Source organism: Methanomassiliicoccales archaeon, from assembly GCA_038740345.1.
Taxonomy (GTDB): domain Archaea; phylum Thermoplasmatota; class Thermoplasmata; order Methanomassiliicoccales; family UBA472; genus JAJRAN01.
The window spans coordinates 1-81,477 of the sequence record JAVYMA010000007.1; the positions used below are offsets into that span (position 1 = coordinate 1).

Sequence of the window (81,477 nt, forward strand, 5' to 3'; positions counted from 1 at the left end):
CTTATTTTCTCCTTGATTACGGCCGCCTATGTTATTTTCGGCGGCATGCGCGCGGTGATGTACGCCGATGCCTTCCAGGCCGCTCTCATGCTCATAGGCATGAGTGCAATATTGATGCTCACCTATCTCTTGCTCGGAGGCCCTGTGGAGGCCAATACAACCCTCACGCAGATGGCCACGGTGGAGGATCTGGTGCCCGCTGCCTGGAAGAGCATGGGAATGACCGGATGGACGAGCTTCCCGGAGCTTTATTCCGTGATAGGGCTGACGATGGTCACCACTATAATCATGGGCGTGGGGATAGGCGTCTTGGCGCAACCTCAGTTAGTGGTGCGGTTCATGTGCGCCAAGGACGAGAAGGCGTTGAACCGGGCTATCCCCATAGGGGGGATATTCATCCTGATGACTACCGGTGTGGCTTATACAGTAGGAGCTCTCAGCAACGTCTACTTCTACTATGAGAGCCCCCTGCATCAGATAGCCTATCAGGCGGCCGGGAACAATAGGGACGCCATAATGCCTTTGTACATCAATTCCGCCATGCCTGACATAGTGGTGGTGGTCTTCATGCTCACCCTATTGGCCGCGGCCATGTCCACTTTGTCCTCGCAGTTCCATGCACTCGGCTCCGCCGCAGGTTATGATCTTCTCGCTTGGTTCAGGAAGAGGAAAGGCATGTCGTTGGATGAAGATTCTAATCCTGAGAAGAAAGCCTCGCTGAAGTCCAATCGTATAGGCACTTTTGCGATGATATTGATTTCTGTCGTTCTTGCCTTGAGCATGCCTACAGGGATAATCGCCATTGCCACCGCCTTATTCATGGGCTTATGCGCCTCCGCCTTCCTGCCTGCGCTGACGCATGCGCTCTTCTCCAAACGCTTATCGTTGAACGCTGCCAAGCTTAGCCTAGTGTTAGGTACTATATCGTGGTTCCTGTGGGTGGTTTTCGTTCACGACAAGGAAGCGAAGATCCTAGGGATAGGTCAAGCTCTCTTCGGCAGAGCTACGTTGCTAGGGTTCCCCTGGAGCTTCATAGACCCATTGGTGATTGCCATCCCCATTTCCATCGCGGGCCTGGCGATTGGCTGGTCCATCGACTATAAGAGAGGAAAACTGAAGCCAAGACCAGAATGAGCATTGGAACGCGCTGCGGCACTTCAGCAAAATCTCTTTTTTTAATTTCTTTAGTCATCATTTTTATAATATAAATCAATAATAAACGCGTGATATGAGTCTTTCTCCGACTATTCTTTCGATGCGATCTGCAATCTCATTGATACCCTCCGGCGTCTCAATGGCATCCTTATTTTGGAATATCTTCTCCTTAACTTCCATGCCTACCAGATCATCATTTCCTGGCCGAACCTGGAATATCTGCGAGCCTTCGAACCGGAAGCTTTCGGTCGATATACGATCCTCATCTCCGTCGACGATGGCGATGGTGGGCACACCGAAGCGATAAAGTAGCGCTGCCGTGATTCTACTCGTATCATCTCCTACGCTAACCACCAGTTTTGCGTCTCTGCATTTGAAGGGCGCGTCCTCTGCGGCGTGGTCCACAAAATACACCTTTTCTTTCGACGAACCGATACTCCTTGGAACAGCTTTTGTCCTACGCGTGATTCCAGACCGGATGTGCGCTGATGAGATGTCCACCTTGCCCAGACGCTTGACTCCGCTTTCCTTAAGCTCCATGCCTTTGGCCATTAGCTCACCAGAAGGACTAAAGGCCAACTGCACCACATCAGAACAGGCCCTACCTATCACAACGCCATTCACCCAAACGCTTTCTCCCGGTACCACTCCTCTTACTGTCCTCCATCCTGGCTCTTCACCTATATTCTCAAGAATCGGCCTTGGAAGCAGTTCCAAACCAAGCTCCTTACCTATTCGAGTTGCTAAATCCTCCGCACCCTCCTTCCAAACTATCACCATGCCATTATCTACTTGGATTAAAGGACAAGATATTTTTGAACTGCATCTAGAAAATACTATTGAACCGAATCTCAAGCCAGATTCACGGCTCTTCGCATAATTTAATAGAATTAGACAATCAGCCCATCTGTCCAAAGATATCAATTCCACCGAAGGCTTTCTTTTTCGGGATATATCGATTTCCCTTTCCAGCCCGGCGTCTATCACCGCGGCTATACCGGTGATGCCGCTCATTACGGCTGAAGTTTCGCCTTCTTTTTTAAGTATGGCTAAGACCCTTTGTCCTAACCCGACATCTAGAACCTCTGGGCCGTGCAGAACGGCTGCATACTTCATGAGTTCGAAAAATGGCATGCAGCTATTTCATGAATACTTTTGAATTAATTAGCTGTGAGTAATTTTAGATTTTATTCACTCGCAGTGGTCTTATGCGAATGCCTTTATTTACGCCATATGGACAATTTATTAAGGGATTTCAACAAAGGTTTTCCTGAGCTGAATGGTAAGGAATATGAGCCTCCTAATGCACTAAGGGATATTGGTAGGGCGCTTTCGGCCTAAGTTAAATGAGCGCCCGATGCCTTTAAGGCTATTTCACCTGATTGACATTAGCAAGAAAGGAGGATGGTGGCTGATGAGTTGGAGCTGGTTTGGCAAAGTGTTGATAGTGGCTAGCGCTTTTCCATTGGGTATATTTCTGTATGCATTCTTATATATGGATGCCTTAGGATTGGACCCCTGGGACCTATTGATTGCCGGCAGTTTGGTCTTAGCCCTGATCATGATAGGTGTGGGATGGGCTTTAGCCAGGAAAGAGTTATCTTCGTGACGATATCAACACTAATTTTTTTACTCCCGTCCATCACTCTCACTTCTGGAGCATAATTTTCATGAGAGTGATGATGAAGGAGCCTACTAAACGTTCTCAGCTGGGCTCCACTCTTTATACTCACGATTTTCAATCAATCATTGAACCTTTGAGTGATTATTGACATCTCCGACCGCCAGCTAGTACTCATTTTCATGATTCTAGATAGCCCAAAGCAGTACTATGATAAAAGATTTGGATGAGACCACTCCTCAATGATTTAGTCCTCGCCAAATTTAGTCAAGCAATACGATTTTTTCGTTGCTCACTATGACCATATCATTATGCAACTTGTTCCCGTTGGAATGCTCTTCTCTGCATTTCTCCAAAATCCTCGGTAATTCGCTGGAGGAAAAGTTAGACACGCCCTTAGCGAAGTTGCCTATACGCACAACATCACCCTTCTTAAATCTGCCCTCGAAAGATGTTATTCCACAGGGTAGAAGGCTTTTGCCGTTTCGCAACGCCTTCTCCGCTCCTGCGTCCACATTGATCTTTCCTTTTGGTGCAGCGAATAGTATCCACCTCTCCTTATTCGAATATCTGGACTTAGCTGTGAATAATGTGCCTATCTCCTCCCCTTTAACCACCCTTAAAATAACATCTTTAGTCCTGCCATTGGCTATGACCATGTTGATGCCCGACTGCATGGCTATCTTGGCCGCCGCTATCTTGGTGCGCATGCCTCCTACCGAACGCTCGCTTATATTCCCTCCAGCGATGCGCTCTATATCCTTGGTAATCTCGTCTATCGTATGCAGAAGCTTGGCATCGGGATCCACCTCAGGATTGCGGTCATAAAGTCCATCCACATCAGTCAGCAATATAAGTAGGTCAGCATCGATCTTGCTCGCCACTAGCGCACTAAGCCTGTCATTATCTCCGAAAATCTCCTCGATCTCATCAGTGGCGATCACATCATTCTCGTTTACTATCGGCACGACCCCAAGGCGAAACATTGCCTCCATGGCCTTCTTCAAATTGTTGTAGCGCAAGCGATCTGAGAAGGCGCCATATGTGAGTAAGACCTGGCCAACGCATCTGCCATATTTGCGGAATGCATCTCGCCAGGCCATCATTAAGGTAGCTTGTCCCACCGCAGCACAAGCCTGTCTAACCGCTATCTCTTGAGGTCTTCGCTCCATTCCTAGTTCTGTGGTTCCGGCGCCGATGGCTCCCGAGGTCACAATAATCGACTCTATTCCTACTGCTGCCATCTCCATTATCTGCCGCGCCACCGATTCCAAATATTGTTGATCGATGGTGCCGTCCTCACGACAGATGGTATTGGTACCTATCTTTACCACTACCCTTCGCGGATTGAGCGCTCTCATAGCAGCTTCCTGTGCGTGAATCTCCTCGCACTTTCACCTGAATAATCAGCCACTATATGGCCGTCACCATAGAGCTTCCACTTGTATATAGTCAGACCATCCAATCCTACAGGACCTCGAGCGTGTGTCTTGTTGGTAGAAATGCCCACCTCCGCACCAAGACCATAACGATACCCATCAGCAAAGCGGGTGGAACAGTTCCACATCACGCTCGACGAATCCACCGCATTCATGAATGATTCCGCCGTTTCCCTATTCCTTGTGATTATCGCATCAGTATGATGCGAGCCATATCGGTTTATATGCTCCACTGCCTCTTCAATCGAACCTACCACTTTGATAGAGAGTATAAGGTCATTATACTCCATCGACCAATCCTCTTCCTTCGCTGGAACAGCTTCTATCAATGCTCTTGTAGCTTCATCACCTCTTATCTCCACCCCTGCTCTTCTTAACTCCTTCGCCATCATAGGAAGGAAGGATTGGGCTATGCTTCTATGAACCAGCAGAGTTTCCATGGCGTTACAGACGGCTGGGTATTGAACCTTAGCGTCATAGCAAACTCTCACTGCCATCTCCAGGTCTGCATCCTCATGGACATAGGTATGACATATTCCCGCTGCGTGGCCAAGCACCGGAATCCTGGTAGAGGCTTGAATGGCGCGCACAAGCTCATTGGAGCCACGAGGAATTATCAAATCGATGAAATCATCTTGGGCGAGCAATTCTCTAAATTCCTCTCTGGTCGAGAGGAGCTGAATTGCTCCATCGAATCGGTCGTCAAGTGATGACAGGGCATCCATTATTACTCGGAACAAAGCTTCATTGGTACGTTTAGCCTCTGCACCACCTTTGAGCAAAACCGCGTTTCCTGATTTCAAGCAAAGAGATGATATCTGTATGAGGGCGTCTGGCCTAGACTCAAAGACCACCCCTATTACACCAATGGGGCAGCTCACCTTTTCCAAAATCAGACCATTATCGAGCTCCATGCGCGAGAGTATCTTGCCCAACGGATCCTCTTGAGCAATCAAAGAGGACATCTGGTTTATGCTTTCCTTGATCTTGCCCTCATCATAGCGCAAGCGCTTCAGCAAAGGTGCGGGAAGCCCGCTATCCTTGGCTTCTTCCATATCTTTCTCGTTTTCGGAGATTATGATCGAGGACTTGTTTCTTAGCCCCTCTGATATTCGCAAAAGTGCCTCATTCCTCAACTCCAAGGATAGTTGGGCCAACTTGAATGAGGCGTTTTTAGCCCTCTGAGCAGATTTTCTAACTCCATCCATGATGCGCGATAGCATTCCTATTCAAACCATAAGTGTTTCGATATAACTGAGAGATGTCACAAGTTTTACGAGCTCCTTACCTACAGATTCTTATCACTTCCTACCAACGTTAAAACCTGAACATTTTAAAGACAGGTTAGTTTCTGAAACCATAAGAACGCTAACAAATTAATTCGATTAAAAATGGGTTAGTCAAGAACGAATCGATGAATAAGCCGATTATTGCAATTAGCGCCCCCCCCACGACAAAAATCCTCATCATATGTTATTTTAGGTTATCTATACAATCATATATTATATATTTCGCCTTTTGGAAAATGCTTGAAAGGTTTTTTTACCCGTCTAGGTAACCAATTCTCAACTCATCGAGCCAACATGTTCTTCAAGTCTTCTAAAGGCTCACCTATTGGCATCCATCCAAATTCTTCTTGAATGCGCTTCCAATTATTAGGAGATACGAAAGCTGGCAACGAAGGGCCTATGCGGACATTCCTAACACCCAGCGCCAATAATGTGTATACAATAGCTACGGCCTTTTGCTCGAACCAAGACAAAACGATGCTTAATGGCAACCTATTGAAATCTACCTTGAATGATTGGGATAGCGCCATGGCTATCTGAATCGCAGAGTAGCTGTCATTGCATTGGCCAACATCTAGCAATCTAGGTATTTCAGTACCCTCGATATATCCGAATTCTTTGTCATTGAAGCGATATTTACCGCATGCTAACGTCAAAATGACACAGTCTCTTGGAATGTTCTCTGCGAGTATGGTATAATAGTCTCGCCCAGGCGTGGCGCCATCGCATCCACCGATGAGAAAGAAATGTCTTATTCTGCCTTCTTTGACAGCCTCGATTATCTGAGGCGCCATAGAGAGGACTGCCTTGTGATGGAAGCCAGTATTAACGTAGCCACCGGGCCTCTCTTTCAATTCCCCTATTGACTTAGCATGCTGAATTATAGTTGAGAAGTCCTTTCTATCCGATATTTGCTTTACTCCTTCAATGGCTGGAACACCTATCGTATATAACCTTTCTTTATAACTCGGAAGAGGGATTAATACGCAATTCGTTGTGGCTAATATTGGACCGCCAAATTCCGCGAACTCAACCTTCTGCTTCTGCCACGCCGAGCCGTAGTTGCCAGCTAAGTGTTCATATTTCCTCAGCTCAGGATAGCCATGGGCAGGCAGCATCTCCCCATGTGTATAAATTTGTATTCCAGTTCCCTCAGTCTGCTTGAGCAATTCCTCCAGGTCTAAAAGATCGTGACCTGTTACCAATATACCAGGCGCCTTCCTGACCCCAGTATAAACCTTTGTAGGGGAAGGGTATCCAAAGCGCTCCGTATGAGCAGCGTCCAACATCTGCATCGCCCTGTAATTCATCTTTCCTGAACGAAGAACCATCTGCCAGTGATCTTCGTGTGAGAAGTTTACATTGGTCAGCGTTTTGAATAGGGCCTCATGCATGAATGAGTCCACTTCTTCATCCCTTTTATCCAAGGTGCGACAATGATAAGCGTATGCCGCTATGCCCTTCAATCCATAGATGACCATTTCCTGTAAGCTTTGCAAGTCCTCGTCCTTACCACATACGCCTTTGATAGTGCAGGCTATGCCTTTTGCCGTCTGTTGGCATTGATTGCAATACATTAATATCGCCGATGATTATTAGATTCATATACTATAATAGACTATTTCTTATTTATTATAAGATTATAAGGCCTTAATACTATAATATATTGAGGTAAACGTTATGAAACTAGATGATAAGGATCGCTCTATCATAACGTTTTATTCACAGGATCCAACAATATCTCAGGAAATAATCGCCAAGAGATTGGGGCTTTCCCAGCCTTCCGTCGCCATGAGAATAGCTAGATTAAAGCAAATGGGTGCCCTGGAGATACAATATGGCATAAATCCTCTTAAACTGGGACTTTACCTAGCCAAAGTGGATGTGAGCTCTACAGAACCTGAGCACATACTCGAGATGTTCAGGGAATGTCCCTATTTCGCTAACGGTTTCACAGTATCAGGAAAGAGCAATCTCTGCCTTCTCTTCTACAGCGAAAGCGTTGCAACGCTAGAGGCCATCGTAAACGGGCATTTACGCTCCAATCCCTCCGTGAGAGATGTTGATTTCAACATCATCATAACCTCAGAAAGGAAGCTCATTTTTCCAACTATGCTTATGACCGAAATTTCTGATACACCTCCCTGCGGTATAAAGATGGAGTGCAAAGAGTGCTCATCTTTCAAATCACAAAAGTGCATGGGGTGCCCCGCCACTGGAAATTATCAAGGAAAGTTCTATTATCCAAGGGCTAGTCAAGTCTCTTCCTTCACGGAACGCCGCAAAAAATGATATGGTTGTATCATGAATATCTAAGCTGAAATGATGAAAAGAATAGGATGGTTTACGACCGCTAGAGGTCCAGGATCTCTGAACCTTTTCAAAACTCTGTTGGAGAATATCGATGAAAAGAAGATCAGGGCTGAGCTTTCCTTCGTCTTCATTAACAGAGAAATAAAAGGAAATGAGTTTAGGAGGAAAGTTATGTTAATGGCTCAAGAAAGAGGGGTGCCTGTCATAATTTTCCCATCTGATACTTATTTGCCTCATCTAAAGGAGAGGGATATCCTTGAATGGAGACGAGAATATGGGAAAGAGCTTAGAAAAAGGATTTCAGACTATGATATGGACCTCGGCGTTCTGGCTGGGTACATGTTGATTGTTGACCCGGAGACTTGCAATAGGTTCCCCATCATCAACTTGCATCCAGCCCTTCCTAATACATATCAAGGCACATGGGAAGAGATAGTCAGAAAGGTGGTGGAAAACAAGGATCAATATTATGGCTCTACCGTGCATCTCTGCACTCCGGAGCTGGATAGGGGGGCTGCTATCGCCTTTGACAGTTTCCCAACAAATAAAGTCCTATCCTCCTCCATGGATATGGAGGAGGCGGTCAAGGCAATAAGGGCCGAAGAGCTAAAGAGAGAGGCTTATCTTCTTATGGAAGCTATAAAGTTAATAGTGGACGAGAAAGTCATCATAAAGGATGGGTGTGTGACTGATTCTTTTGGAACGCCTATTTCACCTTTATGCCTAAGCCAAGCTATAGACAAAATTTTGAGCCAAAAATCATGAATCTCAGAGTTTTAGCGTCTGTCTTGCTGCGTTATACCATAAATTGAAAAAATTGATTTTCCTCCAATCAGGATTCTCCTTCACATAGTCCACATACCATGAGCTCATACCGTCCCACTCGTCCACGAACCCTTCACGGGTCATTCTCCATCCTGCCTCATCGGGCGTCAAATCGGACCTCGCCAAGACGAAGGGGAATGTAGTAGTCAGCATGTTTGATTCGTTCGACTCTCCTCCTCTGGACTGTGGGATGATCAAAGCGGTACATGCGCCCGTGAGATAATAGGCTTGATGCATCTCACCCTCAGCCCAGAATTCATGAAATGGGAAGTCCATAGAAAACTTTTCAGAAAGAAGGCGTAAGACGGCTGGGAATATCACTGGTTCCCCGGTGAACCGATTTATGAAGCCATCTCTGGAGAAGACTTTCATCTTCAATGTCAGATCGCCTCTCCAAATGTTCATAGCCACAGCCTTCCTATCCTGTGGGGAGCAGTGACATTTTGGAATTTTAATAACGGCTCTTCGATTAAAGGGGCACTCTCTCTTCAAAACTTTCCTCGCTTCCTCCTCGCCATCTTCAGATAACGTCAGGCAAATATCCATTATAGCATCATGAATGGCTTTCATTTTCATACAACCAAACACTTGTACAATTGATGGTAAATCTGTTCTTCGATGAAATGGAATTTGCAGGATAGAAACATCGAGTCAAACATCGAGGCTCCGAGATTTTTAACTTATGATTCATCAGCTAATTACTTGGTGGGGGCTATATAGACACATCTATTATACCACGCGTCATTACTCGAACAGAAAGGTGAGGATTTCAACTCACTCATTCGCCCAGCAAGGCTAGGATTAATGATGGAAGGCGTAGTAAGGATAATAGATTCACGGAAAGCCAATTCAATTAAGCGAACTCTAGAGGATATTTGGTCTTATCGCGAGCTCCTTTATTATTTCGTCTGGAAAGAGCTGAAGATTCGCTATAAGCAGACGCTTATTGGAGCGGCATGGGCTGTCCTTCAGCCACTTATCGCGATGGCAATATTCTGGTTGGTCTTCGGCACGATTTTAGACGTGCAGACCGATGTTCCATATCCAATATTCGCGTATTCGGGTCTCGTCATTTGGTACTATTTTTCTGGATCCCTCACCCAATCCTCAGCTTCGGTACTCAATAATTCCCACATATTGACCAAGGTCTATTTTCCTAGAATATTACTTCCCCTCTCCTATTGCCTGATTGGGTTGGTGGACTATATCATAGCCACAGTCATGCTGATTGTATTGATGCTATTATTCGGTATCATGCCCTCAGCTTGGCTCCTGCTGCTTTTCATACCTTTCTCCATGAGTGTGCTATTGGCCTCTGGCCTTGGGTTCTGGCTATCAGCCGTTTCCGCCAAATACCGTGATGTAAAGTACATCACCCCTTTCTTCGTGCAACTGCTTTTGTTTATCACCCCTATAATATATCCTTCAACCACAATCCCTCCCAGCTTTCGTTGGATCATCAACATCAACCCCTTAGCTCCAATCATTGAAGCACAGAGGGCCTTTGTTTTAGGAACTGGACTAAGTGATTGGATTCCTTTGGGAATCTCCCTTTTGATGACTTTAGCCATTTTTTTCCTAGGAGTTTTCTATTTCGCCCACCGAGAAAGACAGATGGCGGATGTGATTTGAGATGAAGGGGCCAATGATAGATGTGAGGAACGTATCCAAGAGATACATCATTGGCAGAAAGGACGAGTTAATGCCTTACCGCAATCTCTCAGAAATTATCACTGAAGTATTCACACACCCCCTTCGTGCCATTAAGAATTGGCGTGTGGAGAAAGAGTTCTTTTGGGCCCTTAAGGATATTTCAATGACGGTCGAGGAAGGGGAGGTGGTGGGCTTGATCGGCCGCAATGGTGCAGGAAAGACTACGCTCTTGAAAATAATCTCTCAAATCACATACCCCACCACCGGCGAAATACGCCTCAGAGGACGAGTGGGCAGTCTTTTAGAAGTTGGAACAGGTTTCCATCCAGAACTGACAGGACGAGAAAATATCTATATGAATGGAGCAATCCTGGGAATGAAAAGGGTAGAGATAGAACGAAGTTTTGAAGAGATCGTAAGGTTCTCAGAACTGGAGAAGTTCCTGGATACACCGGTGAAAAGATATTCGAGCGGAATGTATGTCAGGCTTGGCTTTGCTGTGGCAGCACATCTGAATCCTGAAATATTATTGGTGGATGAAGTCTTAGCCGTAGGTGACGTGCAATTTCAGAAAAAATGCCTAGGTAAGATAAAGGATGTAAGCCAGGGTGGGAGAACGGTTCTCTTCGTTAGTCATAACATGCCTGTTCTGGAAGGGCTGTGCGACAAGGCTGCACTGATTCAAGATGGTCATTTGAAAATGATAGGAGACACTCACGACGTGATAGCTGAGTACCTTAGATATCTTAGCCTTCATACCGGCAATGATCTGGATTTGCCCATAGTAAAGAGGAGTGGGGATGGGAGAGCAAGATTTACTTTCATAGAACTTAGGGATGAGCACGGAGATACTATCGAGAGTGTGATGGAAGGGAAGCCTTTCAAGATAATATTGACACTGCGTGTCCTATCCGAGATCGAGCTCGACAAGATAGAAATCACTTTTTCGGACGCAATGAGTAGGAGTATTTTGACTACCAGGAGCACTGATTCGATAAGATTGTCTAAGCTCTCGATAGGAACCCATCGGTTCGAAGTGCATATAAGCCCAAATCCTCTGACCAGTGGTTCTTATACCCTTGGATTATCCTGCTCTGGCCCACATTTGCAAAAATATGATGTCATTGACCTTGCCTACAGCCTGAGTGTGGTGCCGAATCTTCAGGATGATGCGCTAGGTAAAAGGCCTGGCATTATTCGCTTGCCTTTTGAGTGGGCAAAGGAAAATACCCCTTAGCAACGAGCACTTAAACTAAACTTTATAGTAGGAAACAGTAACCAATCGTCAGACTGACTGATCTTGCCCAACTTAATCGGAAGGCAACCTCCTATCATAGGTCTTCGTCTGAGTCCAAATCATAAAATCATCACTTCTATTGCCTCAACAACAAAGTCGTAAGAAACGGCAACTTTAAAGGCAACTTAACTAGAATTATCCTCAAGGATGAAAAGGATAATGTTTTTTTTTTCGAAATTCTTTTAAAACCAAGGCTGAAATGCGCAACTACTCGGCCAAATATGTGGTCAGAGAAGTTGTAATGCAATGAGAGGCTCATTATATGGATTTAAAGTATGATTTGTTGGCCCTTAAGACGAATCGAACAATAGACTGAAAATCTATACAAGGCACTTATGAACCAGGATAAGAGGTGAACTGAGGTGAGGAGCGTATTCGATGAACTTGCCGAGGATTACGATTCTTGGTTCGAAAGGCATCCTGCCGTTTATCAATCAGAATTGGAAGCTTTAAGCAGAGCGTTGACGGGAGGATTGGGATTAGAGGTTGGGGTTGGCACGGGGCGATTTGCATCATTCTTTGGGGTAAAGATCGGATTGGACCCCTCGACCGCCATGCTCTCGCTCTCGAAAATAAGAGAGATCGAACCGGTGAGGGGGATAGCCGAGGCCTTGCCTTTCAAGGATGCCGTTTTTGACCAGGTGCTCTTCGTTACCTCCCTCTGCTTTACTAAACGACCAGAGAAGGCTTTAATGGAGGCGAATAGGGTTTTGCGGAAAAATGGTAGGGTCGTTATTGGTTTGATCGATCGAGGCAGCCCTTTAGGTCAAGAATATATCTCGAAAGTTAAGCACAGCCGTTTCTATGAAGGGGCGATTTTTCATTCAACAGAAGAGGTCCTCGAAATGATGAGGAAGTCCGGCTTCATACCCTATACCACCTTCCAGACGATTTTTCAAGAGCCTGAACGCATCACCACTCCCTCTCAAATCACCGCAGGGTATGGGAGAGGATTGTTCGTGGTCCTATCAGGGAAAAAATAATCGGTGATTCCTATTATTGTTAATTTCAAATTAAAAAAATCGTTAATGAAAAAAGTAATATTGTGGATGTTGATTAAGAGATTCGAAGAGTTCGCCCCTTAACTTTTGCCAGATTTAATAAATAAAAAGTTGATAAGTTGCACCTAAAATATAATCTTCTTTAAAAGCTGATGGAAGTGTTTGAACTTCCACATCTCATCAAAGATGATTAAAATCTTAAAAGATGAGAAGTTAGCACTGGAATGAGAAGGGTTCGGCATTGATTGCTCTTAAAAAAAGATGTGGAAGAGCGCAGATGCAATGGAGAGCCAGAGTTCAGATTATATAAAGAGCTTAATAGAAAGGATCGAAGGTGCTCCCGCCGGGATTTGAACCCGGGTCGCAGACTCGAAAGGCCTGCATGATTGGCCGCTACACTACGGGAGCGGGATGGCGACATTATGGCCATTTGCTACTTAAACCTTGGCCAATCTCGTGTACATTTTATTTACGATATTTAACGCATTCCAGTAAAAAGTTGTGGAGTCTTACCTAAAGCAATCTTATATATATTGAATCCTTATTAGGAAAATACCTTGCGGAGGTTGTAATTGAGCGAGTACGATAACCAAGAAGAAGAGGAGGTTAATCCTGAGGAAGAAATCCTTAGGACCCCCTATCCAAATAAGAAGGAAGGGGAGATGTTCGGGATAGCCGATCAACTTCTTGGAGCGTCCCGCATTAAAATCATGTGTGCAGATGGCAAGTCACGCATGGGACGAATCCCAGGCAAAATCCGCAAGAGGATGTGGATCAGAGAGGGTGATCTGGTCATCGTCAAACCGTGGGAGTTCCAAGACGATAAAGCAGATATCCTTTATCGATACACGAAGACTCAGGCTGCTTATTTAAGTAGGAAGAAAGTACTTCCTAAGAATCTGGATATTTTCTAATATTGGAGGCAGGATGCCCCGGCGAGATGAAATCTTTGCTGCTTTGGAGCGCAAGATACAGGAACTTAAGACTAGGGAGTATGGGGCGGTAGAAGATGAGGACCGCAAAACCCTGGCTGAAGTATTTGATAAACCTGCGTTGTTGACTATATATAAGCTCATGACGGATGGTCTCATCGAGACAGTCGATTTCCCTATTTCGACTGGAAAGGAGGCTAATGTGTTTCGGGTCACCTCGCCTGATGGGAACTATTACGCTCTTAAAATATATCGTACCTCTACCCTGACTTTCAAGCGCATTTCCCGCTATATAGAAGGCGATCCACGTTTCAAAGGCATCAAAGGTTCGCGAAGAAAAGTGGTATTCGCCTGGGCCACTAAAGAGTTTAGGAACTTGCAGCGACTGAAGGAAGCTAAAGTGCGAGTTCCCGCGCCTGTGAAGTTCAATCAGAATATGCTTGTCATGGAGTTCATCGGAACTGAAGGCCAACCAGCGCCCTTACTTAGAGAGGTCCAGTTGGATGATCCCAGGAAGACATATATGACGGTAGTGAAGTATATAAAAGCCGCATACAAGAAGGCGGAGTTGGTCCATGCAGACCTTTCAGAATATAACATACTCATGCATGAAGGGGAGCCTGTGATAATTGATGTTGGACAGGGGATGACTTTGGAACATCCCAATGCTAAGGAGTTTCTGCTAAGGGACATCGAGAATATTAATCGCTTCTTCCGCTCTCTTGACGTTAAGGTCATTGAAACAAACCAGCTGATGAAGGACATAACGGGGGTCAAGCAATGAAGATAGTGAGGATCCCGAAGGAGAGGATAGGCGCCGTCATCGGCACGAATGGAAAGACGAAAGCTTATCTGGAAGAGATGTTAGGAGTACAGCTCAATATCGATTCCGAAGGAGAGGTTACGATCATGGAAGAGAGCGCCAAGGATCCATTGGCGGTTCTGAAAGCTATTGATGTGGTAAAGGCTATTGGGCGCGGTTTCAGTCCACAGCATGCCTATCGCCTCTTCGACGACATGGAGTACCTGGAGATAATAGACATGAAGGATTACGTGGGTAGCAAGCCAGAGCAATTGACGCGACAAAGAGCCAGGGTCATCGGATCGCAAGGTAAGACGCGTAGGCTCATCGAGGATTTAACCGGCGTCTACATGTCTGTCTATGGAAGCACTGTGGGTCTTATAGGCCAGCCCGAGCAGGTCGAGGTGGCAAGGAAAGCGGTGGATATGCTCTTGCGTGGAAGCGAGCATTCCACAGTGTATCGATTTCTTGAGCGTAACAGGTCAAGACTGCGGATAATAGAAATGGGCTTCGAACCTTGATAAGGTAGCCCTTATAAACTGATCTGATCTGCAGGTTATTTATGGACCATTTAATCGATAGAGCGGAAAGAGCGCTCTCCCTTGACCTTTGCGACCACTGCCTAGGGAGGTTGTTCGCCAGAGTGGACACGGGGCTCTCCAATCGTGAGAGGGGAGAGTCGTTGCGTATGGCTGTGGCGTGGAGGAGAGCGTTGGAGGATAGAAAGCCTCTTCCACCCCACCAGAGATGCCAGATCTGTGATGAGCTATTCGAAATGGTCCCTCGCTTTGCCCAGGCTGTAGTGGAGAAGCTTAGGTCAGTGGAGTTCGATACTTTTCTCATCGGTACACGCATCGACCCATTGATACTAGAGAAAGAGGAAAGATTGTGGGAGATGGTAGGCCAGGATAGGGCTGAGCCGATAAAGGCGGAAATGAATCAGGAGATTGGCAAGGCTGTGCAAGGTATGATTCCACAAGAGGTAGATTTCTCCTCGCCTGACGTGGTGGCTCTGGTGGATACTCGTTTCTGCCACGTGGAGCTGGATGTTTCCCCTCTCTTCATTTACGGTCGATACCGCAAATACTCTAGAGCGATACCTCAGACCCGTTGGCCCTGCAACCGATGCCGGGGCAAGGGGTGCACGAAATGCAACAATACAGGTAAGATGTATCAGACCAGCGTGCAGGAGATAATCGGAGAACCGATCAGAAAGTGGGCTGAGGGTACGGATCACTTTTTTCACGGTATGGGACGCGAGGATATTGATGCAAGAATGCTAGGGAATGGGAGACCGTTCATTTTAGAAGTCAGAGAGCCGAAGAGAAGGAGATTAGACCTCGAAGCCCTTGAGAACGAGATAAATATGGCCGGGAAGGGGGTTATCGATGTGCGAGATCTTCGATTTTCCAGCCGTGATGAAGTCCGTCGCATTAAACTGGCGATCCCTGACAAGGAGTATCGGGTTAGGGTTCAATTTGAAAGCAAAGTTAATAAGGAGCAATTGGATGAGGTAGTCCAATCGCTAAAGCGCATACGCATCACCCAGCAGACGCCAGCACGGGTCGCGCATAGGCGTGCCGACCTTGCCAGGGAGCGAGAGATAAAGGGGCTAGTGCTGGAGGAGTTCGATGGTTCCTCGGCCACGTTTAGGCTTCGCACCGAAGCCGGAACGTATGTCAAGGAATTCATCCATGGCGACTCTGGCCGGACCATCCCTTCCCTGGCCGAAAGACTTGGCATACCATGTAGCGTGGAATGGCTGGACGTGATCGAGATCGCTGATCAGAATTGAGGGATCACTATGGTAAAAGCATCACATGGCCCAAGGAAGAAGTCGAGAAATTTGCTAAGGAAATCCCCGAGGTCTCGGGGTCTCTCCCCCATCACACATGAGTTCCAGGAATTCGAGGTGGGAGAGAAAGTGCACATTTATCTGGATCCCAGCATCCACCACGGTATGCCTGCGCTACGCTTCCATGGGAAGACTGGAACAGTAATCGGGATGCAGGGAAGGGCTTTCGTGCTCGCGGTAAAGGATGGAGATAAAGTAAAGACTGTCCTGTCCACCCCTGAACACCTGAGGAAGAGCGCCTAATGCTGGTGAGGGAAATGTCCGAGGAACGGCTGATCACCTTGGCCGAGGTCAAGGAGCTTTTGGAAGAGGAGGCAAAGAGTCGCCCGCAACTTTCTCATGAGCAGAAGATAGCTTTGGACCACGCTAGTAAGTTCGCTAAGCTCTCTGTCGCCGATGCCAAAGCTCTGCTAGAAGAGCTTAGGCAGATGGGGTTCATCTCTGATCCTATAGCCTACCGCATAGTTGACATCTGTCCGACCTATCCTGAAGAAGTGCGGGCTATTTTCGCCAAGGAAAGGCTTATCCTTGAGAAGAAGCAAATCGATCAGATAATCACTGCTGTGAAGAAGCGCATTTAAGCCGGTGGAGCCAATGGAAGACTACGCTCGCATACTCGACTATCTGCCACAGGGCCTTCCAGCGGAGCGTGGTTTCAAAAGAGAGCCGTTGGCCTATGCACTGGGAGAGACAGAGTTCAAACTGTTTGAGCTGGTGCCTAAAGCGAACGTACCTCTCACCATCGGCGAGAGAGTTTATATCGGCAAGGAAATAGAGAAGCGCGACAAAATCGCACATGTGAAAAGACGTGTTTCGTATAATGAGCTCACTGCCGCTGCGCAATCGGAGATGCCCTTCGTCATTGCTGAGATAGCCAAAGAGAATGAGGCGAGATACGTGCGCTTCTTCAACGAGGCCCAGGCCATTACCACCAGATTCCACATGCTAGAACTGCTTCCTGGGTTGGGGAAGAAGACCATGTGGGCCATCATAGAAGAGCGCAAGAAAGGGCCATTCAAGGATTTCGCGGATATCGTTAAGAGGGTCCCCTCCTTCAAGCACCCTGAGAAAGTAATCGCCAAGCGGATTGAGATGGAGTTAGCAGACCCTACACAAAAGTACCACATCTTCGTGGCCAGATAGATGACGCCTACTGAAGTCAAGGAGCTATTAGCGCGATACGGCGTCTGCCCTACGAAGGCCAAAGGACAAAACTTTCTCTTGGATGAGCGCGTGGCGGAACGTGAAGTACACCATCTGCACATAGAGCCAGAGGATGTAGTCCTAGAAATTGGTCCAGGACTAGGAATATTGACAGAAAAGATCCTTCCTTTGGCGGCAAAGACCATATGCATCGAGCTTGACCCTCAAATCTTCCATTATATCGAAGAAAAATTCAAGGGCAGAGTCGAACTCATCAAAGGAGATGCTTTGCAAGTGGATATGCCAGCTTTCGATAAACTCATTTCCAACATTCCCTATAGTATATCCTCTCCTCTCATTTTCCGCATTCTCGAGCATAACTTCCGAAAGGCGATAATCATGGTGCAAAAGGAGTTCGCGGAAAGAATGGTGGCTAAACCGGGAAGCGATGAATATTCGCGCCTCTCAGTCACCACTTATTATCGCGCTCGATGCCAGATTCTTGAGGTTGTGTCGCGCTCCAAGTTCTGGCCTCAACCCGAGGTGGACTCGGCCGTGGTATGTTTGGAACCAAGACCCCCTCCTTTCAGTGTCCATAATGAGCGATTCTTCTTGAGTCTGGTAAAAATACTCTTCCAGCATCGGCGTAAGAAAATCGGCACCATTCTTAGAATGACAGGACAGGCGGATAAGGATGTCATATCCGCCCTGCCATATGTGGAACAGAGGGTGGAAGAACTAAGCCCAGAGATGATCGGAGAGCTTTCTGATGCATTGATGGTTACCAAAATGAAGACATGCGTATAGTGCCATCGCTCGCTTCTCAGAAAAGCACTTTTGCATCTTCACGTATCAGATGCCTATTGAAATAAGCGGGGGGGGGAGGTGCAATCCTTCACCCACCTGCGCCATTGATAAGATTGAGATTGATGGGAGAAATTGACTCCAGTAACAGCACGGTTATGAGGCTAAAGTCATACCCAGTAGCTGAAGATGCAGCCGAGATAGTAAAAATGAGGATTATGCCAGGACTTAATCACTACAGCTTTTAAAGACCGCCAGATTTTCCCATAAACATGTTCTTTATCAGGACCAATCTTAAACTCCAGGGGGAAAACCTTGTCAAAGATCTATCATTCCCGCATACGTCGCACCTTTGCAGTCCTTCAGAAGGCCGGCGGCGCATTCCCCTATTGCCTCTACCACAGTTCCTCGACAACCCGCCTTCACCGCTATGCCCGCCTCCCGCAGTATTTTGAAGGCTTTAGGGCCTATGCTACCTGTTATAACCGTCCCCACCTTTAAGCTGGTCGCTAATCGCGCTGCATCCGGGCCTCTCTCATTTACTGGTCCTTCTATCTTGCACTCCACCACCTCATAGTCCGCAGGGCTACCTTTGAATATCACAAAATGAGTGCACTTAGCCATTGATATCACTTTCCCATGCAAGCTGCCATCGGAACTGCATACCGCTATGCGACATTCCTTCTCTGTCGTTATTTTTCCCATCGATCTGCCTCCTACTATAGGTTTGACATAATGTATGCATTAAGTTATGCTTTCTAATTTCGTTAAGTACGTTTAAAATGAAATATTGCCAAGCTTTTGAAGACAGAATGATTCATTTTTCGAACCCAAGTTGGTAAGAAGAGTGTGATTGATTATCAGTGGTAACTAGAATTCAAAGCCACTGGAGGCTAATAAGTCAGAGCAAACAATTCCGGAAAGGCGTGCGCATGGTGAATAAACATCGATCATAATTTAGTGGGGCATCTATTACTTTAGATGAGATTGCTAAAGTTAAAAGGGTAATGTGTGAAAAAGCACCCTGGAAAATCGCATTCTTTCACTTAATACCAGCTTTGCAAACCGCTTTACCAGAACATTAAACGAAGGACTCCTTGCAGTGAGAACAAAATCAGGGCAAGGCCTTAACAGCAGGGTCTGCTTTTGAAAAAAGAGGCAGAGGTGGACCTAGATAATTAAAATCTGTTTCCAACTTAAAATATTGTCCTTAGTAGTAATATGTGAGACAGCGAGCGACGCAAAATCACATCTCTTTAGCCTAGCAAACATTTTGTTCCCTCTATGCATTAGATGATGAGGAGACGAAAATGCTGATAGGCATAGTTGGAAAGCCCAATGTAGGCAAATCAACCTTCTTCTCCGCCGCAACCTTGGCGCCGGCAGAGATTGCTAGCTATCCTTTCACCACTATCAAGCCCAATAAGGGAGTGGCATACATCCGGGCTCGCTGCCCTCATCTAGACCTAGGAGAGAGCTGCAACCCTCGCAACTCCGCATGCGAAAATGGTGTTCGGTTGATCCCCGTGGAGCTTCTAGATGTTGCTGGTCTGGTACCAGATGCGTGGCAAGGGAAAGGATTGGGTAATCAATTCCTTGACGACTTGCGGCAGGCTGATGCCCTAATTCATGTGGTTGACGCCTCAGGCTCCACCGATGCTGAAGGCTCACCTGTCCCGGCACATTCTCACGATCCGCTGATGGACGTGCGCTTTCTGGAGAAGGAGATAGATCATTGGATCAAAGGGATTTTGGAGAAGGGCTGGGAAAAGGCTGCTCGACAGGCTCATCTTGAAGGGGGCAAAATAGAAGAAGTTATACACAATAGGCTTACAGGACTGGGAATATCTTTGGCACAGATACATGCATCCGTGCGCGAGGCAGCCCTTCCGGAGAGTGTAATATCTTGGAAGGGAGAGGAGCTCATGCGTCTTTCCTCGGCCCTGCGTAAGCACTCCAAACCCTTGATGCTTTCTCTCAATAAAGCTGACGTGGCCGAAGATGCGATGCTGGAGCGACTTCGTAGGATCGAGGGCTATATCTCCATACCCACCTGTGCTCAGTCAGAGCTAGCATTGAGAAAGGCAGCGAAAGCGGGAGTGATCCGCTATATGCCGGGGGATGAAGGATTCCAGATAATAGATGCAGGGAGGCTGACTCCGCCGCAAATGAAAGGGCTAGAGTACATACAAACGCATGTTATGAGCCGCTTTAAAGGCACTGGAGTCCAGCAATGTCTAGAGAATGCAGCCTTCAACATGCTAGGACTAATACCAGTGTACCCCGTGGAGGATGAGCACAAATGGACTGACAAGCAGGGAAATGTGCTTCCAGATGCCTATCTGGTACGAAAGGGGTCCACCGCGAGGGACCTGGCATATAAAATTCATACCGACCTGGGAGAGAATTTCATACGCGCCATAAATTGCCGCACCCAACGCGTGGTGGGACAGGATTACCTGCTGCAAGCGGGTGATGTGATAACCATAGTCACGAAGAAGTAATCACTATGTCAGAGAGCTACGACGTGAGACTCATCACCGCCACCTACAAAAGGCCTAGCGAAAGCGAGCTAGTCATCGAGATGTTCGGTAAGACGCGCGAGGGCCAATCCATAACCATCCGCTACTCTGGCTTCCTTCCCTATTTTCACATTTTCGGCGCCAGCGAAGAACTGGTGGAGGGGCTACGCCGAGATAAGGATGTGGTCAAGGTAGAATGGATCGATCTGTTCCATAAAGGGCAGGTGCGCAGGAGCGCTCAAGTTACGGTGCGCTATCCAGGTCTGGTTCCGGAGTTTAGAGAGAGAATAAAGGGACGCTTCGAGGTCCTGGCCGCGGACATCCCTTTCCATCGCCGCTTTATTTTCGATCACGATATGGGCGCGTGCATCCGGGTGCGGGGAACACGGGTGAAGAGCGAGAAGTACACTACAGATATTGTCCTGGATATGGGGAAGAAGGAAGGAGGTCCAGACTTCGAGAACATAGATGCGTTCAGCCCTTCATTGAAGATCTTAGCCTTCGACGTTGAGAACTCCATTACGGATGGTCAGCTGTATACTATTTGCTACGCCGTGAAAGAGGGGGAGGAGCTACGCTTGGGGGAAGCCATCTGGGGGGAAGAGAAAGAGATAATCGAGCGCTTCTGTCAGATCATACAAAAGGAGGACCCCGATGTCATAACTGGATATAACATCGATGGCTATGATATACCTCTCATCATAGAAAGGGCCAAGAAATTGGGCATAAAGTCCCTTCCATGGGGTAGAGATTTTTCTGAGCCAAGACAGGTTTACAGGAGCTTCTGGCGTCTCAATGGCCGACTGGTGGCGGACGCGTGGTGGGCGGTCAAGACCGACCTTAAGCCTAAGCAGGAGACCCTGAACGCTGTGGCCAAGATGCTGTTAGGTGAGAATAAGATAATAACGGATTTCGGTATGAGCGTTGGCTCAGACTATGACCCCCGTAAGATAGACAAACAATGGCAAGCTGATCGCGGGCATGTTATAGCTCATTGCACCAAGGACGCAGAGCTCTCCTTGCGCGTGCTTGAGAAGATAGGAACGATAAGGCGCACCATGGACATGGCTACAGTCACCAAGCTGCCCTTGGACGATGTTCTGAATATCGGATCGTCATTCCTTATAGACTCGGTCCTTATCCGCGCCGCGGATAGGGCGGTTCCGAGGGTGGGTGTGCCCATGACCGGCTCCTTCGACGAGGAGGAGGCCATAGAAGGTGGGTATGTGCATGAAATCAAGGCAGGGTTGTATCACTGGGTTTGCGTTTTAGACTTTAAATCCATGTACCCCTCCCTAATCATAGCCAAGAACATATGCTTCACCACAATGCATCCCGAAGGGGAGATAGTCTCGCCCACTGGAGTCAGATTCCTTTCCAAACGCCAGCGACCAGGGCTATTACCTGAGATTCTGCAAAATTTGATGAGGGAGAGGGACGAGACCAAGCGTAAAATGCATGAGGCCAAGACGCCTGAAGAATATCGATATTATGATGGTCTGCAGCAGGCCATCAAGGTCCTGATGAACGCTTTCTATGGCGTCTTCGCTTCCTCTTTCTATCGCTTCACGGATCGAGCCATAGGGTCTAGCATCACCGCTTTCGCCAGGGAGACAACTAAGGGTATAATCAAGGAGCTAGAGGCAGAGGGGCACGAAGTCATCTATTCAGACACAGACTCCATCTTCGTCAAGAGCCCTGAGCCTAATTTGGACGGAGCGGTTAGGTTCGGGAAATCGCTGGCGGAACGGTATTCGCGAGAGGGTGGCCAACTTGAGTTCGAGAAGGTGCTGGATCCCCTTTTCTCCCATGGGAAGAAAAAGCGATATGTAGCAAGGGTGGTCTGGCCTCGAAGACAAGAAGAGTTGTTGATTCGAGGCTATGAGACCAGGCGCACAGATTCCTTCGACCTCCAAACCGAGCTTCTAATGGAAGTCTTCGAGCAGATTCTTAATGAAAAGCCAGAGGAAGCAGTGAGGATTGCGAGGAAGCGCATTTCGGATACCTTAGAGGGAAAGGTCCCTATCGAAAAGCTGGTGATATCGAGAGGCGTCAAAGCGTTTCACGAGTATAAAGACCCTGACCGCCTGGCTCATGTCCAAGCTGCAAAGAAGCTTATAGCACTGGGATATGAGTTTGTTCCAGGGATGAAGGTCTCTTGGATCGTCACCAACTCCAAGCGCGTCCCGCAGGAGGTCCAGCCCTACATTTCCGGCATACCATTCCAGGGCACTCCGGATTATAGATATTATGCTGAGCGCCTGGCCCAGAGCGTGGCCCGCGCCACTGAGAACTTTGGATGGACAGAAAAGGATCTGCTCATGGGCTCGCAGCAGGTGGACCTCTTCAGTGGTGCCTTCTCCAGTGATGCGTCAGGTAAAGAAGATACGAGCACCAAATGCGAAGAAAAAAAGAGGGGAACAAAGGAGACGGGAAGGAAGGTCAGCCTCCAGGATTTCATGTGAGCTCCTTCCCCCTATGAGCTTTAGCTTCATTGCTGCGAAGCCAGTACTTATAGACTTCCATGACTGCTAGCAAAGACAGGGCCAAAAGGAGCATGGCGACGTATTCCCATAGAGACACTGGTTCTACCCTTAGTACCTCTTGCAGCACAGGCGTATACATGGCCAGGATATGCACGCCTTGTGCACCCAAGACGCCTAAAACAAGGAAGTAATTTCGGCTGAAAGGGACCTTGAACACTGATTTTCGTTCAGAGCGGCAATTGAACACATGAACATTCTCCAAGAATACCATGAATAGTAAGGTCATGTTGGTGGCTTGGAAAGGCGAATAGCCAGCGTACTCGCCAAGATAATAATATACCAAGAAGGCCAACGCTCCCATGAAGATCGCGCTGATGGCCACCTGCCTTTTCATCAAGGTATCGAATATCCCCTCCTTCGGATCCCTAGGAGGTCTCTGCATCGCTTCCGGCTCTCCCCCTTCCATCGCCAGGGTAACGTGCTGTATCCCATTCGTGACTACGTTCAACCACAACAATTGGACCGCAAGTAGCGGTAGTATCAGCGTTCCCGTAGCGTCATCCACCGCGCCAAAGAACAAGGCTAGGACGAATAGCGTTATTTCAGCCATGCCAGTGGAGACAAGGAGGTAGGTGACCTTGCGCACATTGTCATATGCGTACCTACCCTCCTCCACCCCCGCCACTATGGAAGCAAAGTTATCATCAGTTATGATTATAGAAGCGGCATCCTTGGCCACATCGGTCCCAGAACCCATGGCAACGCCGATATTCGCCTTTCGCAGGGCGGGAGCGTCGTTGACGCCATCACCTGTAACGGCTACAAAGTTACCTAGTCGGATCAGCGCATCCACTATCTCCACCTTCTGCATGGGAGTCACACGGGCGAAGACCTTAGAAACCTTAACTCTCTCCAGATAGGCGGAGGTATCAGAAGTACCGATTTCTGCCAGCTCTTTTCCTGTGACCACTTCCTCTTTGCTTGACGCTATCCCTAACTCCTTAGCGATGGCCAGGGCGGTAGAGGGGTGATCTCCTGTGATCATGATCACCTTGATGCCTGCCGATTTGCACTTTGCCACCGCCTCTCTCACCTCAGGCCGAGGAGGGTCTATCATCCCTATCACCCCTAGGAAGGTTAGGCCTTTGAGCTGTGCCTCTCCAAATTCTGTGGATGGGTCGATCTCTCCCTCGGCCACGGCTAGGACGCGATATCCATTCCCCGAAAGATAATCTGCCTCCATTCTGACTTTGGCCTCATCAAGAGGTTGTAACGCACCTCCGCAGAGCATGTTGCTACAGAAATGAGTCACAGCCTCCACTGCCCCCTTCACCGCCACCATTGTCCTACCATCATCAACATAAAATTTGGCTGCGAACCTTTTCTCTGACTCAAAAGGTATCTCGCCTTTTATCGACAGGGAACGGCCTAAGGAAGAGACATCCAGCCCCAGCTTATATCCCAAAGCCAAGAGGGCCACGTCTACCGAGTCGCCAGCGAAGACCCATCTGCCCTCCACCTTTTCCAACGAGCCTTCATTGCATATCACTGCTGACTTGGCTATTCGCAGCAGTCTTGCCTTTTCCTCCAATGAGATCTCACTGCCATCCTCATGAACGACATGCCCCTCCCCATCATATCCTTCTCCCGAGACAAAATAATGCTCGCCTGGCCCGATGCAAACCAACCTTGCAGTTTGCCTATTCACTGTCAGGGTGCCGGTCTTATCACTGGCGATGCAAGTGCATGAACCGAGGCTCTCCACCGCAGCCAGTCTTCGGGTCAGCACGTTCCGCTTGGCCATACGCGTGACCCTTACAGCCATGGCCACAGTAACAGCCACTGGTAAACCCTCTGGTATGGCGGATACTGCCAGGGCCACGGCAAGGAAGAACACGTCAAGGGGTTGGAACCCTCTGAGAAGGGCCACTATGCCTAACCCCAAGGCAGCGAAGAGAATGATGTAGCTGATTTGCTTGGAGAACTTCTCCAGCCTGATCAGTAAAGGTGGCTTCGCATCGTCCACCATGCTTACGGCCTTGGCGATGTTCCCAATTTCTGTTCTGCCGCCCGTCTGGACCACCACACCCATCCCCCTACCCCGTGAGACGGTGGTTCCAGCGAAGGCCATGTTTCTTCTGTCACTGAGTACTGTATCCTTAGGCAGGGCCCCGATTCCCTTCTCCACAGGGAGAGACTCTCCCGTGAGCAACGATTCGTCCACGCTGAGATTTTGGTGAGAGATTAGCCTCAGATCTGCGGGGACCCTCGAGCCCGACTCAAGCAGAACTATGTCTCCAGGAACGAGTTCCTCGGCTTTGACCAACATTTCTCTGCCTTCTCTCTTGACCCTAGCTGTGGTCTGCAAAAGCTTCTGAAGCTGTTCAGCGCTCCTCTCCGCCTTAATCTCCTGGAAGGTCCCGATGATAGCGTTTATGAGGAGAACGACGGAGATGAAAATCGCATCCTTAACGTCGCCTATCAGAACCGAGACCAAGCCCGCAGCCAAGAGAACATAAATCAAAGGACTGAGGAATTGGCGCAAGAATACCTCGAAAATTGTAGGAGGCTTCTTCGTGGGCAACAGATTTTTACCGAACTTGCGGCGCCTGTTTTCCACCTCTATTTGGGTGAGACCATCGAGTTGAGAGCCTATTCTCTCCAATACCTCCTCCGAAGTCAGGGCATGCCATTCTACCGCTCTGCCCTCCTCCTCCCCCAAGCTTTCTTTGCGCTTCTTATTGAATAATTTGGCCATGGAGAATTAGATCCCTCTTCGTGAACCAAATGCTACTTTAATTTCCTTGAGCATGAATCAACACCATAAGATCTTTCACTTTCACCTTCGAACCTAATACCTAGTGATCAACAAATATTCTTTTGCCGATCACGAGTACCTCGATTCGGTAGGAATTCCCGATTATCACTATATTTGATCCATTCAGTATTGAGTGGGGAATGAGAATAAGAATGACAAGAAAAAAGATTTTAAGCGTGATGTGGTCATGCAAATCACTAATACGCGATAATCTTTAGCCAACAATTCCAGGCCTAGCTGAGCACTGCATTTATATAGATTGTCCAACTTGCCCTATTTCGCGACCCATTTGGGTGGTCGCGTGGAGATGTGCCCTAGGGTGAATCCGAAGACCGTTTCGACGGCGAGGTGTATAAATGTCCGAGCAAAAGCAGCAAGCGAGCCCTGCAGATGACGAGGCCACACAAGGCCCATCTGGCAAGGGATTGTATCATTATATTGAGGATGCCTGGAAGAATCCCGATAAGACCTATGTGGGTGAGCTTCTGTGGGAAAGACTCATCCAATGGCGGAAAGAGGAGAACTTTTGCCGCGTAGAAAGGCCCACCCGTCTGGATCGGGCACGAAAACTCGGATATAAGGCTAAGCCAGGCATAATAATAGTTCGTGGCCATGTGCGCCGCGGTTCCCTGCAGAAGCGCAAGATACGCCGTGGACGACGCGCCAAGCGCAAAGGTATGAATAAGATAACCATGGAGAAGAGCTTACAGAGAATCTGCGAGGAAAGGGCCGCCAAGCGCTACCCCAACTTGGAAGTGCTCAACTCGTATTGGGTAGGCGATGACGGGAAGAATGTTTGGTACGAGGTCATAATGATTGACAAGCACCATCCCGCCATTAGGAATGATCCCGTGTACGCATGGATCGCCGAGCCTCAGCACAAGGGCAGGGTGTACCGCGGGCTCACGAGCGCGGGCAAGCGCGGCCGGGGTCTCATGAACAAAGGAAAAGGGGCTGAGCGTGTAAGGCCCTCTATCAGGGCGAACGAGCGCAAGGGCAAGTAATCAAGCCTTAATGCGCTCCAATCTTTTCTCTATCTCCTTTTCATCCATGCCTACCAAGGGGAAGAAGGCTGGCACTCTTGCATCCACGGATTTAATTTTTTCGAATTCGTTGAGAGTGTAGCCAAAGACAATCGCCATGGCCCTGTGGCGTTTAGCTGCTTCTTCTATGTCATCATTTGTCATTATCTTCATCCCTGAATCCCATTTCCTGAGGAGATTAATCCCTGGGTCGTTCTCCTCTCCCATTGCCACCACCTTACATCCCCGCTTCATCAACAGCCAGGCAGCTAAGGCATCACGCTCTCCTGCTATTACTGCCAGCACCTTTCCTTGGCTACCAAGGGGAAGCCCTCCAGGTCCAGGAATGTAAGACGTGAAGATGTAGGCCTTATTGTCTCGAGCCTCGACGAAGAACTCCACATCTGGGGAGTCGAGGTTAACGCCCACCTCCTTCCACTGATTGGCCAAATATATGGCTGAGCCTAACTCCCTGGCCATATCCATAGAGGTGAAGGGGTGGTCCCCTGTACGTCGAGCTCGAACAGCGAAGCTCTGACCCTGATGGAGAAAAGGCTGGGAGAATGAGGCGATAACGCTTTTCATCTCCTCCATATCGCTAGAGCAGCGCTCTGCCAATGAAATCGAAGCGATACCGAAAACTCGTGAAAGCGCTTTTGCCGCCCTTTCCAAATCAGCTGTCTCTACGAATATGCGACCATGCTCTCTCAGCACCAAGCCCTCCAGGCCCGCGGCTGCCAGTGCGTTTAAAATATTATCCACCAACAAAGATTCGAAGCGTCTGCGCACGCTTTGGCTCTTGAGCCCGATCTCCGCATAACGCACCAGTATCAGCTTCAGACCATCACCTTTTCAAGTCTAAGGTCGAGGCTTCTTCTCTTTATCTTTATTCTTGTGCTCGTTATTTCGTGTGTTATGGATTCTCTTGTTTTGCATATCGCCATTGGCCCCTTTTCAATTTCCTGAACCCCTATGCAGAAGCTCGCCTACCTCCGCCTCGTGCATGTCTTGTAAGAAATCCATAAGGAAGGTGTTTACCGCACGCTGGACTGCCACCACTTCATCGAATGTCATTCCCTCAGGGAAAGCCTCGTCCAAAAGCCTCCCAAAGCCTTCCATAACGGTCAGGAGCGCCTTCTCTTCCTCCGACATTTCCTCCAAGATATTTTGGAAGTTCGTTTGATCAGTGAACGCGGGATCAGCGGCTCGCTTTTCCTTTTTCATCGTAGTTAGTAGTGCTGCCCCTTGGATATAACTATGCTTCATCTTAGGGTGGGGATTGAGTCATACAAGGATATCGACGCACAGGAGGAACTCATTGAGGAATGATTATCTAACTGATACAGGATTCACACTCATGGAGCCGCTGACGGCTCTAGGGATCATCCTCTTCGCTTCCTTGGCGGGTTTAATAGGATCCCTCTTGGGTTTGGGAGGCGGCATAATAATCGTGCCAGTGTTAGCGCTGGTTTTCAGATATTCTATGCAGCAGGCCATAGGGACAAGTCTCATGGCTGTGATAGCCACATCGATAGGTTCATCCTCGAAGTATGTAGGGCAAGGACTCAGCAATGTTCGGCTGGGATTAGTCCTAAGCACAGTAACTTCCTTAGGAAGTTTGATAGGTGCACTCTTTGCGGTATACATGGATCAACGTTTGCTGGCAGCCGTTTTCGCGTGGGTCCTTCTTTACACCGCTTTCTCCATGACCCGAGAAAAGAGCGAAGAAGCGGTCTGCGCCTCCTATGATTGTGGGGTTTTGGATTTGTCCTGCGCCTACAAAGAAGGGGACCGTGATGTTGAATATGCAACACGAAATTTGGGCAAGGGAATGCTGGGATCGCTCACGGGAGGGGTACAATCCGGTATGTTGGGCGTAGGGGGAGGGGTTATTAATGTACCAGTCATGAGGCTGTGGATGGGAGTGCCCTTGAGGGCAGCTTGCGCCACCTCTAATTACATGATAGGCCTCACTGCCCTGGCAGGGGCCATCGTCTACTATCAGTTCGGGCTCATCCAGGCGCTTCTTGCCGCAGTGGTGGCCATCGGCGTTTTCCTAGGCGCAGTGGCGGGGTCTAGGCTCTCTTGCCGTGTCCAAGGGAGGACCCTAAAGCTGGTCTTCTCCGTCGTCCTTGTTTCTGTGGCGGCGCTCATGGCGCTAAAGGCCCTGGGGGTGATGCCATGATTGCCAGGGCCCAAGCAGATCATATGCTCAGGAATGCCCTAAGACTCACCCTGAGGGTTGGCATGTGCATGAGCATTGCGCTGCTAGTTTTGGGAATCGTTATGTACCTGTCATTCGACGGTGAGCCAGGGGCAACCCTAGGACTCTTTCAGGCTTTCGAGGCCGCTTTGGCCGGCAAGGCCATAGGATTTCTTTCCTTGGGCCTCCTGACATTGATAGCCACCCCCTTGGCCGGGGTGATCGTGGCCTTGGGGGTGTTCCTGCGAAATCATGACTGGAGATTCGCGGCTGTCGCCTTGGCTTGGCTAGGAGTGGTGGCACTAGCCATATTCGTGAAGGTGCTGACATGAGCGAAATCCTCGAAGAGGGGGTGATTTTCCGCGAAGTACAGCGGCTACGGCAGCCATGGGTGTTGGCCATTGTCTTCGGGATCACCTTAATGGCCTGGGCCATGGCCTTCAGCCAGCTCGTCCTGGGCGTCCCCCTGGGCAACAATCCTGCCACAGACTGGCAGATGGTCGTGATCCTAATGCTGGTGGGGGTGCTGTTCCCTGCCTTCATCCTATCGTTGGAACTTAGCGTAGAAGTGCGCAGGGACGGCCTCTTCCTTCGCTACCGACCCTTCCATCGCAAGTATATCGACCTGAAGCTTAACACCGTGGTCAGCGTCCAGGCCATGACCTATCGCCCCTTGAGGGACTTTGGAGGTTGGGGGATCAGATATGGGCGCGGGGGCACCGCCTACAGCATGAGCGGTAACGAGGGAGTACAGCTCACCTATCCCAAGAACAGGCACATAATGATCGGGTCGCTGAGGGCCCAGGAACTGGAGATGGCGATAAGAAGCGTGATGAGGAAATGAGCCTTGAGCGCTGCCATCGATTGAGATAATTTCATATCCTCGCTTAGAGGTGGGGGGCGAGGGATGGGAAAGGGTGCAATCGAAACAGGGAGGCGACCGCTGGTACTATACATTCCTGCCATACAATGTCGCAGGGGGCTCCACCTCGCCTATGATCCCTCTCTTCATCACCGAGGGGTTAGGAGGCACAGTGGCCCAAGTGGGTCTGGTGGGAGCTATCTCTTCCATGGCCTCTGTCCCGGCTAATGTGCTTTGGGGCAATTTATCGGACACCCTGAGGAAAAGGAAGATCTTTGTCCTCATCGGCTTTCTCGGTATGGCTATGGCCCTCATGCTCATGGGATTGAGCATGGATATGGGGACATATTATTTCGCCAATTTCGTGCTTGGCGCAATAGCCGCTGCCGCTGCCCCTGTTAGTACTGTAATCATATTGGAGTCTTTCAAAAAAGAAGAATGGGCAAGACGCATTGGTGATTTCAGCAAAGTAGGAGGCGTAGGCTGGGTACTTGGGTTAATTCTTGGGACCGTTTGGCTCCAATTGGCAGCTAATGATGGTACCACGGTCACTGCTATGCGCGGCCTCTTCATCACCGCGGCAGCGCTTGCATTGGCCTCGGCGTTTTTAGCGCTCAAATGGGTACCAGAGCCTACATCGAAGGTGGAAAGACACGAGACCTTGGAAACGGTTCCTCCTCATAATATCCTTCACTTCGAGAGAGGACGCTACACGCCAACCAAGGTCCTTCACATCCTAAGGATGAGCGCACATAATCTCTCACCTAAAAATTTTCCCTTAACTTTGAAAATCTATTACATCGTGATACTCCTGGCTTTCACTGGCTTCCTGACATTCTACACGGCCTTCCCCATATTCCTAAAGCGGGAGCTTGGTCTAAGCGTCTCCGAGGTCTTCTTGATTTATTTGGCCAGTAGCGTTACTTCCGCGCTTACGTACTCTCTCGCGGGAAAGTGGACGTCCAGATTCGGTGGTAAGAAAGTGCAGATCTTGGCCTTCTCAGGTCGAGTTTTTCTCTTTCCCTCAGTCTTCCTTGTTACGGTGATAGGATTTAGTTCTCTCCAGCTTTTGCTCATCTTATGCATCTTGCACTCGTTGATAGGCATGTGCTGGGCTACTCTGAGCGTGGCAGGATCGACCATCGTTTCAAATATCGCTTTGAAGGAGTTCAAGACTGAGTCGCTTGGTGCATACAACGCTATGATGGGGGTAGGAACTATTGCGGGATCGCTCATAGGCGGCCTATTGGCTGAGTTCTTTGGGTATTCCACCGCCTTCCTTTCAGCCTCTGGTTTCGTACTCGCCGGATTGATATTGCTATTTTTTACAAATGTGGAAAAGGAAAGGAAAGATGGTGGGATTCAATAATTAATTACTGTTACTGTAATAACTAACTCCGTAAAGCGCCTGCGATCCTGCGACCAAAATTCACTGCCTTTTCCTCAGCGCCTTCGGAGAGAGGTCCCTTCATGCCCTTTACCCCGAACCACTCAGGAGGTAATACTATGACTACACCAGCGCCCTCCATCATCTTGCGGAGTTTGTCCGCCGCACCCTTTCCCACCCTTTCGAATCTGGTGTCGAAAGCCGTGCCTTTCTTTCCCGCAGCTCCAAGAGCTATTCCAGACTTGAGCGCTCGCTTTACGCTACCCATGGCGGAGCCTACGTGAGTTGGCGAGCCAAAAATCCAAGCCTCTGCGGATTTTAAATCCTCAGCTGTCACAGATGCAGCTCTTTTAATCTCTACATCAGCTCCAACTTCCTTCATCCCTGAAGAGATGGCACGGGCGATCTTCTCGGTCATTCCCGTTTTGCTATCATAAACGATTAAGGCTTTCATGAACAATCCCTCTTTACATAACCGCTGTATGCATTTATGGCCCTTTTCCTAAATATGTTCTGCTTTACTTTCTCCTCTTCTTTCTTCCATAATTTTATAAAATAAATAAAATTAAGAGCGAAGCGTTCCATAATTTATTGCCAAGCCAACTAATTTATTCTTAGGAAAAATAGCAATACAATTTGTTTGCACTGGTCATCTCCCATTATTTTAGGAGAGGTCTCTGTCTTCATATATTTCTAGCCTCCATATATGCGCATTGTTTGACTTGCAGAGTCAGGTTTCCTCAATTTTCGGGATAAACAACTCTGGAGACGTGATGAGGAGACTAATTTACCAATGATGTCCTACCCAGTCAGCCAACGAAGAAAAGAGGAATGGTGCAGGGAGGAGGATTTGAACCCCCGAACGCCTACGCGATGAGACCCTGAATCTCACACCGTTGGCCAGGCTTGGTTATCCCTGCATTCGCTTGCGGAGGTGGAACATAATCTCTGCATACTAAAACCTTGCCCATCTTGGGATGGGTGATCTTGATCTTCAATTGTTATATCTCTGTCGTCGCTATCCGAGGCCCAATTTTCGATGTTATCAGATTTGGTAATCCAGTGCTTCCCTCTTATAATTCCCAAAGATATTTTCGAGGAGCAACAGTCCCACGTTTGCCTGAAGGAGCGAGCCATGAAGAAAGGAAAGGTGTGGGAAAGTGTTCGATTCAAAACAATAGGCATCGCGGTTTTAATAGTAATAGGCCTGATTCTGGCCGTTTATATACTATCGTCTAGTATAAATATGGCTAACTTCGAAAGATTGGAAAGAGATGAGCTTGAAAAAAACCTAGAACGTCTCTCCCGTTTAATAGAGAGAGACCTAGACTCGATAGGGGCCATGGCAGAAGACTGGTCCAATTGGGATGATGTATATTATTTCGTTGCCACCAGAGAACCCGATTTCATAGAGACCAATATGGGGCAATCGACTTTGGATTACATGGGTTTGGATCTAATAGCCTTCTATGATAAAGATGGATTCCTAGTTTATCAAGAGTTATTTGAGCAAGGAATTCTAGAGGATGAAGAGGTTAGAAATGCCTTTAATCGCAGCCTAGCCTCCCAGATGATTCCAGATGGTTACATAATAACCAAAGTGTTGGCAGGGGAGGAAACCACAGGAATGATGGTAGTTAACGACGAAATCCTTTTGATGTCTGCCAAACCCATCTTGACCAGTTTGGGAGAGGGGCCGATCAATGGCGTCCTTTTAATGGGTTTAATTATGGATGATGAGCGACAAGGGACATTAAGCGATCTCCTGGAAGCTTCGGTCTCTTTCTTTACCATAGATTCCCCCAAACTCTGGAGCGAGCTCGGTTCAGAGGCAATGGAAATACTCAATCAAACAGGATCTGCTAACCGCGTAAAAGGTAAAGATGCTATAGCAGGATATATGCGCCTTAACGATGTTTATGGCTCGAATATCGTTGTGATCAGGGCAGAGGTACCTAGAAGCATCTATCTTCAGGGACAGGCTAGTCAGAGTTTACTATTACTAGCGTTGAGCTGTAGTATCGCCCTGTTTGGCGCATTCACCATCGGGTTAATGGAGACATGGGTGATCTCCAGGATAAGCAAGCTAAGTAATGAAGTAAATGAGATAGCAGAGAGCGGCGACACTTCCCGGCGAATAGCAGAGAATGGAAAGGACGAGATAGGTGAGCTCAGTAGCAACATAAATGCGATGCTTACAGCATTGGAAGATGGACAGCGTCAAATGATGGAAATGGAACGCACCGGCAGGGAAAAGCTTGAAAACCTGGTGCGGGAAAGAACTGCTGAGCTGCTAGAATCCAATCGCGCCCTTTCCAGAGAGGTGGAGGAAAGACAACGCACAGAAGAAGAGTTACGTCAGAGTGAGAGTCGCTATAGAGCCGTAGTGGAGGATCAAACAGAACTTATTAAAAGAACTCTTCCAGACGGAACTATCACTTTTGTGAACCAGGCTTTCGCCAGATATTATTCTTCTACCCCTCAATCCTTGATAGGCACAAAATTCTCCCCGGAGATGCCAAAAGAGGATGCGGAGCTGGTGAGTTTTAGTTTACAAAGCATCACTTCCGATCGACCAGTCGTTTCTTATCAGCATCGAGTTCTGTTGCCAAAAGGGAATGAAGTTTGGCAACAGTGGACCTCCAGGGGCATTTTTGACGGTTCTGGAAAGTTACAGGAAATACAGAGCGTGGGACGAGACATAACCGAACGCATAAGATTCGAGCAGGAGATGCTCCGTACGCAAAAGCTAGAGTCCTTAGGTCGCCTTGCTGGGGGGATCGCGCATGAATTCAATAACATTCTTACCTCCATAGTAGGAAATATAACCCTAGCAAGAATGGAGAAAAGCACTTCTCATGAATTAGAAAGAAGACTCCAGGATGCAGAAAATTCCGCCTTGAAGGCTAAAAATCTAACTCAACAGTTGTTGACCTTCGCGCAAGGAGGTGACCCGATCAAGGAAATTTCTGATGTGACCGCTTTGGTTAAGGATTCCGCTGATCTGCTCACTAGAGGTTCAAATGTGACTCTTGTTCTAGATCTTCCCTCTGATCCATGGATGGTTGAGATCGACCCAGAACAAATGCGACAGGCGTTAAACAACATCATCATCAATGCCATAGAGTCCATGCCTGAGGGTGGAAAATTGCTCATATCCGCACGGAATCTTGTCATCGAAGGCTCAAATGAACTTAACCTTCCCCCTAATAACTACATCATGATCGAATTCTCCGATGAAGGGCACGGCATCCCAGAGAACGAATTGACAAGGATTTTCGATCCATTCTTCACCACCAAAAAAGAGGGGAGCGGGTTGGGTTTAACCGTTGCCCTTTCGATAATAAGGAAGCATGGTGGCCATATAACCGTTGATTCTCAAGTTGGCAGAGGTTCAACCTTCAGGTTGTATCTTCCCGCTGTAAAGAAAACTTCACAAGAAGCCCCTCTTTTAGAGTTAAAAGATAAAAATTGTGTTAGAATTCTGCTCATGGACGATGAGATAAGCATTCTCGAGATCGTATCGGAACTCTTAACCGCACTTGGATACGAGGTGGATTGTGCCCGGAATGGTGAGGAGGCTTTGGAGGCATATCAAAGGGCGCAAAAATCAGGGAAAGGTTTCGACCTGATTCTGATGGACCTAACCATTCGTGGAGGAATGGGTGGCAGGGAGGCTATAAGGAAGCTTCGTGAATTGCATCCCGAGGTCAGGGCCATAGTCTCCAGCGGCTATTCCAACGACCCAATCATGTCAGACTTCAGGAGTCATGGTTTTGTAGGGGTTTTACGAAAACCTTACACATTCGAAGAACTGAAGGATGCGATTTCCTCAGCACTTGAGGCGAAGATACCAGAATAGTGACATAGGAAATTTTGGATAATATTCCAGAGTATTTCTTCCAGCTTTTCTAGAAGATGCTAGTGATGAGTAGTAAAGAAACAGATGTGAAGGAAATTAGAAATACGAAATTTTACAAAAGCCATAAAGGAGATGAGTGCATGGGGGAAAGAAGCAAGAAAGGGAGTGGAGTGAGCAAGAATAAGCAGGTCGATCTGGACAGCGGTGAGTGCTATCTGAATCGCGAGCTCAGCTCCTTGCAGTTCAATTGGAGAGTGTTGGAAGAGGCCCAGGACTCTTATCACCCCTTGCTGGAAAGAGTGAAGTTCTTAGCCATCTGCGGCTCCAACCTTGATGAGTTCTTCATGAGCCGCGTCTCTGATCTCCGTCGACAGATGGCCCGAGGGATAGCCAAGTTTACCGCCGATGGTATGCCTCCAGCCATGGTTATCGACAAGGTTCGAGAGAGGCTCGGCCCTCTCATGGTAGCGCATGCGTCATGTTGGTTCGATGAACTTCGTCCTAAACTGCAAAAGGCGGGGGTGCATGTCCATAAATGGGAGGAGTTGAGCGAATGCCACAAAGATAAATTGCGTCATCTATTCGAGCAGGAGATATATCCAACCCTGACGCCACAAGCTTTCGACGCACATCATCCATTCCCCTTCATCTCCAATTTAGCTTTGAACCTAGCTATTGTCATCCAGTCCTCATCGGGCAAGGAAAGATTCGCAAGGCTGAAAGTGCCGACCTCTACCTTTCAGCGTTTCGTGCGAGTTCCCGGTGGGGAAAAGCAGGAAGAAAGAGCTTCCGGCACCCCCCGCATCGACTTGATCATGCTGGAGGATCTTATAGCTGCAAACCTTGACCTGCTTTTCCCAGGATTGAATGTTATCGCTTGTTATCCGTTCCGCGTGACGCGAGATGCAGAGATTGAGATCCAGCTGGAAGACGAAGAAGATATGTTGACCGCGGTGGAAGTAGGGATTGAGAGCCGCCGCTTGGGCCCTCCTGTCAGATTGGAAGTAGATGTTTCCATGCCAGAAAGTCTAGTGAGCATGCTCGCCAAACAGATGGACATACCTCGCTATCTTGTCTTTCGCAATCCAGCACCTCTAGGATTGGTGGACTTCTGGCAGATGCTGTCGTTAGAAAGGCCTGATCTCAAGGACCAACCTTTTACCCAGTTCGTACCTCGAGATCTTAGCGGGCCAGGGCCCATCTTCCCCTCTCTTAAGGCGCGCGACCATCTTCTTTTCCATCCCTATGACTCTTTTGCCCCCGTGGTCAGCATGCTTCAGCAGGCATCTCAGGATCCCGATGTCCTGGCGATTAAGATTACCCTCTACCGCATCGACAAAAAGTCTCCCGTGGTCGATGCTTTAATAGAGGCGCGTAAGCGCGGCAAGCAGGTCGCAGCCGTAGTTGAGCTAAAGGCCAAATTCGACGAGGAGAACAACATTTCCTACGCTAGAGCCATGGAGCAAGAGGGTGTCCATGTGGTGTATGGGCCGGTGGACCTTAAGGTCCACGCCAAGGTGTGCATGATAGTTCGCAGGGAGCGGGATGGGATCGTGCGCTACTGCCACCTTTCCTCGGGCAACTACAACAACGTCACGACAAAGGTCTACGGTGATTTGGGGTATATCACCACGGACCTTGACATCGGCGTCGATGTATCTAATCTCTTCAATGCGCTCACTGGTTACGCTGAAGCGCCCTCATACCGTAAGCTTCTGGTGGCACCTCTTAACCTGCGAAAGGGCATTTTGGAGAGAATCCACCGAGAGGTAGAAAAGCACCGAGAACAGGGGAATGGCTATATCGCATGGAAGCTCAATGGTTTATTGGATAAAGAGATCATCAAGTCCCTATACCAGGCATCACAGGAAGGGGTGAAGATCGATCTTAATGTCAGAGGCCTTTGCGCTCTCCGTCCTGGCGTCAAGGGAATGAGTGAAAACATTACCGTGACCTCAATCGTAGGTAGGTTCTTGGAGCATTCCCGCATATATTATTTCCGAAACGGAGGAGATGAAGAGGTCCTTTTGGGCAGCAGCGATATGATGCCTCGGAATCTGGATAGAAGGGTGGAGGTACTCTTCCCGGTGCGAGATAAAGGAATCAAGGAAGCTTTGATACATGATATCTTAGCTAAGCATTTAGAGGATAATGTGAAGGCTAGATTGTTGCGGCCGGATGGAACCTATGTCCGTGTGAGGCCCAAAAAGGGAGAAGCGCCCATGGATTCACAGAAATGGTTCATCGAGAACAGGGGAATCTGGCATGAGAGAAAGGCCTGATGCTTCATGGCAGCGGCTTTGCAGGGAGACCCTGATGCCTCTTTTAGAGGCTTTGGAAAAGGAGGCAAAGGGGGCTCGAGAAAGAGAGGATGTAGAGAACGTTCACCGCATGCGCGTGGCCTCCCGAAGGATACGCTCGGCCCTGGAGGTGTTCCGAGACTGCTTCCCCCCCAAAAGCTGGAAGAGCTGGCGCAAATCCATGAGGCGAGTGACAAAAGCCTTGGGAGAGGCTCGGGATACGGACGTGCAGATTGAGTTCCTGCAAGAAGTACGAAATCGATGCCCCGAGAGTGCCCTGCCGGGGGTTAGATTTGTTCTTGAATTGAAGCAGAGGCGCCGGGATGAGTTGCAAGCTCCCCTCGTCACTGCCATAAACGAATTAGAAGAGGGTGCGGTCCTAGAAGAGATGCGAAGGGCATTGCGCCAAATGCCGAAGAGTTCTTCTCAAGATGGGGAAAGCGTGGGGTGGAGTGCTTTCCCCTACCGTAAAGCCCACGAATTAGTGCGGGAGCGCCTGCACGATCTATTCTTCCGCGAAGAATGCGTATATCGCCCTGAGGCCATAGAAGATCATCATGCCCTGCGCATCTCAGCCAAGCGGCTCCGCTATACCCTAGAAATTTTTCGTCCTCTCTTCAAAGATGAGTTGAAGGATGCCATCGAGCTGATCAAGAAGATGCAGGACAAGTTGGGGGAGATGCACGATTGCGATGTTTGGATACAGAGCTTGGAAGAGATGATGAGCTCGTTGAAGAAGGGGCATCCCCACATTAGTTGGGAGAAGAATGAGGAAAATATCGAACCTGGCCTTAGATTCATCAAAGAGGATAGGACTTCCCTCCGACATGCGTCATACCAGGAGTTCGTCCAGCTATGGGATCATATGATAAGAGAAGGGACTCTGCTCAAGCTTCAGCGTAAGCTAGAGGAGGCAGCAGAAGCAGAGCACGACTTGACCTTGGAGGCACTAGAATCGTTTAGGAATAAACCGGGAATGACTGTGGCCATAGTAGGCGATGTGCACGGCAATCATCATGCTTTGGAAGCGGTTTTGCAGGACGCCAAGAAGAGAGGGGCTGAAGTCATAATAAGCACTGGCGACCTGCTCGGCCCTTTCGGAAACGCAGAGGAATGCATCAGTATGCTTCGGGCCCATCCATGCGTAGGCGTGATTGGCAATTATGACGTTAGGGTCTTAGAAATGTTAGATGGTAAGAAAAGAGGTAAAACGCAGAAGGACGAGACCACCTTGCTTCAACTTTCGCTTAGCGGGCTTTCGAATACCAGTAAAGCTTGGATAATGTCGCTCCCTAGATCATTGAGATTAAAATGGGGCGGTAGGAATCTACTCGTTGTGCATGGAAGCCCCGATTCCATGACCGAGAGATTGGAGCCTGAGACCGAGGAAGACAGACTCAGGGAATTGGCCTCCAAGGCCAAAGCTGAGATTGTCATAAGTGGGCATTCGCATCTCCCCTTCTACCGTCAAGTTGGAAATACCCGTTTTCTTAACCCTGGTGCCGTGGGCAGACAATCGGATGGCGACCCTCGTGCCTCATACGCCTTGATGCGGGTTCGCCCCTTGCAGGTGAATTTGCGGCGCGTGCAGTACGATGTCGAAGCTGCGGCCAAGGAAATCTTGAATGAGGGGCGTCCAAAGAGCCTAGCGGAGATTCTATTGAGCGGGAAGGCAGAACCGAATCACGATTCCAAAGCCGCGGTGGACATGGAGGACGATAGATTCGAAAAGATCAGGATGATCTACAAGAACTACCTTGGCGAGGACAGTCATACAGAGCAGGTAATCCGCCTCTCCACAGCACTCTTTGATTCCCTCTGTGATGAATTAAGCCTTAAAGATAAGGACCGATTCCTCCTACGCTGCGCAGCCGCGCTACATGACATCGGATGGAGAGAAGGGAGGGTGAAGCATCATAAGACATCGCAGCGGATGATAATGGAAGCTGAGGGGTTGCCATTGGATGAGGATGAAAGGAGGATGGTTGCAAGCGTGGCCCGTTATCACCGCAAGGCATTGCCCAAGAAAAATCACCCCCTCATCTGCAACATGAGTGGGAAGGAAAGGAGGAGGCTCGAAGCCCTAGCCGCCTTATTAAGACTCGCTGATGGATTGGATAGTTCCCACGGTACAAAGGTGAAGGAAATATCATGCGAAGTTACCTGTGATAAGATAATCATAAGATGCCTTGCTACCCCACCGATTGATATGGAGGATGAGGACGCTAAGGCCAAGAGCGACCTCCTTCAAAGAGTGACGGGACGAGATGTAGAAATCATTTGGGACGTGAACTAATGGCCTTCCAGGGCAAAGTAGTCACTTTCATCGACATAGGAACGAACTCCATTCGCGCCTTCGTGGTGAGATTGAATCCTAACTATTCTTACTCAGTCCTTTCTAAACAGAAGCAGGTGGTGCGCCTGGGTGAGGGTGAGTTCCATAATTTCATCATGTCCGAGGAAGCGATGGAGCGTGGCGTCACTGTCTGTAAGAGATTCGTGGAGATGGGAAGAGCTTTCGGGGCGCAGGAATTCATAGCGGTGGCAACATCCGCTACGAGAGAGGCGCAAAATCGAGCTGAGTTCTTAGACAGGCTAAGAGCCGAGGCAGGGCTTGATGTGAGAGTGATCTCAGGCAGGGAAGAGGCTAGGCTCATATTTTTAGGCGTCTCCTCAGGTCTCCACTTCGGAGACAAGCTGGCCATATTCATCGATATTGGTGGCGGCAGCACTGAGGTAATTGTGGGAAGAAATTCGGAGTACTTGTATTTGGACTCACTGAAGTTAGGAGCCATCAGAATAAGCAACTTGTTCCTCAGCCCTGATATGAGGGGGCCGATCTATCCCGAGAAATATGCGCAAATGAAAAGATCCGTTAAGGCTGAGAGCGTAAGAACGGTTCAGAAGGTGAAAGCCTTTGGGACTAAGATAGCAGTGGGCAGCTCAGGCACCATTGTCAACCTCCACGAAGTCGCTATGAGGAACTTCAACAGCTCCAATGGCAAAGAAAACGTATTGACTCTGAACAAGCTAAGGAAGACAATATCCCTCCTCTGTTCCCTTGATCTTCATGAGAGGAGAAAGGTGCACGGAATCAACCCCGAGCGCGCCGATATCATCATCGGTGGTGCGGCGATCCTGGAAACCTTGATGGAAGAGCTGGAACTAGAAGAGATAATGGTGTCGGAGAGGGGTCTGTTGGATGGGATGCTTGTTGATTATTTATCCAACATGGAAGGATTCTCTGAGCATCAAAAAATGTCAGTTAGGGAGCGCAGCGTTTTGCAGTTGGGGCGCTCCTGTAACCTAGATGAAACGCATGCTAATATTGTGGTCCGTCTTGCCCTAGAGCTATTCGACAGCGCAAAGGAGGAAGGGCTTCACAACTTCGGGACAAGAGAGAGGGAGCTTCTACGCTATGCCGCCTACTTACATGATATCGGTGATTTCATATCGTTCACGAACCACCATCTGCATTCATATTACATAGTTCGAAATGCAGAGCTGCTGGGCTTCGATCAGGGGGAGATCGAGATCATGGCCTGCCTAGTGAAATATCATAGGAAAAGGTCTTTGGGAAAGAAGAGCACGGAACTCGAGTCCCTCAGTCCACGCTTGCAAAGGATGGTCGTCATGCTTTCCACCTTCTTAAGAATCTCTGAGGCCTTGGATCGCAGCCATTGCAGTCTTATCGATCATGCCAGATTCGTTAGCGTCAATGAGAATGAAGCCGTCTTGGAGATTACTGCTAAAGGAGATTGCCAATTGGAGATATGGGGAGCTGAGTCGCATGCAAAAGGCTTCAAGAAGGCTTTTGATCGAGAACTGCGCATCCGCTTTCGCATATCCACTGCCATCGATATAGGGCCTTGATGATGAGTTTCGAGCCAGGTCATTTGAGATTTTGAAATATTTATGTAGCCCATGACGGCCTGAGAGATATGAAATGAGGCTAGATAAGTATAGGTCTAAAAGGGACTTTCAGCGTACCAACGAGCCCGAGGGAGATGAGGGCGATGAGAAGTTGAGGATCTTTGTTGTCCAGGAGCATAAGTCTTCACACCTGCATTACGACTTCCGGCTCTCGTTGGATGGCGTGCTGAAAAGTTGGGCTGTGCCTAAGGGAGTGCCTGAAAAGAAGGGCCTGAAGAGGCTGGCGGTACAGACAGAGGATCACCCTATAGAGTATGCCAACTTCGAAGGTGCGATACCAGAAGGAAACTATGGAGCTGGAGAGGTGCGAATATGGGATAAGGGAAACTATTCGCTGCAGGAGCGGTCTGATGATAAGTTAGTCTTCTCTTTGGAAGGTCAACGCCTCAAAGGTTCTTACGCTCTGATACGCTTCAAGGGTAAGGAAGGAAAAGAAGGAAACTGGCTCATGATGAAGATTTAGGGAGAAGGCAGATAAGTAGTAGCTGGCGGAGAAATCTGATAAGGGGGGATAAAAGGAAAAAGTGTTTCCTAACTCATTTTTTCATTATCTTCATCCAGCCGCCGCTCTCGAAGACCGCCAAGCCTCTCTTGTTAAGAGTCTTCTCGAATTCTTCCCAGTTGATGATCTCCAGACGAGCGTTGTTCCCTTTCGTGAACTGCACACCATCAGTGCCCTTTACACGGCCGGGCTTGAGACCTTTCTTCTTAGCGATCTCCTTGGCCTTATCAAGGCTAATTTTCTCCATCACCAAAGGATGTCCCTCCTGTCAGTTTATCCTGGCCATGTGCTGGCACATGACCCAGTATGTAATACTCAGGACCTATATATAAAATTTATTGTATAATGACCCTTACCCAGCAAAACTTTGCTTTAATACCTTTCGATGCTCTAGAATGATTACTGGCTAGTGCTGGATGTATAGCCAGATTTAAAGAGAATAGAGCAGAAAGATGATTTAGGGCCAGTATTATCGGTCTAAAAACATTTATCATAGGTACTAGCGCTTCACATTCGTTCAAATGTCATTGTTCGGATCTTCAGGCATCAGAGGCATCATCGGCCAGGATGTGACACCAGAGTTGGCGATTTCCATTGGTGCAGCGGTAGGCTCAATGTTCGATAAGATCCTTCTAGCGAAGGACACCAGGAGCAGTGGGGACATGGTCAGTTCTGCGCTTTCAGCGGGAATCATGTCCACGGGATGCGACGTAGCCTACGCTGGAACACTGCCTACACCGACATTAGCCAGGGCCGCGAAAGCATATGATGCTGGTCTTATGGTGACGGCATCACATAATCCTCCTGAATACAACGGCGTTAAGATGTGGAATCCAGATGGATCCGCCTTTGGGAATGAGCAGATGCGCAATGTGGAAGAGCTTATCAAAGCAAGGGAGCAGCGATTGGTCAGTTGGGAGCAGGTGGGGAGAATCGGAACGCATTCAGGGGCGATAGAGGACCATATTGAATCTATCCTAGATTCTGTGGGAGCTAGCGAGTCATCTTTAGTAGTCATAGACTGCGGTAATGGTGCCACTTGTTCAGTCTCACCCTTGCTCTTTCGGCGCATGGGCTGCTCTGTTGTGGGATTGAATTGCCAAGAAGATGGATTCTTCCCCGGTAGACCTTCTGAGCCATCCGAGGAAAATCTAGAGGATCTAAGGCACTTGGTGGTCAAGAAAGGCGCGAAGTTAGGGATCGCTCACGACGGGGACGGTGACCGCATGGTGGCCTTCGACGAACGAGGCAGATTCGTAGACGGCGACAGGTTGCTTGCTCTTTTCACCATCCTTACAGAAGCCAAAGAAGTAGTAGCACCAGTAGACGCTTCGATGGTACTTGATGATCTAGTAAAGAAAAGGGTCATTAGAACTAGGGTAGGAGATGTATACGTTTCCGAAGTGCTGAAAACGACGGGTGCAGAGTTTGGAGGAGAGCCTTCTGGCACCTTCATTTTCCCAAAGCAGACCTTTTGTCCTGATGGGATTTATGCTGCCGCCTTCCTTCTATCAAGACTCGAAAAGGCGCAACTCTCGCAGCTGATAGACTCCATACCTCTCTATCCAGTGATTAGAAAGTCTTTCGCCTTCCCACCCGCAAGACGAAGCGAGATCGAGATGAAAATCCGCCAAGCCATAGCGTCCCTGCCTTTCCAAGAGATGTTAGAGCTGGATGGCTATAGAGCTCAGTTCGAGGAAGGATGGGTTTTGGTAAGGATATCGGGGACCGAGCCGAAGGTGAGGATGACCGTGGAAGCCAAGAAGAAAGAGAATCTAAAGAAATTAGGCATGATGGCGGAAGAGACGATCCGGAGGTGCTTGGCTTGAAAGCTCTAGTGCTGGCAGCAGGGGAGGGGACGAGGTTAAGACCTTTGACCTCCAACATTCCTAAACCATTGCTGTTGGTCGCCGGCAAGCCTTTCCTGAGCCATATTCTAGAGGCACTGAGCTGCGCAGGAATCAAAGATGTAGCATTGCTGGTAGGATGGAAGTCAAACAGGATAAAGGAGTTCTATGGTGATGGCTCGGAAATGGGTATTAAGATAACCTATCTAGAGCAAAAAGAGCGCCGGGGCACCGCCGATGCCATAAGTCATGCTGAGGCGATAATGGATGAGCCTTTTTTCTGTGTGAATGGGGATGTGGTGATTTCAGAAAGGGATGTTCGTTCCATGATGGTTGCATTCCAAGATCATGGGCGCACGGTGATGGGGGCGGTCGAGGTGTCAGATCCCTCCTCCTTCGGGGTCATTGAGGAAAAGGAAGGAGTGCTCATCCGGATCCTAGAGAAACCAAAAAATCCACCTTCGAGTCTGATTAATGCAGGGCTTTTCATCTTTAAACCTGATGTCTTCGATAGTTTAAAGAGCACGCCACCCTCGCCACGAGGAGAATATGAAATAACCGACACCTTGACAATGATCGCCAAAAGAGAGGGGGTGGCTATTTATCGCCTGACGAGTGATTGGATAGATGTCGGCAGGCCTTGGGATCTGCTTAAAGCCAATGAAATCTTCATGTCTCGATTGGAGAGGAAGGTTGAAGGAGAAGTAGAACCAGGCTCAGTGGTCAAGGGTAACGTTGTGATAGAGCGCGGAGCTTTGGTTCGGTCTGGATCCTACATCCTAGGCCCCGTTTACATATCCAAAGGCTGTGAAGTAGGACCCAATTGCTTCATTCGCAGCGGCACGTGCCTTGGGCCTAATGTCAGAGTGGGGGCATCGGTGGAGATTAAAAACTCTATAATCATGGCCCAATCGCATATACCCCATCATAACTATGTTGGCGATAGCATCATAGGGGAGCGATGCAATTTTGGCGCTGGGACCAAAGTGGCCAATCTGCGCTTTGATGACAGAAATGTACGCGTATCCCTAAAAGGCAAATCACTTGATTCTGGGAGGAGAAAACTAGGAGTTGTTATGGGAGATGATGTCAAGACCGGTATCAACTCCATGATCGAACCGGGAACGATCATCTGGGAGAAATCTCTAATAGGACCAGGTGCCATAGCCAGGGGCAATATCGGTCCTGGAAGCAGGATATTCTGATACCAGCGGTCGGATGGATTGAATTTTTAGAGCGTTCGTCCTCGATTCAAAATCCGGCATTTTGCTCCTAGGCGCGCAAGGAAGACTCCTGCGTCGGTTTTAGTATCTTCACCATGGCTTTGATGAATCAAAACGCACACACATCTACGCAAGTTTTACTCAGCGATTCTTGGAATGCTAAAGTTAAAAACATCAATGGCTCCATTTCATCACAATTCTTGATTTAAATGAGCCACGCTACGCGCTTTGCTCTTTGCACATCAATTCAGGCAAATGTTTCAAGGAACGATCTGCAAAGGTATCCTTCTTCCATTCGAATTGTAGGCCTTCCAGCTTGTCTCATCGTAAGGTAAGCAAGTAATAACATGCACTCCGCCGAAGTAAGAAAAAAATTCAAGATCCGCCTCTGAAGGGAGGTTGCTATAGCCGGGATGAGAATGAACTGAACCAACGATGGAATAATCAGCTGGGAGCATATGGATGTACATTATGCTATGGTGATCTCCTTGAATCGTACCCGGTAGAACGATTATCTCGGAAATCACCCCCTTTTCGGCCTTCAGGGCTGCCAAGAACTCATTGGGATAGGTATGGATCGCAGCCTCATTGATCATGTGCAGAGTATCCCTTTTAATGGCATATACTGTCCTCATGCCCAGCACGGTCCGCCTGTAAGCTTCTCTCGCATCTTGGTATAGAAGGTTCTTCCCAGAGAAACAAAGCGGGCCTTTTTATCCGAAGTTGTGAAATGAAGTTCCTCGTTGCCTTCCATGGAAACTTCCTCTTGACCGTCCACCACTATAAGACAAGGCTTAGGCCTCTGTATCTCAATTGAGATGTCGCTATTGGCGGGCACGACCGTAGGACGCCCCGCGAACTTGAACGGAGCCATGGGCGCTATTACTAAGGCATCCACCCTCGGATCCAAAATCGGAGCCCCCACCGACATGGCGTAACATGTGGAACCTGTAGGAGTGGAGACGATTATGCCGTCCGCCTTAACATCAATGGCCAACTCTCCGTCCACGAACACTCTAAAATGACGCAGTTTAGCAATATGTGCAGTATGAACCACAACCTCATTAGTGGCATCCCGAAGACGCTTACCCGCCAACTCGCTGCGCAGTTTGCTCCTCTCCTCAATATGATATTGGCCGCGAATGACTCTTTCCAAACCCTCCTCAAGCATATCTTCTTGGATCTCGGTCAAGAAGCCCAGATCCCCAGCATTAATGCCAAAAATGGGGGCTTCATTGCGCATCAGCGCTCGAAGTATTGTACCATCTCCTCCAATGGTAATCATCACATCGACCTTCATGTCTTCGATTCGGACCCCTTTTCTGCCTAGCACAGTAGCTATCGCCTCCTCTAATATCAGCTCCTGTCCCTCGAGGTATTCACACACCATTCGGGCTAGCCTTGGCGCGTCTGGAACGTTGACATTGGCCGTCAGACCTAGTTTCACATCACCCACCTCCTCAGCTCTTCATCTCCATACGCTATGAAATTGCTTCTAGCCTTAAGGTCGAATTCCATGTCCAATGGTCGGTCATTCATATCCAGTATCTCTCCGCCAGCTTCCCTTAGGATAAGGGCGGAGGCGGCGATGTCTACCACTCTAATGGAGCGTTCATACACCTCGCAATCCATGAAAAAGGCATCAGCCCTTCCTTGAGCCAAGATGCACATTTCAAGAGAGGCGCAGCCCATGGCCCGGGCCCTCATCCCTCTTTTAGCGAAATTAAAATTGCTAGCACTCGAATATTTGCCAAGATATACCAGGAACACACTTCTTCTACTGTCGAATTTGCGTGTATGTATCGGCTCCCCGTTAAAAGTCGCGCCTCGTCCTTTCTTCGCGTAATAAATATCCCCTGTGACCAGGTTTTGCACAAGGCCCTCCTCAACTCCCAATAAGCTGCGATTCCCGATGGCCAAAGAAACGGAATAGAAGGGTATTCCCATTATCGCGTTGTAAGTACCATCTATGGGGTCAACTACCAAAGTTCGATCCTTCCCTCTGTCTACCCAACCTGCTTCCTCTGAGAGCACATTGTAAGGAAGATCATTACTCTCCACATAATCCAAGATGACGTCTTCAGCCACCTTATCTATAGCGCATGTAGGGCTTCCATCGGCCCCCCTGCCGATTTCCTCACCTCGGTCGAATCCCTGCGGTAGACTCCTCTCCCTCGACCTCACCAGCTTAGCGATATCATGTAAAATGCTGCTCATCATCCACCATTAAAGCTTCGATTCCTTATATCCTTCGTTTATTTCAATCAGTCAAGAGATTTATTGATCAAGATTCACATTTTAAGGTAATGGCCATTCCAAATTATGTTTAAGGATTTATTGTCTCCCCAATCCTTTAATGCTGGCGAACCGCATTCAGGCTTTGATGTGATTATCTACTTTTAAAGGGATGAGAGGGTCATGGACAGGAAGACACTAAAGCTGGGCGAGGTAAAGCCTGAAGAAAAGGACATAGTAGGCTCAAAGGCATTCAATCTATCAATTTTGGCATCTAATGGCTTTCCTGTTCCAGAAGGGTTTGTCATAACCACTAAGGTCTACGAAAAGTTCCTCCAGAAGATGGGATTAGGACCAATCATCCAAATGACGTTGACTAATCTCGACTTCGATGATGAGGGCGCTTTGGAGGCCGCCTCCCGAAAGATTAGAGATCTGATAACCCAAGCCGACGTTGAACCTTGGGTAAGGAGCGAATTCGAAGAGGAGGTTAGAGCCATGGGAGAAGATTCTTTATGGGCTGTGCGCTCCTCAGCCCTGGAAGAGGATTTAGTCAAGGCATCCTTCGCAGGCCAGCAGGACACATATCTGAACGTCACCGTAAAGGATGTCCCTCGATACGTGAAGCGCTGCTGGGCATCGTATTTCAACGAGAGGGCGCTAGCTTATAGGAAAAATACGTGCAAGGATGCGACAATCGGGGGTGTGGCCGTGATAGTGCAACGAATGGTGAACTCCCGCTCATCCGGAATTCTATTCACTAGGGATCCGCTGGATCCTGAAAACGGAATGATGATAATCGAATCCTCATGGGGACTAGGAGAGAGCATAGCCTCAGGAATGGTTGTTCCAGATCGGTTTCGCTGCGAAAGACGACACGGCCGAATCGTGAGCAAGGAGATTTCAAGAAAGGCCAAAGCAGTTTATTTGGACGAGCAGATGAGAGGCCCGGTAGAGGTTGAAGAAGCAAAGCAGGGCGAGCCCTCCTTACAAGATGCTGAAATTAAGGAGCTGGTTCGGCTTGGAGCCAAGCTAGAGGACTTCTTCCAATGCCCACAGGATGTGGAGTGGGCTATCGAAGGTGAAAAAATCTATCTACTGCAATCAAGACCTATAACCACACTGGATAAAGAAAGTGGGACTCTCTGGACTCGCGCCTATGGTGATGAGTATTGGGCAGATGTGACTTCGCCACTTTTCTTCTCTTGGCTGGGTTATTATTTGACAGAGATCGTCAACCATGAGGGCGCCCGAATCATGGGATACCGAGACCTGGCGGAAATCGAGCTTTTACGCCTCCACAAGGGTCATGTTTACTTCAACACCGAGGTTTTAGAAGGAGTTTTCAGCTATAACCCAAGATTCTCTCGCACGAAGGAGTTACTGAATTATTTCCCATTGAAGGACCAAGATCGTATCGCCAATGCTAGGGCACGTTTGGGAAAAAGATTGCTAGCGGAATTAAGGATAGCGGTCATGGATCCAGATGGCATGATCAATCGCACGGATAAGGCCTATAGAAAATGGGCGGAAAGTTTCATGGAATATTGCCAGATTTTTGATGGCTACGACCTTAAAAATTATCAGGACCAGGCCTTAGAGGAGGTATTCAGGGAGCTAGAGGGTGCGTTCATCAAGCACTATCGCCTCATACGCTATGGAATGGTCACACACTCCATAGGAACTAATCTAATGCTAAAAAGATGGCTACAGGATTGGCTCCAGGATCACAATGGGGAGCTGTATTCTAAACTCATATCTGGACTGCCGGATAACAAAACAATCAAAACCAATATCGCCTTGGCAGCATTGGCCTCCAAAGCCAAGAGCGAAGCTGTGATTAAAGAGTATCTGGAAAAGTTGCCTTCCTCGTCATTCCTTGAAGTTATGATGAATGACCCTCGCTTCGAAGCTTTCCGCAAAGAGTTTCAGCAATTTCTAGTCCTTTATGGTTGTAGATCGCATACAAGGGAGCTCTATTTTCCAAGATGGGCAGATGATCCCGCAATGGTGGTAGATATTCTACGCAGCCTAGTCCAAGTTCAACACCTGGACTTGGAAGAGGAGGAGAGAAGGAGGAGAGAGGAGAGGGAGCGCACGGAAAGAGAAGTGCTTCTGCACGTGAGCAGGATGAAGGGGGGTTTGGTGCGTAAACGCATCATGCGATTGATGATCAAATATGCGCAGACTTACCTTCAATTCCGCGAAAACCAAAGATTTTACCTAGACCATATATTGTTGCGAACCAGACGATTGTTCATGGAGTATGGGCGCAGATTTAAGGAAAGGGGTTGGATTGATAGGCAAGATGACATCTTCTTCCTTAGCAAGGAAGAGATATTCGAAATGGCTCGTTCTCAACCTAGGAATGTAGAGGGGCTCAAATCGAAGATTGCTTCGAGGCGGCGAGAGTTCGAGCGTTGGAGGAACAGGCTTCCTCCCAAGTTCTTGAGAGGAGACCTCGAATTCGATGATACAGTGTATGAATTAGGTAATGTGATGAGATTACCCGGAGCCTCGGCTAGCCCAGGATTGGCCAGAGGCAGGGTCAGGGTGGTGGAGTCCATTGAGAATATCTCAGAAGTACAAGAGGGCGAGATCCTCGTGACCTCGAATACGGATCCTGGCTGGACCGCAGTATTTCCCAAGATCGCGGGACTGATTACCGAGACCGGTGGCATATTATCCCATGGGGCCGTAGTATCGAGGGAATATGGCTTACCGGCGGTCACGGCGGTGAAGGGGGCTACGAAAATATTAAAGACAGGACAGCAGGTAACCCTCGACGGTAATGAAGGTGTCATTTACCTAGAGGAGATGTGAATTCTTTGAGCAGCGATGTCATCCATGAGTTCGGAAGCCAAGAGGAGTGGAGTGAGAGCTTCTACTTCAACTTCTACGATCGCGGGCAGGATATTTGCGGCTTCATGCGCATAGGCTTGAAACCGAACAAGAAGGAGAAGGAGATCTTTTGTTACCTGCTCTTGCCTGATGGACACGTGCTCGGGGTTAAGAACTCCGTTGTCATGGAAGACAACGAGCTCAGCGCTGAAGGCCTCCGATTTACGAAGATTGAGGATGAGAAGAAGTGGAGATTGCAGTTTTCGGGCCAGCTTCCCCGAATCCACAAAGAGGGGGATAAAGAAACAGTTACCTTCGATTTGGAGTTCTCGGCTTTAAATCTGCCATATAATTATCGTGAGAGTGTTAGCGGCGAAAAAGAGAAGATTGCCCAAGCGGTAGCTTCAGAGCACGTCGAGCAGTTTGGCAAGATCGTGGGCAAGTTGAACATAGGTAATCGTGTCTATGACCTCAACGCCTTGGGAGAGAGAGACCATTCATGGGGGGTACGGGATTGGAACGCCCCCAAGATGTGGGTTTGGATAACCTGTCAATTCGATGAGCACTTTGCCTTCAATCTGACCAAGCTATTCATGGAGAAAGGTGAAGTGGATGCGGGCTTCATCCATATGGATGGCAAGAACGTGCCCATAGTCCGAGCGGACATCGTCACCGAGTATAATAGGGACGGTAGCCCTAACACTGTATACATGGCGCTGCATGATAAAGAAGGTGATGTCCATGGCATTAAGTCGGTGATAAAGCACAAGGCGACCTTGCCCTTCCCTTCACGTGATGGGAAGGTGATTTCGCATATGCATGAGTGCCTGGCGAAATTCACCATGGATGATGAGGTAGGCTATGGCATCGTTGAATACCTGGTAAGGAAATGAGTTCAGCGATGCTCATCAGCAACCCAGGAAAGGCTATCATCTATTTCGTTCACTAAGTCTGTGGGTATAGGGTCGCTCTTCTAAGGAAATAGGATGTCAATTCTTACTAGATGTGCTTATAATATAAATCCATAAAGTGGAACGATGCTTGTACCGTCTCTTAAAAATTAGAAAACTAGCGAACCAAGTCATAATATGACTCTGCTGCCTTTCTCAAATCAATTAGAGCTCCTCGATGCGTTTAGCCTAATCGGCATACCCCCATATACGTGCATTTTCCATCTGCGGCTTTATGTTTCACAACCATTCTTTAAGTCCTCTCGCCATTAGCCTTTAATCGAATGAGGACATGGAAGAGCACAGGATTATAGAGACGAGGATTCAAGGGGTATATTGGGATGGGGAGAGCCTGTTCACTAGGAATCTAGCCCCAGGCACCCGCGTGTATGGTGAGAGAGTATTAGAATTCGAAGGCGTGGAGTATAGAGAATGGTCGCCGAGACGAAGCAAGCTTGGAGCGTATATTAGATTGGGAGGACTGGCCTGTCCCATTAAAGAAAATTCTCATGTGCTGTATCTCGGAGCCGCCTCTGGTACAACGGCCAGCCATATCTCTGACATCGCTCGCAGCGGAGTAGTGTATTGTGTGGAAATCTCTCCGCGCTCCTTTCGCGATTTGGTAGCGGTCTGTGAGAGTCGCCGCAACATGATTCCTATACTAGGGGATGCCACCAAACCGCAGGACTTGTTCTTCTTGGTGGATAAGGTGGATGTAATCTACCAAGACATCGCTCAGAAGGGACAAGCCAGCATCTTCGTTAAGGCCATGAAAGTCTTTAATGCTGCAGCAGGGATGCTCTCACTCAAAGCTCGCTCGGAGGATGTAACCAGAGAGCCTCTAAAGATATTCGAGGAAGCGAAAAGATATCTCCAAACACAAGGGATGGAGGTGCAGGACCTAATACAACTGGAGCCATTCGAGAAAGATCACGCTATGATCGTGGTGGGAAGGAAATGAAATGGGTCTACTGCGTGGCTTTCGTAGGGGAAAGATTCGTCATGGTGTTCAATCCTGAGAGGAATGGATGGGAGATGCCGGGTGGAAAGGTGGAAGAAGATGAAAGCTTCGAGGAAGCGGCAATACGGGAATTGAAAGAGGAGTGCGGCTGCAACCTCATACCCATCTCGAGCAAGACGCAGAGGGACGGAGTGGTGGTATGCGGTGAACTAGCTTTTTGGCCAGATAATTCCCATCCAAGTGAGATGTCATGGGATCTATTCGAGAACTTGCCTGAAAAGCTCGCCTTCAGCAGAGAGGAGTACGAAGCGGTTTTGACTTGGGCTAAGGAGGAGAATCGTCTCTATAAGCAAAGAAAATCGGAAAGATATTGGCCTTACGGATGAGTTAGATTATAACAACGCTCAGGGGCTTGTATAATCGGCGAGCAAAAAAGGGGTTTGTTGATCTAATTCTGCATTTCCAAGCGTTTTGAGTTGTAAATTAATCCTTCTTTCTGCAACGGACAGCATAGAAGATTTTAAGTTGCACTGCTAATCGATTTTTCTCAGCGGTCTACAGTCGCAGTTCCTTCACTATTAATCTTTTTCTTAGAGGGGAGCCAATGACTGGCCAGCAGCGTGGGTATGATAGCGCTCATTAATATGGCTGCGATAAGAATAGAATACTGATCGATAGTCAATAGCCCATAAGAAAGACCTGACTGCGCGGCTATGGTGCCGAAAGTGAGCCCAGTGGCCATCAATAGGGTGACGAAAGGGGCGCTGGTCCCCACGTATCTCTTGGCCAGTGGATAAACGCCAATGAACTTGAAGCCTACTTTGACCAGGAAGAGGGCCACGATGATCATCACACCAGATGCCATAGCCAAGAGTGAGACGTTAGAGCCTGCTCCGAGGAAGAAAAAAGGATTGAGGAACACTAACGTTATGGATTTCAGCTTCCCCACCGCATCGCGCATCTGGCTTAGGGTGGATGATGAGATCAAGCCAAGAATGTAAGCAGGCAGAACCGCCTGCACCCCTACCAACTCACCCATGGCCGCCAAGAGGAAGACGGAAAGGAGTATCGCCTTCACCTCGATATCGCCGGAGCGACCACGGATGCGAGCATGCAGCTCTCTCAATACAATGGGGAGGAAAAGTGCGGCTGTGACCATAGCAGCCAGGAACAATAGCAGCATAAAGCTGGCTGAGATGAAGAGCAAGCTGAGGGCAGAAAGTGTGGCCAAACCTGTGAAGAAGCAACCTGAGAGAATGAACTTACCCACATCAGTATGGGCTAGACCACCTTCCACCAAGACCACATAGACTATGGCCACCGATGTGGACGAGAGGGCCACGCCTACTATGAGAGAGGCCGATAAATCCCAACCAAGGACGAGATGACTGAACAGCAGGCCACCCATGAAAGGGGAGAGGAAAGATATCAATCCAAACAAAATGGTCTTCATCAAATTACTACGCATGGCACCGAGGTCCGTTTCGGAACCAGCCATGAAGGTGAGGGTTACGCTGGCGAATGAAGCCAGGAATAGCCACCATTGGTGTTCTAGGGATTTCAAGCCCAAAGCGGTCCCTAGAATCATCCCCAAGGCCATCTCAATCACCGCCACTGTCACACCAGCCCGGATAGAAATGAGCGAAGCCAACATTCCAGCTGCGAGCAGAGCGGTTAAAGTCCATGTGTCCAACATATGTAAGCTGATCCCTGTCCTTCACTGTGGTTCAAAACCGTGAGCCTTGAACTTTTCCAACGGGTCGCGGATTGAACGGTACATTTTTTTCAGGCGCAGCCTTTGGACGGAAATAAAATTTGCGTCTTTTGCCTTTCTTAGAAAGGATAGGTGGAAACGCTCAACACTTATATATTAGGACATGAATGGGCTTTCGCTTCGCCACTGTTTCAAACGCCTTAATAAGTGAGTTCCAGGATTGATGATCATATGGCAAAGATGCACGCTCGCAGAAGGGGTAAATCTGCTTCCGCTAAACCATTGGTGACTGAGAATCCAGAATGGGTCACCATGTCAAAAGAGGAGATCGAGAAGACGGTGGTCAAGCTAGCGAGGGAGGGCATGACCTCCTCCAAGATTGGAATGGTGCTCCGAGATAACTATGCGGTCCCAAGCGTCCGATTGGCCACGGGCAAAACCATGTATGAGATCCTACAGGAGAATGGTTTGAAGCCTGAGATACCGGAAGATCTAATGGCCCTTATGAGACGGGCCATTAACGTCAACAATCATATGCTGGAGAACAAAAAGGACATGGCCAATAAGCGTAATCTCCAATTGATAGAGTCGAAAATCCGCCGTCTAGTTAAATACTACAAGAGAAAGGAGGTTCTCCCTCAGAGCTGGGAGTACAGCCTAAAGAACGCAGAGCTCCTGCTTGAGTGAGGGCAGATGGAAGGAGAGAACCTTCCAAAACCCTTTCTCTCTACCCTAAGCGATGCCGCAGAGGAAGTAGTCAGACATGAGTATGTTCGGGTTTTGACACATTACGATGCCGACGGCCTTGCCTCGGCAGGCATAATCGCCAATGCACTCAGGCGCAGGGGTATCTCTTTCCATCTCAGCTTTTCCAAAACCCTGGACCCTGAGATGATCAACAAAGTTGGCAAAAGGGCTGAGTGTCTGCTCTTAGCCGATATGGGATCTTCATTCATACCCCATCTTGAGAAACTTGAGGCTAAAGTCGTAGTATTGGACCATCATGTGACTACCTCTTTGTCGAATAAGGTCATTCATGTCAACCCTCACTTATTCGGTATCGATGGAATGACCTCAGCTTGCGCCGCAGCCGTTTGCATGATGTTCGCCTTAGCTGTAGACCAGAAGAATTGGGATCTCCTGCCTATCGCCTTTGCGGGCATGGTCGGTGATCGGCAGCATATCCGAGGAATGAGCGGGGTCAATCGCTATCTTTTAGAGGGGGGGCTTTCCAGGAAGATTCTGGAGCTGAGGCGGGGATCGCTGGTCCCTGAGGGCAAGCTAGCTGATAGTCTGGCCGATGGCTATGAGCCTTATATCATAGGAGTAACTGGAAGCGTTCAGGGAGCGATGGCCCTGCTCAGAGAGGCGGGGTTAGCAGAAGATGCGTCCTGGGCGCAATTGAATGATGCAGAGAGGCGAAAGCTCAGTTCATTGATAGCCTTGCGTCTTTTATCTCAAGGATGTAGCACATCCGCCATGGAAGAATTGATAACAGATCGCTATTACTTCCCATCCTGGGGAACAACCGCCGATGACCTAGCGCAATTGCTCAACGCTTGTGGAAGGACAGATCAGGAAGGGGTCGGCGTGGCAATGGCTCTGGGAGATGTCGGAGCCAGGAAGGTAGCTGAGAGCCTGCGCAATGAATATAGGATGGCTGTTATCGAAGGTATGAGAAAGGTGGTCGAAGGCGGCATCAGAAAGATGGATAGCTTGCAATGGTTCGAGAGCCCCAACCCATCACTTTCAGGCGTGCTTTGCGGCCTCACTATGCAATTCCTTGGCGATTGCACTAGGCCAACTGTGGCCCTTTCGTTCCATGGGGAAAAGACCAGAGTCTCCTCTCGCGCCACCTATAAGCTTCTAGAGAAAGGGATAGATCTATCCGTGGCGATGAGTAAAGCGGCTGCAGCGGTCGGAGGGCTGGGAGGAGGACACGCCATAGCCAGCGGCGCTACCATCCCTAGGGGAAGAGAAGAGGAATTCCTGACAAATCTAGATGAAATAATCAAGGAGCAAAAAAGGTCCAAGATGGTCGAGCAAAGACCATCAGCGCCATAGGACCTCCACCTCATCTGTGCGGTAGCGCTGATTAACCACCGTGTCCTCCATGCTCATTCTCATACCCGCCTTATGCATAATCAGGCCAGTCCAGGCGATCATGGCACCATTATCCACGCAAAGTGTCCTATCAGGCACGTACATCTCTGCTCCACGCTCATGCGCCATTTTCGCCACCATCTCCTGGAGGCGCTTGTTCTGCACCACGCCTCCGCCTAAAAGGACCTCATCCTTCTCCACATGCGCCATGGCCCTCTCAGTAACTTCGGTCAGCATGGCGAAGCAAGTCTCCTGGACAGAGAAGCAAATATCCTCCAGGCTCTCACCCTCATCCCTAAGTCCAAGACAGGCAGTGAGTATGCCAGAAAATGCCATATCCATACCCTTGACCGAATAGGGCAATTCCAGGAGCTTCTTTCCATCTTTTGCCAAACGCTCAATCTTGGGGCCAGCATAATACCCTATACCTATTTCTCTGCCCAATTTGTCTAGCATATTCCCTATTCCTATGTCCAAGGTCTCACCGAAAATGCGATAGCGCCTGTTAGCGAAGGCTATGACCTGGGTGTTGCCCCCAGAGGCGTACAGCAGTACCGGATCTCGAGCAGGGGTCTTTGCTCGGCCTATCTCCAAATGAGCTATGCAGTGATTGACTCCTATTATAGGCAGTTTTAAAGTCAGAGAGAGGGCCCTTGCGGCAGTAGCTACCGTCCGAAGGCATGGACCTAATCCTGGGCCTTGGGAGAAAGCAATAAGGTCCAACTCATCAGCCTTTATTGCGGCCGTGCTTAAAGCTTTCCGTATTAGCTGTACCACATTCTGCGCATGATGATTTGCTGCTTCGCGTGGATGGATACCACCAGTCTCAGGGCGATACATCAACATCTCATTGGCCAGGACGTTGGCCTCCTCATCCATGATGCCAACGCCCACGGTATGAGCGGTGCCTTCGATGCCTAACGCGATCATCCAATTCTCGTTAAACGGCGAACTCTAATAAATAACGCTAAGGTCGGCTACGCTTAGCCCAGCTATTTGCCTCAGCCGAGCCATTATATTAATCGCTCCCTCCACCACCTGATCGTCCACCACCAGGATGGGCGTGTGCTTGTTGAGGATCTCATAATATGCTGCCTCGGCCATCCCTTCCGCTGTCTCCATATTAATGATGCTCACTTTGAGATTCTCAGGTATTCTCTCCTTCACCCATTCACACTTCTGACAACCAGGCTTGGTGAACAGCAAAATCTCCGGCATCCCATTAACCCCTCGAGGGTAAAGTAAAGGGGCTTAAAAAAGTTGGCGCCCCAGCAGCATAACGAGATGAGTTGCGAGATGCCTAAAAGGCTTATTTAACCTGCTGGATTGATCCCAACAAGGCCATAATGCGGCGAAAGGCATATAGTATCGAAGGTATTACGGCAAATCCCAGAAGGGCTCATGGTCTAGTGGTTATGACGTCTGCTTGACACGCAGAAGTTCGCCAGTTCGAATCTGGCTGAGCCCACTGCATTTCCCTTTAGGATTTTTTTATTATTTATTATCTGAACATAATCGGCCATATTTTCCGTCAGGCTTATTTCTCCGCAAATCGGTTGGGACGAGGTGAACGCCTTGATAGAAAAAAGACCATGCCTTTGGCATGCAGCAGACGGGCGTTGTGCCAGCTGCAAGGCTAGGAGGATAAGGTTGGATGTGCTTCACCTGAAGGACTATGAAATGTGCCGCGGGCAAGAAGATTATGCCACCTGCGATTTCTATAAAGAAAGGCCTAAAGTGCAGAACAAAGAAGATTGAGAAACCCTTGTATACAATTATGGTGAGCATTTCGGTGAGCACGTGAGCCAAGAAAATTTGACGCCGCTCCTGGAAGAGATCGGTCACGAGCAAAAGGAGCGAAGGATAGCTGCTCTGGAGCGTTTGCAAGGGCTCCTCAAGGAGAAAGCGGTGGATTCGAAGGCCATTCCCTATCTTGTTAATGCCCTCGCCTCAGAATGCCCGCAGGAAAGAGGCTTAGCAATATGGGGCCTGGGAAAATTAGCACAGAACAAGGTAAGAGGAGAATATCCACTGAAGCAGATTATTTATCTATTATCCGACGATGATGAGGAGATCCGAGAAAATTCGGCATGGGCGCTGGGCGAGTTGGCAGGCATCGGCATCGGTGGGAAAGAGGAGATCGAGCCCCTCAACAAGCTGCTGTACGATCTCTCAGCTTCAGTGAGAGGAATGGCAGCATGGGCACTGGGTAGGCTGGCTGAGCGCTTGCAGATCGGAGAGATATCCTCCCTAGCTCATTTGAGGCGATTGCTGAATGATCGTAGTCTCCTCGTCCAGAAGAGCGCTTCCTACGCCCTGGAACGTCTAACCGCTATACATATTGAGGAGTGATGTTGCCATTTAGATATTGGGTTTATGGCTAAACTTTGTTTTACCATACATGTCATTTAGACCCTTGGGAACAGAAAATAAATCTTCAAAAATAAAATTCAAACAATCGTTATATAATAAGCGTTGCATTCCCTCACTCCATCATTATCAAAGCGCTCAGGTGATTTAATGAAGCTAGGTCTGGGCATCGACACAGGCGGAACCTATACAGACGCCGTCATAGTTGATCTCGATTCAAGAAATGTTATCGCTAAAGCAAAGTCTCCTACCACCTACCAGGATCTTTCAATCGGCATCCTGGGAGCCATCGATGGTATCCTAGGACAAGGAGGCTTTGAGAAGGAGAACATCAGCTTAGTAGGTCTCTCTACCACCCTGGCCACCAATTCTATACTTCAAGGCAGAGGCGGGGAAGTAGGCCTGATAGGCATAGGTTGGCATCCAGAGAAGGATTGGGATTTGCCTTGTAAAAGGTCTCGCTTCATCAAAGGAGGTTTCGATTCCCTGGGTCGGATGGTAGAGCCCATGGATAGGGAAGAGCTGAAGGAGGCTATCCGAGAGGTCAGCCGCGGTGTGGATGCGGTGGTGGTGTCCTGCATATTCGGAGTATATAACTCATGGCAAGAGGAGGAGGCGGCTCAAGCTGTGAGGGAGATGACCTCACTTCCTGTGGTGACGGGGCATTCACTGACGGGAGAGCTGGGCATAAAGGAAAGGACCGTGACCGCCATCCTGAATGCCAAACTACTGCCGATCATCAACAATTTCCTATCATCCATCAAATCATCTTTAGAGAAAAAAGGCATACAGGCGCGCATATTGGTATTCAAGGGGGATGGGGGGCTCATGACCATCGAGGCGGCGATGGAGAGGCCGGTGGAGACCATTCTCTCCGGCCCGGCGGCGAGCCTGATGGGTGCAAAGGTTTTGTCCGGCCTTGATACTTGCATCTTGGTGGATGTCGGAGGTACATCCACAGATATCGCATACCTTGATAATGGATTTCCCCGCATCAATTTCGAGGGCGCCATGGTGGGCAAATGGAGGACGCGAGTCAAAGCCTTGGATATGTGGACGTGCGGATTGGGCGGGGACTCAGCTATTCGCATGGGAGACAATGGAGATCTGATCATAGGTCCTGATAGGGTTGTCCCTCTGGCCATAGCTTCTCTCATGCGCAAGGACTTCAAAGAAGCCATGCTTAAGGAAGGCGACACCACCTTTTACGTGCCAGGAAGCGGGAACCTCACTAACCTCTCTGAGAGAGAGAGCTTAGTCTATAGTTATATTTCCCGCCAGGGGCCGCGCAGCCTCTTCGAAACCATGGATGGGGTGCCTGAGGTAGTGCTGATTAAGGACACCTTGATGAGCTTGATGGCCCGAGGCAATGTTCTAAGGACAGGTCTTACTCCCACGGACATCATGCATCTTAACGGGGACTTTGTGATCGGGGATAAGGAGGCCTCTCGCATCGGCCTTGAGCTTCTCGCCTCAAAGATGGATGAGCGTCCAGATAGACTTGCCCAGCGTATCATGGAGCGAGTGATAACTCGCGTGGGAGAAGAAGTGATTCTTAAGACCGTGAGCGATGAATACGGAGTGCCAGCCTTCTCCCTAGCCACAGAGCAGCTGCTGCATGCTGCAGCAGGAGAGGGGGTCTTCAAGCATTTGTCCCTACGGGCGCGCCTGGATCGCCCCATAGTGGGGGTTGGTGCGCCTGCCCAAATATTAGTGAAACCTTTGCAGAACAGGATGGAGGCCCAGGTCGTGATCCCACCGAACTTTGATGTGGGTAATGCGGTGGGGGCGGTCTGCAGCCTCATCTCGGAATCGATCTCGGTGGAGGTGTATCCCCGTGATGATAAGTTCATCGTCTTCTCTCAGCAAGGTTCGCCTGCTGAATACAGACACCTTGGAGAGGCTTTGGAATCAGCCCGTTCCTTGGCAGAGAGATACGTGAGAGAAAGGCTGGAGCGCTCTCGGGTGGAGGATATCAGGATCAAAGTGGAGCAGATAGACCGTAAATTCTGCGATGGCTACGGAAAAGAGATGAAATTCATCAACTTCATTATCGTCAGGGCAGTCGGAACGGCCAAGCCTCTCTTGGATAAGAAATGATGAGCCTAGGCGCTACTACTAAAGAAGCGAGAGCGAGCCAAAGAATCCTAACCGAAAAATGGGTAGCTATAAATCTGTTTAAAATTAAGTTCAATCCTCCTCATCATCCATGCTCTCTTCCTCTTCCAGCTCGTCGCCCTCCTCCACGGGCATGGACAGGAATTCTTCAATCTCCTCCTCGAGCTCCTCCAGCGCCTCAAGCGCCTTCTTCTTCTGCCCTTTTTCCACCATGTCCTTAATGGCGCTCACACAGTCCAGGATGAAGAGCAGCTCATCGTCTATCTCTTCGAACATCTCGTAGAGACTTGGCATCTTATTCCTCAGCAGAGGATGGGTGAACCAAGATTATAATGATTTACAGTGGCGGCCCTTTCCTTGAACCTCTCTGCGTTATAAGCCTGGCTCTATCACGTATTTGCAAAAATTAAAGTTAGAGCCGAAGGTCTCGGCCTTCGTGACTCTTGCTGGCATACCCATTCTCGTTTCGAATATGGCTTCCAGGATCCCTTCGTTCATGAGGCAGAGAGTTCTACCCACATCCGGCGCTTTGGAGCAATCGTATTCGTCCTTGATGATGAGCGTTACGGGGTGCAGAGCATAGACGTTTACCTCGCCCAGCTCGTGCACTTTAAAGAATTCCTTGACCTCACTTATTATGCCTTCGACATTGTTCGACTTCATGCGTTTGGAAATCTCCTTGCCGATCTGCCTGCCGATGTCCTTCAGTACAGGGTCCATGTTGAAACCTATGGCCTCCATCCCGATCACTATGGAGCGGATGACCCCTTTCAGGAAAGTGCTGGGAGAGCCAATGCTCCTGGCTATGGTGATCTCCACATGCTTCATCAGATCCTCGCGTGGTACCACCGAAGAGCCTACCGGTCTCGAGACAAGGTAGAAAATCTTGCGGCGGTTGTCCTGAGGATCATCGCGGTATCCAATCAGCCCTTCTTTAACCATCTTATCGAGGTGCACCGAGAGAGTGGATTGAGCTTTCCCTGTCAATTGAGCGATTTCGCTTAGGCTCAGATCGCGGCGCTGCAGCTCGCTCAATATCTTCTGCCTAACAGGATTGGAAATCTGCCTGAGGCCTGACGTTGTAGAATAGACATCGAAGGCCTCGGTCCTCTTTTCAGTCAATCTCTCCCCCGCAGCGTAAAGAATGTGATGTGAAATATATAAATAATCTCAGGCTAAGGAGGCACGGCCTTTGGCCAAGAGGAACCAATTTATTTCTATGCAAGCCCGAAATAAGGGATGGTGAGCAGTTGCGCATATTGACACCCGCGGGACCAAGGGAATACAGGTCGGTGTGGATGGATGGACAGAAGGTAAGGATGATCGATCAGCGCCTGCTTCCAGAGACATTCCAAATAGTAGATTTTGAAGAGGTTGAGGAGGTTGCGCACGCCATCAAGGATATGACGGTTAGGGGCGCTCCCGCCATCGGCGTGGCAGCAGCGTACGGCATGGCTCTGGCAGCGATAAATGGGAGGGATCTAAGCGAAGCGGCTTGGCTTCTTAAAAGGCAAAGGCCCACCGCCTTCGACCTGTTCTTCGCCGTGGACCATATGCTGGCGCGGATCGGTAGAGGAGATGACCCTATACGAACGGCTAATGAGTATTGCGATTCTATCGTTAACAGGTGTCGTATGATCGGCGAGAACGGTTCAAGGTTGATAGACACAGGCGATCGCCTTATGACCCACTGCAACGCTGGCGCCTTGGCCACTGTGGATTATGGCACGGCTTTATCCCCTATAAGAATGGCATGGCGCGCGGGGAAGGAGGTTTTTGTGTACGTGTCCGAGACCCGACCTCGGCTGCAAGGTATGAAGCTCACTGCCTTTGAGCTGGTAAATGAAGGCATACCTCATCGTATCATAGTGGACTCTGCTTCAGGCCACTTTATGCGCTTAGGCGTGGATATGGTTATCGTGGGAGCGGATCGCATCGCCGCCAATGGGGACTTCGCCAATAAAATAGGCACTTTTGAGAAGGCGGTGTTGGCCAAGGAGTTGGGCATACCCTTCTACGTGGCTGCACCTATTTCCACTTTCGACCTCTCCCTGAGAGATGGTGAAGGGATAGTGATAGAAGAACGAGGCGAAGAGGAAGTCAATGAATTAGAGGGGAAGCGACTGGCCCCAAAGGGGAGCAGGGCCTTGAATCCCTCTTTTGACATTACCCCGTGCAAATATGTTACTGGCTACATCACCGAGATGGGAGTGCTCCGGCCCCAAGATGTCCAAAAGGTGAGGGGGGACATGGAATGAGAAGAGCCGAGGGGGAGGTGCGAAGCGAGATGGTGAGATTCGGAAGGCTCCTTTACGAGAAAAGATTGGTAACTGGCCTATCAGGGAACATATCTGCAAGGGTAGATGAAAACACCTTATTGATCAGCCCGTCAGGAAGATGTAAGGGAGATCTTAGCACAGATGAACTGGTGCGAATGAGCATTAAAGAAGGAAAAGTCATGTCTGGGGGTGAGCCATCCATGGAAACGCCCTTCCATCTCGCATTCTACCGGGAGAGAGAGGATATCGGGGGAGTGGTGCACGCCCACCCCCTATTCTGCACTCTGTTGGCTTGCTCAGGCACAACAGTCAGGACTGATCTCACGCCAGAAGGGCTCATCTATCTGGGAGAAGTGGCATTTATTCCCTACTCCATGCCTGGAACTGAGGGCCTGATGGAGAACATAAGGTCAGCTATGAAAGGAAGACATTCTTTCTTATTGGAGAATCATGGAGCGGTGACAGTGGGAAAAGATTTAGCTGAGGCCTATTACCGCATGGAGACCCTTGAATTCCTAGCCCAGCTTCAGGTGCTGTCTCAAATTTCGGGAGGAACAAAAGCCTTGAGCCCTTCCCAGGTCCAGGAGCTCCTCGTCTTAATGAAAAAGGACGGACAGGTGTATCGATGATTCTAGTAACCAAATGGTTCGGAGTTTTTCTTTGTGATAAGGGCAAGGTCAAAAGGCATGTTTTGTTCGAAAAGGACGCCAAGGCGATCGCTAGCAGACTCGCAACGGTGCAGCGCGGGGGGATTTTAGAAGAAGAAGAGCGTTTAGCCGAAGGTGTTAAGCGCCTTCATGTCGCGGATGCCAGGCTCTCAAAGCTAGGCAGGCCAGAAGTCTACGATGCTTCCCATATAAAGGCCGAGGATTATGGATACGACATGAATTTGATGCAGGCGGTAATGGTAGAATTGGGAAAGATGAGGACACGCGAGCCTCTCCCTTCCGACAAATCTTTGATGCAGGCCATAAGAGCTATCGACGATCTCACCGAAGCAATTAATGTCATGTCCGAGCGCCTGCATGAGTGGTATGGACTTCATTTTCCCGAGCTTGCGGATTATGCCAAGGATGAGAGATATGCAGAGCTTATCGGTAAATACGGTGCACGCGAGCGCATACTCGACTCGCTTGAATTTAAACTGGAATCAGTGGGAGCGGAGATGCTACAAGAGGATATCTCCGCCATTCAAGAGTTGGCACTGATCATTAGCGAATTGTACCAAGCTAAGGCGAGATTGGATGAATATGTCCGGAAGGGCATGGAGCGCCACGCACCTAATCTTAGCAAGCTCATGTCCCCCAATCTAGGTGCTAGACTAATATCGCTGGCGGGGGGATTGGAGCGCCTAGCCAAGCTACCTTCATCGACGATGCAGCTTTTAGGGGCGGAAAAGGCCATGTTCATGCATCTACGCTCAGGTAAGTCACCACCCAAGCATGGTATCATCTTCCAGCATCCCTTGGTGCATAAAGCTCCCTACTGGCAAAGGGGTAAGATGGCACGCTCTCTTGCCTCCAAGGCCACCATCGCGGCGAGAGTGGATTTCTACAAGGGGGAGTTCATAGGCGATAGATTGGTAGAAGAGCTTGAGTGTAGAGTGGAAGAAATCAAAAGGAAATATCCCAACCCACCCAAAAAGACCCCCAAAAAAGAAGGCAAGAGGGAGACGAGCGGGAGGCGACATGGTAGCGGCAAATACAAAAGAGGGATGTAAGGCTGAGAAAAATAACACTTGTGCATTGGTTGCTAGTAATTTGTGATGCCTCTGCCAGTTTATTTTGTTGGTGGAGATAAACTATATAAATATATGCACACTTCCCTGAGCGGATTAACATGTGGTCACAAGCTGAAGTGAGGGAGCTCAAGGAGGGCAGATTCATAGTAATCGATGATGAGCCATGCAAGATCCTTTCCATCACCACCTCAAAACCTGGGAAGCATGGTGAGGCCAAGGCGCGAATAGATGCCGTAGGGCTATTCGATGAGAAGAAGCGGAGCATCGTGCACCCAGTGACCCATAAGGTTCAGGTCCCGATGATAGACAAGCGGAAGGCACAAATACTGGCAATCATGGGGGATGAAGTGCAGCTCATGGATCTGGAGAATTTCGAGAATTTTTCCTTACCCTTGACCGACGAGTTCAAGGGGAAGCTCCAGCCTGGAGAGGAAGTCCTTTATATGATCGCCATGGGAAGGCGCAAGATAATTCAGGTATGATGGAGAGTGCTCCTGAAAACATCTGATCTTATCTTGGGAACAGAGTGACTGAATGGAATTAGCCCCCTTCCTCGGCGCCTTTGCACTCATCGTATTGGCGGAGCTGGGGGACAAGACCATGATAACAGTGATAGCTCTTTCTTCCAAGCATTCACAGAAGCTGGTATTTTCCGCATCCTTGTTGGCTTTATCTCTGGTCTCGGTGGTCGGCGTATTGATTGGTAAGGTATTATACGGCCTCGCTCCTGCTGCATGGATATCCATAGTGGCCGGTATTCTGTTTTTAGTCTTCGGCTTGGCGACGTTGCTGCGGGCCGAAAAGGAAGAGGCGGAGAATGGGCGCATTGATGCCTTAGGCGCGTTCGGTGGTATATTCGCGTTGATGGCGATCATGGAAATGGGAGACAAGACACAGCTCTCCATCATAGCGCTCTCTGCTCAGTATGGGGCCGTGATCGAGGTGCTGATTGGTGCGGTAGCGGCATTCGCCTTGGTCACCTTTGTTGGTGTGTTTTTGGGGAGAGAGATTGGCAAGAGGGTTGCAGAGAAATATGTGAGGTACGGAAGCGCGTTGGTGTTCGTGGCTTTTGGTCTGCTGTTCCTAATCCAGGGCGCATTAGGTCTGGATCTGCTTTAGGTTTCATCAAGGAGCTCTTTTACCACCATCTCGCATTTATCAGCTAGTCGCTTGGCTGTTTCTTTGTCCCTTCCTTCTGTGTATACACGGAAGATTGGTTCAGTGCCTGATGGCCTGATAAGCGTCCAGCCCCCTTCAAAATAGACTTTCACTCCATCTGTGCAATCCATGCGATTGGAGGCAAAGGATTGGCAAACGCCGCGCAGCACCTCCTCCTTCTTGCTATCAGGACAGGGCAATTTCCTTTTCTCCAAGTAATAACAGGGTACCTTTGCTAATAAGGAAGAGAGTGGTCCTTTCGAAGTTATTATCTCTAGCATTTTAGCCAAGCTCATGGCCGCATCGCGGCAAAACTGATGCCTAGGGAAGATAAGCCCCCCGTTCTCCTCTCCGCCGAAAACAGCTCCCACCTCCATCATCTTCCGCGCCACTATGGGCGCCCCTACTTTTGTATAAATGACCTCCCCCCCAGCATTCCTGACTGCATCTTCCACGCACTGGGAGGTGGAGACAGGCGTTACCACTTTGCCACCGCCATTCTCCTCTACCATTATAGAGGCTATTAGTGCAAGGCTCCTATCGCCATAAACGTATTCACCCTTCTCATCGACGAAGATCGCCCTATCAGCATCCCCATCGTGCGCCACGCCCAAATCCGCACCTGATTCTTTTACCAAATTCATCAAATCCCGCAGATTCTCTGGCGTAGGCTCGGAAGGATGTCCAGGAAAAGTACCTTCGGGATTGCAGTTCAACGTTACGGTTCTCGCACCCAGCCTGCGCAATAAAAACGGTGATACGAGAGAACCTGCCCCGTTAGCGCAGTCCAACACTACCTTCGGCTTTAACTTGGCAATATGCTCCCCTTCAACCTGTTGCAGGATGGAATTTATGTAATCGACCTCAGCCCTTGAAGTAGCCCGAATCCCTCCGAGAGCTCTCCAATCCTTCGTGTCGAAGGCCTTTCTAAAATAGATACTCTCTATCTCCTCCTCCTTTTCCCTAGGCATCTCCGTACCATCTGAATCAATGGCCTTGATGCCATTGAATTCCGGAGGGTTGTGCGATGCCGTGATCATCACACCTCCAGAGACTTCACGCCTCTTGACGAAAAATTGTAGGACAGGTGTGGGTTGAACTCCGAGATCGAGGACTTCGCAGCCAACGGATGTCAGCCCGGCAGAAACTGCGGCCTTCAGCATATCAGCGCTGGTGCGGCAGTCAGTGGCCAAGGCGACCTTTCCTTTCATAAAGGTGCCAATGGCCCTACCCACATCTAAGGCCAACTGTGCGCTCATACCTTCGTTTACTACTCCTCTCACCCCATTGGTGCCAAATAATCTTCCCATCGGCTCACTCCTTGAATTTATCATTTCACCAGTGCATAGTATTTATGAACTAAGCTGAATTGCCTTTATATTGGGCAAACCCGAACATGGTGATGCCCCTAATCTAATAAATGACCTTGGTGTCATGTTTTAGATCTTTTTTAAGTTCAACTTATCTAGGCTAATTCCCGATCAAAAATATCGGCTCCTAAATCCTGATATTTGATCTAGCTGTTCTACACTCCAGTTTCTCCCTAACATGATCATGAAGTTTTGCGGTAGAATTGTGCCACGATGAATGGCAAAAGAGGATAGCTTTCCTCATAAGGTTGGTTCTTATCTATTTGCTAGAATCGCGCCTTCCACCTTCTCATTCTCATTTACCTTATAACCAGGTCCGATGATGGAGTCGCGAATTATGCATCCGGCCCCGATAGCGGCTCCTTTCATGACCAAAGAGTAGGATACCTCAGCCCCCTCTCCCACCATAACTCCCGCATCTATGCAGGCAAAAGGTCCTATCTTCGCCCCTTTGACATTAGATGAGAGCACCCAAGAAGGTGCTAGGTAGCATCCCTTAGAATCGGAGGAAGCAGGTCTTTCTAGCTCTAAAAGCTTGGCCTGTGCGGCGAGGAAATTCTCCCGAGTGCCGCAATCGGTCCAATAGCCAGTGAAATGATGGCCGAAAAGGCCATAATCCAGCACCATTGGGAATACCTCCCGCTCTATGGACACGGGTCCCTTCCCGATGTAGTCAAGGATTTCTGGCTCCAATACATAATAGCCTGCGTTGATGAGATTGGATTTAGCTTCCTCTCTCCTCGGTTTCTCCTGGAAATCGAGTATGCGATGGTTCTGATCCATCTGGATCACGCCATAGGCGCTGGGATCTTCCACTCTCCACAATGCGATGGTACCAATCCCCCCGCATTCGCGGTGCTTCTTTACCATGGAGCGCAGGTCCAGGGAGGATATGCAATCACCGTTAAGCGCGATGAAGGTCTCATCAAGATATGATGCCACATTTTTTATGGCTCCTCCTGTGCCCAGCGGTGAAGGCTCATTAACTATTATCAGCTTCCTTCCGCAGGAGTGCACGCGGAAATAGTCCTCCAGAGCTTCTCTCATATAGCTGACCGCCAAGATCACCGTGTCCACGCTATTGGGCAAGGACTCGATTATCCGGACTATCAGAGGCTTGCCCACCAAAGGGATCAGCGGTTTGGGCACGGTATATGTTAACGGTCTCAGGCGGGTACCTAGTCCGCCAGCTAGTATTACGGCCTTCATTACCTATCTTCTCTTCTTAGAAGAATAGAAGAACATGGAGGACACCTCATAATGGTGAGATGCTCACGACATTGTTCCCGCGGAGTATTACCAAACCCAGTCGCCTGGTCTGCTCTGCGGTGCGCTCTTCTGTCTCCTCCAGCACCATGTTCATGTATTCGTCATATCCAGTGAGCTTGCCTTCAAGAACACGGTTGTCCTTCAGCAGTAGCGTGATTTTCTTATTCATAGACTTCTCGAGCAGCGCCAGGGGCATGACCATGCGTTATCACTCTAACTGAGAATATTGGCTCCAGGCTTAAAACCTTTCCCGCTGTGGTAATGACCCTAAAGCGAGGGCTTTTAAATGTCATCAGCCGATGCTTGAAGAAGAGGGGGCGAATTTGTATCACGTCGTGCTCTATGTGAAACCATCCTCCAGCTGGGCTCTGGATATCTCCTCGAGGTATAATGTCCCGGTAGTCATTCTGGACTGCATACCACACGAGGAGGGGGGCGTTGAGGGATTGATTGAGATCGATGTCGAGGGGGAGATTAAAGAAGATGTGATAAGGAGCATAAAGAAGCATCCTGATGTGATCTGCATCCGGATGGCAGGCAATTCCGAAGGGCCTATATTGGCATCGGTGGTGGCCAAAAGATGGCTGGCGGGGCGAGCAATAAGCAAGTCGGGATGTTTTCTAAGGGGGGGCAGGACCAGGGATGGAGGTTACGTGGAATGGTATCTCTTGGCCAAGGATGAAGCGTCGCTCCAAGCACTGGTTCGAGATCTAGATGCCGAAGGTTGCGAAGTCGATATAAGGAGCAAGATACTGGTGAAGGAACCGTTCGTTCTTACGAAGCGACAGGAGAAAGTAGTTTCCACGGCGCTAGAATTAGGATATTATGACTTCCCTCGACGCATCTCGGCGAAGGAATTGGCTAGAAGGCTTAACGTTTCACCCTCTACGCTTTCTGAAATATTGCAGCGCTCAGAAAGGAAATTGGTTGAGTTCTATCTCATGAATCGTTTGTAAAGAATTCGGGGTCATCTAGATGGGCAAAGGTTTCATATATAGCATGGAATTGGGATGGTGGGACTGATCCAAGGCCCCCCCATAACGCCCCACCGCTCAGTTCCTTCGATTTTTCTTTAAGACGCGATGAACTCGAAGGGAAGCCGTCGATTGATTTATATGATGAGGTAAAGTGACGCTTTCATCCTTTAGTATAAAGCCTCAGAAATAATACCAAATGCTAGAATAGTTTTCAGGATTCTCCCCCCTCTTGGCCAAGCGCTCCAAGAACTCGGCTATAGGCACGTCTCTATAAATAAAAGTAGGAGCAGGGGAGATATTCTTTTCCCAAGGATGAAACTCATATATCCTCTCCCCTTCAGGAGATATCGTGAGCAGATCATGATGCTGCCAAGCGCGCAGATGATTCTTTCCTAAAGCTGGGATATTAAACACCGGTTCATCCGTACGCACTAACCCAGGTACGAGTCTGGATTCTTCTTTTACCTCTTGCAGGATGCGTGCAATTGGAACGCGGAAATGCCTGGTTTCCTCTTTCCCTTTAGTATTGAACATATAATAAGGGTCAACACCAATCTGCTTCAATGCCAATCTCAATGCCACAGTCTCAAATCTGCGGCAGTTCTCTATGGTGAAGACCTGCTGATTATAAACCATTAAACCACGCTTTCGTAGACTCTGGATGGCGAGCATCGAATCCGGCGTGACCTCATAAGGATGCTCGAAGTGAGTCACGAGGCACACCTCCCTCTTCCCGGGTTCATGAAACCCCGAAATTATTTCTGCTAGCGTCTCCGTGAAGCGCATGGGAAGGACCACCGGCAATCTCGTTCCCAGCCTTATCCTTCTAATATGCCTCATCGCCGCCAATCTGGACAAAACACGTGATATTAGTTCATCTGACATGACCAAAGGATCGCCGCCGGTCACCAGCACCTCTTGGACGTATTCGTGGGACTCGAACCAGCGAAATGCTGCCTCCATGGTCTCGTCCGATGCTAAAGCATTAGGATCAAGAGGGCCTTTTATCTCCCAATTGCGCTGACAATAGGAGCAGATCTGCGCGCATGAATTGTAAGGTTTGAAGATGGCGATGAGTGGATACCTCCTCCCCACCAATTCCACTGGCGTTGTCTTATTCTCCTGCATGAAGTCCAGTTTGTCCCTGCTCATTCGCCGTGCAGGGATTATCTCCTCCAGGTAGTCCATGGTTGGGATGACTTGGGCCCTAATGGCGTGGTCTTGGCCTCCGTGGAATGAATGATCCATCAAGGAAAGGTAATAGGGTGTGATTCCAAAGGGCACCTCATTCTCATTCGCCACTCTGATGGCCTCCTTCTCCTCCGGGCTGAGCTGGATTATCTTCTCAATATCTTCCCCCTGCCTGAAAATGTTCTTGAGATGCCATGAATAATCCTTCCAATCCTCGGCGCTAGAGCCCAAAGCATCGAGTATTCTTTTCTTGTGCTCCTCACGCTTCTTAATCACTGCAGAATCAAGCCCTGAGGCATATGACATCGCATGTGCTAGGCATCTGTAAGCGAGCTCGTCGAGATGCTCGAAGCGACTCGGACCGTGTATCAACCTGGTATCGGGCTTCGAGGGCTCAATGAGAAAGTAGATGTTCGACCTTCCCCTCGTCCCCTGCAGTATATGAAGCAGATCTAAAAAGAAGCATTGATGTTGTCTAGACACAGAGCCACGGCGCTTCAATTCCCATATTGTGGCGAGCGGGCTTACTCCTGTTAGACGTTCGTTTCGTTCCGAGAGAAGATTGCGAAGAACCCTGAGACAATTGAGGGCATTGCTCCTTTCAAGCGGTTCCATAACGCAATCACATGAATGATAGAAGGCCTCTCTTCGACGAGCTAAAGCGATCAAGCGCTCCCTGCAATCCTGCAGGTCTTGAGATGAGCTGAGCTCGAGGAAGAACTCTGGATCTATTCTTTCGAGAAGATTGAATGGCAAATCGTTATTACTTCTGACTAATGGTGGTCGGCCTCCATCCCTGAGATAGGTAAGGTCGATTCCTTCTTTTCCATCAGGATTTGGGAATTCGTTCTCTCCATACATCGCTTCGCTTCCCTATCTTCCTACTTCTCCCCATCACTTCTTATTAATCCCGAATTCTTTAGCTTCCCGTGAAGAACGACGCTGAGAGTATTCAATGAAGAAGGTCCCTAGCGAAGCGAAGGCGGTCGTGATGAGGATTATCATCGTAGTAGAACCCAGAATGTAGTCCGATACCTCTCTGCTCATCACAGGGGCAGATGCAAGGACAGAGGCCATCACCGCGGCCGCTAACCCTCGGGGCATCATAAAGAACAGGGCAAGCCTATCCCAGCGATTCCGCTTGCCCCTGGGATCGCTAATAAAGGTCACAAGCCAGCGCATCAGCATCAGGCTTGAGAATATTGTGACGGCGAGCAGAATGTCTATCCATCCCAGATCCATTACGGAGACCACTATGCCGAGATAGACGAAGAAGAAGGTGCGGACGAAGAATGTGATCTGAGTGTGGAATCCTTTTATCTCTTCATCACAGGAGAATCTTCCCTTTTTGAGCGCCAGCTTCCTCTCGAGATACTCATGGTTCCCTATTACCAACCCGAAAACAAGAGCGGCTATGGACCCCCCGCCATCCCCGATCGGTAAAAGCTCGGTCAAGGAGAAAACCAATAGAAGAGCAGCGAGCGTTATCATGTAAGAGAATGGCTGTCTGGCCAAGAGACTGAGTAGGCGAAGCCAAGCGAGGCCAGCCACAAAGCCTATGGCCGAGGATACGAGGAATGACGATAGAAGAGACGATAACGTGCTTGCTATGTCTCCATTCCCTGTCCCTAAAACGACCAAAAGGGCCGATGCGACAGCAACCACCAAAACATCAGTCAATGCCGCTTCTAGAGTGACCATTATCCTGGTTTCTTTTGCCACTTTCAGATGACTTATGAGAGGGATGACAATGGCGCCAGATGTCCCTCCTACGATTGCTCCCAGAAGCATTCCTTCCAGCAGGCTCCATCCCATGGATGTAGAAGCGACGACCGCTGTTACGAAGACAGAACAGATGAAGGCTGAAAGAGTGAATATGGAGGCTTTGGGGAAGGCGAACACTGTATCCCGAAAATGAAGATCCAGGCCAGCATCAAACATTATTATGGCAAGTGCCATCGCCGCAACAAAGGGTGTTATCGTTCCCAAATTGGTTGTGGCCGTTTCATCCACCACCCCTAGCATACCAGGTCCAAAAAGATAGCCGAGACCGATTAGAATCAGCACATCCGGAGCCTTAAATCTACGGAAGAGGTAATTAGAGGTGAAACCAATAAAAATGGCTGTAGATAGCGCTAAGAAGATGATGTAAATCTCCACGGATACCAGTAGGTTATGCCGCAAGGTTTAGAAATAACTTGCCCGATGAACTAGGTGCTTGACATGAACATTTTGGGCTTTCATTTTTAACGTGGCAATAATTACCATATCGAGGGAACCATGTTTCTCGACTACATAATCTTCGGCGACTTTACATTAGGGGACCTATTGGTCTTCGTTCTGGTAATCGCTATAACCATATTGGTAGCTCATCTAGCATATGCGCTCATCCGCGCTACGCTACAACGGAACATATCCAAATCTTCGGCAAAGAGCGTGGCTCGGTTGGTGGAGTATGTCATTATTGCCATAGGCATTTACCTGGCATTCTTGGAAGTCCTGCAGCTGAACTTCACAGGTCTCCTTGTGTCTTTGGGCGTGGTCGGAATTGCTCTAGCTTTCGCATCCCAGCAAATCACTCAAAATGCCTTCGCGGGCATCATATTCTCCTTCACTAGACCGATGCAGCTCGAGGATTGGGTGGAGGTGGGAGGCATGCCAGCGACGGGATTATCGAGAGTGAAAGATATCACCTTGATACACACCGTTTTTCGAGATCTCGATGGCAGGATTCTCTATGTCCCAAACGCCTTCATCTTGAACAACAAGCTGCTCAATTACACCAAGGCGGGCTTCGTGGCAGTGAACATACCTCTACGATTGACCTCGGCTGAGAATTACGCCAGAGTAAAGGAGATAGTCCTGGAGGAAGCGGACGCTCATCCCAAGATCCTCCCTAAGGTCGTAGGCGAGGAGCGCAGGGCTATGACCAAGGTGCTGGAGATGGCCAGTTTCCGTTCGCTCTATGGGGGGAACAGAATTGATGAATCCATGTTCAATCCTCAAGTGAACATCTTAGACTTGCAAGGCACGAGAATAATCATGAACGTGAAGATCTGGATAAGGGAGCCTCAGAACAGGGAGAAAATCGTCTCTGAATTCCTGGAGAGGCTGCAAATAAGGCTGAAAGGAGATAATATAGAATTGGCAAATTCCTGAGAGTGTTTAGTCCACAGAAATGTCCGATTGCATAATGGCCTATGCTCGTTACTCAAGCCGCATAAGAGTATTTACCCCAATCACATTGAGGGTTCGATGATAGGCAGGAAATCCCTGTTGATAGTTCTCAGCAGGGCCACCTCAGCTATATTAGGCTTCCTCGGCCTTTTCTTAATAACTCGATATTTCAGCGAGTCGGCCTATGGACAGATAGCATATACAATGTCTGTAGTAGGCATTTTCTTTGCCTTCGCCGACTTAGGGTTTTCCACAGCTCATATAAAGAGAATAAATGATGGCAGAGATCCCGGTGAGTGCCTCACCAGCTTCCTCGTCATCAAGCTCGCATTGGCGGTCGCGGCTGGCGCTTTGGCGTTATTGGCCATATGGATTTACAGCATGATCCTCGGAAGACCGTTGAGCGATATCTCAATTGAACTCATGCTGATCTTCGTCCTCTATTTCCTCTTCTTCCACATCTCCAATGTTGCCACGGCCACTTTCGATGCCTTTCAGCAGACGGCCAAAACACAGATAACATTGATAATGGAGATGGCCGTGAGGGTGCCTCTAATCGTAATTTTGGCAATCCCAACGAGGGATACTCTAGTGCTTGCCATGTGCTACATGATGGGCGGGATGACAGTTCTGCTGGTAAGCGTGTTCCTTCTTTGGCGCCAAGGCATCGCCTTGAAAAAACCCAATCTGGTCCGCTCTTACGCGGAATTCGCCGCTCCGCTGGCCGTGGCAGTGGTGATTGGAGTCGTCTACGGGAACATCGACCGTGTCTCTATCGGCTTTTTCTGGAGCTCGACGGAAGTGGCGATTTATTCGGCGGCGCAGGCAATCATGAACATGCTCTTCGTCTTTGGCAGCGCCCTCAGCACTCTCCTTTTCCCAACTTTCTCTAGGATGCATAGCGACGGTGACAGTAGTGGTACTCGAGAGATTATAGAGAGAGGGGAGAGATACCTTCTGTATGTATTAACTCCAATCGTCTGCGTTTTTCTTGTATTTCCCTCCGTAATCGCTGTCGTGCTGCTAAGCGAAAAATATGCAGGTTCGGCTGCGGTTATGCAGATACTTTCTCTTAATGTCGTGGCATTGGCCATGGTAGGGGTCTACTCCACTCATGTGATTGCATCGAATCGCGCCAAGGAATTCGTTTGGATCTCTTTCATCCAGCTCGCTCTCCTAGCTACAGGTTTAATCATCTTCGTCCCTACCTCCTTCTTGGGCTTCCCCATGCTCGGCCTGAGAGCCAAAGGAGCGGCGCTGGCGCTTCTCGTAACCACTTTTATCGGTGTGATTATCTACCGAATTATGATATGGAGAAATTTGCGCCTGGGATTCAATCGTCGCATCTTGTGGAATATTCCAGCGGCCGTGGTGGCTATCTCCCTCCTTTATCTATTTGGCATAGTCTATCAACCTGCCCGGTGGTACGATGTCATTGCCTTGTGGGCCATATCTTCCGCAGGCTTCTATACTACTCTATACCTGATAGGGGATCTAAAGAAGGAGGATGTAAGATATTTCCTCGAAGTACTGAACCCCATTGAAATGGCCAGATATCTCAAATCGGAAATCAAAGGCAAAGACGATTAGCGTGTCGCAGCTTGCGATTCCATCCATCTTTTTATGTCCTCTTTCTTGGAGGAGGGGATTCCAAAATATTCGGGGAATTTTTTGCTTGTGGTGAGAAGGAGAGTCTGTCCGGTCTTCTTGGCGCTTATCAGGCCTGCTGAGCGCAGTACCCGCACGTGCTCATAGACTTCTGCGCCGAGTGTATCCGCAAGCTCGCTCTGCTTTAGCGGTTGATTATAGGCTATGTAGGCTGCGGTCTTTAAGACCTCCTTGGGAATCTCCACCTCTGCGAATTGCTTCCCCAGGGAAGAATAGTCCTTACGCAGCTGCATCGAATAGCGGATGCCTATCTTCACTACCTCGATGGCGGAGTCTCTTTCGCAGTATTCACGCATTAGCTTCGATAGCGCTCTACGTATGACATTTTCGGATAGCTGTGTTGCCGCCTGAATCTCTGCCATGCGCAGAGGCTTGGAAGAGGCAAAGAGTACTGCTTCTACAGCTTTCACTGGATCCAAGTCCAATTCACATCACCGCATTGGGATGCTGTGCCTTCTCTGTCTCTTTCGCGTCCTCAAGCGTGCCTATGTCCCATGGCAGTTTGATCTCCAGGAAAATTTGGCCGTATGGCAGATCGTCCTGCCATATTGCGATCTTCCCATTCCTGGCTAAGAAGAGAAGCGAGACGAATACCGTTATCCTGTCCTCCTTTCCTCCGATAAAAAGATCCTCCAGAGCGACGGGGCCAGCACCACATTTCAAAATGCGCTTCCATACCTCTTCCACATCCCTTTCTAAATCCTCCGCATGGCTCTTAGGATCGAATTTCTGCTCAGCTGCCCTCATCGCCTCGCGCATGCGGGCCCTCTGCTCTCGCCACTCTGCTTCCTGTCGAGCGGCTTCGAAGGCATCGAGCAACTCCACTAGGCTCACAGGCCTCTGCTGCTGATGCCTGACTGCTTCGCAGAGATCGATGCTCTCTGGGACATCCTCCAGAATACGGTCCGAACCATCGCAAGAGAAACATTCTTCTAAAGTATCGAAATCCCATTCCGAGCAGAAGATGTCAGATTTTTCCTCATTGGCAGCCAGCACCTCTTCGCTCTGCATTTTCAATATGCTCCATGCCATGAACACGAGCTTTCCCGCCACGATAAAATTGATTTCCGAGTCGCGCATGCGTTGGAGATAAAGGTCAGTGAAAGAGACGAGATCCACGTCCCAAGGGTCGAAATTGTTGTTTAGAACGAGCTCGAAGACGAGCTTGAGGGAATGATCCAAAGGATCTTTAGCTAATACGTCCTGACCTGACTGATACTCTCTAGCTATGGCCAAATAGCGATCCAGTTTAGCCTCGTCCTTCTCAGAGATCAAGGACTTATGGAACATGAGGTGCTCAAGGACTCCTTCTAAGCCCCGGCTCATGCGCTTCCCTCCGCCTTCTCCTCGGGGATGCCCAGCTCTTCCTGGATGTCCTTGATGTCGCCGATATTGGGCCTCATTATCACGTTAGTTATGCCCGATTCACCTTTGGTCACTCCGATTATGTGATCTGCCTTGCTCAAGGTCACTTTGCGCAGAGAAATGACAACAAACTGTGCCGTGCGGGAGGACTTCTGCACGCGCTGAGCCACCATATCCGCGTTGACAGCATCGAGGAACATATCGACCTCATCCAAGAGATAGAAAGGCGACGGCTGATGCTGTTGCAGGGCGAAGATGAATGCCAGAGCGGCCAGGGATTTCTCCCCTCCGCTCAAGGCCTCGAGGCGCAGGACTTTGCCATTGCGAGGACGGACCTTCATTATCAGCCCTCCCTCGAATGGCTGCTCTGGGTTCTCTAGGATGAGCTCTGCCTCGCCCCCGCCGGAGAGCTCGGCGTAAGTGGTCTTGAAATTTTCGTTTATGGCCTCGAATACCTTCAAGAGGGCCTCTTTCTTCCTCTCATTGAGTTCTCTCATGAGCTTGAGGAGGTCCTTGCGCTGGGCCTCGAGACGTTCGCTTTCGGTTTTCAGCTCCTCATGGCGAGTACGCTTAGTTTCGTAGTCCTCTATGGCCCTCATGTTGACGGCGCCCATGCTGTTCAACATGCGCTCGCAAGAGGTCACGGTTTCTTTCAATTGCTCCAAAGTTGGAAGCGGCATTTGGGGCTTGAGATCATAAGTGGCTATCTCAGCCTCTATCTCCTTCAAACGGTCTTCGGCCACTTTCTGCTTAGTAACCATCCCCAGGCTGATGTCGGCTGAAGTTTCTATCTTATTCTGTAATCGATCCCGCTCGCTTTCCATTTGAGTCTTGAGACGGAAAAGCTCATCCCGTTGATCTCGAAGATTTTTCATTTCTTTCCCAAAGGATTCCTCCAGCTTTCGCAGGCCATTGAGCTCTACCGTCAATTTTATCCTTTTTTCTTCGGCTTGACGTAGCTCTGACCGGAGGAGTGATAATTTTTCCTCGATCTGCGTTTCCTCCTCATTTAAAGACTTGATTTGCTCCCTGAGCAACCTCAATTCCGCAGCCTTGGTCTCCTTAGCGGCCTTGGCTTCAGCTGCTTTTGCTGTCAGTTCCGCGACCTCTCCCTGGAGCTCGTTGATTCTCTTAGATAATTCCTTAGGAGCGAGCTCGATTATGCGCTTATTCGCTTTATCTTTATCATGCTTGCACTTTTCGAGCTCGGATGTCAATGCGTTTAGCATTGAATCATTTTCGGTCCTGGCCTTGATCGCCTGAGCAAGCTCGCATCGGCATCTACTCAATTCCTCTTCAAGCTGCTTAAGACGGGTGGCCACTTCCTTTCGGCGCTGCTCCATGGCAGAGATCTTGACCTCATTCACCGAGCCTGAAGTGTTCATCTCGCGAAGGGCAGATTCCACGGCTAAAAGGTCCGCTCGAACCTTACGCAGCTCCTCCTGGACACGTTCGGCATGCTCCGTGGTTTTTCGTAACTCTTCACCTAGCTCCTCTAGTTTACCCTTGGCAGATCCGAACTTCAGCTGAGTAGATTCGACGGCTCCTCCCACCATAGCTCCTGAGGCTTCTATTAAATCTCCTCCCAAGGTTACCAGCCTGACTCCTCCCATCAGCCGACGGGCCTTATCGAGCGTATCTACCACCACTGTATCACCGAAGACATACCAGAATGCAGCGCGATATTTCTCCTCGAAGCGGACCAAGTCGATGGCGAAGCCCTCTGACTCCTTTTCCGCCATTATCGCCTTCCCGCGAGGCTTACCGTCGAGCATCTTATTCAGGGGAAGGAAGGTCGCTCTCCCTAGCCCGTTCTTCTTAAGATATTGAATCGCTGTCGCCGCTACCTCATCGTCGTCCACCACGATCGATTGCATCCTGCTGCCTGCGGCCACATTCAGGGCAATCTCATATTTCGGATCCACTTCCGCCAATTCTGCTATGGTCCCATGGATGCCTTTTATCTCTCGGCGATCCCTGGCCTCCAACAGGGAGCGGACAGCACGATTGTAGCCTTTAGCTACGGATTCAGCTGCCTCCGCCTCCACCTTGAGCTGAGTGTATTCACGTGTGAGCCGTCTTATGGCCTGCTCTAAATCTTCAGCCTGCCGACTGAGTTTAACTTCCAAATTCTTCTTTTGGAACAGTTCCTCTTGCAGCGCTTTCAATCCATCGGTCGCATCCTTATCTGCCGATTTTAGAGCTTTTATGTTGAAGTCTGCGTCGGAGATCTCGAACTCAAGGTTCTTTTTCCCCTCCTCGAGATTTAAAATTTCAGAGTTTAGGCGCTCAACTTTGTCCTGCAACCGATCCTTTTCTATCAATAAGGCGCTCCGTTTTTCCTCCAAAACTTTGATTTTCTCGTCCAAAGAGGCGATTTGTCTGTTGAGCTCACCTAGCTCGCCATCATTATGAGATATTTTTTCATGAGACTCCTTCAATTCAATTCTCTTCTTGTCTAGTGTGGTAAGAATATTGAGATATTCGGATTCCATTTTTTGGAGTTGAGAACTGATATCGTTCGCCTGCTTCTCAATTGAAACTTTGTCTTTTCTGAGCGAATCCAATGACTCTTGAGAGTCTTTCAAATCAGATTGTCCTCTCAAGATTTTCTCCTCTACTCTTGCCATCTCTATCTTAGTAGAGTCCATCTTTTCCTTCAGATCCTTGAGCTCGGCTCCCCCGCGACGCTCTATCTCATTTTCTATTTGAGATGTCTTAGCCTCGAATTCAGCGATTTTAGTGGAATATTCAACCTTTTTTGCCTTGAGCGCTTCTATCTCCCTTTCATAATCGGCTAGTTGCCTCTTAATCGAGTCGATCTCAATAAGAGCAGATTCCTTGCGCTTATGGGCCATTTGCACTTTGGCCATATTGAGCTTGTTTCTGGTTTCGACGTATTTTAGCGCTGCAGCCCTCTCGGCTTCGAGTTGCTTTATCTGCTTTGATAACTCCTCTAAAATAATCCCGATGCGCTCGATATTCTCCTCTGCGACTTTTCGCTCAGATTCTGCCCTGTTAATCTCCTCATCATATTTGGTGATGCCTGATATATCGTCAAGTATACGCCTTCTGTCTATAGGAGACATGGTAACGATTCGTGTAACATCTCCTTGTTGTACTAAATTATAACCGTCTGCGGATATTCTTGCATTTTGAAGAAGAAAATCGAATTCACTAAGGGATGATTTTCTATCATTGACATAGAAATAAGAGTTATAGCCATCATTACTCTCGGAGAGCTTCACATACCGTGTCAATCTAACTATGTCTGAATCAACGGGCATGGCACGATCATGATTATCGAATACCAATGATACGCGGCAATAGTCAGCGGGTTGCTTGCTTGGTCCACCATTGAAAATTAGGTCTGTCAGCTTTGATGCACGGAGAGCTTTGGAACTCTTAGGACCGAGAACAAAAAGTATAGCGTCGGAAATGTTGCTTTTGCCCGAGCCATTAGGACCGGTGACAGCGCTGAATCCTTCTAGAAAAGGTATTATCATCTTCTTTCCAAAGGACTTGAAATTCTCCAGCTCAAGCTGTTTTAGATACATGCGCAGCCTCCCTGTAGGAGGGGGCAAGCTTATAAGCTCTTAAATCTAAGAGCTTGTTTCGGCATCCCATCCTATAAGTCCGACATCTGTCGGACGAGATGAGTATTGGTGTAAAAGTATATAATAATTATCCATTATCAAAATAATTAAATAAATAATTATACAATAAATTAATTATAATATTAGTTTTATATAATAATAAAAAATATATAAAGTAGACTCAATTAATAAATATTGTTTATTAATACATTATTTATATTTTTATTATTTTGAATAATATAAAAATAATTATTTATAATATATAATATTTATTAATAAAAGTAAATTAGTAAATTATTTTTAATTGCTCACTTATAAAACTGCGAAAAAATGAAATCATTAATCATATTCACGGGCTCGTATCCTTATGGTCAGATGCTGGAAAATACGTTTATTGAACCTGAACTGAAAGAGTTAAAAAAGCAATTTTCTAGAATTGTTTTAATACCCTCTTCAATCGGAGGACCTTATTTTGAACCTCCAATAGATTGCGAGGTAGAATTATCCTTAGCACGCATATTAAATAATAATAAATATATAAAGTATCTAAAATATTTTTTAATTGCAATAATAAATAAATATTTTTATAAAGAGTTAATTAATAATATTTCCATCATTGATATTAATATTTTATATAAAATGGTAGATTATGTAGCTTCTGCTTCGATTGTTGAGAAATGGCTTCCGGATTTAATTCGAAAAAGGGATTTGAATTTAAAAAAAACAATATTTTACACATATTGGTTTAGCAAACAAACATTAGGTCTTATTTTATTTAAAATTAGAAATAATTATGTTACTGTTGTCACAAGGGCACATGGTGGAGATCTATTTTGTGATCGACATTTTAAAAATTATATTCCTTTTCGAAAATTATCTATTGATATTATAGATAATATTTTTACGATTTCTGAAGCCGGAAAAAAACATTTAATTTCGAATTATAAAATAAGTAATCCTGAAAAAATAAAAGTAGCTCGTTTAGGGGTTCCTCGATCTAATAAACTTGCAAAAAAATCTACAGACGGTGTAATTCGAATAGTTTCCTGCAGCTATTTACATCCCATTAAAAGATTAAATCTGTTAATAGATGGCATTCATCGACTCAGTAGGTTGCAACCAAATGTAAAAATAGAGTGGACACATTTTGGTGGCGGTCATTTTTATAATGAAATATATAATTATGCATTAGAAAAATTAAACAATAATGTAATTTTTGATATAAAGGGATCTGTGCCTAATGATTTAATAATAAATCATTACGAGACTTATCCTGTAGATTTATTTATCAATACCAG

Annotated in this window: 74 protein-coding genes and 3 tRNA genes; 48 read left to right on the forward strand and 29 right to left on the reverse strand. The window is 48.5% G+C overall.

The features are described from left to right. Positions 1-1,134: sodium:solute symporter family protein (locus tag QW520_03480; protein ID MEM0448867.1), on the forward strand; the 1,134-nt coding region annotated here is incomplete at its 5' end. Positions 1,135-1,209: 75 nt separating this feature from the next. Here the strand turns inward: QW520_03480 and QW520_03485 are convergent. Then, positions 1,210-2,271, reverse strand: a complete 1,062-nt coding sequence (locus QW520_03485) for a DUF2117 domain-containing protein (GenBank protein MEM0448868.1) — start codon at positions 2,269-2,271, stop codon at positions 1,210-1,212. Positions 2,272-2,569: 298 nt separating this feature from the next. On the opposite strand from QW520_03485, the gene QW520_03490 reads away from it, so the two are divergent. Further along, the gene (locus QW520_03490) at positions 2,570-2,764 is read left to right on the forward strand and encodes a hypothetical protein (protein MEM0448869.1); all 195 of its coding nucleotides are present in this window, start codon (positions 2,570-2,572) and stop codon (positions 2,762-2,764) included. 275 nt (positions 2,765-3,039) lie between these two features. Here QW520_03490 and proB read toward each other — a convergent pair whose 3' ends face one another. The 3 genes from proB to hcp all read right to left on the reverse strand — a co-directional run bounded on the left by proB (position 3,040) and on the right by hcp (position 7,081). After that, entirely contained in the window at positions 3,040-4,137 is a 1,098-nt protein-coding gene (gene proB / locus QW520_03495) for a glutamate 5-kinase (GenBank protein ID MEM0448870.1), read from the reverse strand. After that, positions 4,134-5,423, reverse strand: a complete 1,290-nt coding sequence (locus QW520_03500; protein ID MEM0448871.1) for a glutamate-5-semialdehyde dehydrogenase — start codon at positions 5,421-5,423, stop codon at positions 4,134-4,136. Before QW520_03500 ends, proB begins: the two co-directional genes overlap by 4 nt. A 362-nt stretch (positions 5,424-5,785) precedes the next feature. Then, positions 5,786-7,081: a hydroxylamine reductase gene (gene hcp, locus QW520_03505; GenBank protein MEM0448872.1), complete on the reverse strand. Its 1,296-nt coding sequence runs from the start codon at positions 7,079-7,081 to the stop codon at positions 5,786-5,788. A 103-nt stretch (positions 7,082-7,184) separates the two neighbouring features. Here hcp and QW520_03510 point away from each other — a divergent pair, with 103 nt between their 5' ends. Together QW520_03510 and QW520_03515 are read left to right on the forward strand one after the other, a co-directional pair. After that, positions 7,185-7,796: an Lrp/AsnC family transcriptional regulator gene (locus tag QW520_03510; protein ID MEM0448873.1), complete on the forward strand. Its 612-nt coding sequence runs from the start codon at positions 7,185-7,187 to the stop codon at positions 7,794-7,796. A gap of 198 nt (positions 7,797-7,994) precedes the next feature. Next, complete coding sequence (locus tag QW520_03515; protein MEM0448874.1) at positions 7,995-8,582, forward strand: formyltransferase family protein; 588 nt, start codon at positions 7,995-7,997, stop codon at positions 8,580-8,582. 3 nt (positions 8,583-8,585) lie between these two features. On the opposite strand, the gene QW520_03520 is transcribed toward QW520_03515, so the two are convergent. Continuing rightward, positions 8,586-9,212, reverse strand: a complete 627-nt coding sequence (locus QW520_03520) for a hypothetical protein (protein ID MEM0448875.1) — start codon at positions 9,210-9,212, stop codon at positions 8,586-8,588. Between the two features lie 234 nt (positions 9,213-9,446). On the opposite strand from QW520_03520, the gene QW520_03525 reads away from it, so the two are divergent. The 3 genes from QW520_03525 to QW520_03535 all read left to right on the forward strand — a co-directional run bounded on the left by QW520_03525 (position 9,447) and on the right by QW520_03535 (position 12,575). Then, a complete protein-coding gene (locus QW520_03525; protein MEM0448876.1) occupies positions 9,447-10,274 on the forward strand; it encodes an ABC transporter permease in 828 nt (275 codons plus the stop codon). A gap of 13 nt (positions 10,275-10,287) precedes the next feature. After that, complete coding sequence (locus QW520_03530; GenBank protein MEM0448877.1) at positions 10,288-11,532, forward strand: ABC transporter ATP-binding protein; 1,245 nt, start codon at positions 10,288-10,290, stop codon at positions 11,530-11,532. Between the two features lie 422 nt (positions 11,533-11,954). Beyond that, on the forward strand, positions 11,955-12,575 hold the full coding sequence (locus tag QW520_03535) for a class I SAM-dependent methyltransferase (GenBank protein MEM0448878.1): 621 nt from the start codon (positions 11,955-11,957) through the stop codon (positions 12,573-12,575). Between the two features lie 353 nt (positions 12,576-12,928). Here QW520_03535 and QW520_03540 read toward each other — a convergent pair. Then, positions 12,929-13,001, reverse strand: a tRNA-Glu gene (locus tag QW520_03540). 164 nt (positions 13,002-13,165) lie between these two features. Here QW520_03540 and eif1A point away from each other — a divergent pair. Genes eif1A through rsmA form a run of 8 tightly spaced genes read left to right on the forward strand, consistent with a single transcriptional unit; the run spans position 13,166 to position 18,132 of the window. Then, positions 13,166-13,507: a translation initiation factor eIF-1A gene (gene eif1A / locus QW520_03545; protein ID MEM0448879.1), complete on the forward strand. Its 342-nt coding sequence runs from the start codon at positions 13,166-13,168 to the stop codon at positions 13,505-13,507. 13 nt (positions 13,508-13,520) lie between these two features. Beyond that, entirely contained in the window at positions 13,521-14,309 is a 789-nt protein-coding gene (locus tag QW520_03550; GenBank protein ID MEM0448880.1) for a serine protein kinase RIO, read from the forward strand. Further along, positions 14,306-14,848, forward strand: coding sequence for a KH domain-containing protein (locus QW520_03555; protein ID MEM0448881.1), 543 nt, complete (start codon positions 14,306-14,308; stop codon positions 14,846-14,848). Before QW520_03550 ends, QW520_03555 begins: the two co-directional genes overlap by 4 nt. 41 nt (positions 14,849-14,889) lie before the next feature. Beyond that, on the forward strand, positions 14,890-16,122 hold the full coding sequence (locus tag QW520_03560) for a tRNA pseudouridine(54/55) synthase Pus10 (protein MEM0448882.1): 1,233 nt from the start codon (positions 14,890-14,892) through the stop codon (positions 16,120-16,122). 9 nt (positions 16,123-16,131) lie between these two features. Next, on the forward strand, positions 16,132-16,425 hold the full coding sequence (locus tag QW520_03565; protein ID MEM0448883.1) for a 50S ribosomal protein L21e: 294 nt from the start codon (positions 16,132-16,134) through the stop codon (positions 16,423-16,425). Continuing rightward, complete coding sequence (locus tag QW520_03570; protein ID MEM0448884.1) at positions 16,425-16,763, forward strand: RNA polymerase Rpb4 family protein; 339 nt, start codon at positions 16,425-16,427, stop codon at positions 16,761-16,763. Before QW520_03565 ends, QW520_03570 begins: the two co-directional genes overlap by 1 nt. Positions 16,764-16,776: 13 nt before the next feature. Next, positions 16,777-17,325, forward strand: a complete 549-nt coding sequence (locus tag QW520_03575; protein ID MEM0448885.1) for a DUF655 domain-containing protein — start codon at positions 16,777-16,779, stop codon at positions 17,323-17,325. Beyond that, on the forward strand, positions 17,326-18,132 hold the full coding sequence (rsmA, locus tag QW520_03580; protein MEM0448886.1) for a 16S rRNA (adenine(1518)-N(6)/adenine(1519)-N(6))-dimethyltransferase RsmA: 807 nt from the start codon (positions 17,326-17,328) through the stop codon (positions 18,130-18,132). Between the two features lie 315 nt (positions 18,133-18,447). Here the strand turns inward: rsmA and QW520_03585 are convergent, their stop codons facing one another. Further along, positions 18,448-18,834, reverse strand: coding sequence for a NifB/NifX family molybdenum-iron cluster-binding protein (locus QW520_03585; GenBank protein MEM0448887.1), 387 nt, complete (start codon positions 18,832-18,834; stop codon positions 18,448-18,450). Between the two features lie 605 nt (positions 18,835-19,439). On the opposite strand from QW520_03585, the gene QW520_03590 reads away from it, so the two are divergent. Together QW520_03590 and QW520_03595 are read left to right on the forward strand one after the other, a co-directional pair. Next, complete coding sequence (locus tag QW520_03590; protein ID MEM0448888.1) at positions 19,440-20,633, forward strand: redox-regulated ATPase YchF; 1,194 nt, start codon at positions 19,440-19,442, stop codon at positions 20,631-20,633. Between the two features lie 5 nt (positions 20,634-20,638). After that, positions 20,639-23,116, forward strand: coding sequence for a DNA polymerase domain-containing protein (locus tag QW520_03595; GenBank protein MEM0448889.1), 2,478 nt, complete (start codon positions 20,639-20,641; stop codon positions 23,114-23,116). On the opposite strand, the gene QW520_03600 is transcribed toward QW520_03595, so the two are convergent. Beyond that, entirely contained in the window at positions 23,109-25,895 is a 2,787-nt protein-coding gene (locus QW520_03600) for an HAD-IC family P-type ATPase (protein MEM0448890.1), read from the reverse strand. The two genes, QW520_03595 and QW520_03600, sit on opposite strands and share 8 nt — an antisense overlap. Positions 25,896-26,311: 416 nt before the next feature. On the opposite strand from QW520_03600, the gene QW520_03605 reads away from it, so the two are divergent. Further along, entirely contained in the window at positions 26,312-26,959 is a 648-nt protein-coding gene (locus QW520_03605) for a 50S ribosomal protein L15e (GenBank protein MEM0448891.1), read from the forward strand. Here the strand turns inward: QW520_03605 and QW520_03610 are convergent, their stop codons facing one another. After that, complete coding sequence (locus QW520_03610) at positions 26,960-27,802, reverse strand: THUMP domain-containing protein (GenBank protein ID MEM0448892.1); 843 nt, start codon at positions 27,800-27,802, stop codon at positions 26,960-26,962. A gap of 129 nt (positions 27,803-27,931) precedes the next feature. Continuing rightward, entirely contained in the window at positions 27,932-28,201 is a 270-nt protein-coding gene (locus tag QW520_03615) for a hypothetical protein (protein MEM0448893.1), read from the reverse strand. Between the two features lie 133 nt (positions 28,202-28,334). On the opposite strand from QW520_03615, the gene QW520_03620 reads away from it, so the two are divergent. The 4 genes from QW520_03620 to QW520_03635 all read left to right on the forward strand — a co-directional run bounded on the left by QW520_03620 (position 28,335) and on the right by QW520_03635 (position 31,411). Continuing rightward, positions 28,335-29,162 carry a sulfite exporter TauE/SafE family protein gene (locus QW520_03620; protein ID MEM0448894.1) on the forward strand — a complete coding sequence of 276 codons (828 nt, stop codon included), beginning with the start codon at positions 28,335-28,337 and terminating at the stop codon, positions 29,160-29,162. Beyond that, on the forward strand, positions 29,159-29,512 hold the full coding sequence (locus QW520_03625) for a DUF1634 domain-containing protein (GenBank protein ID MEM0448895.1): 354 nt from the start codon (positions 29,159-29,161) through the stop codon (positions 29,510-29,512). Before QW520_03620 ends, QW520_03625 begins: the two co-directional genes overlap by 4 nt. Then, positions 29,509-30,024: a DUF6141 family protein gene (locus QW520_03630; GenBank protein ID MEM0448896.1), complete on the forward strand. Its 516-nt coding sequence runs from the start codon at positions 29,509-29,511 to the stop codon at positions 30,022-30,024. The genes QW520_03625 and QW520_03630 overlap by 4 nt, the downstream gene beginning before the upstream one ends. Before the next feature lie 73 nt (positions 30,025-30,097). Beyond that, complete coding sequence (locus QW520_03635) at positions 30,098-31,411, forward strand: MFS transporter (GenBank protein ID MEM0448897.1); 1,314 nt, start codon at positions 30,098-30,100, stop codon at positions 31,409-31,411. 22 nt (positions 31,412-31,433) lie between these two features. Here the strand turns inward: QW520_03635 and QW520_03640 are convergent, their stop codons facing one another. Beyond that, positions 31,434-31,883, reverse strand: a complete 450-nt coding sequence (locus QW520_03640) for a flavodoxin domain-containing protein (protein MEM0448898.1) — start codon at positions 31,881-31,883, stop codon at positions 31,434-31,436. 378 nt (positions 31,884-32,261) lie between these two features. Then, positions 32,262-32,349: transfer RNA gene (locus QW520_03645), tRNA-Leu, on the reverse strand. Between the two features lie 215 nt (positions 32,350-32,564). On the opposite strand from QW520_03645, the gene QW520_03650 reads away from it, so the two are divergent. The 5 genes from QW520_03650 to QW520_03670 all read left to right on the forward strand — a co-directional run bounded on the left by QW520_03650 (position 32,565) and on the right by QW520_03670 (position 41,987). Then, complete coding sequence (locus QW520_03650; GenBank protein MEM0448899.1) at positions 32,565-35,291, forward strand: CHASE4 domain-containing protein; 2,727 nt, start codon at positions 32,565-32,567, stop codon at positions 35,289-35,291. A gap of 140 nt (positions 35,292-35,431) precedes the next feature. Continuing rightward, complete coding sequence (gene ppk1, locus QW520_03655; protein ID MEM0448900.1) at positions 35,432-37,573, forward strand: polyphosphate kinase 1; 2,142 nt, start codon at positions 35,432-35,434, stop codon at positions 37,571-37,573. Then, positions 37,557-39,887 (forward strand): CHAD domain-containing protein, encoded by a 2,331-nt coding sequence (locus QW520_03660; GenBank protein MEM0448901.1) that lies wholly within the window; start codon positions 37,557-37,559, stop codon positions 39,885-39,887. The genes ppk1 and QW520_03660 overlap by 17 nt, the downstream gene beginning before the upstream one ends. Beyond that, positions 39,887-41,464 (forward strand): Ppx/GppA phosphatase family protein, encoded by a 1,578-nt coding sequence (locus QW520_03665; GenBank protein ID MEM0448902.1) that lies wholly within the window; start codon positions 39,887-39,889, stop codon positions 41,462-41,464. The genes QW520_03660 and QW520_03665 overlap by 1 nt, the downstream gene beginning before the upstream one ends. A gap of 73 nt (positions 41,465-41,537) precedes the next feature. Next, positions 41,538-41,987, forward strand: coding sequence for a DNA polymerase ligase N-terminal domain-containing protein (locus QW520_03670; GenBank protein MEM0448903.1), 450 nt, complete (start codon positions 41,538-41,540; stop codon positions 41,985-41,987). Positions 41,988-42,060: 73 nt separating this feature from the next. Here QW520_03670 and QW520_03675 read toward each other — a convergent pair whose 3' ends face one another. Further along, positions 42,061-42,273: a hypothetical protein gene (locus tag QW520_03675; GenBank protein ID MEM0448904.1), complete on the reverse strand. Its 213-nt coding sequence runs from the start codon at positions 42,271-42,273 to the stop codon at positions 42,061-42,063. 274 nt (positions 42,274-42,547) lie between these two features. Here QW520_03675 and glmM (QW520_03680) point away from each other — a divergent pair, with 274 nt between their 5' ends. After that, complete coding sequence (glmM, locus tag QW520_03680; GenBank protein ID MEM0448905.1) at positions 42,548-43,855, forward strand: phosphoglucosamine mutase; 1,308 nt, start codon at positions 42,548-42,550, stop codon at positions 43,853-43,855. 8 nt (positions 43,856-43,863) lie between these two features. Beyond that, on the forward strand, positions 43,864-45,078 hold the full coding sequence (locus QW520_03685; GenBank protein ID MEM0448906.1) for a sugar phosphate nucleotidyltransferase: 1,215 nt from the start codon (positions 43,864-43,866) through the stop codon (positions 45,076-45,078). Positions 45,079-45,356: 278 nt separating this feature from the next. Here the strand turns inward: QW520_03685 and QW520_03690 are convergent, their stop codons facing one another. Genes QW520_03690 through QW520_03700 form a run of 3 tightly spaced genes read right to left on the reverse strand, consistent with a single transcriptional unit; the run spans position 45,357 to position 47,316 of the window. Continuing rightward, a complete protein-coding gene (locus tag QW520_03690; GenBank protein ID MEM0448907.1) occupies positions 45,357-45,731 on the reverse strand; it encodes a Mov34/MPN/PAD-1 family protein in 375 nt (124 codons plus the stop codon). Next, positions 45,728-46,543 carry an NAD(+)/NADH kinase gene (locus tag QW520_03695; protein MEM0448908.1) on the reverse strand — a complete coding sequence of 272 codons (816 nt, stop codon included), beginning with the start codon at positions 46,541-46,543 and terminating at the stop codon, positions 45,728-45,730. The genes QW520_03690 and QW520_03695 overlap by 4 nt, the downstream gene beginning before the upstream one ends. Beyond that, positions 46,540-47,316, reverse strand: a complete 777-nt coding sequence (locus QW520_03700; GenBank protein MEM0448909.1) for an inositol monophosphatase family protein — start codon at positions 47,314-47,316, stop codon at positions 46,540-46,542. Before QW520_03700 ends, QW520_03695 begins: the two co-directional genes overlap by 4 nt. A 198-nt stretch (positions 47,317-47,514) precedes the next feature. Here QW520_03700 and QW520_03705 point away from each other — a divergent pair, with 198 nt between their 5' ends. The 4 genes from QW520_03705 to QW520_03720 all read left to right on the forward strand — a co-directional run bounded on the left by QW520_03705 (position 47,515) and on the right by QW520_03720 (position 52,469). After that, positions 47,515-50,154 carry a PEP/pyruvate-binding domain-containing protein gene (locus QW520_03705; protein MEM0448910.1) on the forward strand — a complete coding sequence of 880 codons (2,640 nt, stop codon included), beginning with the start codon at positions 47,515-47,517 and terminating at the stop codon, positions 50,152-50,154. Beyond that, positions 50,151-51,065, forward strand: coding sequence for a hypothetical protein (locus QW520_03710; protein ID MEM0448911.1), 915 nt, complete (start codon positions 50,151-50,153; stop codon positions 51,063-51,065). The genes QW520_03705 and QW520_03710 overlap by 4 nt, the downstream gene beginning before the upstream one ends. A gap of 349 nt (positions 51,066-51,414) precedes the next feature. After that, entirely contained in the window at positions 51,415-52,083 is a 669-nt protein-coding gene (locus QW520_03715; GenBank protein MEM0448912.1) for a fibrillarin-like rRNA/tRNA 2'-O-methyltransferase, read from the forward strand. Beyond that, entirely contained in the window at positions 52,080-52,469 is a 390-nt protein-coding gene (locus QW520_03720; protein MEM0448913.1) for an NUDIX domain-containing protein, read from the forward strand. The genes QW520_03715 and QW520_03720 overlap by 4 nt, the downstream gene beginning before the upstream one ends. Positions 52,470-52,630: 161 nt before the next feature. Here the strand turns inward: QW520_03720 and QW520_03725 are convergent, their stop codons facing one another. Next, positions 52,631-53,779, reverse strand: a complete 1,149-nt coding sequence (locus QW520_03725) for a cation:proton antiporter (protein MEM0448914.1) — start codon at positions 53,777-53,779, stop codon at positions 52,631-52,633. 249 nt (positions 53,780-54,028) lie between these two features. On the opposite strand from QW520_03725, the gene QW520_03730 reads away from it, so the two are divergent. Together QW520_03730 and QW520_03735 are read left to right on the forward strand one after the other, a co-directional pair. Continuing rightward, the gene (locus QW520_03730) at positions 54,029-54,484 is read left to right on the forward strand and encodes a 30S ribosomal protein S15 (GenBank protein MEM0448915.1); all 456 of its coding nucleotides are present in this window, start codon (positions 54,029-54,031) and stop codon (positions 54,482-54,484) included. A gap of 6 nt (positions 54,485-54,490) precedes the next feature. After that, positions 54,491-55,861, forward strand: a complete 1,371-nt coding sequence (locus tag QW520_03735; GenBank protein ID MEM0448916.1) for a DHH family phosphoesterase — start codon at positions 54,491-54,493, stop codon at positions 55,859-55,861. On the opposite strand, the gene QW520_03740 is transcribed toward QW520_03735, so the two are convergent. Next, the gene (locus tag QW520_03740) at positions 55,850-56,830 is read right to left on the reverse strand and encodes a bifunctional N(6)-L-threonylcarbamoyladenine synthase/serine/threonine protein kinase (protein MEM0448917.1); all 981 of its coding nucleotides are present in this window, start codon (positions 56,828-56,830) and stop codon (positions 55,850-55,852) included. The two genes, QW520_03735 and QW520_03740, sit on opposite strands and share 12 nt — an antisense overlap. 24 nt (positions 56,831-56,854) lie before the next feature. Beyond that, complete coding sequence (locus QW520_03745) at positions 56,855-57,118, reverse strand: hypothetical protein (GenBank protein ID MEM0448918.1); 264 nt, start codon at positions 57,116-57,118, stop codon at positions 56,855-56,857. Between the two features lie 177 nt (positions 57,119-57,295). On the opposite strand from QW520_03745, the gene QW520_03750 reads away from it, so the two are divergent. The 4 genes from QW520_03750 to QW520_03765 all read left to right on the forward strand — a co-directional run bounded on the left by QW520_03750 (position 57,296) and on the right by QW520_03765 (position 60,370). Beyond that, a tRNA-Val gene (locus QW520_03750) sits at positions 57,296-57,368 on the forward strand. A gap of 98 nt (positions 57,369-57,466) precedes the next feature. Continuing rightward, positions 57,467-57,658 (forward strand): hypothetical protein, encoded by a 192-nt coding sequence (locus tag QW520_03755; GenBank protein MEM0448919.1) that lies wholly within the window; start codon positions 57,467-57,469, stop codon positions 57,656-57,658. 42 nt (positions 57,659-57,700) lie between these two features. Further along, positions 57,701-58,252: a HEAT repeat domain-containing protein gene (locus QW520_03760; protein ID MEM0448920.1), complete on the forward strand. Its 552-nt coding sequence runs from the start codon at positions 57,701-57,703 to the stop codon at positions 58,250-58,252. Between the two features lie 168 nt (positions 58,253-58,420). After that, complete coding sequence (locus QW520_03765; protein ID MEM0448921.1) at positions 58,421-60,370, forward strand: hydantoinase/oxoprolinase family protein; 1,950 nt, start codon at positions 58,421-58,423, stop codon at positions 60,368-60,370. A gap of 90 nt (positions 60,371-60,460) precedes the next feature. Here the strand turns inward: QW520_03765 and QW520_03770 are convergent, their stop codons facing one another. Continuing rightward, a complete protein-coding gene (locus tag QW520_03770) occupies positions 60,461-60,682 on the reverse strand; it encodes a hypothetical protein (GenBank protein MEM0448922.1) in 222 nt (73 codons plus the stop codon). A gap of 78 nt (positions 60,683-60,760) precedes the next feature. Beyond that, positions 60,761-61,510, reverse strand: a complete 750-nt coding sequence (locus QW520_03775; GenBank protein ID MEM0448923.1) for an ArsR family transcriptional regulator — start codon at positions 61,508-61,510, stop codon at positions 60,761-60,763. 128 nt (positions 61,511-61,638) lie between these two features. Between QW520_03775 and mtnA the strand changes: the two genes are divergently transcribed. From mtnA to QW520_03800, 5 genes are all read left to right on the forward strand, one after another. Continuing rightward, the gene (gene mtnA, locus QW520_03780) at positions 61,639-62,646 is read left to right on the forward strand and encodes an S-methyl-5-thioribose-1-phosphate isomerase (GenBank protein MEM0448924.1); all 1,008 of its coding nucleotides are present in this window, start codon (positions 61,639-61,641) and stop codon (positions 62,644-62,646) included. Next, positions 62,643-63,296: a class II aldolase/adducin family protein gene (locus QW520_03785; protein MEM0448925.1), complete on the forward strand. Its 654-nt coding sequence runs from the start codon at positions 62,643-62,645 to the stop codon at positions 63,294-63,296. The genes mtnA and QW520_03785 overlap by 4 nt, the downstream gene beginning before the upstream one ends. Further along, positions 63,293-64,387 (forward strand): ribosomal biogenesis protein, encoded by a 1,095-nt coding sequence (locus QW520_03790; protein ID MEM0448926.1) that lies wholly within the window; start codon positions 63,293-63,295, stop codon positions 64,385-64,387. The genes QW520_03785 and QW520_03790 overlap by 4 nt, the downstream gene beginning before the upstream one ends. A gap of 119 nt (positions 64,388-64,506) precedes the next feature. After that, positions 64,507-64,890, forward strand: a complete 384-nt coding sequence (locus tag QW520_03795; protein MEM0448927.1) for a translation initiation factor IF-5A — start codon at positions 64,507-64,509, stop codon at positions 64,888-64,890. 52 nt (positions 64,891-64,942) lie between these two features. Next, complete coding sequence (locus QW520_03800) at positions 64,943-65,527, forward strand: TMEM165/GDT1 family protein (GenBank protein ID MEM0448928.1); 585 nt, start codon at positions 64,943-64,945, stop codon at positions 65,525-65,527. Here the strand turns inward: QW520_03800 and glmM (QW520_03805) are convergent. From glmM (QW520_03805) to QW520_03815, 3 genes are all read right to left on the reverse strand, one after another. Further along, complete coding sequence (glmM, locus tag QW520_03805; protein ID MEM0448929.1) at positions 65,524-66,876, reverse strand: phosphoglucosamine mutase; 1,353 nt, start codon at positions 66,874-66,876, stop codon at positions 65,524-65,526. The genes QW520_03800 and glmM (QW520_03805) overlap by 4 nt on opposite strands. Before the next feature lie 315 nt (positions 66,877-67,191). Then, entirely contained in the window at positions 67,192-68,145 is a 954-nt protein-coding gene (locus QW520_03810) for an NDP-sugar synthase (GenBank protein ID MEM0448930.1), read from the reverse strand. Between the two features lie 46 nt (positions 68,146-68,191). Continuing rightward, on the reverse strand, positions 68,192-68,407 hold the full coding sequence (locus QW520_03815) for an LSM domain-containing protein (protein ID MEM0448931.1): 216 nt from the start codon (positions 68,405-68,407) through the stop codon (positions 68,192-68,194). Positions 68,408-68,504: 97 nt separating this feature from the next. Here QW520_03815 and QW520_03820 point away from each other — a divergent pair, with 97 nt between their 5' ends. Beyond that, the gene (locus QW520_03820) at positions 68,505-69,161 is read left to right on the forward strand and encodes a helix-turn-helix domain-containing protein (protein MEM0448932.1); all 657 of its coding nucleotides are present in this window, start codon (positions 68,505-68,507) and stop codon (positions 69,159-69,161) included. A gap of 201 nt (positions 69,162-69,362) precedes the next feature. On the opposite strand, the gene QW520_03825 is transcribed toward QW520_03820, so the two are convergent. Further along, positions 69,363-71,234 (reverse strand): KamA family radical SAM protein, encoded by a 1,872-nt coding sequence (locus QW520_03825; protein MEM0448933.1) that lies wholly within the window; start codon positions 71,232-71,234, stop codon positions 69,363-69,365. Positions 71,235-71,267: 33 nt separating this feature from the next. After that, positions 71,268-72,557 (reverse strand): cation:proton antiporter, encoded by a 1,290-nt coding sequence (locus QW520_03830; GenBank protein ID MEM0448934.1) that lies wholly within the window; start codon positions 72,555-72,557, stop codon positions 71,268-71,270. A 96-nt stretch (positions 72,558-72,653) separates the two neighbouring features. Here QW520_03830 and QW520_03835 point away from each other — a divergent pair, with 96 nt between their 5' ends. Together QW520_03835 and QW520_03840 are read left to right on the forward strand one after the other, a co-directional pair. After that, positions 72,654-73,532, forward strand: coding sequence for a mechanosensitive ion channel (locus tag QW520_03835; protein MEM0448935.1), 879 nt, complete (start codon positions 72,654-72,656; stop codon positions 73,530-73,532). A 96-nt stretch (positions 73,533-73,628) separates the two neighbouring features. Continuing rightward, positions 73,629-75,140, forward strand: a complete 1,512-nt coding sequence (locus QW520_03840) for an oligosaccharide flippase family protein (protein MEM0448936.1) — start codon at positions 73,629-73,631, stop codon at positions 75,138-75,140. Here the strand turns inward: QW520_03840 and scpB are convergent. Genes scpB through smc form a run of 3 tightly spaced genes read right to left on the reverse strand, consistent with a single transcriptional unit; the run spans position 75,137 to position 80,140 of the window. Next, entirely contained in the window at positions 75,137-75,643 is a 507-nt protein-coding gene (scpB, locus tag QW520_03845) for an SMC-Scp complex subunit ScpB (GenBank protein ID MEM0448937.1), read from the reverse strand. The genes QW520_03840 and scpB overlap by 4 nt on opposite strands. A gap of 1 nt (position 75,644) precedes the next feature. After that, positions 75,645-76,544: a segregation/condensation protein A gene (locus QW520_03850; GenBank protein ID MEM0448938.1), complete on the reverse strand. Its 900-nt coding sequence runs from the start codon at positions 76,542-76,544 to the stop codon at positions 75,645-75,647. Continuing rightward, on the reverse strand, positions 76,541-80,140 hold the full coding sequence (gene smc / locus QW520_03855; GenBank protein MEM0448939.1) for a chromosome segregation protein SMC: 3,600 nt from the start codon (positions 80,138-80,140) through the stop codon (positions 76,541-76,543). The genes QW520_03850 and smc overlap by 4 nt, the downstream gene beginning before the upstream one ends. Positions 80,141-80,554: 414 nt before the next feature. Between smc and QW520_03860 the strand changes: the two genes are divergently transcribed. After that, on the forward strand, positions 80,555-81,477 hold a 923-nt coding region (locus QW520_03860; GenBank protein MEM0448940.1), incomplete at its 3' end, for a hypothetical protein.

Excerpts from the sequence above, each read along its gene's own strand:
- QW520_03615 (MEM0448893.1), bottom strand. The coding sequence starts at position 28,201 with ATGAAAAAGGAAAAGCGAGCCGCTGATCCCGCGTTCACTGATCAAACG.
- QW520_03715 (MEM0448912.1), top strand. The coding sequence starts at position 51,415 with ATGGAAGAGCACAGGATTATAGAGACGAGGATTCAAGGGGTATATTGG.
- QW520_03595 (MEM0448889.1), top strand. The coding sequence starts at position 20,639 with ATGTCAGAGAGCTACGACGTGAGACTCATCACCGCCACCTACAAAAGG.
- QW520_03800 (MEM0448928.1), top strand. The coding sequence starts at position 64,943 with ATGGAATTAGCCCCCTTCCTCGGCGCCTTTGCACTCATCGTATTGGCG.
- QW520_03515 (MEM0448874.1), top strand. The coding sequence starts at position 7,995 with ATGGCTCAAGAAAGAGGGGTGCCTGTCATAATTTTCCCATCTGATACT.
- QW520_03565 (MEM0448883.1), top strand. The coding sequence starts at position 16,132 with ATGGTAAAAGCATCACATGGCCCAAGGAAGAAGTCGAGAAATTTGCTA.
- QW520_03500 (MEM0448871.1), bottom strand. The coding sequence starts at position 5,423 with ATGGATGGAGTTAGAAAATCTGCTCAGAGGGCTAAAAACGCCTCATTC.
- QW520_03605 (MEM0448891.1), top strand. The coding sequence starts at position 26,312 with ATGTCCGAGCAAAAGCAGCAAGCGAGCCCTGCAGATGACGAGGCCACA.
- glmM (MEM0448929.1), bottom strand. The coding sequence starts at position 66,876 with ATGGGAAGATTATTTGGCACCAATGGGGTGAGAGGAGTAGTAAACGAA.
- QW520_03850 (MEM0448938.1), bottom strand. The coding sequence starts at position 76,544 with ATGAGCCGGGGCTTAGAAGGAGTCCTTGAGCACCTCATGTTCCATAAG.
- QW520_03530 (MEM0448877.1), top strand. The coding sequence starts at position 10,288 with ATGATAGATGTGAGGAACGTATCCAAGAGATACATCATTGGCAGAAAG.
- QW520_03745 (MEM0448918.1), bottom strand. The coding sequence starts at position 57,118 with ATGCCGGAGATTTTGCTGTTCACCAAGCCTGGTTGTCAGAAGTGTGAA.
- QW520_03630 (MEM0448896.1), top strand. The coding sequence starts at position 29,509 with ATGAGCGAAATCCTCGAAGAGGGGGTGATTTTCCGCGAAGTACAGCGG.
- QW520_03725 (MEM0448914.1), bottom strand. The coding sequence starts at position 53,779 with ATGTTGGACACATGGACTTTAACCGCTCTGCTCGCAGCTGGAATGTTG.
- QW520_03590 (MEM0448888.1), top strand. The coding sequence starts at position 19,440 with ATGCTGATAGGCATAGTTGGAAAGCCCAATGTAGGCAAATCAACCTTC.
- QW520_03790 (MEM0448926.1), top strand. The coding sequence starts at position 63,293 with ATGATTCTAGTAACCAAATGGTTCGGAGTTTTTCTTTGTGATAAGGGC.
- QW520_03690 (MEM0448907.1), bottom strand. The coding sequence starts at position 45,731 with ATGAGGACAGTATATGCCATTAAAAGGGATACTCTGCACATGATCAAT.
- QW520_03675 (MEM0448904.1), bottom strand. The coding sequence starts at position 42,273 with ATGGAGAAAATTAGCCTTGATAAGGCCAAGGAGATCGCTAAGAAGAAA.
- QW520_03810 (MEM0448930.1), bottom strand. The coding sequence starts at position 68,145 with ATGAAGGCCGTAATACTAGCTGGCGGACTAGGTACCCGCCTGAGACCG.
- QW520_03670 (MEM0448903.1), top strand. The coding sequence starts at position 41,538 with ATGAGGCTAGATAAGTATAGGTCTAAAAGGGACTTTCAGCGTACCAAC.
- QW520_03650 (MEM0448899.1), top strand. The coding sequence starts at position 32,565 with ATGAAGAAAGGAAAGGTGTGGGAAAGTGTTCGATTCAAAACAATAGGC.
- QW520_03640 (MEM0448898.1), bottom strand. The coding sequence starts at position 31,883 with ATGAAAGCCTTAATCGTTTATGATAGCAAAACGGGAATGACCGAGAAG.
- QW520_03570 (MEM0448884.1), top strand. The coding sequence starts at position 16,425 with ATGCTGGTGAGGGAAATGTCCGAGGAACGGCTGATCACCTTGGCCGAG.
- QW520_03840 (MEM0448936.1), top strand. The coding sequence starts at position 73,629 with ATGATAGGCAGGAAATCCCTGTTGATAGTTCTCAGCAGGGCCACCTCA.
- smc (MEM0448939.1), bottom strand. The coding sequence starts at position 80,140 with ATGTATCTAAAACAGCTTGAGCTGGAGAATTTCAAGTCCTTTGGAAAG.
- QW520_03720 (MEM0448913.1), top strand. The coding sequence starts at position 52,080 with ATGAAATGGGTCTACTGCGTGGCTTTCGTAGGGGAAAGATTCGTCATG.
- QW520_03660 (MEM0448901.1), top strand. The coding sequence starts at position 37,557 with ATGAGAGAAAGGCCTGATGCTTCATGGCAGCGGCTTTGCAGGGAGACC.
- QW520_03600 (MEM0448890.1), bottom strand. The coding sequence starts at position 25,895 with ATGGCCAAATTATTCAATAAGAAGCGCAAAGAAAGCTTGGGGGAGGAG.
- QW520_03560 (MEM0448882.1), top strand. The coding sequence starts at position 14,890 with ATGGACCATTTAATCGATAGAGCGGAAAGAGCGCTCTCCCTTGACCTT.
- proB (MEM0448870.1), bottom strand. The coding sequence starts at position 4,137 with ATGAGAGCGCTCAATCCGCGAAGGGTAGTGGTAAAGATAGGTACCAAT.
- QW520_03770 (MEM0448922.1), bottom strand. The coding sequence starts at position 60,682 with ATGCCAAGTCTCTACGAGATGTTCGAAGAGATAGACGATGAGCTGCTC.
- QW520_03735 (MEM0448916.1), top strand. The coding sequence starts at position 54,491 with ATGGAAGGAGAGAACCTTCCAAAACCCTTTCTCTCTACCCTAAGCGAT.
- QW520_03740 (MEM0448917.1), bottom strand. The coding sequence starts at position 56,830 with ATGATCGCGTTAGGCATCGAAGGCACCGCTCATACCGTGGGCGTTGGC.
- QW520_03550 (MEM0448880.1), top strand. The coding sequence starts at position 13,521 with ATGCCCCGGCGAGATGAAATCTTTGCTGCTTTGGAGCGCAAGATACAG.
- QW520_03825 (MEM0448933.1), bottom strand. The coding sequence starts at position 71,234 with ATGTATGGAGAGAACGAATTCCCAAATCCTGATGGAAAAGAAGGAATC.
- hcp (MEM0448872.1), bottom strand. The coding sequence starts at position 7,081 with ATGTATTGCAATCAATGCCAACAGACGGCAAAAGGCATAGCCTGCACT.
- QW520_03620 (MEM0448894.1), top strand. The coding sequence starts at position 28,335 with ATGGAGCCGCTGACGGCTCTAGGGATCATCCTCTTCGCTTCCTTGGCG.
- QW520_03835 (MEM0448935.1), top strand. The coding sequence starts at position 72,654 with ATGTTTCTCGACTACATAATCTTCGGCGACTTTACATTAGGGGACCTA.
- QW520_03575 (MEM0448885.1), top strand. The coding sequence starts at position 16,777 with ATGGAAGACTACGCTCGCATACTCGACTATCTGCCACAGGGCCTTCCA.
- QW520_03490 (MEM0448869.1), top strand. The coding sequence starts at position 2,570 with ATGAGTTGGAGCTGGTTTGGCAAAGTGTTGATAGTGGCTAGCGCTTTT.
- QW520_03625 (MEM0448895.1), top strand. The coding sequence starts at position 29,159 with ATGATTGCCAGGGCCCAAGCAGATCATATGCTCAGGAATGCCCTAAGA.
- QW520_03815 (MEM0448931.1), bottom strand. The coding sequence starts at position 68,407 with ATGGTCATGCCCCTGGCGCTGCTCGAGAAGTCTATGAATAAGAAAATC.
- QW520_03510 (MEM0448873.1), top strand. The coding sequence starts at position 7,185 with ATGAAACTAGATGATAAGGATCGCTCTATCATAACGTTTTATTCACAG.
- QW520_03785 (MEM0448925.1), top strand. The coding sequence starts at position 62,643 with ATGAGAAGAGCCGAGGGGGAGGTGCGAAGCGAGATGGTGAGATTCGGA.
- QW520_03700 (MEM0448909.1), bottom strand. The coding sequence starts at position 47,316 with ATGATGAGCAGCATTTTACATGATATCGCTAAGCTGGTGAGGTCGAGG.
- QW520_03665 (MEM0448902.1), top strand. The coding sequence starts at position 39,887 with ATGGCCTTCCAGGGCAAAGTAGTCACTTTCATCGACATAGGAACGAAC.
- QW520_03555 (MEM0448881.1), top strand. The coding sequence starts at position 14,306 with ATGAAGATAGTGAGGATCCCGAAGGAGAGGATAGGCGCCGTCATCGGC.
- glmM (MEM0448905.1), top strand. The coding sequence starts at position 42,548 with ATGTCATTGTTCGGATCTTCAGGCATCAGAGGCATCATCGGCCAGGAT.
- QW520_03585 (MEM0448887.1), bottom strand. The coding sequence starts at position 18,834 with ATGGGAAAAATAACGACAGAGAAGGAATGTCGCATAGCGGTATGCAGT.
- QW520_03730 (MEM0448915.1), top strand. The coding sequence starts at position 54,029 with ATGGCAAAGATGCACGCTCGCAGAAGGGGTAAATCTGCTTCCGCTAAA.
- QW520_03520 (MEM0448875.1), bottom strand. The coding sequence starts at position 9,212 with ATGAAAGCCATTCATGATGCTATAATGGATATTTGCCTGACGTTATCT.
- QW520_03485 (MEM0448868.1), bottom strand. The coding sequence starts at position 2,271 with ATGAAGTATGCAGCCGTTCTGCACGGCCCAGAGGTTCTAGATGTCGGG.
- rsmA (MEM0448886.1), top strand. The coding sequence starts at position 17,326 with ATGACGCCTACTGAAGTCAAGGAGCTATTAGCGCGATACGGCGTCTGC.
- QW520_03705 (MEM0448910.1), top strand. The coding sequence starts at position 47,515 with ATGGACAGGAAGACACTAAAGCTGGGCGAGGTAAAGCCTGAAGAAAAG.
- QW520_03525 (MEM0448876.1), top strand. The coding sequence starts at position 9,447 with ATGATGGAAGGCGTAGTAAGGATAATAGATTCACGGAAAGCCAATTCA.
- QW520_03795 (MEM0448927.1), top strand. The coding sequence starts at position 64,507 with ATGTGGTCACAAGCTGAAGTGAGGGAGCTCAAGGAGGGCAGATTCATA.
- ppk1 (MEM0448900.1), top strand. The coding sequence starts at position 35,432 with ATGGGGGAAAGAAGCAAGAAAGGGAGTGGAGTGAGCAAGAATAAGCAG.
- QW520_03820 (MEM0448932.1), top strand. The coding sequence starts at position 68,505 with ATGCTTGAAGAAGAGGGGGCGAATTTGTATCACGTCGTGCTCTATGTG.
- QW520_03765 (MEM0448921.1), top strand. The coding sequence starts at position 58,421 with ATGAAGCTAGGTCTGGGCATCGACACAGGCGGAACCTATACAGACGCC.